The organism is Pseudoxanthomonas mexicana (genome assembly GCF_001556105.1).
Classification (GTDB): Bacteria; Pseudomonadota; Gammaproteobacteria; order Xanthomonadales; family Xanthomonadaceae; genus Pseudoxanthomonas_A; species Pseudoxanthomonas_A mexicana_A.
Genome location: NZ_LSIF01000026.1, coordinates 1 through 86,404 on the forward strand (window position 1 = coordinate 1; position 86,404 = coordinate 86,404).

The 86,404-nt window shown below is 67.2% G+C and carries 98 protein-coding genes; 69 read left to right on the top strand and 29 right to left on the bottom strand.

What is annotated here, in order from left to right:
• Positions 1 to 16: 16 nt before the first annotated feature.
• Genes AX730_RS03500 through AX730_RS03515 form a run of 4 tightly spaced genes read left to right on the top strand, consistent with a single transcriptional unit; the run spans position 17 to position 1,837 of the window.
• Positions 17 to 328 (top strand): DUF3861 domain-containing protein, encoded by a 312-nt coding sequence (locus tag AX730_RS03500; RefSeq protein ID WP_062352291.1) that lies wholly within the window; start codon positions 17 to 19, stop codon positions 326 to 328.
• 31 nt (positions 329 to 359) lie between these two features.
• Complete coding sequence (locus tag AX730_RS03505) at positions 360 to 653, top strand: helix-hairpin-helix domain-containing protein (RefSeq protein WP_062352031.1); 294 nt, start codon at positions 360 to 362, stop codon at positions 651 to 653.
• A gap of 53 nt (positions 654 to 706) precedes the next feature.
• Positions 707 to 1,276: a DUF1439 domain-containing protein gene (locus tag AX730_RS03510; RefSeq protein ID WP_062352034.1), complete on the top strand. Its 570-nt coding sequence runs from the start codon at positions 707 to 709 to the stop codon at positions 1,274 to 1,276.
• A 9-nt stretch (positions 1,277 to 1,285) separates the two neighbouring features.
• A complete protein-coding gene (locus AX730_RS03515; RefSeq protein ID WP_062352037.1) occupies positions 1,286 to 1,837 on the top strand; it encodes a YceB family lipoprotein in 552 nt (183 codons plus the stop codon).
• Between the two features lie 10 nt (positions 1,838 to 1,847).
• On the opposite strand, the gene AX730_RS03520 is transcribed toward AX730_RS03515, so the two are convergent.
• Together AX730_RS03520 and AX730_RS03525 are read right to left on the bottom strand one after the other, a co-directional pair.
• Positions 1,848 to 4,058 (bottom strand): DUF5916 domain-containing protein, encoded by a 2,211-nt coding sequence (locus AX730_RS03520; RefSeq protein ID WP_062352040.1) that lies wholly within the window; start codon positions 4,056 to 4,058, stop codon positions 1,848 to 1,850.
• Positions 4,059 to 4,184: 126 nt separating this feature from the next.
• Complete coding sequence (locus tag AX730_RS03525; RefSeq protein WP_062352043.1) at positions 4,185 to 4,658, bottom strand: SET domain-containing protein; 474 nt, start codon at positions 4,656 to 4,658, stop codon at positions 4,185 to 4,187.
• Between the two features lie 150 nt (positions 4,659 to 4,808).
• Here AX730_RS03525 and AX730_RS03530 point away from each other — a divergent pair, with 150 nt between their 5' ends.
• A complete protein-coding gene (locus tag AX730_RS03530; protein WP_198147015.1) occupies positions 4,809 to 5,342 on the top strand; it encodes a cytochrome C in 534 nt (177 codons plus the stop codon).
• A gap of 15 nt (positions 5,343 to 5,357) precedes the next feature.
• Here the strand turns inward: AX730_RS03530 and AX730_RS03535 are convergent, their stop codons facing one another.
• Positions 5,358 to 5,561 (bottom strand): hypothetical protein, encoded by a 204-nt coding sequence (locus AX730_RS03535; protein ID WP_062352046.1) that lies wholly within the window; start codon positions 5,559 to 5,561, stop codon positions 5,358 to 5,360.
• Between the two features lie 203 nt (positions 5,562 to 5,764).
• On the opposite strand from AX730_RS03535, the gene AX730_RS03540 reads away from it, so the two are divergent.
• The 17 genes from AX730_RS03540 (at position 5,765) to AX730_RS03620 (ending at position 23,670) form a co-directional block, all read left to right on the top strand.
• On the top strand, positions 5,765 to 6,223 hold the full coding sequence (locus tag AX730_RS03540; protein ID WP_062352048.1) for an SUF system Fe-S cluster assembly regulator: 459 nt from the start codon (positions 5,765 to 5,767) through the stop codon (positions 6,221 to 6,223).
• A gap of 15 nt (positions 6,224 to 6,238) precedes the next feature.
• Positions 6,239 to 7,678, top strand: coding sequence for a Fe-S cluster assembly protein SufB (gene sufB / locus AX730_RS03545; protein ID WP_062352051.1), 1,440 nt, complete (start codon positions 6,239 to 6,241; stop codon positions 7,676 to 7,678).
• Positions 7,679 to 7,751: 73 nt separating this feature from the next.
• Positions 7,752 to 8,516: a Fe-S cluster assembly ATPase SufC gene (gene sufC, locus AX730_RS03550; protein ID WP_062352054.1), complete on the top strand. Its 765-nt coding sequence runs from the start codon at positions 7,752 to 7,754 to the stop codon at positions 8,514 to 8,516.
• Positions 8,516 to 9,778, top strand: a complete 1,263-nt coding sequence (gene sufD / locus AX730_RS03555) for a Fe-S cluster assembly protein SufD (protein ID WP_062352057.1) — start codon at positions 8,516 to 8,518, stop codon at positions 9,776 to 9,778. The genes sufC and sufD overlap by 1 nt, the downstream gene beginning before the upstream one ends.
• Positions 9,775 to 11,028 (top strand): cysteine desulfurase, encoded by a 1,254-nt coding sequence (locus AX730_RS03560; protein ID WP_062352060.1) that lies wholly within the window; start codon positions 9,775 to 9,777, stop codon positions 11,026 to 11,028. The genes sufD and AX730_RS03560 overlap by 4 nt, the downstream gene beginning before the upstream one ends.
• Before the next feature lie 46 nt (positions 11,029 to 11,074).
• A complete protein-coding gene (locus tag AX730_RS03565) occupies positions 11,075 to 11,617 on the top strand; it encodes a GNAT family N-acetyltransferase (RefSeq protein ID WP_062352063.1) in 543 nt (180 codons plus the stop codon).
• A complete protein-coding gene (locus AX730_RS03570; RefSeq protein WP_062352066.1) occupies positions 11,614 to 11,946 on the top strand; it encodes a non-heme iron oxygenase ferredoxin subunit in 333 nt (110 codons plus the stop codon). The genes AX730_RS03565 and AX730_RS03570 overlap by 4 nt, the downstream gene beginning before the upstream one ends.
• Before the next feature lie 127 nt (positions 11,947 to 12,073).
• A complete protein-coding gene (locus AX730_RS03575) occupies positions 12,074 to 12,460 on the top strand; it encodes a hypothetical protein (protein WP_157074088.1) in 387 nt (128 codons plus the stop codon).
• A 158-nt stretch (positions 12,461 to 12,618) separates the two neighbouring features.
• Positions 12,619 to 15,006, top strand: a complete 2,388-nt coding sequence (locus AX730_RS03580; RefSeq protein ID WP_062352072.1) for a TonB-dependent receptor — start codon at positions 12,619 to 12,621, stop codon at positions 15,004 to 15,006.
• Positions 15,007 to 15,083: 77 nt separating this feature from the next.
• The gene (locus tag AX730_RS03585) at positions 15,084 to 15,770 is read left to right on the top strand and encodes a Fe2+-dependent dioxygenase (RefSeq protein ID WP_062352075.1); all 687 of its coding nucleotides are present in this window, start codon (positions 15,084 to 15,086) and stop codon (positions 15,768 to 15,770) included.
• A 101-nt stretch (positions 15,771 to 15,871) separates the two neighbouring features.
• Positions 15,872 to 16,333, top strand: coding sequence for a hypothetical protein (locus AX730_RS03590; RefSeq protein ID WP_157074089.1), 462 nt, complete (start codon positions 15,872 to 15,874; stop codon positions 16,331 to 16,333).
• A gap of 98 nt (positions 16,334 to 16,431) precedes the next feature.
• Positions 16,432 to 18,831: a TonB-dependent receptor domain-containing protein gene (locus AX730_RS03595; RefSeq protein WP_062352081.1), complete on the top strand. Its 2,400-nt coding sequence runs from the start codon at positions 16,432 to 16,434 to the stop codon at positions 18,829 to 18,831.
• Positions 18,832 to 18,941: 110 nt separating this feature from the next.
• Positions 18,942 to 19,577 (top strand): PepSY-associated TM helix domain-containing protein, encoded by a 636-nt coding sequence (locus AX730_RS03600; RefSeq protein ID WP_062352084.1) that lies wholly within the window; start codon positions 18,942 to 18,944, stop codon positions 19,575 to 19,577.
• Between the two features lie 31 nt (positions 19,578 to 19,608).
• Positions 19,609 to 20,139 carry a DUF2271 domain-containing protein gene (locus tag AX730_RS03605; protein WP_062352087.1) on the top strand — a complete coding sequence of 177 codons (531 nt, stop codon included), beginning with the start codon at positions 19,609 to 19,611 and terminating at the stop codon, positions 20,137 to 20,139.
• A 32-nt stretch (positions 20,140 to 20,171) separates the two neighbouring features.
• Positions 20,172 to 20,984, top strand: coding sequence for a DUF4198 domain-containing protein (locus tag AX730_RS03610; RefSeq protein WP_062352090.1), 813 nt, complete (start codon positions 20,172 to 20,174; stop codon positions 20,982 to 20,984).
• 50 nt (positions 20,985 to 21,034) lie between these two features.
• A complete protein-coding gene (locus AX730_RS03615) occupies positions 21,035 to 22,027 on the top strand; it encodes an FAD:protein FMN transferase (protein WP_083537700.1) in 993 nt (330 codons plus the stop codon).
• Positions 22,024 to 23,670: a sulfite reductase subunit alpha gene (locus AX730_RS03620; RefSeq protein WP_062352096.1), complete on the top strand. Its 1,647-nt coding sequence runs from the start codon at positions 22,024 to 22,026 to the stop codon at positions 23,668 to 23,670. Before AX730_RS03615 ends, AX730_RS03620 begins: the two co-directional genes overlap by 4 nt.
• Before the next feature lie 10 nt (positions 23,671 to 23,680).
• On the opposite strand, the gene AX730_RS03625 is transcribed toward AX730_RS03620, so the two are convergent.
• A complete protein-coding gene (locus AX730_RS03625) occupies positions 23,681 to 24,271 on the bottom strand; it encodes a HutD/Ves family protein (RefSeq protein ID WP_062352296.1) in 591 nt (196 codons plus the stop codon).
• 284 nt (positions 24,272 to 24,555) lie between these two features.
• Entirely contained in the window at positions 24,556 to 24,894 is a 339-nt protein-coding gene (locus tag AX730_RS03630; RefSeq protein ID WP_062352099.1) for a ComEA family DNA-binding protein, read from the bottom strand.
• A 241-nt stretch (positions 24,895 to 25,135) separates the two neighbouring features.
• On the opposite strand from AX730_RS03630, the gene AX730_RS03635 reads away from it, so the two are divergent.
• From AX730_RS03635 to AX730_RS03645, 3 genes are all read left to right on the top strand, one after another.
• Positions 25,136 to 26,626 (top strand): M20 family metallopeptidase, encoded by a 1,491-nt coding sequence (locus AX730_RS03635; protein ID WP_062352102.1) that lies wholly within the window; start codon positions 25,136 to 25,138, stop codon positions 26,624 to 26,626.
• Between the two features lie 135 nt (positions 26,627 to 26,761).
• Positions 26,762 to 27,028: a GlsB/YeaQ/YmgE family stress response membrane protein gene (locus tag AX730_RS03640; protein WP_062352105.1), complete on the top strand. Its 267-nt coding sequence runs from the start codon at positions 26,762 to 26,764 to the stop codon at positions 27,026 to 27,028.
• Between the two features lie 156 nt (positions 27,029 to 27,184).
• A complete protein-coding gene (locus AX730_RS03645; RefSeq protein WP_062352114.1) occupies positions 27,185 to 28,327 on the top strand; it encodes a serine hydrolase domain-containing protein in 1,143 nt (380 codons plus the stop codon).
• On the opposite strand, the gene AX730_RS03650 is transcribed toward AX730_RS03645, so the two are convergent.
• A complete protein-coding gene (locus AX730_RS03650) occupies positions 28,311 to 29,927 on the bottom strand; it encodes a winged helix-turn-helix domain-containing protein (protein ID WP_062352117.1) in 1,617 nt (538 codons plus the stop codon). The genes AX730_RS03645 and AX730_RS03650 overlap by 17 nt on opposite strands.
• Complete coding sequence (locus AX730_RS03655; protein WP_062352120.1) at positions 29,905 to 31,311, bottom strand: mannose-1-phosphate guanylyltransferase/mannose-6-phosphate isomerase; 1,407 nt, start codon at positions 31,309 to 31,311, stop codon at positions 29,905 to 29,907. The genes AX730_RS03650 and AX730_RS03655 overlap by 23 nt, the downstream gene beginning before the upstream one ends.
• Positions 31,312 to 31,384: 73 nt before the next feature.
• Here AX730_RS03655 and AX730_RS03660 point away from each other — a divergent pair, with 73 nt between their 5' ends.
• Entirely contained in the window at positions 31,385 to 32,401 is a 1,017-nt protein-coding gene (locus AX730_RS03660; RefSeq protein WP_062352123.1) for an aminoglycoside phosphotransferase family protein, read from the top strand.
• The gene (murU, locus tag AX730_RS03665) at positions 32,398 to 33,114 is read left to right on the top strand and encodes an N-acetylmuramate alpha-1-phosphate uridylyltransferase MurU (protein WP_062352125.1); all 717 of its coding nucleotides are present in this window, start codon (positions 32,398 to 32,400) and stop codon (positions 33,112 to 33,114) included. Before AX730_RS03660 ends, murU begins: the two co-directional genes overlap by 4 nt.
• A gap of 3 nt (positions 33,115 to 33,117) precedes the next feature.
• On the opposite strand, the gene hda is transcribed toward murU, so the two are convergent.
• From hda to AX730_RS03680, 3 genes are read right to left on the bottom strand one after another with little or no spacing between them, the layout of a single operon-like run.
• Positions 33,118 to 33,801: a DnaA regulatory inactivator Hda gene (gene hda, locus AX730_RS03670; protein WP_062352299.1), complete on the bottom strand. Its 684-nt coding sequence runs from the start codon at positions 33,799 to 33,801 to the stop codon at positions 33,118 to 33,120.
• Positions 33,802 to 33,824: 23 nt separating this feature from the next.
• Positions 33,825 to 34,988 (bottom strand): AI-2E family transporter, encoded by a 1,164-nt coding sequence (locus tag AX730_RS03675; protein ID WP_062352128.1) that lies wholly within the window; start codon positions 34,986 to 34,988, stop codon positions 33,825 to 33,827.
• A gap of 14 nt (positions 34,989 to 35,002) precedes the next feature.
• On the bottom strand, positions 35,003 to 36,088 hold the full coding sequence (locus AX730_RS03680) for a DUF2066 domain-containing protein (RefSeq protein ID WP_083537701.1): 1,086 nt from the start codon (positions 36,086 to 36,088) through the stop codon (positions 35,003 to 35,005).
• Positions 36,089 to 36,257: 169 nt separating this feature from the next.
• On the opposite strand from AX730_RS03680, the gene purM reads away from it, so the two are divergent.
• Genes purM through AX730_RS03710 form a run of 6 tightly spaced genes read left to right on the top strand, consistent with a single transcriptional unit; the run spans position 36,258 to position 40,679 of the window.
• On the top strand, positions 36,258 to 37,274 hold the full coding sequence (purM, locus tag AX730_RS03685; protein WP_062352130.1) for a phosphoribosylformylglycinamidine cyclo-ligase: 1,017 nt from the start codon (positions 36,258 to 36,260) through the stop codon (positions 37,272 to 37,274).
• 7 nt (positions 37,275 to 37,281) lie between these two features.
• Positions 37,282 to 37,902 carry a DUF2238 domain-containing protein gene (locus AX730_RS03690; protein WP_062352133.1) on the top strand — a complete coding sequence of 207 codons (621 nt, stop codon included), beginning with the start codon at positions 37,282 to 37,284 and terminating at the stop codon, positions 37,900 to 37,902.
• A complete protein-coding gene (gene purN, locus AX730_RS03695) occupies positions 37,899 to 38,552 on the top strand; it encodes a phosphoribosylglycinamide formyltransferase (RefSeq protein WP_062352136.1) in 654 nt (217 codons plus the stop codon). Before AX730_RS03690 ends, purN begins: the two co-directional genes overlap by 4 nt.
• Before the next feature lie 15 nt (positions 38,553 to 38,567).
• Positions 38,568 to 39,284 (top strand): DUF3108 domain-containing protein, encoded by a 717-nt coding sequence (locus AX730_RS03700; RefSeq protein ID WP_062352139.1) that lies wholly within the window; start codon positions 38,568 to 38,570, stop codon positions 39,282 to 39,284.
• 8 nt (positions 39,285 to 39,292) lie between these two features.
• The gene (locus tag AX730_RS03705; RefSeq protein ID WP_062352143.1) at positions 39,293 to 39,976 is read left to right on the top strand and encodes a DUF3108 domain-containing protein; all 684 of its coding nucleotides are present in this window, start codon (positions 39,293 to 39,295) and stop codon (positions 39,974 to 39,976) included.
• A gap of 22 nt (positions 39,977 to 39,998) precedes the next feature.
• On the top strand, positions 39,999 to 40,679 hold the full coding sequence (locus AX730_RS03710; RefSeq protein WP_062352146.1) for a DUF3108 domain-containing protein: 681 nt from the start codon (positions 39,999 to 40,001) through the stop codon (positions 40,677 to 40,679).
• 41 nt (positions 40,680 to 40,720) lie between these two features.
• Here the strand turns inward: AX730_RS03710 and AX730_RS03715 are convergent, their stop codons facing one another.
• From AX730_RS03715 to AX730_RS03725, 3 genes are all read right to left on the bottom strand, one after another.
• Positions 40,721 to 41,050: an EF-hand domain-containing protein gene (locus tag AX730_RS03715; RefSeq protein WP_232310173.1), complete on the bottom strand. Its 330-nt coding sequence runs from the start codon at positions 41,048 to 41,050 to the stop codon at positions 40,721 to 40,723.
• Positions 41,047 to 42,318 carry a UDP-N-acetylglucosamine 1-carboxyvinyltransferase gene (murA, locus tag AX730_RS03720; protein WP_062352149.1) on the bottom strand — a complete coding sequence of 424 codons (1,272 nt, stop codon included), beginning with the start codon at positions 42,316 to 42,318 and terminating at the stop codon, positions 41,047 to 41,049. The genes AX730_RS03715 and murA overlap by 4 nt, the downstream gene beginning before the upstream one ends.
• A gap of 64 nt (positions 42,319 to 42,382) precedes the next feature.
• Positions 42,383 to 42,622 carry a BolA family protein gene (locus tag AX730_RS03725; RefSeq protein ID WP_062352151.1) on the bottom strand — a complete coding sequence of 80 codons (240 nt, stop codon included), beginning with the start codon at positions 42,620 to 42,622 and terminating at the stop codon, positions 42,383 to 42,385.
• A 53-nt stretch (positions 42,623 to 42,675) separates the two neighbouring features.
• Between AX730_RS03725 and AX730_RS03730 the strand changes: the two genes are divergently transcribed.
• The 18 genes from AX730_RS03730 (at position 42,676) to AX730_RS03815 (ending at position 58,748) form a co-directional block, all read left to right on the top strand.
• Positions 42,676 to 43,680, top strand: a complete 1,005-nt coding sequence (locus AX730_RS03730; protein WP_062352154.1) for a KpsF/GutQ family sugar-phosphate isomerase — start codon at positions 42,676 to 42,678, stop codon at positions 43,678 to 43,680.
• Positions 43,681 to 43,731: 51 nt separating this feature from the next.
• Entirely contained in the window at positions 43,732 to 44,277 is a 546-nt protein-coding gene (locus AX730_RS03735) for a KdsC family phosphatase (RefSeq protein ID WP_062352157.1), read from the top strand.
• On the top strand, positions 44,274 to 44,837 hold the full coding sequence (lptC, locus tag AX730_RS03740; RefSeq protein WP_062352161.1) for an LPS export ABC transporter periplasmic protein LptC: 564 nt from the start codon (positions 44,274 to 44,276) through the stop codon (positions 44,835 to 44,837). Before AX730_RS03735 ends, lptC begins: the two co-directional genes overlap by 4 nt.
• Positions 44,815 to 45,324, top strand: coding sequence for a lipopolysaccharide transport periplasmic protein LptA (lptA, locus tag AX730_RS03745; RefSeq protein WP_062352164.1), 510 nt, complete (start codon positions 44,815 to 44,817; stop codon positions 45,322 to 45,324). Before lptC ends, lptA begins: the two co-directional genes overlap by 23 nt.
• The gene (gene lptB, locus AX730_RS03750) at positions 45,324 to 46,043 is read left to right on the top strand and encodes an LPS export ABC transporter ATP-binding protein (RefSeq protein WP_062352168.1); all 720 of its coding nucleotides are present in this window, start codon (positions 45,324 to 45,326) and stop codon (positions 46,041 to 46,043) included. Before lptA ends, lptB begins: the two co-directional genes overlap by 1 nt.
• 88 nt (positions 46,044 to 46,131) lie before the next feature.
• Entirely contained in the window at positions 46,132 to 47,526 is a 1,395-nt protein-coding gene (locus AX730_RS03755) for an RNA polymerase factor sigma-54 (RefSeq protein WP_407071470.1), read from the top strand.
• Between the two features lie 256 nt (positions 47,527 to 47,782).
• The gene (gene hpf, locus AX730_RS03760) at positions 47,783 to 48,103 is read left to right on the top strand and encodes a ribosome hibernation-promoting factor, HPF/YfiA family (RefSeq protein ID WP_062352174.1); all 321 of its coding nucleotides are present in this window, start codon (positions 47,783 to 47,785) and stop codon (positions 48,101 to 48,103) included.
• 230 nt (positions 48,104 to 48,333) lie between these two features.
• Positions 48,334 to 49,284, top strand: coding sequence for an HPr(Ser) kinase/phosphatase (gene hprK, locus AX730_RS03765; protein WP_062352309.1), 951 nt, complete (start codon positions 48,334 to 48,336; stop codon positions 49,282 to 49,284).
• Positions 49,281 to 50,201, top strand: a complete 921-nt coding sequence (gene rapZ / locus AX730_RS03770; RefSeq protein ID WP_062352177.1) for an RNase adapter RapZ — start codon at positions 49,281 to 49,283, stop codon at positions 50,199 to 50,201. The genes hprK and rapZ overlap by 4 nt, the downstream gene beginning before the upstream one ends.
• A 120-nt stretch (positions 50,202 to 50,321) precedes the next feature.
• Positions 50,322 to 50,714: a PTS sugar transporter subunit IIA gene (locus tag AX730_RS03775; protein ID WP_062352180.1), complete on the top strand. Its 393-nt coding sequence runs from the start codon at positions 50,322 to 50,324 to the stop codon at positions 50,712 to 50,714.
• Positions 50,707 to 50,976 (top strand): HPr family phosphocarrier protein, encoded by a 270-nt coding sequence (locus AX730_RS03780; RefSeq protein WP_062352182.1) that lies wholly within the window; start codon positions 50,707 to 50,709, stop codon positions 50,974 to 50,976. The genes AX730_RS03775 and AX730_RS03780 overlap by 8 nt, the downstream gene beginning before the upstream one ends.
• The gene (gene ptsP / locus AX730_RS03785) at positions 50,976 to 52,697 is read left to right on the top strand and encodes a phosphoenolpyruvate--protein phosphotransferase (protein ID WP_062352186.1); all 1,722 of its coding nucleotides are present in this window, start codon (positions 50,976 to 50,978) and stop codon (positions 52,695 to 52,697) included. The genes AX730_RS03780 and ptsP overlap by 1 nt, the downstream gene beginning before the upstream one ends.
• Positions 52,698 to 52,891: 194 nt before the next feature.
• The gene (mgtE, locus tag AX730_RS03790; protein ID WP_062352188.1) at positions 52,892 to 54,253 is read left to right on the top strand and encodes a magnesium transporter; all 1,362 of its coding nucleotides are present in this window, start codon (positions 52,892 to 52,894) and stop codon (positions 54,251 to 54,253) included.
• A gap of 9 nt (positions 54,254 to 54,262) precedes the next feature.
• Positions 54,263 to 54,874 carry a DUF1294 domain-containing protein gene (locus tag AX730_RS03795; protein ID WP_062352190.1) on the top strand — a complete coding sequence of 204 codons (612 nt, stop codon included), beginning with the start codon at positions 54,263 to 54,265 and terminating at the stop codon, positions 54,872 to 54,874.
• A 160-nt stretch (positions 54,875 to 55,034) separates the two neighbouring features.
• The gene (locus AX730_RS03800; protein ID WP_062352192.1) at positions 55,035 to 55,883 is read left to right on the top strand and encodes a DNA ligase; all 849 of its coding nucleotides are present in this window, start codon (positions 55,035 to 55,037) and stop codon (positions 55,881 to 55,883) included.
• A gap of 76 nt (positions 55,884 to 55,959) precedes the next feature.
• Positions 55,960 to 56,760 carry a carboxylesterase family protein gene (locus tag AX730_RS03805; RefSeq protein ID WP_062352195.1) on the top strand — a complete coding sequence of 267 codons (801 nt, stop codon included), beginning with the start codon at positions 55,960 to 55,962 and terminating at the stop codon, positions 56,758 to 56,760.
• Positions 56,761 to 56,763: 3 nt separating this feature from the next.
• The gene (locus tag AX730_RS03810; RefSeq protein WP_062352197.1) at positions 56,764 to 57,042 is read left to right on the top strand and encodes a hypothetical protein; all 279 of its coding nucleotides are present in this window, start codon (positions 56,764 to 56,766) and stop codon (positions 57,040 to 57,042) included.
• A 146-nt stretch (positions 57,043 to 57,188) separates the two neighbouring features.
• Entirely contained in the window at positions 57,189 to 58,748 is a 1,560-nt protein-coding gene (locus AX730_RS03815) for a GGDEF domain-containing protein (protein ID WP_062352199.1), read from the top strand.
• Positions 58,749 to 58,778: 30 nt separating this feature from the next.
• On the opposite strand, the gene AX730_RS03820 is transcribed toward AX730_RS03815, so the two are convergent.
• The 3 genes from AX730_RS03820 to AX730_RS03830 form a co-directional block, all read right to left on the bottom strand.
• A complete protein-coding gene (locus AX730_RS03820; RefSeq protein ID WP_062352201.1) occupies positions 58,779 to 59,723 on the bottom strand; it encodes an aspartate carbamoyltransferase catalytic subunit in 945 nt (314 codons plus the stop codon).
• A 19-nt stretch (positions 59,724 to 59,742) separates the two neighbouring features.
• The gene (gene ruvX, locus AX730_RS03825) at positions 59,743 to 60,192 is read right to left on the bottom strand and encodes a Holliday junction resolvase RuvX (RefSeq protein ID WP_062352204.1); all 450 of its coding nucleotides are present in this window, start codon (positions 60,190 to 60,192) and stop codon (positions 59,743 to 59,745) included.
• A 76-nt stretch (positions 60,193 to 60,268) separates the two neighbouring features.
• Entirely contained in the window at positions 60,269 to 60,835 is a 567-nt protein-coding gene (locus tag AX730_RS03830; RefSeq protein WP_062352312.1) for a YqgE/AlgH family protein, read from the bottom strand.
• A 101-nt stretch (positions 60,836 to 60,936) separates the two neighbouring features.
• Here AX730_RS03830 and AX730_RS03835 point away from each other — a divergent pair, with 101 nt between their 5' ends.
• Complete coding sequence (locus AX730_RS03835) at positions 60,937 to 61,482, top strand: DNA-3-methyladenine glycosylase I (protein WP_062352207.1); 546 nt, start codon at positions 60,937 to 60,939, stop codon at positions 61,480 to 61,482.
• A 94-nt stretch (positions 61,483 to 61,576) separates the two neighbouring features.
• The gene (locus AX730_RS03840; protein ID WP_062352210.1) at positions 61,577 to 63,091 is read left to right on the top strand and encodes an acetyl-CoA hydrolase/transferase family protein; all 1,515 of its coding nucleotides are present in this window, start codon (positions 61,577 to 61,579) and stop codon (positions 63,089 to 63,091) included.
• Between the two features lie 133 nt (positions 63,092 to 63,224).
• On the opposite strand, the gene AX730_RS03845 is transcribed toward AX730_RS03840, so the two are convergent.
• The 6 genes from AX730_RS03845 to AX730_RS03870 form a co-directional block, all read right to left on the bottom strand.
• Positions 63,225 to 63,737, bottom strand: coding sequence for a DUF6622 family protein (locus AX730_RS03845; protein ID WP_062352213.1), 513 nt, complete (start codon positions 63,735 to 63,737; stop codon positions 63,225 to 63,227).
• A 130-nt stretch (positions 63,738 to 63,867) separates the two neighbouring features.
• A complete protein-coding gene (locus AX730_RS03850; protein ID WP_083537703.1) occupies positions 63,868 to 64,617 on the bottom strand; it encodes a YitT family protein in 750 nt (249 codons plus the stop codon).
• 110 nt (positions 64,618 to 64,727) lie between these two features.
• Complete coding sequence (locus AX730_RS03855; protein ID WP_083537704.1) at positions 64,728 to 65,183, bottom strand: DUF805 domain-containing protein; 456 nt, start codon at positions 65,181 to 65,183, stop codon at positions 64,728 to 64,730.
• Between the two features lie 114 nt (positions 65,184 to 65,297).
• The gene (locus tag AX730_RS03860) at positions 65,298 to 65,684 is read right to left on the bottom strand and encodes a glutaredoxin family protein (protein ID WP_062352223.1); all 387 of its coding nucleotides are present in this window, start codon (positions 65,682 to 65,684) and stop codon (positions 65,298 to 65,300) included.
• Between the two features lie 113 nt (positions 65,685 to 65,797).
• Entirely contained in the window at positions 65,798 to 66,928 is a 1,131-nt protein-coding gene (locus AX730_RS03865; RefSeq protein ID WP_062352226.1) for a PilT/PilU family type 4a pilus ATPase, read from the bottom strand.
• Positions 66,929 to 66,991: 63 nt separating this feature from the next.
• Complete coding sequence (locus AX730_RS03870) at positions 66,992 to 68,029, bottom strand: type IV pilus twitching motility protein PilT (protein WP_062352229.1); 1,038 nt, start codon at positions 68,027 to 68,029, stop codon at positions 66,992 to 66,994.
• A gap of 98 nt (positions 68,030 to 68,127) precedes the next feature.
• Between AX730_RS03870 and AX730_RS03875 the strand changes: the two genes are divergently transcribed.
• From AX730_RS03875 to AX730_RS03890, 4 genes are read left to right on the top strand one after another with little or no spacing between them, the layout of a single operon-like run.
• On the top strand, positions 68,128 to 68,811 hold the full coding sequence (locus tag AX730_RS03875) for a YggS family pyridoxal phosphate-dependent enzyme (RefSeq protein ID WP_062352232.1): 684 nt from the start codon (positions 68,128 to 68,130) through the stop codon (positions 68,809 to 68,811).
• Positions 68,812 to 68,821: 10 nt separating this feature from the next.
• Entirely contained in the window at positions 68,822 to 69,394 is a 573-nt protein-coding gene (locus tag AX730_RS03880; RefSeq protein WP_062352235.1) for a hypothetical protein, read from the top strand.
• 10 nt (positions 69,395 to 69,404) lie between these two features.
• Complete coding sequence (proC, locus tag AX730_RS03885; RefSeq protein ID WP_062352238.1) at positions 69,405 to 70,247, top strand: pyrroline-5-carboxylate reductase; 843 nt, start codon at positions 69,405 to 69,407, stop codon at positions 70,245 to 70,247.
• A gap of 43 nt (positions 70,248 to 70,290) precedes the next feature.
• Complete coding sequence (locus AX730_RS03890; protein WP_062352241.1) at positions 70,291 to 70,743, top strand: DUF4426 domain-containing protein; 453 nt, start codon at positions 70,291 to 70,293, stop codon at positions 70,741 to 70,743.
• Positions 70,744 to 70,858: 115 nt separating this feature from the next.
• On the opposite strand, the gene AX730_RS03895 is transcribed toward AX730_RS03890, so the two are convergent.
• Both AX730_RS03895 and pdxH read right to left on the bottom strand, forming a co-directional pair.
• The gene (locus AX730_RS03895; protein ID WP_062352245.1) at positions 70,859 to 71,656 is read right to left on the bottom strand and encodes a cobalamin-binding protein; all 798 of its coding nucleotides are present in this window, start codon (positions 71,654 to 71,656) and stop codon (positions 70,859 to 70,861) included.
• A gap of 100 nt (positions 71,657 to 71,756) precedes the next feature.
• On the bottom strand, positions 71,757 to 72,359 hold the full coding sequence (pdxH, locus tag AX730_RS03900; RefSeq protein ID WP_062352248.1) for a pyridoxamine 5'-phosphate oxidase: 603 nt from the start codon (positions 72,357 to 72,359) through the stop codon (positions 71,757 to 71,759).
• Between the two features lie 32 nt (positions 72,360 to 72,391).
• Between pdxH and AX730_RS03905 the strand changes: the two genes are divergently transcribed.
• A complete protein-coding gene (locus tag AX730_RS03905; protein WP_232310174.1) occupies positions 72,392 to 73,225 on the top strand; it encodes a kinase in 834 nt (277 codons plus the stop codon).
• A gap of 102 nt (positions 73,226 to 73,327) precedes the next feature.
• Here AX730_RS03905 and AX730_RS03910 read toward each other — a convergent pair whose 3' ends face one another.
• Positions 73,328 to 73,531: a dodecin family protein gene (locus AX730_RS03910; RefSeq protein WP_062352254.1), complete on the bottom strand. Its 204-nt coding sequence runs from the start codon at positions 73,529 to 73,531 to the stop codon at positions 73,328 to 73,330.
• Between the two features lie 109 nt (positions 73,532 to 73,640).
• On the opposite strand from AX730_RS03910, the gene AX730_RS03915 reads away from it, so the two are divergent.
• From AX730_RS03915 to AX730_RS03940, 6 genes are read left to right on the top strand one after another with little or no spacing between them, the layout of a single operon-like run.
• Complete coding sequence (locus tag AX730_RS03915; RefSeq protein ID WP_062352257.1) at positions 73,641 to 74,183, top strand: shikimate kinase; 543 nt, start codon at positions 73,641 to 73,643, stop codon at positions 74,181 to 74,183.
• Positions 74,180 to 75,283, top strand: a complete 1,104-nt coding sequence (gene aroB, locus AX730_RS03920) for a 3-dehydroquinate synthase (protein ID WP_062352260.1) — start codon at positions 74,180 to 74,182, stop codon at positions 75,281 to 75,283. The genes AX730_RS03915 and aroB overlap by 4 nt, the downstream gene beginning before the upstream one ends.
• Before the next feature lie 25 nt (positions 75,284 to 75,308).
• Positions 75,309 to 75,563 (top strand): WGR domain-containing protein, encoded by a 255-nt coding sequence (locus tag AX730_RS03925; protein ID WP_062352263.1) that lies wholly within the window; start codon positions 75,309 to 75,311, stop codon positions 75,561 to 75,563.
• A 19-nt stretch (positions 75,564 to 75,582) separates the two neighbouring features.
• Complete coding sequence (gene hemE / locus AX730_RS03930; RefSeq protein ID WP_062352267.1) at positions 75,583 to 76,653, top strand: uroporphyrinogen decarboxylase; 1,071 nt, start codon at positions 75,583 to 75,585, stop codon at positions 76,651 to 76,653.
• Between the two features lie 30 nt (positions 76,654 to 76,683).
• Positions 76,684 to 77,319, top strand: coding sequence for a hypothetical protein (locus tag AX730_RS03935; RefSeq protein WP_062352270.1), 636 nt, complete (start codon positions 76,684 to 76,686; stop codon positions 77,317 to 77,319).
• A gap of 4 nt (positions 77,320 to 77,323) precedes the next feature.
• Positions 77,324 to 77,806, top strand: coding sequence for a hypothetical protein (locus AX730_RS03940; RefSeq protein ID WP_062352273.1), 483 nt, complete (start codon positions 77,324 to 77,326; stop codon positions 77,804 to 77,806).
• A gap of 5 nt (positions 77,807 to 77,811) precedes the next feature.
• On the opposite strand, the gene AX730_RS03945 is transcribed toward AX730_RS03940, so the two are convergent.
• Together AX730_RS03945 and AX730_RS03950 are read right to left on the bottom strand one after the other, a co-directional pair.
• Positions 77,812 to 78,780: a hypothetical protein gene (locus AX730_RS03945; protein WP_157074090.1), complete on the bottom strand. Its 969-nt coding sequence runs from the start codon at positions 78,778 to 78,780 to the stop codon at positions 77,812 to 77,814.
• On the bottom strand, positions 78,777 to 82,355 hold the full coding sequence (locus AX730_RS03950; protein ID WP_062352315.1) for a hybrid sensor histidine kinase/response regulator: 3,579 nt from the start codon (positions 82,353 to 82,355) through the stop codon (positions 78,777 to 78,779). The genes AX730_RS03945 and AX730_RS03950 overlap by 4 nt, the downstream gene beginning before the upstream one ends.
• 161 nt (positions 82,356 to 82,516) lie before the next feature.
• On the opposite strand from AX730_RS03950, the gene AX730_RS03955 reads away from it, so the two are divergent.
• The 4 genes from AX730_RS03955 to AX730_RS03970 are packed head-to-tail and all read left to right on the top strand — an operon-like array spanning position 82,517 to position 85,186.
• Entirely contained in the window at positions 82,517 to 83,128 is a 612-nt protein-coding gene (locus AX730_RS03955) for a YceI family protein (RefSeq protein ID WP_157074091.1), read from the top strand.
• On the top strand, positions 83,125 to 83,748 hold the full coding sequence (locus AX730_RS03960) for a cytochrome b (RefSeq protein ID WP_083537705.1): 624 nt from the start codon (positions 83,125 to 83,127) through the stop codon (positions 83,746 to 83,748). Before AX730_RS03955 ends, AX730_RS03960 begins: the two co-directional genes overlap by 4 nt.
• On the top strand, positions 83,735 to 84,295 hold the full coding sequence (locus AX730_RS03965; protein WP_062352281.1) for a YceI family protein: 561 nt from the start codon (positions 83,735 to 83,737) through the stop codon (positions 84,293 to 84,295). The genes AX730_RS03960 and AX730_RS03965 overlap by 14 nt, the downstream gene beginning before the upstream one ends.
• A 12-nt stretch (positions 84,296 to 84,307) precedes the next feature.
• Complete coding sequence (locus tag AX730_RS03970; protein WP_198147017.1) at positions 84,308 to 85,186, top strand: alpha/beta hydrolase; 879 nt, start codon at positions 84,308 to 84,310, stop codon at positions 85,184 to 85,186.
• 24 nt (positions 85,187 to 85,210) lie between these two features.
• Here AX730_RS03970 and AX730_RS03975 read toward each other — a convergent pair whose 3' ends face one another.
• Positions 85,211 to 85,816, bottom strand: a complete 606-nt coding sequence (locus AX730_RS03975) for a hypothetical protein (RefSeq protein WP_062352284.1) — start codon at positions 85,814 to 85,816, stop codon at positions 85,211 to 85,213.
• A 94-nt stretch (positions 85,817 to 85,910) separates the two neighbouring features.
• Entirely contained in the window at positions 85,911 to 86,138 is a 228-nt protein-coding gene (locus AX730_RS03980) for a glutaredoxin family protein (RefSeq protein ID WP_062352288.1), read from the bottom strand.
• Positions 86,139 to 86,215: 77 nt separating this feature from the next.
• Here AX730_RS03980 and AX730_RS03985 point away from each other — a divergent pair.
• A partial coding sequence (locus tag AX730_RS03985; protein ID WP_332307600.1) for a serine dehydratase beta chain occupies positions 86,216 to 86,404 on the top strand: 189 nt, incomplete at its 3' end.

Here is an 86,404-nt window from a genome sequence, read left to right on the forward strand (position 1 = left end):
CGCCTGCCCCACCGCCATGCCCAACGACGCCCACCGCTACCGCATCACCGTCACGCCGATCGAAGACGACGGCCTGCAGTGCAACGGCCGCTGCACCATCGAGTTCGAACACACCTGCCACGACGACTGGATGCGCATCCTCGAGAACATCCAGCGCCAGCGCGGCCTCAGCGGCGACGAGCGAGCCGCGCTGGTGGTCGGCACCAAGCTGCTCAGCGGTCTGATGCTGGACCACCGCAAGGACACCGACGACCTGTTCGCGCCGTTGCGCCCGCACATGGGCACCTTCATCGCCGCGCTGAAGGAGCGCGCCCGCGACGTCGGCTGACATCCGGCATGCGTCCTCGTAGCCTGACCGCATGAAGGCACGGCACGCCACCGACGCGCACTCGCTGGAAGAGATCCCCAACATCGGGCCATCGATCGCGGGCGACCTGCGCGGTATCGGCATCGCGCAACCGCGCGACCTGGTCGGCCAGGACCCCTACGCGCTCTACCGCCGCGTCAACGACAGCACCGGCCATCGCCACGATCCCTGCCTCTGCGACTGCTTCATCGCCGCCGTGCGCTTCATGGAAGGCAGCGGACCCGTGCCGTGGTGGCACTACACGTCCGAACGGAAGGCGCATTTCCTGCAGCGCCCCGCCGGTTAGGTTTCGGACAGGCGCTGCCGGCTAAGGTGCGGCGACCCGTCACGGAGCCCTCCATGCGTACCCGCCGCCGCTTCCTGGTCGCCACCCTCGCCGGCACCGCCACGCTCGCCCTCGCCGGCTGCGAAACGCTCAACACGGTCACCGGCCTGTTCGGCAACCAGATCAACTTCACCCAGCCGCAGTTGCAGCGCTACCTCAACCAGAGTTTCCCGCGCGAGTTCGACAAGCTCGGCGGCCTGGTGTCGGCCACGCTGACCAATCCGCGCCTGAGCATGCCGTCGAACGACAATCGCCTGCGCCTGGATTTCGATATCGGCGTCAGCGCACTCGGCGCGCGCGACGTGAGCCGCGGTCATTTCGCGCTGGCCAGCCGCCTGCGCTACGACCCCGCCACGCGTGGCCTTCACCTCGACAATCCGGAAATCCTGTCGGTCGACGTGCCCGGCTCGGGCTCGCTGATGGCCGGCGGCACGCGCCAGCTGGTCAACACGGTGCTGGCCGAATACGCGCGCAGCGAACCGGTCTACCGCATCGACAACGACATCCTGCAACGCCTGCCGGCCAGCAAGCGGATCGGCAGCACGCAGATCGAGAACGGCCGCGTGGTCATCCAGCTGCAATGAGGTAGTCCGATGAAATCCCTGCTCTCCCGTCTCACCCTGCTCGCCTTGGTCTCGCTGCCAACGCTGGCCTCCGCCGACGCCGGCAGCGTGCTGCGTTTCAATGCCGCCCAGTTGCAGACGGCGGCGCGCAGCAGCTTCCCGATGGAACACGCGCTACTGGAAGGCTTCGCCTCGCTCACGCTGAGCGATCCGCAGGTGCGCATCCCCGCGCCGGGCGAACGGCTGAACCTGCAGATGAACTACGACGTCGTGCTGGCCAGCGGCGACCGCCTGGAGAACGGCAACGTGCTGGTCAGCAGCGGCCTGCGCTACGACCCCGGCACGCGCGGCCTGCATCTGGTGGACCCGGTGCTGGAACACGTGGGCGCCGCCGGCCGCGGCCTGCCCGGCGGTTCGCGCGAAGCGCTGCAGGACCTGATCCGCGAATACGCCAGCACGCGTCCGCTCTATCAGCTGACCGACGACGACCTGGCGCAGGTGCCGGGCACACTGGCCGCCGATGCCGTACGTATCGATGACGGCCAGGTAGTGATCACGCTACAGCCCGCCACCGCTCGCTGAAACCGTCGCGTCAGATCTCGAAGCGGTAGCTCAGCTTGACCACCAGCTGTTCGTCGTCGCGCAGGCGGACGCTGTCCTGCAGCAGGTCCTGCACGCCGTCGGTCCCGGTGCGCTGCTCGTAGCCGCCGCGCGCGTAGACCACGTAGAGGTACGACAGTGGCGCCAGTTCGTAGCGGTAGCGGATCTGGAAGCCGAGGTTGCGCACGCTGAAGTCGTTCACCGGGTCGGGGGCCACCAGCGCCTGTCCCTGCGGATCGAAGCGCCACGCATCCTGCATGCGCGCATCGAGGGCGATCGCCTGCATCTTCACCCGCAGCTGGTGGCGGTCCGTCATCACCCAGTTCAGGCCGGCATCCAGGCTGACCTGGCGGCGCTGGAAACCACCTACCAGGTCTTCACGCTGCCAGACCAGCCAGTCGGGGGTGTATAGCGCGTAGAAGCCGCCGTAGAGGCTGAAGGCGTCGTTGATGAAGTACGTACCGGTGTAACCGGCGCCGGCACCCAGCCTGCGATTGCCGGCCAGCCCGCCGGTGAACGCTTCCGCTTCCGCCTCATGCGCCCAGTCGCCCTTGCGCGGCCGCTCGTACTGGAGATAGGTGTTGAAGTTGGCCGGCATCCGCACGATGCCGTTGCCGCGCAGCAGCATGTCGTTGATGCCCGCACTGTTGACATTGATCTGCGCATACTCGTAGCTGCCGTTGCGCAGCTGCCCTTCGCGGCTCACGCGGAACTGGTCGTTGAGCTTGTCGCCTCGGTTGTTGTGGCTGCTGCTGACCCGCCCGCGCCAGTCCTTAGAGGAATAGCGCGAATCCTCCGGCAGGGCGGTAAAGCGCTTGCGCACTTCCCAGTGCAGGTAGTTGGTGCTGTTGCGCGACAGGTAGCCGAAGTCGTTGAGCTGCAGGTCGTTGCCGAAGTGCATGGCGATCCACTGCTGGCGCCAGCCGTCGTCCATCTCGTAATCGGCCCACACGGTGGCGCCGACATCGTCGACCTCGTTGCCCGCCTGTGCGATGCGGCTGCCGAGCAGGCGCGTGCGGACATTCCAGCGTGCCGTCGGCCGCCAGTTGTGGTCCACGCCCAGCACGGTGGCATCACGGGCGCGCCACGGATCGTCGACGCGGGTCAGCATGGCGCCGAGGTTCTGCGTGTCGAAATCGCGCACCACGCGCAGCGCACGGTAGCTGCGGCCCGTTGCGCCATCCTCATCGGCGGAGAAGAGGCCGTAGTTCACCTTGCCCAGGCTGCCGTTCAACTTCACGGCGGCGGTGATGTCGCCGGTACTGCCCACACGGCGCGTATACAGCTGCTGGCTGTCGTCCGACGGCGTGGTCAGTTCGAAGATGCCCTGGTTCTCGGTGAAGAACGGGCGCTTGTCGCTGATGAAGGTCTCGGTGGCGCTGAAATTGACCACCAGGTCATCGGCCTCCACCTGGCCGAAATCCGGCTTCACCGTCGCGGTCAACTGGAAGCGCCCGTTCGGCTTCCAGAACACGTCGGCGCCGGCATTGAAGTCCCCGCGCCCACCGACGTTGTCGTACAGGCCCGACAGGTAGGGCGTGATGGCGAGCAGCGACTGGTCGTGCTTCGGCACGGTGATGGGCGCGAAGTCGGACAGGAAACGCGGGCGTTCGAAGCTGGCCGCCGGCCACGCCATGCGTTCGCCGGTCGCGCCGATCACGCGCGCCAGAAACACCTTCAGCGTGCGCTGCCCGTCCACGCCGTCGCGCATGGGGGCGGTATGCCAGGGAATCAGCAGTTCCACCGACCATCCCTGTTCGTCTTCGCTGACGGCATGGCGCCACTGGCCGTCCCAGTCATTGCTGAACTGGTTTTCGTTGGTGATGACCTCGTCGGCGATGCCGCCGGTGGAGCTGACCGTGAAGGCATAGCCGGTGCGGCCGTCGCCATCGAAGTCGATGAAGGCATTGACGCGGTCAACCTGTTCGCTGAAGTCGCGCTGCACCTTCTGTCGGGTGCGCGGCACGCCGGCCGGATGTGTGGCGCGGAACGCGATGGCCAGGCCATCCGGCGTGGCCAGGATCCACGCCTCGGTCGGCAGCGAGCCGGGATCACCGGTCAGTGGCTGGGTCTTGCGGAAGTCGGTGACGTGGTGCCCGTCCTGCCATTCGGCCGGATCGATGCGGCCGTCGATCTCGACGGCATGGACGACAGTACAAGGCAGGGCCAGCGCGAGCAGGCTGACGAAGCGGGAGAGGGGCATGGCAGGCGGGTGGTGGTCCGGTGCGCGCAAGGTAGCGACGGGAAATACGGACCACACCTGCCGTCGGTCATTTCAACCTTCCGGCCTGCTGCGGCATCCGTGCCTGGAGAACGGCGCGCCCGGTGCTCAGCGGCCTTTCTTGGGTTGCAGCATGGTACCGGTGCATTTCTCGCTGCCGCAACGGCAGGCCCAGATCTTCTTCAGGCGCGCGGTGTGCGCTTCGGCCAGGGTGATGCCGTAGTTGTAGGCGAGTTCCTCGCCAGGCTTGATCGCGCGGATCGCCTCGATGAAGACCTTGTCCTTCTTGCGGTTCTTGCCGTCGTGTTCCTCGATCACCGCTTCGCAGTTCGGGTCGCAGCTGTGGTTGATCCAGCGCGCCTTGTTGCCCTTGTGGTTGGCATCGATGACGTAGTCGTCGTTGAGCGTGAACAGGAAGGTGTGGCCCGAATCGGCATCACCGGTATCGTCGGCGTCCACCTCGTCGTGCGTGCGCCGCTTGCCCTTGTATTCCACCACCCGCTCGCCCTTCTCGATCGGGGCGGTGGCGAACACGCCATTGCCGTGGATATCGGATTGGCGGGCTTCGATCTTGCGGGGCATGCGACATCCAGGGGGGAAGTGGAAGCGCGATTCTCGCCCATGCCCGCGTGATTCCCAAATCCAAGGCCTGAATCACGGCCCGTCGGCCGGTGGCCGGTCCGCGCGGAGCGACGCGTTCGAAGACGCATTCGCCCTTGCAGAGCCTTCGCCATGCAGCCGATCCGTCCCCTGATGCTCGTCGCCTTCATGCTGGCGCTGGCCGCCTGCCAGGCAGAGACCCCTCGCACGGTGGCGCCACTGCCCGCGCCGACGGCATCCAGCACCGACCTGCTGGCCCGCGGCGAATACCTGGTGCGCATCAGCGGCTGCAACGACTGCCACACCCCGGGCTACGGGGAGTCGGGCGGCACCTTGGCCAAGGACGCATGGCTGACCGGTTCGTCGATGGGCTTCCATGGTCCGTGGGGGACCACCTATGCGACCAACCTGCGCCTGCGCATGCAGCAGCTGACCGAAGCGCAATGGCTGGAGTACAGCGCGAACCTGCGGACGCGGCCGCTGATGCCGGACTTCGCCGTGCGCGCCATGAGCGAAGACGACCGCCGCGCGATCTACCGTTTCGTGCATGCGCTGGGACCGGCCGGCCAGCCGGCACCCGAGGCGTTGCCGCCGGGCCAGGCGCCGCCGGCACCGTACTTCGGCATGGTGCTGCCCACCGTCCCCGAAGCACCGGTCGCGAAATGAGCGACCGCCTGTCACTCACCAGGGAAGCAGGCGATCGTCGAACATCCAGACCAGGCCCATCGCCAGGCCGAACATGGTCCAGAACAGCTGGCCCAGGCCGCGGAACAGCTTGACGGCCAAGTAGACGCCACCGATGGAGAACAGCACGCGCCACAGGAAGCGCTGGTCCAGACCGCGGTCGGCCGGGGCGGAGTCGGAAGAGGCGTGCGTCGTGTTCATGTCGATTGCCTTGGGAAGCTGACCGTCCGGGAGTGGACGGGGCCCATGTTCCCGATCCGTCCGGCCCGGCATCAGTCGCAGCCGTCAGTCATCGCGGGTGACATTCGTCAGCCGGAGGGCTGAATGGGGAAAACCACGGGGTTTGAGCCCGGCGGCATGAAAGCGTACAATTTCGGTACGTTTTCAGGACCTCCCCTCCCCCGATGCTCCGTGTCACCAAGCTCACCGACTACGCCACCGTGGTCCTGACCGTGCTCGCCGCGCGTCCGGGCGAGGTGCTCAGCGCGTCCGATTTGGCCGAGCATTCCGGCCTGGAGACGCCCACCGTCAGCAAGGTACTGAAGCCGCTGGCCCAGGCCGGGCTGGTGGAAGGCCTGCGTGGTGTGCATGGTGGCTACCGCCTGAGCCGCGATGCCGCCGAGATCAGCTTGGTGGAGATCGTCGAGGCGATGGAAGGTCCGCTGGCGATGACCGAATGCAGCCAGAGCGAAAGCCAGTGCGGCATCGCCCACCAGTGCGGCGCACGCGCCAACTGGCGGCTGATCAACGACGTGGTGTCCGACGCCCTGCGCGGCTTCACGCTGGCCCAGATGATCGCCCCTCCCCCCTCTTCCGACGACGTGCGCAGGCGACCCATCGCCGTGCAGGTCGCGACCCGCTGAACCGTAGGCAGCCCGATGGCCACCGAGAACGCTGAAATCCTGGAACAGCTGGGACGTCGCTACGACGCCGGCTTCATCACCGACATCGAATCCGATTCGCTGCCGCCCGGCCTCGACGAGGACGTGGTGCGCGCCCTGTCCGCCAAGAAGGACGAACCCGAGTGGATGACCGACTGGCGCCTGGCGGCCTACCGCCACTGGCTGACCATGCCGGTCCCGCACTGGGCCAAGCTGAAGATAGCACCGATCGACTTCCAGGCCATCAGCTACTACTCCGCGCCGAAGGCCAAGTACGCCTCGCTGGACGAGGTTCCGCAGGAACTGCTGGACACGTACGACAAGCTGGGCGTGCCGCTGCACGAACGAGCCAAGCTGGCCGGCGTGGCGGTGGATGCCGTGTTCGACTCCGTCTCCGTCGGCACCACCTTCCGCAAGGAACTGGCCGAGAAGGGCATCGTGTTCTGCTCGATGAGCGAGGCCATCAAGGAGCACCCGGAGCTGGTCAAGCAGTACCTGGGCAGCGTGGTGCCGGTCGGCGACAACTATTTCGCCGCGCTGAACTCCGCCGTGTTCTCCGACGGCAGCTTCGTGTTCATCCCCAAGGGCGTGCGCTGCCCGATGGAACTGAGCACCTACTTCCGCATCAACGCCGGCCACACCGGCCAGTTCGAGCGCACCTTGATCATCTGCGAGGACAAGGCGTCGGTGTCCTACCTTGAAGGCTGCACCGCGCCGATGCGCGACGAGAACCAGCTGCATGCCGCCGTGGTGGAACTGGTGGCGCTGGAAGATGCCGACATCAAGTACAGCACGGTGCAGAACTGGTATCCCGGCGACGAGGAAGGCCGTGGCGGCATCTACAACTTCGTCACCAAGCGCGCCGAGTGCCGTGGCGCCCGCAGCAAGGTGGTATGGACGCAAGTGGAGACCGGTTCGGCCATTACCTGGAAGTATCCGTCCTGCGTGCTGCTCGGCGACGACTCGGTGGGCGAGTTCCACTCGGTCGCGCTGACCCATCATCGCCAGCAGGCCGATACCGGCACCAAGATGATCCACATCGGCAAGCGCACCAAGTCGAAGATCGTCAGCAAGGGCATCAGCGCCGGCCGCGGCCAGAACACCTACCGCGGCCTGGTGAAGGTGGACCGCAACGCCGACGGCGCGCGCAACCACACCCAGTGCGACAGCCTGCTGATCGGCAAGAAGTGCGGCGCCCACACCTTCCCCTACATCGAGGTGAAGAACCCGACGGCGACGCTGGAGCACGAGGCCACCACGTCGAAGATCAGCGACGACCAGATGTTCTATTGCCGCGCGCGCGGCATCGGCCAGGAAGATGCCGTCTCGATGATCGTCGACGGCTTCTGCAAGCAGGTGTTCCGCGAGCTGCCGATGGAATTCGCGGTGGAAGCGAAGAAGCTGCTGGAAGTGTCGCTGGAAGGCAGCGTCGGCTGATCCGGGCCACGGCCCTACCGCACGACACGAAGACAACACGGTGGGCCAGGGCCCACCCTACGGGAAACGCATCATGTTGAAGATCGACAACCTCCACGCCAGCGTCGCCGGCAAGGACATCCTGAAAGGCCTCTCGCTGGAAGTGAAGCCCGGCGAAGTGCACGCCATCATGGGGCCCAACGGCGCCGGCAAGTCCACGCTGGGCAATATCCTGGCCGGCCGCGAAGGCTATGAAGTCACCGCAGGCAGCGTCGAGTTCGACGGCAATCCGCTGCTGGACCTGGAGCCGGAAGAGCGTGCCGCCGCCGGCGTGTTCCTCGCGTTCCAGTACCCGGTCGAGATCCCGGGCGTGAACAACACCTACTTCCTGCGTGCCGCGCTCAACGCGCAGCGCAAGGCGCGCGGCGAAGCGGAACTGGATTCGATGCAGTTCCTCAAGCTGGTGCGCGACAAGCTGGCCGTGCTGCACCTGAAGGACGAACTGCTGCACCGCGGCGTCAACGAGGGTTTCAGCGGCGGCGAGAAGAAGCGCAACGAAATCTTCCAGCTGGCCGTACTGGAACCGAAGCTGGCGATCCTGGATGAAACCGACAGCGGCCTGGACATCGACGCGCTGAAGAACGTCGCCGATGGCGTCAACGCGCTGCGTTCGCCGGATCGCGCCTTCCTGGTCATCACCCATTACCAGCGCCTGCTCGACTACATCAAGCCGGACGTGGTGCACGTACTGGCCGGCGGCCGCATCGTCGAGAGCGGCGGCCCGAAACTGGCGCTGGAACTGGAGCAGCACGGGTACGCATGGATCAAGGACCGTGTCGCGCCGGAGCAGGCCGCCTGATGAGTGCGCTGCTGGATTCCCTGTCGGCCGGTTTCACCGGCGATGCCGCCCGCCGTGCGGTGCTGGACGAAGCGCTGCGCGATGGCCTGCCAGGGCCGCGCGCCGAGGCCTGGAAGTACACCTCGCTGCGCCAGCTGGAGCGTCGCAGCTTCGCCGCCGTCGACGCGCTGCCGTCACTGGACCCGATGCTGCTGGCCGGCATTCCGGCGCCGCGCGCGGTGTTCGTCAACGGCCGCTACTCGGTCGCGCTGTCGCTGACCACCGACCTGCCGGACGGCGTCAGCCTGCAATTGTTGTCTGAAGCATTGGCCGAAGACGGCGATGCGGCACGCTTCCTGCAGCGCCGCTTCGAGCGCACGGACGAAGTGTTCGCGCGCCTCAATGCGGCACTGGCGACCGAAGGCGTGCTGCTGCGCGCCGAGCCGGACGTGCACAGCGACCAGCCGTTGCACCTGGTCTTCATCGGCACGGGCGACGGTGCCGACCGTGCGTGGCACCTGCGCAACCTGATCGAACTGCGCGCTGGCGCGGCGTTGACGGTGGTCGAGCACCATCTGGCCATCGACAGCCACGCCCACTTCATCAACGCCCTCAGCCACGTGCACCTGGCCAAGGACGCACGCCTGACGCACGCCCGGATCGAGTCCGACAGCGAGCGTGCGACCACGCTGCTGCGTACCGACGCCGTGCTGGCGCGCGACAGCGAGTACCGTCGCGTGGACCTGGAGCTGGGCGGCGCGCTGTCGCGACACGAGCTCAACGTCCGGCTGGAAGGCGACAACGCCCGCCTCGTGGCCAACGGCGTGCTGCTCGCGCATGGCCGTCGCCATGTCGACACGCGGCTGGGTATCGACCATATTGGCCGGGACACGGCCTGCGAACTGACCTGGCGCGGGCTGGGTGCGGATCGCGGACGTGCCGTCTTCCACGGCGGCATCCTGATCCGCGAAGGGGCGGACGGTACCGATGCCGCGCTGTCGAACAAGAACCTGCTGTTGTCCGCCAACGCGGAGATCGACACCCAGCCGGTGCTTGAGATCCATGCCGACGAAGTGAAAGCTGCGCATGGCGCCACTGTCGGCCAACTGGAGGCCAACGCGTTGTTCTACCTGCGCTCGCGCGGTCTGCCGCAGGCGGAGGCACAGCAACTGCTGACGGCCGCGTTCTGCCGAGAACCGCTGTCCGCCATCGAGGACGCCCGCCTGCGCGATCTGCTGGTCGCGCGTGTCGATGCGGCCCTCGCCACCGTGGGCATCGCATGAATCACGAGGTCAGCGCAGCGCCGAGGATGGATGTCGCCATCGACTGGAATCGCGTCCGCGCCGATTTTCCGTTGCTGACGCGACAAGTCAACGGCAAACCGCTGATCTACCTGGACAGCGCCAACACGGGACAGAAGCCGGCCTCCGTCATCCAGACGGTCGACGACTTCTACCGGCAGCACAACGCCAACGTCAGCCGCGCCGTGCATACGCTGGGCACGGAGGCCACCGAAGCCTACGAAGGTGCGCGCAGGACCTTGGCGCGCTTCCTCAACGTACGGCCGGACGAACTGGTGCTGTGCAGCGGCACGACGTTCGCGGTCAACCTGGTCGCGTACTCATGGGCGCTGCCGCAGCTCAAGGCCGGCGACACGATCCTCGTCTCGCGCATGGAGCACCATGCCAACATCGTGCCGTGGCAGCTGGTCGCACAACGCACGGGTGCCACGATCAAGGTCGCCGAGATCCGTGAGGACGGCACGCTCGACCTGGACGCACTGCATGCAGCGATGACCGGCGACGTGAAACTGCTCGCCCTCACCCATACCTCGAACGTACTGGGTACGGTGAACCCCGTTCGGGATATCTGCCGCGAAGCGCGCAAGCGCGGGATCGTCACGGTGGTGGATGGCTCGCAGGCCGTGCCGCACCGCGCCGTGGATGTCGCCGCGATCGGTTGCGATTTCTATGCGCTGACCGGCCACAAGATGTGCGGGCCCACCGGCACCGGCGCACTGTGGGCGCGCAAGGAACACCTGCAGGCCATGCCTCCCTTCATCGGCGGCGGCGAGATGATCAAGGAAGTCAGCTTCGGCGGCACTGTGTTCAACGACGCGCCGCACAAGTTCGAAGCCGGCACGCCCAACATCGCCGGCTTCATCGGCTTGGGCGCCGCCGTGGAGTACCTGGGCGCACTGGGCATGGCGAACGTCGAGGCGCGCGAAGCGGAACTGCTCGCGCACGCCACCGAAGAGCTGGACCGCATCGAAGGCCTGCGCATCTTCGGTCGTGCGACAGACAAGGCAGCGGTCATTTCCTTCCTGATCGAAGGTGCGCACGCGCACGACCTGGCGACCCTGCTGGATCTGGAGGGCGTCGCCGTCCGTTCCGGGCAACATTGCGCGCATCCCCTGCTGCAGTTCTACGGTGTGGCTGCGACGCTGCGTGCCTCGTTCGCGTTCTACAACACGCACGAGGAAGTCGAGCATTTCGTCGCTGCACTCAAGAAGGCACGGCGCTTGCTGGCCTGACGATACTGGGCCGCCGCGATGGTGGCCTGCAGCCTACAATGCGCGGATGGATAACCCGACCTTCCGCGCCGCCACGGCGGCCGACATCCCCGCCCTCGTTTCCCTGGTGACCTCCGCCTATCGTGGCGACGTCAGCAAGCAGGGCTGGACCACCGAAGCCGACATGCTGGATGGGCAGCGCATCGATGCCGAGGTGCTCCGCAAGGACATCGAGCGGCCGCACAGCCGCATCGTGCTGGCCGAACGCCGGGACGGCGAACTGCTTGCCTGTGCGCACGTGGCAGCAGAAGACGGCGCGGGCTACTTCGGCATGTTCTCGGTCCGTCCCGACCTGCAGGGCGGGGGTGTCGGCAAGGCGGTGCTGGCGGAGGCCGAGCGCGTGGCACGCGAAGACTGGGGGCTCCCGGCCATGCGCATGACCGTGATCGACATCCGCGACGAACTGATCGCGTTCTACGAGCGCCGCGGCTATGTGCGCACCGGCATCAAGAAGCCGTTCCCCTACGGCGATGAGCGCTACGGCATCCCCAAACGCGACGACCTGCGCTTCGAGGTGCTGGAGAAACCGCTGACGGGAGCGCACGGATGAGCGGGAACTGGACCTTCGTCTGCGCCACGGGCGAGCTGCTGCCAGGGGAGATGAAGACCGTCTTCGACGAGGTTACCGGTACCCCGATCGTGGTGGTCAACCATGATGGCGAAGTGTATGCGCTCGAAGACAAATGCAGCCACGAGGATTTCGAGCTGTCGTCCGGCACCTTCGATCCTGTGGAGGCCAGCATCGAATGCATCCTCCATGGCGCCCGCTTCGACGTCCGGGACGGGCGGGCCCTGTGCGCGCCGGCGTACTCGCCGGTAGCGAAGTTCCCCACCAAGCGGGAGCATGGCGGCGTCTGGACGCGGGACGATCGGGACTAGGCCCCCTGTAAGGCGGTTCCTGCCCCTCTCCCGGCTTGTAAATATTCTGTTGTAATCGCGAATAATTCTCATTATTCTGACGCCCCCCGCCTGCGACCGGCTGTCGCAGTCCTGCGCTCGGATCTGCTTGGCTCCTCCCTCCGCCCCCACTGCCCGGATCGTTACCCGCCTGCTGCTGGGCTGGGTGCTACTGATCGTGGCCGGGGTGGCGATGGCCTCCGGCAAGGCCGCACCTACCACCGGTCACGCGGCGAAGCCGTCCGTGCCCGTGGTGGTATTCGCGGCCACTGGCCATACCGATCGCGATGACGCGTCCTGCGTGAAGGCGCCGCCGGTCACGCAGACGCTCGAATCCGACGTCGCGAAGGGTGAAACGGAGCCCGATCTTTCCCTCGACGGCGCCCCCGCCCAACGGCCCGCCCTGGCACCGTGGCGGCCCGGCAACCTCCGAGACGCTTCCGTCGTCCTGCGTCGCAATACGCCCCTGGGGCGCGGCCCTCCGCGTCTGGCTTGAGGCCACACGCACGTCGACGACGTGCGCTTCCACTTTCGCGTCTCCCTGACCCGTTTGACCTCGCCGAGGCTGCCGTCCGAGCCCGGCCGCGCCCAGGGTCGCCTCCCTTCCCCCGCCAGCCATCGCCACCGGGTGCTTCCATCACCTTGAGGATGCTCATGAACCTTCGTCACTCCCCACTCACCACCGCACTGATGTTGGTGATCGCCACGCCCGCGCTGGCCGCCCCCGCCGGAGATGACCCGGCCGATACGTCGAGCCAAGCCAAACAACTCGACACGGTCGAAGTCCACGGCGAGCGCGTACGCAAGGCCAGTTCGCCGAAGTACACCGAAGAACTGGTCAACACACCGCAGACCATCACCGTGGTCACCAGCGAGGTGATGGCACAGCAAAACCTGCTTGGCCTGCGTGACGTGCTCAGCACCCTGCCCGGCATCACGTTCGGTGCGGCCGAGGGTGGTGCCGGTTACGGCGACAGCATCAACCTGCGCGGGTTCACCGCCAGCAGCGACATCACCACCGACGGTGTGCGCGACAGTGCGCAGTACGTTCGCAGCGACACGTTCAATCTGGAATCCATCGAGTTGGTGAATGGTGCCAACTCGGCCATGTCCGGCGCGGGCTCCGTCGGCGGCAACATCAACCTGGTGAGCAAGGTCGCTCGCGAGGGCGACTTCAACACCTTCACCGTCGGTGCCGGCAGCGACAAGTACGGCCGCATCACGGCAGACAGCAACTACGATTTCGAAAACGGCGTCGCGGTTCGCTTGAACGCGATGGGCCACACTCAGGATGTCCCGGGACGTGACGAAGAGTTCAAGCATCGCTGGGGCTTCGCTCCATCAATCGCGTTTGGCCTCGGCTCGGACACGCGTTTCACCCTGAGCTACCTGCATCAGAAAGACAACAACATGCCGCAGTATGGTGTGCCGTTCGCGCTTAGCCCGTTCAACGATGGGCCACTGCCCGGCGTCGATCGAGAAACGTACTTTGGCTATCGCAACACGTCCCGCCAAGAGAGCACCGTCGACATGCTCACCGGCGTGTTCGACATGGACTTCGGTGACCACGTGAAGCTTCGCAGCATCGGCCGCCTCCAACGGGTCGAGCAATACATCAATGCGACCGCGCTGCAAGGTAGCTGGTGTCTGCCGAACAACACGAACCCCTACACCGGTCAGGCCTGCGCCGGCCAGCCGGCAGGCACATGGAACCCAAATGGTGGCCCGCGTGGCCTGGTCCGCGATACGGAGAACTTCATCGCCCACAGCCAAACCGACCTGACTACCAGCTTCAAGACAGGAGCCGTCCAGCACAGCGTCGTTGTTGGCGTATCCCTCAGTAAAGAAGATTTCGAACTCGATTCAGGGACGACTTTCCGTAACCCAGATGGTTCGACCACGGGGATCACGTACTCGTTCCAGAATTTCGGTAACCCCTACAACATCTGGACAGGCCCACAGAACTATTTCCGTACGGGCCGGACCAAAGGCAGCCTGAGCAACCAGGCTATCTACCTGTTCGATACCTTGAAGTTCGGCGAACAATGGCTACTGAACCTGGGCGGGCGATATGAACAAAACGAAGGCGATTCGGTCAACTACACGGTTAGTACGGCCGGTGCGGTCACTGGCATCGCGGCGGGGTATCCCGCACGCAACGAGGACGACCTGTTCTCCTATCGGGCCGGCGTCGTCTACAAGCCTGTAGACAACGCGAGCGTGTACCTCTCGTATGCCAACAGCAAGACGCCGTCCAAGGCTTCGGTGAACGGTTCCTGCACACCTGCCATTCCCAACCCGAATCCCAACCTGCCACCGGCGGCCAACAACTGCAACGTCGACCCTGAGACCGCCGTCAACATCGAACTCGGTACCAAGTGGGACTTGCTGGACCAGCGCCTTGCACTGACCGCAGCCATCTTCCGCAACGAGCGGCAGAACTATCGCGTGGCGGATCCCGATCCACTGAACCTCTCCGGCGAGCAGGCTCTCGATGGCAAGGCACGTGTGGAAGGCGTTGTGTTGGGTGTCGCCGGCAACCTCACGCGCGAATGGGCGCTTTTCGCCAACTACACCTACTTGGACAGCGAGGTGGTGCGCGGCGTTTCCAAGTTCTGCTCCGCCAACCCGGGCGCAAGCTGCAGCAATACTGCGTCTTTCCCGGATCCGTCTAAGGGCAACCCGCTGACCAATACGCCCAAGCATTCATTGAGCCTGTGGAGCACCTATCAGCTACACGACTGGACCTTCGGCTACGGCGCCACGTACCAGGGGGATTTCTATACGCAGAATAGTAGTTTGCTCGGCAGCCTGGACCCTTACAAGACCGATGCATACTGGGTCCACCGCGCGATGGTGGGTTATCAGATCAACGACCGCGTTGGTCTTCAGCTCAACCTCAACAACGTGTTCGACGAGGAGTACTACACCGGTATCCGTAACAACGTCACGCTGACCAACGGAGTTGTGAGCGCCGGCAATGGCTGGGCCAATCCGGGCGAAGGACGCTCCGCCGTGCTGACCGCGACGTTCAAGTTCTGATACCTATGACGCCGTAGTCCTTATCCGCCCCGCCCATGCACAATGGGCGGGGCGATTTCATTGCAAGGTGGAGCGATATGCTTCTGGCAATCCCTGATGTCCTCACTCCCTCCCAGGTCGCACAAGCCCGGTCCGCGCTCGACGCCGCGAACTGGACAGACGGCCGCGTCACCGCCGGTTACCAGTCGGCCAAGGCCAAGGACAATGCGCAGTTGCCGGAAGACGCTCCTGCGGCGCGCGAGATCGGCGCGCTGATAGTGGATGCGCTATCCCGCAACAGCACGTTCTTCTCGGCTGCGTTGCCCAAACGCATATATCCGCCCCTGTTCAACCGCTACGGCGGCGGCCAGTCATTCGGCTACCACGTCGACAACGCCATCCGCTATGACCGCAGCCGCGGCGGCGTGGATCCGGTGCGCACCGACCTGTCGGCAACGCTCTTCCTCAGTGCCCCCGACGAGTACGACGGCGGCGAACTGATCATCGAGGACACATTCGGCACCCAAAGCGTGAAGTTGCCTGCGGGCCACATGGTCCTCTATCCCGGCACCAGCCTGCACAAGGTCACCCCGGTCACACGCGGCGCACGCGTCGCCTCGTTCTTCTGGCTCCAAAGCATGGTGCGCGACGACGGCCATCGGCGACTGATGTTCGAACTGGATGTTTCGATCCGCCGCCTCACGCAGGATGTGCCCGAGCATCCCGCCCTGGTCCAGCTGACCGGGGTGTACCACAACCTGCTGAGGCAGTGGACCGAGGTCTAGATTTTCGGCGAATGGGATTCATCCTTGTTTGCATTTGATAAGTATTCTCAATTACTATAGCTCCGTTCAGCTTGCTGCCACAGCACGCTACGGGGACCCGCTTGATCCACGCACCGCCAAGTTCCAGCCGCTATGAGCGCGCGCCGTCGCAGCGCGCGCGATTGGCGTGGCGTTTCCTGGCCAGATGGGCACTGGCGATGTTTGCGCTGGCGATGGTCACTACATTGGCCACAGCGTTCCGTCGCGAGATCAGCGAGCAGCAGGGCGCTACGGCTTTCGCGGAGTCCGCTTTCGTCCAGCACGAGTCGGGTGAAGAAGATCCGCCGCAGAAACCGAAGCATCAGGAATCGCCCGCCAAGAAGCCCCGCGTCAAAGCCTTGCTGGTGCACACGACACCGGCTGCAGATCCGAAACAGCCATTGGCCTTCTACCGGTGCTCGGACGATGTCGCCCCGACACCGCATCTCTTGCCTTTGCGGGCCGACGCCGAGCCACGTTCACGTCGTAAAGACCCCGTCCTTCGACTGCATCCGGGCCAGGCGCCTCCCCGCCTCGTCGCCTGACGCGCGTGCCGGCGCCATGCCGACAGTCCTCTAGCACCTCTTCTTGCAAGCGCTGACGCCAGCGCCTTGCCTTCTATTTACCTACCTCTGTGAATGCCATGACCCACACCCGTCTAACCGGGCGCGCCCACCTGCGCCACAACCGCCTCGCCATTGCCCTGTTCGCCATCACCTCGGTGCCCGCCTTCGCGCAGGTCGCCCCCAACGGTGCGGCTGACGCGAAAGATTTCGATACCGTCGTCGTGACCGCTGCCGGCTTCGAGCAAAAGATCACCGACGCCCCCGCCAGCATCAGCGTGATCACCCGCGAGGACCTTGGCAAGAGGCCCTACATGACACTGCTGGATGCCGTGCGCGATATCGAAGGCGTCGACGTGGGCGAAACCCGCGACAAGACTGGCCAGGGCACCATCTCCATGCGCGGCATGGGCTCGGATTACACCCTGATCCTGGTCAACGGCAAGCGCCAGAACAACCATGGCGACATCTACCCCAACAACTTCGGTGGAAACCAGTTCAACCATATCCCGCCGCTGGACGCGATCGAGCGCATCGAAGTCATCCGCGGTCCCGCGTCGACACTCTACGGCGCAGATGCCATGGGTGGCGTGATCAACATCATTACCAAGCGCTCGCTGGACAGCTGGCATGGCTCCGCCAGCGTCGCCCGCACCTTCGAAGCCAGCGAGTTCGGCGATGACGCCACGTTCGACTTCTTCGTCACCGGCCCGCTTGTCGCCGGCAAGCTGGACCTCAGCGCGCGCGGTAGCTGGTACGACCGAAAGGCCTCCAATCCCACCTACGAAACGCTGACGGATCCGAGCGGCCGCGAACACCCGCGCCCGCTGGGTTTCGGTGGTGGCGGGAAGACCGTGGACAACACCAACAAGGCGGGCGGCATCAGCCTGACGTGGACCCCGACCGACGCACAGACGGTGACGCTGGACTACGACACATCGCGCCAGCAATACGACAACGGTATCAAGACCAACGACTCCGGCGTTCAGGAGTACCCGGTCGGCACCGTCGACAACATTAACTCGATCTGGCGCGTGGCCAACGTCAATGGTGTCACCCGCGTGGCACCGCAGGTGGGTTACAGCCCCACGCAGGAGTTCACCCGCGACGCTTGGTCGCTGACGCACGAAGGCAAATGGGGCTTCGGCAACAGCTTCGTCTCTCTGTCGAACGTCGCCACCAACAATGATGGCCGCACCCTGCCCTTCACCGTCGCCGAGCGCAACCATCTACAACAGATGTGGGATGGGACGGGTCCGTACGCCGGCTTGACCACCGCACAGCGCCGCGACATAGCCGCACAGACCTTCCTGCCACGGCCCAAGCGCACACTGGAAAGCGCCCAGTACACGCTGGATGCGAAGCTCGATATCCCGTATCAGCTGGCAGGCGACCACACCGCCTTGATCGGCGCGCAGGTGATTCGTGGTGACCTTACCGATGGCGTCTTCGGCATGGAGAGCGGTACGCCCAGCGCGGTACAGAAGCAGGACATGTACTCGCTGTTCGCCGAAGACACCTGGTATGTCATCGCGCCGCTGGCGATCACCGCCGGTCTTCGCTACGACAACCACAAGGTGTTCGGCAGCCAGGTCAGCCCGCGCCTGTATGGCGTCTACACCATCAATGAGCGATGGACAGTCAAGGGTGGCGTGAGTACGGGCTTCAAGACACCGAAGACCACCCAGCTCTACGACGGCGTCACCGGCTTTGGAGGCCAGGGCGTTTCGCCGATGTTCGGCAATCCCGACCTTCAGCCTGAAACCAGCACCAGCAACGAGTTGGCGGTGTACTGGCAGCATCCAGGTGGCCACAGTTTCAATGCCACCTTGTTCCACAACACATTTGACGACAAGATCGCAAGCCAACCCTGTGGCCCTGGCACCACGCTCGTGTGCTCCAGCACGGGCGACTACGCCGACCTGGGCTACGCGACGAGCACCAAGACCGTCAACATCGATGAGGTCGTGATCAAGGGGGCCGAACTGGCCGGACGCTGGAAGATCTCCACGGCCTTCGGTTTCCGCGCCAACTACACCTATACCGACAGCGAGCAGAAGAGCGGCGCGGAGGTGGGTTTGCCGCTCGGCAACAGCGCACGCCACATGGCCAACGCCACGCTGGACTGGCAGGCCACGGAAAAATTCAACGTCTTCCTGTCGGTCGAAGCACGCTCGAAGCGCTATCGCGGACTGCATGCCATCACACGTGAGCAGCTGTACTACAAGGACTACGAGGTACTCCATCTCGGCGCGTCCTTCAAGGCGACCGAATGGCTGACCATCAATGCACGCATCAACAACCTGCTCGACCGCGACTTCACCACCTACGACGCGGAGTTCCGCGACCTCAATGGTGACGGCGATTACATCGATACCAATATTGGCGGCAGCGGACGCAACGAAGCGCTGTTCTTCGATCATTACAACAACAAGGACAAGGCTCGCAGCCTTTGGCTGAGTTTCAACGTCAACTTCTGAGACCGAGAGGCGTTCCCTTCCTGCTAAGGAGGGGAACGCCCCTTAATTGAGAGCCATTCTCATCTATGATGTAATGGTGATCACTCATCACCCTGTTCCGGGCATGCCTGTTGTCTTCTTCCGCTTCCCCTGCGATCCAGCAACAACGCCGCGGCTTCTGGCTGCGCACGCTGCATCAGTGGCACTGGATCAGTTCGGCGGTCTGCCTGATCGGCATGCTGTTGTTCGCGATCACCGGCATCACGCTGAACCACGCCTCGAAGATTGAAGCCACGCCCGACGTCACCAATCTGACCGCCACGCTTCCCGCACCTGTCCTGGCCGCATTGGGAGACCGCCAGGAAGGCAATGCTCCGCTGCCAGCCACCGTTGCCGGTTGGCTGGAGCAGGAACTGTTCCTGTCGATCGGCACGCGCCAGGCGGAATGGTCCGACATGGAGCTTTACCTTTCGATGCCCGGCCCCGGTGCCGATGCCTGGTTGAGTATCGATCGCGACACCGGCGCGGTCGAATACGAACGCACCAATCGCGGCTGGATCTCCTACTTCAACGATCTTCACAAGGGCCGCAACGCGGGCCCGGCGTGGGGGTGGTTCCTCGACATCTTCGCGGTGGCCTGCCTGGTGTTCTGCATCACTGGCCTGTTCCTGCTGTACCTGCACGGACGGCAACGGCGCATGACCTGGCCGATGGTCGGCCTGGGGCTGCTGGTGCCCCTGCTGATCGCCCTGCTCTTCATCCACTGATCCCTCCTCCCCCAAACCAACGAGTGACCGCATGTCGAAGATCGCCGTCCACACCACGCTGACCATCGCGCTCAGCGGCCTGCTGGCCACGCCGGCCTATGCCGCCACGCTGGACATCAACGTCGAAGTACCCAAGCTCAACGTGGCCGAGTACCACCGCCCCTACGTCGCGGTGTGGGTCGAGGGTGCAGACCAGAAGGTCGCTGCCAATCTTTCCGTCTGGTATCAGCAGACCAGCAATTCCGAAGGCCACGGCACCAAGTGGCTGCCTGACCTGCGCCAATGGTGGCGCAAGTCCGGGCGCTCGCTGAAGGTCCCGGTGGATGGCATCACCGGTCCGACCAAGCCGGCCGGCAAGCACGCACTGAGCTTCACCGACAAACAGCACTTGGCAAAACTGGCACCCGGCGACTACACGCTGGTCGTCGAAGCTTCGCGCGAAGTCGGTGGCCGCGAACTGTTGAAGATCCCCTTCACGTGGCCCGCCAAGGGCACGCCGCAGTCGGGCAAGGCGCAGGGCAGCACCGAACTGGGTGCCATCACGCTGACCGTCAAGCCCTGATCCCTTTCCTTGTTGATGCCCCGGAGAATCCCATGAAGCGTTCCCTTGCCGTCGCCATCGCCTTGGCGTCCCTCATTCCCGCCACCGCACTCGCGCACAAGGCGTGGCTGCAACCCTCGCAGACGGTCATCGCCGGCACCAATCCGTGGATCACGGTGGACGCGGCGGTATCCAACGACCTGTTCTACTTCAACCACGTGCCGCTGCGCACCGAAGGTCTGGTCATCACCGCGCCGGATGGCAGCACGGCCGACGCGCAGAACGTGGCCACGGGCAGGTATCGCACCGTGTTCGACGTGGAGCTCAAGCAGCAGGGCACGTATCGCATCGCCACCGTCAACAAGAACCTGATGGTTCGGTGGGACGGCGCCGACGGCAAGCCCGGCGGCCTGCGCGGCGCCAAGCCGGAAGACCTGGCAACCAAGGTGCCGAAAGACGCGAAGAACCTGCAGGTCTCGCAGTCGATCGGCCGCGTCGAAACGTTCGTGACCAACGGCTCGCCGAACGACACGGCCCTGAAAGCCACCGGCGAAGGCATCGAATTGCTGCCGGTCACGCATCCGAATGATCTGTTCGCGGGTGAAGCCGCCACGTTCAAGCTGCTGGTCGACGGCAAGCCCGCCGCCGGCCTGGAATGCGAGATCACCCGCGGTGGCACGCGCTATCGCAACGCGCAGGAAGAGATCAAGGTCACCACCGACGCCAACGGCCAGTTCAGCGTCACCTGGCCCGAAGCCGGCATGTACTGGCTGGAAACCGGCACGCAGGACGACAAGACCACCGTGCCGCAGGCCAAGCAGCGTCGACTGAGCTACGTCGCCACGCTGGAAGTGCTGCCGCAGTAAGAAGGCGTGTATCACGCCGCCGGACGCGGGTCCGGCGGCGTGCATCGACAATGAACACCTCTCTCTCCTCGCCCTCTGCACAGGCGACAGCCGTGCATGCGCTGCATGGACAGACCATGGGCACGACCTGGTCCGTCCAGTACACGAGCGCGACGCGTCTCGATCCGCACGCGCTGCATGACGCGGTGCAGGCGCGCCTTGACCAGGTGGTCGCGCAGATGAGCACATGGGACGCCGACGCGGACATCATGCGGTTCAACCGCTGCGCGGCGGGAGAATGGTTCGCACTGCAGGACGACATCCTGCAGGTAATCACCACTGCGCTCGATATCGCGTCCACCAGCGGAGGTGCATTCGATCCGACAGTGTCGCCACTCGTGGCCGCGTGGGGGTTCGGTGCGCATGCCGTCGATCGCGGCCGGCCGGCGGAGTCGGCGCTGGTCGAGGCGCGCGCATGCGTAGGCTGGCAACATCTTCGATTCGATCCGGCGCAACGTCGGATCCGCCAGCCGGGCGGCGTGATGCTGGATCTTTCGGCCATCGCCAAGGGGTACGGCGTGGATGTCGTCGCAGACCTGCTGCGTCGCCGCAGCATCAACGCCGCCCTGGTCGAAGTCGGTGGCGAGCTGTACGGCTATGGCCGCAAGGCGGATGACAATGCCTGGCGTGTGCTGGTGGAATCCTCGCCTGAAGAAGAGGCCGACAGCGACGGACTGGAGCCGCGCGTACTGACACTCGATGGCGTGGCCGTCGCCACGTCCGGCGACCGCTGGCACGCCTATGCACAGAATGGACGACGTTACTCGCACACGATCGATCCGCGCAGCGGCGAGCCCGTGACCGATGCCGCCGCCGCGGTCACCGTCATCGCCGACGATGCCATGCACGCCGATGCCTGGGCCACCGCGCTGACCGTGATGGGCGCGACGCACGGCCATGCCTTTGCCGTGCGCCACGGGCTCGCCGCGCGCTTCCTGCAACGCACTGCCACAGGCCTGCAGGAAGCGATGACGCCTGCATTCGAACGCCATCTCGCTGCATGAGCACGGCGCCCGCCACCGCATCGCGCGGCATCGCGCCGGTCATCGGCAACACCGTCGTCATGCTGCTGCTGGCCGCATGCGCCTGGCTGCTCGCCGGACTGCACGACGGCGACTGGTGGCAGGCCATGCCGTCAGCAACGCGCGGCTACGCCGCGGCCATGGCGATGTTGGCCTACGCAGGGCTGGTGGCCGCATTCCTGTATCGCGCGCATGCCCGCGACAAGGCGATGCAACCGAGCGACGTCATGACGCAGGATGCCTTGTGGGTGGTGCACGCCAGCCAGACCGGCTTTGCGATGGAACTCGCCGACATGACCGCGACCTCGCTGCGCCGCGGCGGCGTGACCGTGCAGCGTGCAGCCCTGGAGCATCTGGATTCGGCCCGATTGCAAACCATCGAACGTGCCGTCTTCGTGATCAGCACCACGGGCGAGGGCGACCCGCCCGACCCCGCGCTGGGCTTCGTTCGCCAGGTGATGTCGCAGACGCCGGCGCTGAAAGGCTTGCAGTACGCCGTACTGGCGCTCGGGGATCGCGAGTACACGCAGTTCTGCGCCTTCGGCCACCAGCTCGACGATTGGTTGCGACGCCAAGGTGCGCAGCCGTTGTTCGATCTTGTCGAAGTCGACAATGCCGATGACAGCGCGCTGCGTCACTGGCAACACCACATCGCGCAGCTCGGCAACGGCGAAGAAGCTCCCGATTGGTCCGCACCGCGTTACGACGCATGGCGACTGCGCGAACGTGTCGAACTGAATCCCGGCAGCTTGGGTGGACCCGCCTTCCATCTGTCGCTTGCGCCTGACACCGGCACGCTACCCGACTGGACGGCGGGCGACATTGCCGAGATCGGGCCCCGGCATGCCGCGGGCGACGTCGAGGATTTCCTGCATCGTCTCGCCCTGCCCGCCGATGTGCCAGTCCGTTGGCAGGGCGAAACGCAGGCATTGGCGACCGTCCTCGCATGCAGCCATTGGCCCGACATGGCATCAACGCGTGTTTTTCCGGATGCACAGGCGTTGGCGGATGCCTGCACGCCGCTTCCGCATCGCGAGTATTCGATCGCCTCCCTCCCCGCCGACGGTGCCCTGCACCTGCTGGTGCGGCTGATGCGGCGTGCGGATGGCACACCGGGACTGGGCAGCGGCTGGTTGTGCACCCACGCGCAGACCAGCGACGCTGTCCTCCTGCGTATACGACGCAATCCGAACTTTCATCCCCCCGCCGCCGCCGCGCCGCTGATCCTCATCGGCAATGGCACGGGTCTCGCTGGGCTGCGTGCACACCTCAAGGTGCGTGCCCAGGCGGGCGCCACGCGTAATTGGCTGCTGTTCGGCGAGCGCCAGCGTGCATGTGATTTCTTCCACGCCGATGAACTGCTCGCCTGGCGAGCACAGGGAGCGCTGGAACATCTCGACCTGGCGTTCTCCCGCGACGGCGGCGAACACCGGTACGTCCAGCACGCATTGCTGGCACAAGCAAACCGGTTGCGGAGCTGGATCGACGAAGGCGCCGCGGTGTACGTCTGCGGCAGCCTGGCCGGCATGGCACCCGAGGTGGACGCCGTACTGCGCATCGTTCTAGGTGACGATCGCGTCGAAGAACTGCGTGCGAACGGCCGCTATCGCCGGGACGTCTACTGACGCAGCGCCATCAGTCGGCCCGCTCTTCGATCCGGATGGCCAGCAATTCCCCGCCACCTTGAAGGGCATAGCGCGACCGCGCCTCACCCGCGACCAGGATGGCAGTATCCCCAGTCCAGAGCTGACCAAGGTCGCTGGCGGTATCGAACGTCGCCTGTCCGGCGATCAGATGGATGACCCAGTGCACGCCGGGCTCGGTGAAGAACAGCATCGGCCCCACCAGGGGACGATGCAGAAGCTCCGTCCGGACACGGCCACGGCGCCACATCAAATTGAAATCGTGCGTCATTCCGTCGACCAGCTCGCCGGTGACGACCTCTTCGCCAGCGAAGCGGAGTCGATCATGCGGTGGCATCAGCTCAACCGCGCGACCATCGCCGAAGACAAGACGCAGGCCGTTCCCGCGGAGCAATACCAGCTCGCGATCAATGCCGGGGAATGAGGAGAACGCAGCATCGCGTTCGATCTCCGCGATCGACAGCCGCCAGTCCCACGCATCGCTATCCGGTACACGCACGATTTCGCGCGTCCAGCCCAGTCCATTCTTCCAGCGTTCCCGCCGATATTCGTTCGCGGGGATGAGGCGGGACGATGAGGGCATGGTGTTCACCTGTCGGGACGCGGCGCGATTCTAGCCCGGCCGTCGACGACGGGAAGCGCCCGGACACAGAAACGACATCGCCCGGGCGCGCTTCCTGCGCATCCGGGCGATGTCCACCTCCGTGTCGGCATCCTGCCAGTTCCAGGCTCCTGCCTGCTACTGACCCTCGCGCCTCCTGCGCACAATGAATACGTCCTTGTCGGCCTCCTGCCTGTTTCCCCCTGGCATCCTGCCCCTGTGCCCGGCGTCCCACGTCCTGTGGATGCGCCCGGCACGGGATTCGATCAGCGTCGCGCCACCGGCTTGGCGGGCGTCGCCGCAGCGGCCGCCGGCTTGCGGGCCGGTGTCGTACCGGTGCGCAACTCGATGCGGTCCCGGTTCTGCTCGATGGTGCTCAGGCCGATGCCTTTCACCATGGCCAGCTCCTCGGCGCTCTTGAACGGTCCGTTGGTCTTGCGGTATTCGATGATGGCCGCGGCCTTGGCCGGACCCACACCAATGAGCACGCGATCCAGGGCGGCCGCGTCGGCGGTGTTGATGTTGACCTTTTCCGCCGCGATCGCCTGCATGGCGAACAGCAGCGACAGCGCGGCAGCAAAGACGATGTGGATGAACGACTTCATGACGACTCTCCTTGTGGCATTGGACTCTCCGTGCACGACGGATGCGTCGCGGCATCCATCGTGTTTCCGCCCGTGGCCGGTGACCTGCGGCGGTAGGGAGAGTGTCCAATCCCGACGGGCGTGAAGGTATCGCCCGTGCGCGTGGGAATCTGCCCGTAAACGCCGCGACTGCATGTAGGAAAAGTCCTACCCTCGGCCAAGGCGTAGAATGGCGACCAGCCTTTCAGTGCCCGGAGTTGCCATGGATACCGCCAAAGTCGACCGCTACGTTGCCGAGAAATGGGATGACGACATCGTCCCGCAACTGGTCGAGTACATCCGCATCCCCAACAAGTCGCCGATGTTCGACAAGGACTGGGTGGCGAACGGCTACATGGAGCAGGCGGTGCAACTGATGGAGCGCTGGGCCAGGGCACAGTCGGTACCCGGCATGCAGGTGGACGTGGTGCGCCTTGAGGGCCGCACCCCGCTGATCTTCATCGAGATTCCCGCCAGTGGGCCCGAAACCGGTGCCGATACCGTGCTGCTGTACGGCCACCTGGACAAGCAGCCGGAGATGACCGGCTGGGATGACGACCTGGGCCCCTGGGTGCCGGTCATCAAGGGCGACAAACTGTACGGCCGCGGTGGCGCCGACGACGGCTACGCGATCTTCGGCTCGCTGGCGGCGATCCAGGCGCTGCAGCAGCAGGGCGTGCCGCATGCGCGCAGCGTGGTGCTGATCGAGGCCTGCGAGGAATCCGGCAGCTACGACCTGCCCGCCTACGTGGACCATCTGGCCGACCGTATCGGCAAGCCATCTCTGGTCGTCTGCCTGGATTCGGGCTGCGGCAACTACGAACAGCTGTGGTGCACCACCTCGCTGCGCGGGCTGGCCGGCGGCAACTTCACCGTCAAGGTGCTGCAGGAAGGCGTGCACTCCGGCGACGCGTCCGGCGTGGTGCCGTCGAGCTTCCGCCTGTTGCGGCAGCTGCTGTCGCGGCTCGAGGACGAACAGACCGGCCGCATCCTTCCCGAGGGCCTGCAAGCAGAGATTCCCACCGCCCGTTTGGCACAGGCGCAGGAAGCGGCGCAGGTGCTGGATACCGCCGTGTTCGACAAGTTCCCGTTCCTGCCCGGCATGACGCCGATGGCCGAAGACCTGGCCGAACTGGTGCTCAACCGCACCTGGCGCCCCGCCCTGTCGGTGACCGGCGTGGACGGCATGCCGCCGCTGTCGTCGGCGGGCAATGTGCTGCGCCCGTACACCTCGGTGAAGCTGTCGCTGCGCCTGCCGCCGACACTGGAGGGCAAGCAGGCCGGCCAGTTGTTGAAGGACCTGCTCGAGAAGGACCCGCCGAACGGTGCGCAGGTCAGCCTGGAACTGGAAAAGGCCAGCACCGGCTGGAACGCGCCGGCGATGTCGCCGTGGCTGGAAAGCGCCATCGATGCCTCCAGCCGCGAGTTCTTCGGCAAACCGGCGATGTACATGGGCGAAGGCGGCACCATTCCGTTCATGGGCATGCTGGGCGAGAAGTTCCCGGGCGCGCAGTTCATGATCACCGGCGTGCTGGGCCCGCATTCCAATGCGCACGGCCCGAACGAATTCCTGCACATTCCGATGGGCAAGAAGGTCACCGCCTGCGTGGCGCGCGTGCTCGCCGAACACCGCGCCGCCAGCGTGCGTGGCGAGACCACCGGCATCGCTGCCGTCGCCGGCGGCGAGCAGCACGGCGACCACGGCTGCTGCTGATCCTGACGACGACAGGATGGGGAACGAAGCGCCGGGGGAACCCGGCGTTTTCCATTCCCGCGCTGGAGGATGGTCCGCCGGCCCTCCTCCCTGCTAGGCTCGCATCGCCCCCACCTTCCCAACCGGAGCGACTCGATGGAACAGATTTTTGGCGGCGGTATCCTCTGGACGTTGCTGATCGGCTTCATTGCCGGACTGCTCGCACGCGCACTCAAGCCCGGCAACGACAAGCTCGGCTTCTTCATGACCATCGTGCTGGGCATCCTCGGTGCGCTGCTGGCGCGCTTCGTTGGCGGCGCACTGGGCTGGTACGGTCCCGGCGAACCGGCTGGCTTCATTGCCTCCGTCGTCGGTGCCATCGTGTTGCTGGTCGTCTATGCGATGGTGAAGAAGAAAAACTGAGCCGCCCTGACGGCAGGACGCGAAAGCCCCGCCATGCGGGGCTTTTTTCTCGCCCATGCGCCATGCCGAAGACCGCTTTCATAAATCTTCACCCGCCTGTCAGACGCTTCATCAAGGCCCGCGATGGAATGGCGCTCCCCTCCAAGGAGTCATGCCATGCGCCGTTCCCTGCTGTTGATCTTCATCGCCATGTCGCACGTGGCGCACGCTGCGGAACCATCCGCCGGCGCCCCAGCCACGCCCGACGCCTATCGTCCGCCGCTGCCGATGCGGGATGGCTGGCAGGTCGCCGACGCCCGTCGCGGCGGCTGGCGGGTTGAGCGCCTGCAGGCGCTGGAAGCGGCCATCGCCAAGGGGGATTACCCCGGAGTCACCAGCATCGTCGTCGCCCATCAGGGCAGGCTGGTGTACGAGCGCTATTTCAACGGGGGCGGCCCGGACGTACTCAACGATACGCGTTCGGCAACCAAGAGCGTCACTGCCCTGCTGCTGGGAGCGGCGATCGATCAAGGGCATATCCAGGGTGCGCAGGCGCCCGTGTACGCCTACTTCGCCGACAGGCAACCATGGCAGAACCCCAGCCCGCGCAAGCAACGGATGACGCTTGAAGACCTGCTCACGATGAGCTCCGCCTGGGAATGCGATGACGAGAACAGCGTCTCCGCCGGCAACGAAGAGCGCATGTACGTGAGCGAGGACTGGACCCGTTTCGCCCTCGATCTGCCGATGCGCGGCTTTGCGCCGTGGATGACGCGCCCCGAGGACAGCCCGCATGGCCGGGCCTTTTCATACTGCACGGCGGGCAGCTTCCTGCTGGGCGCGGTGATCGAACGGGCGACAGGCAAGCCACTGGCGACCTTTGCTGCAGAGGCACTGGAACGCCCGCTGGGCATCCAGCAGGTGCAATGGAACAAGTCCTCGGAGGGTGTGGGCATGGGCGGCGGCGGCACGCGCTACCGCAGTCGCGATCTGGCCAAGCTCGGACAACTGGTGGTGGATGGCGGTCGCTGGCAGGGCCGGCAGGTCGTCTCCATGCCCTGGATCAACGCAGCACTGACAGTACATGCTCAGGCGCGCGAGGACGCGGACTATGGTTACCAGTTCTGGCGATTCCGCTTTCCGCGTGCGGAAGGGCAGCAGGCGGCCTGGGCGATGTCGGGCAACGGTGGCAACTACGTCTTTATCGTGCCCGAGCGGCAGTTGGTGGCGGTGATCACGCGGACTTCGTTCAATCAACGCAACGCGCACCCACAGTCGCAGAAGATGTTCGGCGACTACATGCTCAAGGCGATGCCGTAAGGCGATCCAGCAAAGCGGCGGGAACCTTGCCGTGTTCTTCAGCGACTTGGCGGCTGAGGGCATCCAGGCTGCGGGCGAATCCCGGCTCGGCCGCCATTGTCCCGAACAACGGCGACGCCCGGAGATAAGCCGCATCGCGGTAACCGGCATCCACCGCGCGTTGCAGCGATGCGAGCGCCGCTGCTCGATCGCCGGCGGCCTCCCGCAGCAGCACGACTTCGAGCCAATCGGAGGGGTAGCCCGCACCCGCCTCCAGATCGCGGGCGATGCGGTCGGCACGCGCATTGGCCCATGCCGGCGACGCTGACCCGGCCTGAAGCCGGGCCAGCGTCGCCGGCAGGCTTGCCTGCGGGCGCAATGCTTCGGCCTGCCGGTAGGCCGTCAGGGCGGCCGCGGGATCTCCACGCAGTTGCGCCAGCTCACCGGCCAACAGGAACAGATCGGCATGCTCGGTACCCCGCCGCATGGCCTGGTCTAGCGCGGCCTGCGCCTCGGTCGTGCGCCCATGCCGGAACAGGAAACGCGGCCACGCGATGTTGGAGAACACATTGTCCGGGTAAAGCGTGAAGCTCCGCCGATATCGCGCTTCCGCCGCCTGCGGATAGCCCAGCAGATCGAGGATGCTGGCTATCTGCAGCTGCAGATGGCGAACGCGCGAGGGATCGCCACGCAGCGAGGTGTTCGCGACCAGCGCTTGGGCAAGCAGCCCTTTGCGGTCATAGAGGTAGGCAGCGGACGCCCGGCTGCTGTCTGCGGTTGGATCCAGTGCGAGGGCACGTTCATAGCCGGCAAGCGCATCGCCGATGCGGCCGCGGCAATCATGCGAATACCCCAGCGCGGCATGGGCGGCTGCACGCGCAGGCTGCGCACGGATGCCCTGCTCGGCGAGCGCCTGTGCGCGTACAGCCCACACGGGAGGAAAATTGAACAGGCAGACGCGGGCGCTGTAGGCACGACTCAATCCGACCTGTGCCTCCACGTTGCCGGGCTGTTCCTTCAACGCCTGCTCGAAGAGCTCGACGGCGCGTTCGTTGTTGTCGCGCTGGCCGATGTTCGCGTAGTACGCGGCGCGCTGGAGCAACGAAGGCTGCTCCGGCGCGGGCGACGTGACCAGCGCATGCGCACGGGTAGCGCGCTGCTTCCATGCCCACAGGCCTGCGCATGCGGCGAGCACCACGACGCCTGTTACGACGAGGGTGAGCGTGCGCGATCGATACGCGCGGGGTGCCGGCACGTCGGCGGACGCGATACCGGGCAACGCGTAGGGACGAACGCACAGCTGGTAGCCCTGTCCACGGACCGACCGCAGGTAGCGCGGGCTGCGTCCGTCGTCTCCCAGAGCCTGTCGCAGCAGTTTCACCCGTTGGGTGACGGTCTCCTCGCTGACCACCGCCGGCGCCCACACGCGCTGGATGAGTTCGTCGAAACCGACGACGCGGTCGCCCTGCTCCACCAGGTGGCGCAGCAGCTGGAAGCTGAGGCCCGCCACGCTCAGGCGCTCGCCATCACGTTCGACGCGCTGGCGCTCCAGGTCGATCACCAGATCATCCAAGCGGTAGCGCACGGTGCTCAGGCCCTTACTTGCTACGCCCGTAGACATCCTCGAAACGCACGATGTCGTCCTCGCCCAGGTAGCTGCCGGACTGCACCTCGATCAGTTCCAGCGGCACCTTGCCGGGATTCTCGAGGCGATGCTTCACCCCCAGCGGAATATAGGTGCTTTCGTTCTCCGACAAGAGCAGGATCTCGTCGCCGCGCGTGACCTTCGCCGTACCGCTGACCACGATCCAGTGCTCCGCGCGGTGGTGGTGCATCTGCAAGCTGAGCGCAGCGCCGGGCTTGACCTTGATGCGCTTCACCTGGTGCCGGCCGCCGTTGTCGACCGAGTCGTAACTGCCCCAGGGTCGATGCACTTCGCGGTGCAGGACGGCCTGGCTGCGCTGCTCTTCCTTCAGCCGTGCGACCACCTGCTTGACGTCCTGCACGCGGTCCTTGCGGGCGACCAGTACGGCATCGTCCGTCTCGACCACCACGATATCGTCCACGCCTACCAGCGCGACCAGACGCTGCGCGTAGGCGTAACTGTTGCGGCTGTCCACGGCGATCACGTCACCATGGTGCGCGTTGCCATCGGCGTCGCGCTCGGCCACGTCCCACAGCGCGGACCAGCTGCCGACATCGTTCCAGCCGATGTCGATCGGCAGCACCATCGCACGGGCCGTCTTCTCCATCACGGCATAGTCGATGGAATCAGGCGGACAGGCCGCGAACGCATCCTTGTCCAGCCGCACGAAATCGCCGTCGTGCCGTGCCGACGCATGCGCCGCGCGCACGGCCTCGACGATATCCGGCCGGACGTTCGCAAGCTCTTCCAGATAACGGCTGGCACGGAACAGGAACATGCCGCTGTTCCAGTAGTAGCCGCCCGCGTCGAGATACGACTGGGCGGTGGTGGCGTCGGGCTTTTCGACGAAGCGCGAGACCTTGCGCAGGCCCTCCCCCGCTTCCGCCTGGATGTAGCCGAAGCCCGTCTCCGGTGCGTCCGGCACGATGCCGAACGTCACCAGCGCACCGGCTTCGGCGGCAGACGATGCCTCGCGCACCGCGCGCTGGAAACCGGCCACGTCGCGGACTACGTGATCGGAGGGCAGTACGAGCAGCAGGGGATCGGCACCGTCAACCATCGCCTGCAACGCCGCCGCCGCGATCGCGGGTGCCGTGTTGCGACCGACCGGCTCAAGCACGATGGCCGGCACGGGCGCGCCGATCTGGCGCAGCTGCTCGGCGACCAGGAAGCGATGCTCCTCGTTTGCGACCACGATGGGAGCGAGGTCGGCGATCGCCTCGACGCGACGCCAGGTCGCCTGGACCATCGTATCGTCGCCCGCCAACGGCAGGAATTGCTTGGGATAGGCTTCGCGCGACAGCGGCCACAGGCGCGTCCCGGAGCCGCCGGACAGCAACACGGGTTGGAGTTTGGCCATGCAAGCCTCGCAAGTCGGTCGGGCGCCAGTTTACCCTGTAGGCCTTTATTGCCTGTGTGTGGTCTCCACTGTTATGAACCCTACGATTCAGGACCCTTCGGGGCGCGGAGCCCAGCGCCTCGAATGGGCGCGCGGCGCGCTCGGCGATCCTTACGCGCAGCTCGAACGCGCCTCGATGGATGCCGGTTACCGCAGCTACTGGCGCAGCCTGGGCGATGGACCCGGACGGATCGTGATGGATTCGCCCCCCGGCCTGGAGGACGTGCGGCCGTGGTTGGCGATGCGTGAGCTGCTGATGGGCGGCGATGTGCGCGTTCCGGACGTACTGGGCATCGACGTCGAACTCGGCTTCCTGCTGCTGGAGGATCTCGGCGGCCCGACGCTGGCGCATGTGATCAGCGACGACAACGCCGACACCTGGTTCGATGCCGCGATCGAACAGTTGCTGCGCCTGCAGGCGATTGCACCACCCGAGGGCATGGGCGAGTTCGGCGAAGCGCTATTGCAACGCGATGCCGGGCTGTTCGACGAATGGTTCCTGCGTCGCCATCTGGGGCTGACGCTGGACTGCGGCGAAACGGAAGGACTGGAGCTGGCGCAGCGCCGCCTGATGGACAACGCCCTGACGCAGGCACGCGTGCTGACCCATCGCGATTTCATGCCGCGGAACCTGATGCCGGTGACGCCCGGCCCGGCCGTGCTGGACTTCCAGGACTGCGTGCGCGGACCGGTGGCCTACGATGCGATGAGCCTGTTCAAGGACGCGTTCCTGAGCTGGCCGATCGAGCGCGTCGATGGCTGGCTCGCGCGCTATCACGCGCGTGCGACGCGCGCCGGCGTACCCGTGCCGGAATTGAAGGCCTTCCTGCGCGATGCGGACTGGATGGGCATCCAGCGGCACCTGAAGATCCTGGGCATCTTTTCGCGCCTGCACTACCGCGACGGCAAGACCCGCTACCTGCCGGACGTGCCGCGCTTCATCCGTTATCTCGACGAGGTGCTGCCGCGCTATCCGGAACTGACCGGCCTGCACAGGCTGCTCGATGCACGCATCAAGCCCGTGCTGCTTGCGCGCGGTGAAATCGCATGAAGGCGCTGGTCTTCGCGGCGGGACTCGGCGAACGCATGCGGCCGTTGACCGACCATACGCCCAAGCCGTTGATCGAAGCCGGTGGCAAGCCGCTGATCGTCTGGCACCTGGAAAAGCTGGCGGCGCTCGGCGTGGATGAGGTGGTGATCAACACCAGCTGGCTGGCTGACCGCTTTCCGGCGGTGCTGGGCGACGGCGCGCGCTGGGGGCTACGCCTGCACTACCTGCACGAAGGCGACACGCCGCTGGAAACCGGCGGTGGCATGCTCAATGCGCTGCCGCTGCTGGGCGACGCACCTTTCCTGCTGGTCAACGGCGACATCTGGACCGACTTCGATTTCGCCCGTCTGCCGCGCGAGCCCGCGGGACTGGCGCACCTGGCATTGGTGGATCCGCCGACGTTCGCACCACGCGGGGATTTCGCGCTCGACGCGACCGGCACGCTGCATCGCGAAGGCGAACATCGGCTGACCTATGCCGGCCTCGGGATCTATCGACCTGCCCTGCTCGACGCGTGGCAACAGCATGCCGCAGGCCAGATCCGCGAAACCACCAGCGGCAAGCCGCGCTTTCCGCTACTGCCGCTGCTACATGCCGGCATGGTCAACGGGCGCATCACCGGTGAACGACTGCCGGGTCGCTGGACCGACGTGGGCACGCCTGAGCGGCTGGCGGATCTGGACAAGGAACTCGCGAACGACGCTTCGCGCTGACGCTCAGAGCACCTGCCGCAGGAACGGCACGGTGATCCTGCGCTGCGCGGCGAGCGATGCGCGGTCCAGCCGGTCGAGCAGGACGACCAGTGCGCCGAGGTCACGGTCGGTGCGCGTGAGCAGCCAGTCCAGCGCCGCGTCTTCCAGCACCAGCCCGCGACGCTGCGCACGGTCACGCAGGACATCGCGGCGCCCATCGTCGCCCAGCGGATCCAGCATCACCCGCAGGCACTGCTGCAGGCGCGAACGCAGGTCCGGCAGCACCAGGCCGATGTCGTCGGGAATGCCGCGCGCGGTGTACAGCACGTTCACGCCCGACGCACGGGCACGGTTGTGGAAATCGAACAACGCGACTTCGTCATCGCGACCGCCCGCGATGGCGTCGATGCCATCCAGCGCGATCACGTCATTGCCCTCCAGCGCGTCGAGCGCATCGCGCATGCGGCCGACCGCTGCGGCAACCGGCAGGTAGGCCGCGCGACGATGCTGTTGCTCGGTCTCGGCGCACAAGGCCAACGCCAGGTGGGTCTTGCCTGTCCTCGACGCACCCGCGAGGTATACCCAGTCCGCACCCGTCGCGGTTGCGAGCGTCGACAGCACCGACAGCGCGCCGTCGGGCGGCGCGATGAAGCTGTCGAAACGCTGGTCGGGCGGATAGCGCAGCGCCAACGGCAACTGCGGCACCAGGTCCGCCCCCTGCCCGTCGCGGCTCACGGCGTATCGATGTCGCGGATCGCCACCTGTTCCACGCTGCCCTTGTCGATGTACGAATCCAGGACGATGGAGGGCCGGTCGCCTGCATACAGGCGGCTCTGCGTGTAGCGCTCGTGCGCGAAGCGCAGCAACACATTGGCGATCGCGGCGATCGGCAACGCCAGCAGCATGCCGAGGAAGCCGAACAACTGGCCGCCGGCCATGATGGCGAAGATCACCGCCACCGGATGCAACCCGATGCGGTCGCCGACGATACGGGGGGTCAACACGTAGCCTTCCAGCATCTGCCCGACCACGAACACGCCCATCACCATCGCCACCAGCGACCAGTCGCCGCCCGACTGCATCAACGCGGCGATCACGCCGAGCACGATGCCGGTAGCGGTGCCGAGGTACGGCACGAAGCTGATCAGGCCGGCGATGATGCCGACCAGCAGGCCGACCTTGAGTCCCACCACCGACAGGCCGATCGCATAGATCGCGCCCAGCGCCAGCATCACCAGGAACTGACCACGCAGGAACGCACCCAGCACTTCGTTCGATTCCAGCGCCAGTCGGGTCACCGTCGCGATGTGGTCGCGCGGCACCAGTGCGGCGATGCGTTCGACCAGGACGTCCCAGTCGCGCAGGAAATAGAACGTCAGGATCGGCAGCAGCACCAGGTTGGCGACCCACGCCATCACCGCGAAGCCGGACCGCGAGAAATAGCCGAACAACGTGGCCGCGACACCACCGGCCTGCTGCCAATGGCTGCGCACCCATTCCGTCACGCGGTCGGGATCGAGCCAGGCAACCAGTTCCAGCCCGGTGCGGCGCTCGACCCACGGCAGCGCGGTCTGCACGAACCAGTCGTGGTACGCCGGCAACGATTCGATCACCGTGGCCACCTGCCGCTCGATCATCGGCACCAGCAGCACCAGCGCGAGCGTCAGCAACAGCACCATCAGCGTGAATACCAGCACGACGGCGGTGGTGCGGGAACGGCCTGAACGCTCCAGGCGATCCACCCACGGATCGCCCAGCCACCCCAGCAGCGCAGCGCAGACGAAAGGCGTCAGCACCGGCGCCAGCAGCCAGATCAGCCAGCCGACGATCAGGGCGATCAGCAGCCATTGCCAGCGGCGGGCCAGCGTACCGGCCGGCGTGGAGGAGAGATCCATGCAGCGTCCTTGTGTCAACGCATCTGGTAGGCCGGCGGCTCGCCTTCGCCACCGGTGAAAGGAGCCTCGTCGCCCATGGTGCGGCGGAAGCCGGCCAGGCCCGAGACCAGTTCGAGGTCGAGTTCCAGCACATCGCCGCTGGCACGCACCGGCGTGATATGGCGGACCACGGCCATCTTCTGCAGATGGCCGGTCAGGCGCAGGTAGTCGTCCGTGTTGCGGATACCGGTGAACAGCACGCGGTAGGTGCCGGCCGGACCCGCGCTGCCACGCTTGCCGTAACGCTTCACCAATGCATCGGCGGTGCCGTCGGCACCGGACGCCATCGCACGTCGCGCGTCCGCATCGGTCACCGACCATTTGCCAAGTACCTTGCCGGCATCGACGAACACCCAGTCGGCCGTCCAGCCACCCTTGGCATTGCGGTAAAGCTTGCCGACCAGTTGCATCGGCGGGCTGTAGCGCGCGGATGCACGCGCGACGGCAGCGGTGTCCTGACGCCAGATGGCTCCCACCAACGCCTGTTCCGCCGCCCCACCGGCCGGCAGGCCCAAGCCATAGCCACGCTCGATCGCGCGATTGAGCAGCGGACGCGCGGCATTGGAGTGCGGCAACCCGACCAGGCGCGGGCCGCTGCCATCGTTGATCGCCAGCCAGACCACCGGCTTCGGACGCGGCTGCGGCCACACCGGCAGGCCCAACGCACCCGCCAGGCCGTTGACCTGGTCTTCGTCGAAGCGCACCACCAGCGTGGTGCGGAAGGTCGGCGCACCGGTCGCCGAGGTGCCCTGGTCCTGGCGATAGTCGTAGCCGTCCACGTAGTCCTTGGCGTTGCGCAGCTCGGCACCGACGCCGGGGCGCGACATCGCCGCTCGGTCGCCCGACAGCTTGCCCAGCACCGTGCCCAGCGCGCGCGCGAAGCCGCCCTGACGCTCGGCTTCACCCTGTCCGCTGACCGGCACCTCCGCCTGGTACAGCCCGCGCGCGGAGACCGCATCGCCTTCCGTGCGCAGGCCGGACTGCGCCCGCACGGCGGGCGTCGTGGTCAGTGCCGCCACCAGCAGTGCGGTGGCGAGTGCGATACCTGGGATACGGCGCATCGAGCGTCCTTGAGCTCTGCAGACCCGGCGAATTGTTGCCCGAATGACCCTGTATCGCCAACGGCACCCGTTCAGGGCGGTCGCTCGGACCACCGATTCCTTTAAAATCACGCCTCTGCCCCGCCGACGACCGCCCGTGACCCAGCCGACGCCTTCCGCCCCCACCCCGATGACCTATCGCGACGCGGGTGTCGATATCGACGCCGGCAACGAACTGGTCGAACGCATCAAACCGCTGGTGAAGCGCAGCTTCCGGCCGGAAGTGATGGGCGGGCTGGGCGGCTTCGGCGCGTTGTTCGACCTGTCCGGCAAGTACCGCGAGCCCGTGCTGGTCTCCGGCACCGACGGTGTGGGCACCAAGCTGAAGCTCGCGCAGCAGCTCGGCCGGCACGACACCATCGGCATCGACCTGGTCGCCATGTGCGTCAACGACGTGCTGGTGCAGGGCGCCGAGCCACTGTTCTTCCTCGACTATTTCGCCACCGGCAAGCTCGACATCGACACCACGGTCGCCGTGGTCGGCGGCATCGCCCGCGGCTGCGAGCTGTCCGGCTGCGCGCTGATCGGCGGCGAGACCGCCGAGATGCCCGACATGTACGGCCCGGGCGAGTACGACCTGGCCGGCTTCTGCGTGGCGGCGGTGGAAAAGTCGCGCCTGCTGGACGGCAACAAGGTCCGTGCCGGCGACGTGCTGCTCGGCATCGCCTCCAGCGGCCCGCATTCCAACGGCTATTCGCTGGTCCGCCGCATCTACGACCGCGCCGGCCGACCGGCCGATATCGAGGTGGGCGGCGTGCCGCTCGCCGACGCATTGATGGCGCCGACCACGTTGTACGTGAAGCCGATCCTGGAACTGCTGCAGGCGCACGACCTGCATGGCATGGCGCACATCACCGGGGGCGGCCTGACCGAGAACATCATCCGCGTGATCCCCGACGGCCTGGGCCTGCAGATCGACGCGAGCGCGTGGACGCTGCCGCCGGTGTTCGACTGGCTGCAGCGCGAAGGCGCGGTCGAGAACGCCGAGATGTGGCGCACCTTCAACTGCGGCATCGGCTTCGTGCTGGTGGTCGCGCCGGACCAGCTCGCCGCCGTGCAGACGGACCTGGCCCGCCTGCACCTGACCCACTGGCAGATCGGCGAGGTCGTCACCGCCAGCGGCGGCGAACGCGTCCGCATCGGCTGAGCGCGGCATGCCGCGCAGCAAGGCGATCGCCTTCGGATTGACGTTGGCGGTGTTCGCCGCCACGTGGATCGCGCCGCGCTGGCCGGTCGAGCAGGCCATGCACAGCAGCCTGACCGTGCTCGGGCTGGCCTGGCTGTGGTGGCATGACCGGCGCTGGCCGCTGCGGCCGGCGCATTTCGCGCTGATCTGCGCCTTCATCGTGGCGCACTGCATCGGCGCGCGCTGGCTGTACTCCTACGTGCCGTACGACGCCTGGCTGCAGGCCACGACCGGCTGGTCGCCGGCGGAGGCGTTCGGCTGGCAGCGCAACCATTTCGACCGCTTCATCCACCTGATGTATGGCATCTGCTTCACGCCTGCCGCCTGGCATTGGCTGCGCCAGCGCTGGCCGCAGCTGTCCATCGGGCAGGCCTTCATCCTCGCGGTGATGCTGATCATGTGCACGAGTCTGGTGTACGAATGGCTGGAATGGGCCATCGCACTGACGATGTCGCCGGAGGCGGCCGAGTCCTACAACGGCCAGCAAGGTGACGTCTGGGATGCCCATGCCGACATGCTGCTGGCCACCCTCGGCGCGCTGCTGACGTGGCCGCTGGCCCATGCCGAGCGGCGCGGAGTCGCAGCATGACCGCACGCATCGCGGTGTTGGCCTCCGGTCGCGGCAGCAACCTGCAGGCCATCCTGCAGGCGATTGCCGATAACACGCTGGATGCCGAGGTCGTGGGCGTGTTCTCCGACAAGCCGACTGCGCCAGCCCTGCGGCAGGTACCGGCCGCACGACGCTGGAGCGCCCGACCCACCGCATTTCCCGATCGTGCCGCCTACGAAGCGGCACTGGCGGATGCCGTTGCCAGCACTCGCCCGGACTGGGTGGTCTGTGCTGGCTACATGCGCATCCTCGGCGACGCCTTCATCACCCGCTTCCGCGGTCGCCTGCTCAACATCCATCCCTCGCTGCTGCCCAAACACCGCGGACTGCATACCCATGCCCGCGCGATCGCGGCCGGCGACCCCGAACATGGCGCCAGTGTCCACTTCGTCATCCCCGAACTGGATGCCGGCGCGGTGATCGCCCGGGTGAAGGTGCCGGTCCTGCCTGGCGATACGCCGGAAACGCTGGCCGCACGGCTGCTTCCGCGCGAGCACGCCCTGCTGGTGGCGGTGCTGGGACTGGCCAGTGAGGGCCACTTGGCTGAACAGGAAGACGTCACTCGCTGTCACGGTCAGCCGTTATTAAATCCCCTGTCCCTAGATTCAGCCGACCGTTTGGTTTCCTGACGCCGCCCGCCCCCGATGACCGTCCTGTTCCGCTCCCTGCTGGTTGGCCTGGCCTTGGCCGGATCCGTTGCACCCGCGTGGGCGCTGGATCCGTTCGTGGCCCGCTATCAGGCCTACTACGAAGGCAAGCTGGCCGGCAGCGCGAGCATGAAAGTCGAGCCGAAGAGCGGCAGTCAATGGCAGATCGACCTGAACGTCAAAGGCACGCGCGGTCTGGCCAGACTGGCCGGATTGAACATCGAGCAAAGCACGGTCTTCGACGCCATCGACGGGCAGTTCCGCCCACTCAGCCAAGCCACAGTCCGCCATGCGCTGTTCATGGGCAAGAAGATGGTCGGCACCTACGACTGGGACAACCATAAGGCGCAGTGGCAGGGCGACATCAAGAAGAACCGTCGCGCGCCCCTCCCCCTGCAGCCCGGCGACCTGAGCGCCCTGTTGATGAACCTGGCGGTGATCCGCGACGCCGCGCCCGGCAAGCAGCTCGACTACCGTGTGGTGGACAATGGCCGCGTCCGCGAATACCAGTACGTCGTGTCACCCGAACCCGAAACCGTGACCGTCGAGGACCTGAGCTACAGCGCACTGCGCGTAAGCCGGGCCAACGGCGGCAACGACGAAACCATTTTCTGGGTCGCCGATGGCGTACCCACCCCCGTGCGCATCCTGCAGCGGGACAACGGTCAGGATGGCGTGGATCTCCGCCTGGTCGAATACCAAGGAGCCCCTTGAACATGACAATGACCGCATTCCGCGTGCCGCGCTTGCTGCTCGCCGCCGCACTCCTGGCGGGCGCAAGCGCGCCCGCGCTCGCCATCGAAGCATTCACTGCGCAGTACAGCGCCAGTGCCCTGGGCATGGTCGGCGACGGGCAGATGTCCGTGGTGGCGCAGCCGGGCAATCGCTGGCAGTACTCGCTCAGCGTGCGCAACCAGGCGGTCGAACTGAGCCAGAAGACCGTGTTCGACCTGCAGGATGGCCGCATGCGCCCGCTCAGCAGCACGGACACCTCGCGACTGCTGATCAAGAAGAAGAACGTCAACACGCTTTACGACTGGTCGAAGGCCCAGGCCACCTGGAGCGGCGACGTGAAGCCTGACCGCGCCGGCCCCGTGAAGCTGCTTGCGGGCGACATGGACGCGCTGCTGGTCAACCTGGCCATCGTGCGCGACGTGGCGGCCGGCAAGCCGCTGACCTACCGCATGGTGGAGAACGGTCGCGCCAAGCCGATGAACTACCAAGTTGCAGGCAAGGAGCGCATCACCATCGGCGGCAAGCCACAGGACGCCACCAAGGTCGTCCGCACCGACGGCGACAAGCAGACCATCGTCTGGGTCGTGGCCGACACACCGGTTCCTGCGCGTATTCTTCAGCGCGAGAACGGCCAGGACCTCATCGACCTGACGCTCACGTCCTGGCGCTGACCGCCACGCTGGAGAAACTGCCATGACAAGGATGTCCGCGCTGCTGGCGATCGCCTCCACGGTGCTCGCGATGACGGCCGCCCCGGCTTATGCGTTGAAGCCCTTTACCGCCCAATACGATGCCTCTTACAAGGGCATTTCCGCGGGCGGTTCAATGTCGCTCTCGCAGCAAGGCAACCGCTGGACCCACACGATGGGCATCCGCAACGCGATGGCCAACCTGAGCCAGGCCACCGTGTTCGAGGATGCCGCAGGCCGCTATCGGCCATTGGGAGGCAGTGACCGTTCAACCTACCTGATGAAGACGCGGTCCATCGTCACGCACTACAACTGGAAAGGCATGCAGGTACGCTGGACCGGCGACGTGAAGCCACAGCGGGCCGGTCCGGTGGCGATGCAGGTTGGGGACATGGATGCCCTGCTGGTGAACCTGGCGCTCGTCCGCGATGTCGGCTTCGGCCGCACGTCGATGAACTACCGCCTGCTGGAGAATGGCAAGGCCAAGCCGATGGCCTACCGCGTCGCCGGCCGCGAAAAGATCACCGTGGGCGGGCGTGCGCTGGACACGACCAAGGTGGTGCAAGACGCGGGCGGCAAGCAGACCACCGCGTGGATCGCGGCCGGCGTGCCTGCGCCGGTACGCATCGTGCAGCGCGAGGACGGCAGCGAGGTGTTCCGTCTGCAGCTGACCTCCTGGCGCTGAGTCAGCATCCAGAAAAAAAGCCCGGCGCATGCCGGGCTTTTTCATTCTGCATCGGACTGGAACACCGTCTTGCAGTCCATGCGGATGGTGCCGCTGCCGTCTCGCCAGCCGAACGCGTTGCACTGCCGGTTGCCGTCCTGTTTCTGCTCCACGACCACGGTGAAGATGGCCTGTGCGATCTCGCCCTGGGTCACCGTACCGTCGCCGTTCCAGTCCATGTCGCGGGTGGTGATGCCGTGCGTGGCCGCCGATCCGGTGTAGTGAAGCCATGCGACCAGTGCGAGCAAGGCCGCCACGATGCCGAGCAGGATCCTGCGGCGCAGCGGGAAGCGCGGGCGGATCCCGGACAGCCTGGGATCGTGCCTGCTCACGACACGCGCCTGATTTTCGCGCCCAGGCCGCCCAGCTTTTCCTCGATGTTCTCGTAGCCGCGATCGAGGTGGTAGATGCGGTCGATCGTGGTTTCGCCATCAGCCACCAGGCCGGCCAGGATCAGCGAGGCCGACGCACGCAGGTCGGTCGCCATCACTGGCGCCCCCCCCAGATGCTCTACGCCACGCACGATGGCCGTATGGCCTTCGACACGGATATCGGCGCCCAGGCGCAGGAGTTCGTTGACGTGCATGAACCGGTTTTCGAAGATCGTTTCATTGATCACGCCCACGCCGTCGGCCACGCAGTTCAGCGCCATGAACTGCGCCTGCATGTCGGTGGGGAACGCCGGGTACGGCGCCGTGGTGAGGCCCACGGCCTTCGGGCGTTTGCCCTGCATGTCCAGGGTGATGCTGTCGGTCGTCGTCTCGATCTTCGCGCCGGCTTCAGTGAGCTTGTCCAGCACCGCTTCCAGCGTATCGGGTCGGGCGTTGCGCGCGGTCACCTTGCCACCGGTCATCGCCGCCGCGACCAGGAACGTGCCCGTCTCGATGCGGTCCGGCACCACCGAATGGCGACCGCCACCCAGCCGCTCGACGCCATGGATGACGATGCGCGAGGTACCGGCGCCTTCGATCTTCGCGCCCAGCGCGTTGAGGCACTCGGCCAGATCGGTGACTTCCGGCTCCATCGCCGCGTTCTCCAGCACCGTGGTGCCTTCGGCCAGCGTGGCGGCCGCCATGACGTTCTCGGTACCGGTCACGGTGACCATGTCGAACACGAAGCGCGCGCCCTTCAAGCGCGCCGCGCGGGCCTTGATGTAGCCGTTCTCGACGGTGATCTCGGCACCCAGCGCCTGCAGGCCCTTGATGTGCTGGTCGACCGGGCGCGACCCGATCGCGCAGCCGCCCGGCAGCGACACCACGGCGGCGCCGTGGCGCGCGAGCAGCGGACCGAGCACCAGGATCGAGGCACGCATCGTCCTCACCAGCTCGTACGGCGCGACGAAGCGGGTGACGGTGGTGGGATCCACGGTGATGCCGCGCCCCTTCGCCAACGTGCCCTCATCGATGGTGATGCCGGCGCCCAGCTCGCCCAGCAGCTTCACCGTGGTCACCACGTCGTGCAGGTTCGGCACGTTGGTGATCTCCACCGGCGCATCCGCCAGCAGCGTCGCGCACAGGATGGGAAGCACGGCGTTCTTGGCGCCCGAGATGGTGACTTCGCCGTTGAGCGTGTTGCCACCGGTGACGATGATCTTCTGCATGGAAATCCGGAATGGAGAGTACGGATGGAGGGCGAAGCAGGCCGTGCGATGGCGATCAACCGCCTCAGCGTGCGGAACCGGCCTCGTCGGGGGTGATGGTCTTCAGTTGCAACGCATGGATGGCGCCGCCCATCAGATCGCCCAGCGTGGCGTAGACCATGCGGTGCCGGGCGAGCGGCAGCTTGCCACGGAACGCGTCGGCCACCACGGTCGCCTCGAAATGGACGCCATCGTCGCCCTGCACGTCGGCACGGGCACCCGGCAGGCCGGATTCGATCAGTTTACGGATGGTTTCGGCGTCCAACGGGCTTTCCTAATAAAATACCCGGCCATTCTACCCGCCGGCGCCCCGTTCGCATGCCCCAGTCTTCCCCCCTGACGCCCTCCGTGTCGCCCGCCAGCCTGGCGGCCAGCGGCCGTCGGGTCATCGAGATCGAGGCACGGGCGCTGGATGCACTGGCGGCCCGCATCGACGATGCCTTCGCTGCCGCGTGCCAGACCATATTGACGGGCAATGGCCGTGTCGTCTGCACCGGCATGGGCAAGTCCGGGCATGTGGCGCGCAAGATCGCGGCGACGCTGGCGTCCACCGGCACGCCGGCGTTCTACGTGCATCCTGGCGAAGCCGGCCACGGCGATCTCGGCATGATCACCGACGCCGATGTGGTGCTGGCGTTGTCCTACTCAGGCGAATCGGATGAGGTGCTGATGCTGTTGCCGGTGCTCAAGCGCCAGGGCAACACCGTCATCGGCATGACCGGCCGACCGCACTCCACGCTGGCCCGCGAAAGCGACATCCACCTCGACGTCAGCGTGCCCGCGGAAGCCTGTCCGCTGGACCTGGCGCCGACCAGCAGCACCACCGCCTCGCTGGCGATGGGCGATGCACTGGCCGTGGCGCTGCTGGATGCGCGCGGCTTCACCGCCGACGACTTCGCCCGTTCGCATCCCGCCGGCAGCCTCGGCCGCCGCCTGCTGCTGCACATCACCGACGTGATGCATGCGGGCGACGAGGTGCCGCGCGTGGACGTGGGCGCGACGCTGAGCGAAGCGCTGGTGGAGATGAGCCGCAAGCGCCTGGGCATGACCGCCGTGGTGGCGCCCGATGGTCGCCTGGCCGGCCTGTTCACCGACGGCGACCTGCGCCGCACACTGGACAATCCCGCGCTGGACGTCCGCACCGCCCGCATTGCCGAGGTGATGACGCACGCGCCCAAGACCATCGGTGCCGACCAGTTGGCGGTGGAAGCGGCGCGCCTGATGGAAACGCACAAGATCAGCGGCCTGATCGTGGTGGACGCCGAGCGGCGCCCGGTCGGCGCGCTCAACATTCACGACCTGTTGCGTGCCCGCGTGGTGTAACCCCCGGAACCGTTCCTCATCCCCTCCCCTTTCGCTCCCCCCTTTTTGCCCATGCCCCTGCGCCATCTCCATGACCTGACCGAAGACGTGCTGGCCCGTGCCGCGCGCATCCGTCTGGCGTGCTTCGACGTGGACGGCACGCTGACCGATGGACGGCTGTTCCTCGACGGCGAGGGCCGCGAACAGAAAGCGTTCCATGTGCAGGACGGGCAGGGCCTGGTGCTGCTGAAGCGCGCCGGCATCGAGGTCGCCTTCATCACCGCGCGCAGCGGCACGGTCGCCGTGGCGCGGGGGCGGGAACTGGGCGTGCAGGTCTTCACCGGCGTCAAGGACAAGCTGGCCAAGGTGCGCGAGCTGGCCGCGGGACTCGGCATCGGACTGGAGCAGGTCGCCTTCATGGGTGACGACCTGCCGGACGTGCCGCCCTTTCGCGCGGTGGGCCTGGCGATCGCGCCGGCCGACGCACACCCATGGACCGCACAGCACGCCCACTGGCGCACGCGCCGCGCCGGCGGCCAGGGCGCAGCGCGCGAAGCGTGCGACCTGCTGCTTGGCACGCAGGGTCACGCGCCCACGCTCGAAGGAGGAACAGCATGAGCTGGCGCACCACGCTCGGGCTGATCCTGCTGCTGGCCGCGGTTGTCAGCGGCTGGTCGGCATGGAAGAACCGCGACGTTCCCCCGCCCAACCGGATCGTCACCGACCGCTCGGACTACGTGATGCGCGACTTCGAGATGATCGCGCTGAACGGCGAGGGGCAGGAAGCCGTGGCGGTGCGCGCCCCCGAGATGGTGCGCAACCCGCAGGACCAGACCTATACCATCACCACGCCGCTGTTCCTGTTGCCGGAGGAGGAAGGGCGCTCGTGGGAGCTGCGTGCGAAGACCGGCTGGCTCAGCGCGAAGGGCGAGGAACTGCGCCTGAAGGGCGATGTGCATGGCACGTCGCCGGCCGGTAGCGCCCGCCAGGCAGATTTCCGCTCCGACACGCTCAACGTGTTCCCCGACCGCGATCTTGCCCAGTCCGACGACGAGGTGACGGTAACGCAGCCCGGCTCTAGACTGAGCGGGCGCGGTTTTGAGACCAATCTCAAGACCAACGAATACACATTCAAATCCCAGGTGAGATCCATCTATGAACCGCGTTCTGCTCGCTAGCGCCGCGCTGCTGCTCCTGCTGCCCGCCGCCGGCACCGTGGCCAAGTCCACCGACCGCAACCAGGCCATGACCATCGATTCCGGCAGCCAGACCGGCAACATGGAAGGCAGTGGCAAGACCCTGCTGGGCGGCGGCGTCGTGGTTACCCAGGGCTCGCTGGAAATCAAGTCGAGCGCCGCCGAGATCTACATGGCCGATGGCGAGGTCTCGCGGTCGGTCTTCACCGGCAAGCAGGTGAAGATGAAGCAGCAGATGGACGACGGCACGTGGATGGATGCGCAGGCCGACCGCGTCGAGTACGACATGAAGACCGAGACCATCACCTTCATCGGCAACTACACGGTGAAGTCCGACCGCGGCTCGAACAGCGGCCAGCGCATGGTCTACAACACCAAGAGCGGCAACATGCAGAGCGGCGGCGACGGTACCCGCGTGCGCACGGTGATCCAGCCCAAGACCGCAGCGCCCGCGCAGGGCAAGAACTGATGCTGACCGCGAAGGGACTGCGCAAGCGCTACAAGCAGCGCGAGGTCGTCGCCGACTTCGGCCTGACCCTGCAGCCTGGCGAAGTGGTCGGCCTGCTGGGCCCCAACGGTGCCGGCAAGACCACCTGCTTCTACATGATCGTCGGCCTGGTGGCCGCCGATGCCGGCAGCATCGAACTGGATGGCCAGGACATCACCGCCCAGCCGATGTACCAACGTGCCAAGCTCGGCGTGGGCTACCTGCCGCAGGAACCCTCGGTGTTCCGCAAGCTGAGCGTCGCCGACAACATCCGCCTGGTACTGGAGCTGCGCGACGACCTGGACAGCGCAGGCACCGAGCGCGAACTGGCCTCGCTGCTGGACGAACTGCAGGTGACCCACGTCGCCGACCAGTTGGGCGCCAGCCTGTCCGGCGGCGAGCGTCGGCGCGTGGAGATTGCGCGCGCGCTCGCCGCCCGCCCGCGCCTGATGCTGCTGGACGAACCCTTCGCCGGCGTCGATCCCATCTCCGTCGGCGAGATCCAGCGCATCGTGAAGCACCTCAAGGATCGCGGCATCGGCGTGCTGATCACCGATCACAACGTGCGCGAAACCTTGGGAATCTGCGACCGGGCGTATATCCTCAATGCCGGTAGCGTTCTGGCGCAAGGGGCCCCGGACGCGTTGCTGGCCAATCCGGACGTACGCCGGGTCTATCTGGGCGAGACCTTCCGCCTGTGATCCCCGTCGGCGGCCCAGGCCGCCACACGGGTTTCCAAGGTCGGGAATGAAGCCACGCCTGCAGACATCGCTGGGACAGCAGCTGGTCATGACGCCGCAGTTGCGTCAGGCCATCCGGCTGCTGCAGATGTCCACCGCCGAGCTCGAGATCGAGCTGACCGAGGCGGTGGAAACCAACCCCCTGCTCGACTGGAGCGAGCCCGAGGAAGAGCCGGCCCAGGTCCGTGGCAGCGATGACGACCAGCCACCCGCCGAACCGGTGCAGCAGGTCGAACACGAAGCCGCGGACGACCGCGACGACTGGTCGCCGGACGAGGGGCCGTGGACATCGTCGGGCAGCGGTGGCTCATTCGATGAAGATGAGGGCGGCAGCCCTGCCGAGCGTGTGGCCGAAGCGGACACCCTGCATGGCCACCTGCTGTGGCAACTCCACCTGTCCCACTTGTCGCAACGCGACCGTCGCATCGGCGCCACCCTGATCGACGCGCTCGAGGACGACGGCTACCTGCGCGAACCGCTCGCGGCCATCGCCCAGGCCCTGCGACCGGATGTCGAGGCGGAGGAAGACGACATCCTCGTCGTCCTCAGGCAAGTACAGCGCTTCGACCCGGTCGGTGTAGCCGCTCGCAGCCTCGGCGAATGCCTGCACCTGCAACTCGCGGTGCTGAGCGACGACACGCCCGGCAAGGCGCTGGCGCTGCGGATCGCCGATACCGCGTTGGAGCGCCTCCCGCGCAGTGGCGTGGCAGGACTCGCACAGGAAATGAAACGCCCGCTGGCCGACATGGAGGAAGCCGTGCAACTGCTGCGCACGCTCGATCCCAAGCCCGGCGCGCAGGTAGGCGATCTTTCCCACGATACCTATGTGGTGCCGGACTGCGTGGTCTGGCGCCAACGCGGGGTATGGCGCGCCGCGCTGTCCGGCAACACCCTGCCGCGCATCAGCATCCATCGCGGCTACGAACAGATGATCCGCCAGTGCGGCGACAGCGATGCTGGCTATCTCAAGGCGCAATTGCAGGAAGCGCGCTGGCTGCTCAAGAGTGTCGAAGCGCGCGGCGATACGTTGCTGAAGGTCATGCGCTGCCTGCTGCATCAGCAGGCCGGCTTCCTGGAATTCGGCGAACAGGCGCTGCGCCCGCTGACATTGCGCGACGTGGCGGATGAAGTCGGCCTGCACGAGTCCACGGTGTCGCGCGCCATCGCCCGCAAGTACGTGCGCACGCCGCGCGGCACGCTGCCGATGCGCGCTTTCTTCGCCTCCGGCATCGACACCGAGGGCGGCGGCGAGGCATCCAGCACGGCGATCCAGGCGATGATCCGACGGCTGGTCGAGGGCGAAAACCCGCGCAAGCCGCTGTCGGACGCGAAGCTGGCCGACCTGCTCAAGGCCTCCGGCATCCCCGTGGCGCGACGCACCGTGGCGAAGTACCGCGAGGCCCTCAACATCCTGTCTTCGCACGAACGCGTGCGCATCGGCTGAATCGTCCGCGCGTCGCAGCTGTTTCGTGACTCCGTTCCGCGCCCGCGAAACGCTTTTCTAACACCCCCCTCCATCACGCAAAGATTTGCGTCATAACGGTTGATAGTTGTCGCGGACGGGTCCATCTTGTCTTCGAAGGCATCGCCTTCCGTTGCCACCGACACAGGAGATCACCGGAACCCAAACCCCTGCCGCGTTGTCACATGACACGCTCTCCGCGCCACGCGCGCGGTTCTACCGACCAGAAGGAGGCACTATGCGTATCGAGACTTACGGCCATGAAATCGAAGTCACTCCCGCCTTGCGCGAATACGTGGAAACCAAACTGAAGCGGTTGGAGCGCCACTTCGAGCAACCCTGCGAAGTCCGTACGCAACTGGGAACCCGAAAACCCGATTATCTCGCCGAGGCCACGGTCAACGTGTCCGGGCGCACCCTGCATGCCGACGCCGGCGCGCAGACGATGTATGCGGCCATCGACATCCTGGCCGACAAGCTCGACCGCCTGCTGGTCAAGCACAAGGAAAAGCGCACCGATGTCCAGCGCCACAGCACGCGCGGCGAACTGATCGGCTGACGCATCGCCTCACGGGCCGCTTCGCAAGACGAAGCGGCCCCTTGCATTACACATGACGATGTATCGGCCTGTTGCATCCGCGCCGGACTCTCGCTCGTGGTCGCGCGCATCCTGCAGGGACATTACACTGGCCCTCGCGGCGTCCCCGGCGAACGCCGCCGACCCCGTGTCGTCGATTCGCGCATCCTCGTCCGGAGAAGCACTCCCTCCCCGCCGGTCGCCTTCGCATGATGAATACCAGCATCACCGCCCGTGAACTGTTCGACCAGCAGAAGGACAAGCTGGCCCTGCGCTGGCTGGCCGGACAGAAGGGTGAGAAGCGCGTGCTGGACTCCGGCGACACCGTGTCCCGGCGCCCGTCGCTGGCCGGTTATCTCAACGCGGTCTACCCCAACAAGGTGCAGATCCTCGGCACCGAAGAGCTGACCTGGCTGGATTCGCTCGACTCGCGGCAGCGCTGGGAAACCATCGAGAAGATCGTGCAGGCCAAGCCGCTGGCGCTGGTGATCAGCAAGAGCCAATCCTGTCCGGAAGACCTGCGCGAAGCCGCCAACGAAAACGACACGCCCCTGTGGGGATCGCCCAAGCGCGGCCACGAGCTGCTCAATCATCTTTCCTATCATCTGGCACGCACGCTGGCGCCGCGGGTCACGCTGCACGGCGTGTTCATGGAAATCTATTCCATCGGCGTGCTCATCACCGGCGAGGCCGGATCCGGCAAGAGCGAACTGGCGCTCGAACTGCTGAGCCGAGGCCATCGGCTGGTCGCTGACGACGCACCGGAGTTCACCCAGATCGCGCCGGACGTGCTGGACGGCACCTGCCCCGAACTGCTGCAGGACCTGCTGGAGGTGCGCGGGCTGGGCGTGTTGAACGTGCGCGAGATGTTCGGCGACACCGCCGTGAAGAAGAACAAGTACCTGCGCCTGATCGTCCACCTGACCCGGCCGATGACCGAACCCAATCCGCACGGCTACGAGCGGCTGACCGGCGACTCCGGCACGCGCCACGTGCTGGACCTGGACGTGCCGCTGATCACCCTGCCCGTCATGCCCGGCCGCAACCTGGCCGTGCTGACCGAAGCCGCCACGCGCCTGCATATCCTGCGCACCAAGGGCATCGACCCGGCGGCGATGTTCATCGCCCGGCACAGCAACCTGCTCGAGCGCAGCACGCCATGACCCAGGCCGGCCACGATCCCGCCGAGCTGCACGATGACGGCGCCGTCACGCCGGCGCCACCCACGGTCGTGATCGTCAGCGGACTGTCCGGCTCGGGCAAGTCGGTGGCGCTGAAGACCTTCGAGGACCTGGACTACTACTGCGTCGACAACCTGCCGGTGGACCTGCTGCCGTCGTTCGTGCGCAGCCTGATGCGCGAGGACGAACTGCCGCCGAAGATCGCCGTCGGCATCGACGTGCGCAGCCGCCACAGCGACCTCTCGAAGCTCGCCCAATGGCGTGCCGCGCTCGCGCAGCTGGGACTGGAAGGTCGCCTGGTCTTCTTCGATGCCGGCGACGAGGTCCTGCTGCGGCGCTATTCCGATACCCGCCGTCGCCACCCGCTGGGCCATGGCGGCCTGTCCCTGCAGGAAGCGATCCGCCAGGAACGCGCCATCGTCCAGCCGCTGCGTGGCGAAGCGGACGTCATCATCGATACCAGCCAGCTCAACGTGCATCAGCTGCGTCGCCGGATCATCGCCGAGTTCGCGCTCAACAAGGGCACACAACTGTCGCTGCTGTTCGAATCCTTCGCCTACAAGCGTGGCGTGCCGGCGGATGCGGACTTCGTGTTCGACGCACGCGTGCTGCCCAACCCGCACTGGAATCCGGAGCTGCGCCCCTATGCCGGCCGCGACCCGAAGGTGCGTGCGTTCCTGGATGCACAGCCGGAGGTGGCCGAGTACGTGGGCCAGGTCAGCGGTTTCCTCGACACCTGGTTGCCCCGCCTGCGCGGCGAGACCCGCAGCTACGTCACCATCGCCTTCGGCTGCACCGGCGGCAAGCACCGCTCAGTCTATCTGGCGGAAACCATGGCCAGGCACGCACGCGAACAGGGCTGGGAAGAAGTCGCCACCTTCCACCGCGAACTGGAGTGACCTTCGCCGCTCCTCCGGCGAGACGAAGGTGAGCTGACCAGCGACCGCCTCCGCGCCGCACCCGCTCCGTTCCATTCGCGCCGCTTCCAGCCTGTCATGCCCGTCTGTTAACGTTCCGGCATGGCCTGTGGCATTCTTCTTGTGACTCATCCTGGCGTGGGCGTGGCGATCCTGACGGTCGCTACCGCGCTACTGCGGCAACTGCCCTTGAAAGCGGAAGCCTTCGAGGTGCCGTTCGATGCCGACTTGGACGTCCTGCTGCCGCAGGCGTCGGCGGCGCTGCGGCGCGTGGACGGCGGCGACGGGGTGCTGGTGCTGACGGATCTCTACGGCGCCAGCCCCAGCAACCTGGCCGGGAAGCTGGCCCGCCTGGGCACGCCGGTGCGGCGCGTCTCGGCGCTCAGCCTGCCGATGCTGCTGAGGGTGATGAATTATCCGGAACAGGGACTGGACGACCTGCCTGCCACGGCCGCGGCAGGCGCACGCAATGGAGTCATTCACGACGATGCTTGAACGCGAACTCATCATTTCCAACCGCCTCGGGCTGCACGCACGCGCCACCGCCAAGCTGGTGCAGACGCTGTCCGGCTTCCGCTGCAACGCCACGCTGGCGGCCAAGGGCCGTGAAGTGAACGCCAAGAGCATCATGGGCGTCATGCTGCTCGCCGCCGGCCAGGGCACCCCCGTCACCGTCCGTATCGAGGGCGAGGACGAAACCACCGCGATGCAGGAAGTCGTGTCGCTGTTCGAGCGACGATTCGACGAGGAATCCTGATGCGGGCGCTGCTGCCGGGCCATGGGGCTTCGCGCGGCAGTGCGCTCGGACGCGCCCGGGTCCGGTTGCCGCATGTGCTCGATGTCGCCGAGCAGCACATCGGTGCGGACCAGATCGATGACGAACTGGCCCGCCTGCGCGACGCGGTCGATGCCACCCGCCACGAGATGCACAGCCTGCGCGTGCGCCTGCACGGCGCCCTGGCCAAGGAGGTCGGCGAGTTCCTCGACCTGCACGCGCTGCTGCTGGACGATCCCGAACTGCTGCATGGTCTCGACGAACTGATCCGCACCGGGCGGTATTCGGCCGACTATGCCCTGCGGCTGCAGCGCGATCGGCTCGCCGCCGTCTTCGACGGCATGGACGACGCCTACCTCAAGAGCCGCATGGACGACCTCGACCATGTGATCGGCCGCATCCACGCGCACCTGCACCAGCGCGCGGCCGATACGCCCGGCGTGGCCGGCGAGATCCTGGTCAGCGACAACGTGGCCCCGTCGGAACTGGCCGAACTCCAGCAGCACGGCGTGGTCGCGGTGGTCACCGCTGCCGGCAGCACGCTCTCGCACAGCGCGATCCTCGCACGCAGCCTGCACCTGCCGCTGGTGGTCGGCAACGCGCTGGCACTGCAGAAGATCAACGACGGCGACGTGCTGATGGTCGACGGCAGCACGGGCGAGGTGGTGGTCAATCCCGACCCGGACGACCTGCGCCGCTACCGCGAACGCCTGCGCGATGCCGCACGCGAAGCCCGTGAACTCGGCCGGCTGCGCTCCAAGCCCAGCCGCACCCGCGACGGCGTCGACATCGCGCTGTGGGCCAATGCCGAATCGCTCGAGGACGTGGCCAAGGCGCACACGCTCGGCGCCTCGGGCGTGGGCCTGTACCGCACCGAATTCCTGTTCCTGCAGCGGCGCGAGCTGCCCGGCGAAGACGAACAGTTCCAGGTCTACCGCGACCTGGTGCTCGGCATGGGGGGCCGCCCGGTGACCATCCGTACGCTCGACCTGGGCGCGGACAAGGCCGACCGCACGGGGTTGGTGGTCGGCGACGAGGACAACCCGGCGCTGGGCCTGCGCGGCGTACGCCTGTCGCTGGCGCACGCCGGCGTGTTCGATACGCAGTTGCGCGCCATCCTGCGCGCCTCCAGCTATGGCCCGGTCCGCATCCTCGTGCCGATGGTCAGCAGCCGTGATGAGATCCTCGAGGTCCGTCGCCGGCTCCGGCGCGTCGCGCTGCAACTGGACAAGCAGGGGCACGAAATCGCCGGGCAGGTCGAGCTGGGCGCGATGATCGAGGTGCCCGCCGCGGCGATCGCCCTGCACGCCTTCGTCGACGTGGTGGACTTCGTCTCCATCGGCACCAATGACCTAGTGCAGTACCTGCTGGCGGCCGATCGCAACAACGACACCCTGGGCGAACTCTATTCGCCGCTGCATCCCGGCGTGTTGCGCCTGCTTCGCCACGTGATCCGCACGGGTGCCGAGCACGACATACCCGTGGCGATGTGCGGCGAGATCGCCGGCGACGCCACGCTGGCGCCGATGTTGCTCGCGCTGGGCCTGCGCGAGTTCAGCCTGCACCCGGCCACGCTGCTGGAAGTGCGCCGGGCCATTCGCGAGGTCGACCTGGCCGCACTGCAGGCGCGTACCGAAAAACTCCTGCAGGCACGCGACCGCGCCGGCATCGAGCGCTGGTTGAAGGCGGCCACGGCAAGCTAGTCGCCTGCGGTGGGAGCGACGTCAGTCGCGGCCGACCACCAGGGAGGCCCCATCGCGACTGACCTCGCTCCCACGACCTCTAGTTCCCTTCCACAGGGTGTCCATAAATCGTAGCCCGGGCGATAATGGCGCTATGAACGCTTGATGCCCCGGTCGCATCCGCCTGACGGATCGGCCCCATTCCGGAGTACCGAATGGTCGAAACCATCCGCCACGACAAGACCGCACGCCAGTTGCGCCTGCTCTCCGACGCGCTCGACAGCGGTCGGCTGGGTCCCGTGCGGCGGTTGGTCAACACCTTGTCGCCTGCGGAAATCGGCAACCTGCTGGAATCGCTGCCGCCGGGCAAGCGCGAAGTCGTGTGGGGCCTGGTCGATCCCGAGGACGACGGCGAGGTGCTGGTGCACGTCGGCGACGAGGTCCGCGAGAGCCTGCTGGCGGACATGGACACCGACGAGATCGTCGCCGCCGTCGAAGACCTCGACATCGACGACCTTGCCGACCTGGTCGAAGACCTGCCCGACACCGTCATCGACGAAGTCCTCAAGTCGATGGACCGCGAGAACCGCGAGCGCCTGGAACAGGTGCTGTCGTACGCCGAGGACACCGCCGGCCGCCTGATGAACCCGGACGTGGTCACCGTGCGCGCCGACGTCAACGTCGACGTGGTGCTGCGCTACCTGCGCCTGCGTGGCGAACTGCCGGACCATACCGATCACCTGTACGTGGTCAGCCGTCGCCACCAGTACCTCGGGCGCGTGCCGCTGGCCGCGCTGGTCACACACGAGGACACCACCCCGATCAACCGGCTGATCGACGACGAGCAGCCGGCCATCGACGTGGGCGAGAGCGCGCAGGAAGTCGCGCGCCAGTTTTCCGACCACGACTGGGTGTCGGCGCCGGTCGTGGACGACAACAACATCCTGCTCGGCCGCATCACCATCGACGACGTGGTCGACATCATCCGCGAGCAGGCCGAGCACCAGGCGCTGGGCGCCGCTGGCCTGGATGAGGACGAGGACCTGTTCTCGCCGGTCAAGCGCGCCGTGCGTGGCCGCGTGGTGTGGCTGGGCATCAACCTGTTCACCGCGTTCATGGCGGCCAGCGTGATCGGTCAGTTCGAGATGACGCTGGAGAAGATCGTCGCGCTCGCCGTGCTGATGCCCATCGTGGCCGGCATCGGCGGCAACGCCGCCGTGCAGGTGCTGACGCTGATGGTGCGCGGCCTCGCGCTGGGCCAGGTCGGCTCCAGCAATGCGCGCATCCTGTTGTGGAAAGAGATCCGCGTCGCGCTGATCAACGGCCTGCTGATCGGCGGCATCGTCGGAATCATCGCGTTCGTGTGGTTCCGCAGTCCGCTGCTGTCGCTGGTCATCGCATTGGCCCTGATCATCAATTTCTGCGCCGCGGCCACCGCTGGCGTGCTGCTGCCGCTGCTGCTGAAACGCATGAACATCGATCCCGCCGTCGCCGGCACCGTCGTCGTCACTGCGGTCACCGACGTGATGGGCTTCTTCTGCTTCCTCGGTTTGGCGACGCTGATCCTGTTGCACTGAGACCAGCACGTGGAACGACTCGGCAAGCTCAGCGAATGGAACGACGACCGCGGCTTCGGCTTCATCGCGCCGCTCGATGGCGAACCCGCCCGCGTGTTCTTCCACATCCGCGACTACCGGCTGGACGGACGCCGGCCCGAGGTCGGCGAGCTGGTGAAGTTCACGGCGCAACGCCAGCCCGATGGCAAGTGGCGTGCGCAGGCCGTGCAACGGACCGTCCCTGCGGTGCGTCGCGCCAGTCCGGCGACGCCTGCACGCACTGCATCACGTCCGCCATCGGTCGTTCCGGGCGCGGTGGCCGTGTTCGCGTACGCGCTGCTGATCGCGTGGGCGATCCGCGCAGGCCGCCTTCCGTTCGAGACGATGTTCCTGCCGATGATCCTGTCGGCGATCACCTACGTGGTCTACGCGCTGGACAAGCATGCCGCGCAGACCGGCCGCTGGCGCACGCAGGAAACCACGCTACACCTGCTGGAACTGCTGGGCGGTTGGCCCGGCGCATGGATCGCGCAGCAGACACTGCGGCACAAGTCGCGCAAGCCCCGCTACCGCGTCGTGTTCTGGACGATGGTGGTGCTTCATGTCGCCGTCGTGGGGACATGGCTATGGACGCAGCATTGAACCGGGCGTCGTCGCGCGCTTCCGCATTGCCGGCCCGATAACGCGCTCCTGACGCACGGCCCCCGGGTCGGGCACTTCCTACGCACGGCCGCGGCATGTGCCGATCCCCGCGTTCGATCGAACGCGCGACGCTGACGTCCCTTCGGCCCGGTTCGCCGCCATGCGCCTGCTGCTGTCCGTCCTGCTCTGCCTGCTGACCTGGCCTGCCCTGTCGTCGCCACCCGATCCGATGCTGGCGACCACGTACCGCAACGGCGTGCCCGTCAGCGGGTTCCTGGTCAGCGAGAAGCTGGACGGTGTGCGTGCCCGCTGGGATGGCCGGGCACTATGGACACGTGGCGGTGCGCGTATCGCGGCGCCGCCGACGTTCACGCGCGGCTGGCCAGCCGACCCCATGGACGGCGAACTGTGGATCGCACGCGGCCGCTTCGACGAGGTCAGCGCACTCGTCCGCCGCATCGGCACCGATCCGCAGGCGTGGCAGCGTGTACGCTTCATGGCCTTCGACCTGCCGGCACATAAGGGACCGTTCGTTGATCGGGCCGCGCAGATGCGCACCGTGGTGTTGGCCGCTCGCAGCACGCACTTGGTGATGATTCCGCAGCAGCGATTCAACACCGCCGCCGAGCTGGAGGCAGAACTGGCCCGCGTGGTCGCCGCCGGCGGCGAGGGTCTGATGCTGCATCGACGCACGGCGCTTTACCGGTCCGGGCGCAGCGAGGACCTGCTCAAGTACAAACCCCACGAAGACGCGGAGGCGCAGGTAGTCGCGCACCTGCCCGGCAAGGGCAAGTACACAGGCATGCTGGGGGCATTGCAGGTGCGCACGCCGGAGGGCCTGCGCTTCCGACTGGGCACCGGCTTCACCGATGCCCAGCGCGTCACGCCACCGCCATTGGGCGTGTGGGTGACCTATCGCTACAACGGCTATACCTCGACCGGACTGCCGCGTTTCGCCCGCTTCATGCGGGTGCGCGACGACCGACCTCTGCCAGAGCCGAAACACTGACGCCGTGGATCGGCGCGACACTGCCCGTTGCGCAACCGGGTATGCTGCCGCGCGTTACCCTCGGACCGCGACCGCCATGCGTTCTCTCGCCACCGCCTGCCTGGGCCTGCTGCTCCTGATGACCGCCTGCACCACGACCGCTCCCATGAAGACCACCGGCGAATTCGTCGCGCGCGAGGTCACGCTGCAAGGCAAGACCCACCGCTACCAGGTGTTCGTGCCCGCCGCGCGCTTCCGCAGTGGCAAGCCGCCGGTGGTGCTGTTCCTCAACGGATCAGGCGAGCGCGGCCGCGATGGCGTGAAGCAGACGATGGCCGGCCTGGGCCCGTACCTGCGCCAGCACGCGGATACGTTCCCGGGCATCGTCGTGTTCCCGCAGGCGCCCGATGACACGGAATGGACCGAAGCCGCCGGCCCCATCGCCTTCGCGACGCTGGACGCGGCGATGGGCGAGTTCAACGGCGATCCGGACCGTGTGTCGCTGACCGGCATGTCGATGGGTGGCTACGGCACCTGGGAACTGGCATTGCAGCAGCCCACGCGCTTTGCCGCGCTGGTGCCGGTCTGCGGCGGCATCACCGTCGACTGGACCGATGCACGGCCCGGCCTGCGCGTGCACAGCGTCGGCCATGCCGCCGACCCGTTCGCCGCCGCCGCGCAGCGCCTGAAGGACATACCGGTGTGGATCTTCCACGGCGGCCAGGACAATGTGGTGCCACCGTCGCAGTCGCGCCGCATGGACGCCGCGCTGAAGGCAGCCGGCGCACGCGATGCGCGTTACACCGAATTTCCCGATGCCGACCACAACAGCTGGGACGCGACCTACGCCTACACACCGATGTGGGACTGGCTGTTCGCGCAGAAGCGCGGGCGCTGATCGATGGCCGAGCTCGTCCCCGACTACTTCACCGCCGGCTGGCGCGAACGCGACCTGGCCTGCCCCTGCGGCTGGCACGGCGACAGCCGCGCGATGGCGATGGAGCTGCATGACGCCGTCACCGATTACGCCTGCCCGACATGCGGCAACCTGCTGCTGATCGTGTCGCATCCCTCGCTGGACCAGGTGCGCGCCGCCGCCGTGGGCGGAAACGACGAGGCACTGGCCCAGTTGGCCATCATCGAGGAAGCCCTCGGGCGCTTTCCCGCTGGGTCCGGTTGATCCGCTGGCACGTCCCGCGTCACGCTTCCGGCGCCTGCGCCGGCGGCCGGGCCCGCCGCCCCTCAACCTGTGCCCAGGGCGGCCGATAACCCGGCATCCCCTGGTGGCTGACGGGCATCCGCCCATGGCCGTGCGAGCATCTTTCGATGGCAGACGTAGCCGACGACAACTCCGGAGTGACTGGCGGCTTCCGTCGCTTGTGGTCGCGTCGCCGCGAGGCGGCCGCGCCTGCGTCGCATGAGCTCGCCATGACGAAGGCGGCCAAGGCCGGACCGGCGATCAGCAGCGCGCAGCTGCAGGCACTGTTCGCGCACGCCGAGGAACCCGCCACGCTGCTGTCCGCGTTCGCCGACGGTGTCGCCGGCCTTCCGGGCGAACTCCACGGCATGGGCGAGCGCCTGCAATCCGCTCACACCGACAGCGACTGGCCGCGTTACGGCCGAGCGCTGCGGCAGCTGATAGACAAGTACATCCGCACGGTCCAGGACGAGCCGCTGGCCGGCGAAGCCGAACAGTTGCGCGACCTGCTGCACCAGTTGCTCGTCGGCGGCATGGAGCAACTGCTGCGCGACGACGGCGCGTTGTTGCCGCAGGCGCATGCGCTGGCGGACCGGGTGCGGCAATGGCAGGCCAGCCAACCGATCGTCGATCTCGGCACCGACCTGCGCGACCTCTGCCAACAAGTGGGCCAGCGCACGCATGAGGTGGACGACGCGCAGGAACTGATGCGCAGCCTGTTCGACCTGCTGCTGGAAAACGTCGGCGAACTGATCGAGGACGGCAGCTGGCTGCAGGACCAGATAGGCGCCGTGCGGCAACTGCTCGCCGGTCCCCTCGACCGCACGGCACTGGAACAGACCCGCGCCGGCCTGCGTGAAGTGATCTACAAGCAGGGCCTGCTGAAGCAGGGCCTGGCCGAATCGAAAGCGTCGATGAAGGACATGATGGTGACCTTCGTCGAACGGCTGGACGGGATGGCCAGCAGCACCGGCGAATACCACGACCGCATCAGTTTCCATGCACAGGCCGTGCGCGACAGCCGCAGCATCGCCGAGCTGGGCAGGCGGATGGAAGACATCCTGGACGACACCGCACAGGTGCAGGCGCAGGCACTGCGCGCGCGCGACAGCCTGCTGGAGGCGCGTCGCGAAGTGGAAGAAGCCGAACGGCGCGTGATGAACCTGGAGCAGGAACTGCAGTCCGTCTCCGAACTGGTCCGCGTAGACCAGCTGACCGAAGCGCTGAACCGGCGTGGCTTCGACGAGCTGTTCAAGCGCGAATCGGTGCGTGCCGTGCGCAGTGGCCAGACGCTGAGCCTCGCCTTGCTGGACCTCGACGATTTCCGCCACATCAACGCCGCACACGGCCATCTGGGCGGCGACGCGGCGCTGTGCCACGTCGTGACGCTGGCACGGGCGACCTTGCGCGCCAGCGACGCTGTCGCCCGGTTCGGCGGCGAGGAATTCGTGCTGCTGCTGCCGGAAACCAGCTTCCTGGAAGCGATGGGCACGCTGGAACGCCTGCGCGACCGGATGGCACACAAGCCCCTGGTCTACGAGGGTCGCGGCATCCTGGTGACCTTCAGTGCAGGCGTCGCCCGCTGGCAGCCGGGAGAATCGCAGGACGAACTGCTCGCGCGCGCCGACCGTGCCATGTACCAGGCCAAGCAGGCCGGCAAGAACCGCGTGGTGGCGGCGGCGGACTAAGGCGTCGTCCGACGGCAGCGCCTCGACGCCTCAGGCCAGCAGCATCTCCAGCACCGCCATGCGGATGGCGACGCCGTTGCTGACCTGGCGCAGCACCAGCGACTGCGGACCGTCGGCCACCTCGTCGGTGATCTCCACACCACGGTTGATCGGACCGGGGTGCAGCACCACCGCGTCCTTCGCCGCACGCGCCAGTCGCGTCGTGGTCAGCCCGTACTCGCGGTGGTAATCCTCCAGCGAGGCCACCAGGCCTTCCTCCATGCGCTCGCGCTGCAGGCGCAGCATCATCACCACGTCGACGCCCTCGAGCATGGCGTCGAAATCCTGTCCCACGCGGCAGCCGGCCAGCGTGCCGTCGTCCGGCAGCAGCGACTGCGGGCCGCACACACGGATCTCGCCCGCGCCCAGCGTCTTCAGCGCATGCAGGTCCGAGCGTGCCACGCGCGAGTGGTTCACGTCGCCCACCATCAGTACCTTCAGGCGCGAGAAGTCGGCGCCCTTGGCCTGGCGGATCGTCAGCACGTCCAGCAGACCCTGCGTGGGATGCGCGCTGCGGCCATCGCCGGCGTTGATCAGCGCCGTGCCTTCGCCGGCTTCCGCCGCCAGCGCCTCGACCGCGCCATCGTCGGCATGACGGACCACGAAGCCGCGCACGCCCATCGCTTCCAGGTTGCGCAGCGTGTCGCGCGCGGTCTCGCCCTTGCGCGTGGACGACGTGGATGCATCGACATTCAGCACGTCCGCACCCAAGCGTTGCGCGGCGATGTGGAACGAACTGCGGGTGCGCGTGGACGGTTCGAAGAACAGCGTGCAGATCGTGGTGCCGTCGAGTACCTGCCGGCGTGGCGTGCGGCCGAGCGCGGCATCGCGGATCTGGCCGGCACGGTCGATCAGCCGGCACAGTGTTTCGCGCGGCAGTCCATCAAGGGTGAGCAGGTGGCGCAGGCGTCCGTCGGAATCGAGTTGTAGGGTCATGGGGCGTGGTCGGGAGGAGTCAGGTCAGCTGGGTCGCGTCCTGGGGCGCGGCCAGCCAGCGTTCGATGATGACGGCGGCGGCGACGGCGTCGAGTGCGACGGCATCGCGCCGGCGCTTGCGGCCTTCGCTGCGGTCCAGCGCGAAACGTTCTGCGGCCTCGACGGAGCTGGTGCGTTCATCCACCAGCACCACCGGCAACTGGTAGCGCGTACGCAGCTCGCGGGCGAAGGCATGGGCGCGCTTGCGGATCGGCTGGTCGCCGCCGTCGAGCGTCATCGGGTCGCCGACCACCAGGCCATCGGGTTTCCATTCCGCATGCAGCTTGTCGATCGCCGGCCAGTCGGGCCCGTGCCCGTGCACGTCGATCACCGCCAGCGCCCGGGCGCCGGTGCCGAAGGCACTGCCCACGGCCACGCCGATGCGGCGCGAACCCACGTCGAATCCCAGTACGGTGCCATCCAGCTTCATGCCCAGTGCCTCCGTTCGATACGGTCCGCGCCATCCTGCAACGGCGTGCGTGGACACGACGTCGGCGCGCACAGGTTCATGCGTGGCCGCTGTAGTCCGTCAGGCGGGTCATGTCCACGCCGATCCGCTGCCCCGCCGCCTGCCAGCGCTGCTCCAGCGGCACGGCGAACAGCAGTTCGGCGTCGGCGGGCGCGGTCAGCCAGCTGTTCTCGCCCAGTTCGTATTCCAGTTGGCCCGCGCCCCAGCCCGCGCAGCCCAGTGCCACCACCACGTTCGCCGGGCCCTCGCCTTCCGCCATCGCTTCGAGGATGTCGCGCGAGGTGGTCAGGTACAGGCCGCTGGCGACTTCCAGCGTGGACTCCCAGGCGCGCGTACTGTCGTGCAGCACGAAACCACGCTCGGGGTGCACGGGACCGCCGGCCAGGACGATCTGCTCGTCCAGGCGCGGGTCGTGCGAGGCCAGGTTCATCTGCCGCAGCACCTCGCCCAGCGTGTACTCCGAGGGGCGGTTGACGACCACGCCCATGGCGCCGTCGTCGTCGTGCTGGCAGATCAGGGTGACGGCGCGGGCGAAATTCGGATCGGACAACGCCGGCGAGGCGATCAGCAGCTGGTTGGCCAGGGGCGTGGCGGCGTCTTGCATGGCGACCATTCTAGCCCGCCATCGCGCATGCCGCGCCTGCGCGGACACGCCCGGTCCGCAACACGCCCTAGAATCGGGCTTTCCTTCCCAGACACGCGCCCATGTCAGGCTATTGCGACATCGCCCCCGGCCATCCCCTGCACGGCCCCTACCACGACCGCGAATACGGCTTTCCGCAGCGCGAGGAGGCGGTGCTGTTCGAGCGCCTGCTGCTGGAGATCAACCAGGCCGGCCTCAGCTGGGAGACGATGCTGAAGAAGCGCGAAGGCTTCCGCGCCGCGTACAGCGGCTTCGACGTGGACAAGGTCGCACGCTACGGCGAAAAGGACCGCGCCCGCCTGCTCGCCGACCCCGGCATCATCCGCAACCGGCTGAAGGTCGAGGCCGCGATCCACAACGCGCAGGTGATCCGGCAACTACGCAAGAGCCATGGCAGCTTCGCCGCCTGGCTGGATGCGCACCACCCGCTGCCGAAGGCCGACTGGATCAAGCTGTTCAAGAAGACCTTCCGCTTCACCGGCGGCGAGATCACCAACGAATTCCTGATGAGCCTGGGCTACCTGCCCGGCGCGCACCGCGAGGAATGCCCGGCGTTCCGCCGTGCCGCCAAGCAGCGCCCGCCGTGGATGGCCGCCGCGGGGCATTGATCCGGCGCAACACGCGCGCGACCCGATGGCCGTATCCTGCGGCGCAACGCCTCCGGGCGATAATCGACGTTTCGCCCAGCCGATGCCTCCTCCGATGCCCGAAGACCGTATCCGCCACGCCGGCCTGCGCGGCCGCGTGATCAGCGCCGAACACGCCGCCAGCCTGATCCAGCCCGGCGAGACCGTCGCCATGAGCGGCTTCACCGGCTCCGGCTACCCCAAGGCGGTGCCGCTGGCGCTGGCGACGCGTATCGAACAGGCCCACGCGGCCGGCATGCCGTTCCAGATCAAGCTGATGACCGGCGCTTCCACCGCACCGGAACTGGATGGCGCACTCGCCAAGGCCGACGCCATCGCGCTGCGCATGCCGTTCCAGAGCGATCCCGACGCGCGCAAGCGCATCAACGAGGGCACGCTCGACTACATCGACATCCATCTGAGCCATGTCGCCCAGCACGTGTGGTTCGGTTTCTACGGCCCCATCGACACCGCGGTGATCGAGGTGTCGGCGATCCGCGAGGACGGCACGCTGGTGCCATCCACCTCGGTCGGCAACAACAAGACCTGGCTGGACCTGGCGAAGAAGGTCATCGTCGAGGTCAACGAGTGGCAGCCCTCCGATGTCGAGGGCATGCACGACATCTACTACGGCACCGCGCTGCCGCCGCACCGCAAGCCGATCCCGCTGGAGCACGTGCACGACCGCATCGGCGATACCGCGCTGCACTGCGACCCGGCCAAGATCGTCGCCGTGGTGCGCACGAACGGGCCGGACCGCAACAGCCCGTTCACGCCGATCGACAGCACCAGCGAACGCATCGCCGCGCACCTGATCGATTTCCTCAAGCACGAGGTGACGTTGGGCCGCCTGCCGCCGAACCTGCTGCCGCTGCAGTCCGGCGTCGGCAACATTCCCAACGCCGTGCTCGCCGGCCTGGCGAAGAGCGGCTTCCGCGGCCTGACCGCGTTCACCGAAGTCATCCAGGACGGCATGCTCGACCTGCTGCGCGAGGGCGTGCTGGACGTCGCCTCGTGCACCGGCTTCGCGCTGAGCCCGGAAGCGAACGAGACGTTCAAGCGCGACATCGCGTTCTACCGTGAGCGCATCATCATGCGCACGCAGGAAATGTCGAACCATCCGGAACTGGTGCGCCGGCTCGGCTGCATCGGCATGAACGGGATGATCGAGGCCGATCTCTACGGCAACGTCAATTCCACCCACGTGATGGGCAGCCGCATCCAGAACGGCATCGGCGGATCGGGCGACTTCGCGCGCAACGGCTTCATGTCGGTGTTCCTGAGCCCCAGTACCGCCAAGGGCGGCAGCATCTCGGCGCTGGTGCCGATGGTCAGCCATGTCGACCACACCGAGCACGACGTCTCCGTCATCGTCACCGAGCAGGGCCTGGCCGACCTGCGCGGCCTCACGCCCAAGCAGCGCGCCCGCCTGCTGATCGCCAACTGCGCGCATCCGGACTATCGCGATGCGCTGCAGGACTACTTCGATCGCGCCCTGCACCACAGCTACGGCAAGCACACCCCGCACCTGCTGCCGGAAGCGCTGTCGTGGCACCAGCGCTGGCTGGACACCGGCAGCATGAAGGGCTGAAGCAGCGCCTTCGTAGGATGGGTGGAGCCGAAGGCGGCTTTCAACGGCGTTGCCAGTCTACCCATCATCAAGATGCTGGCGAGGTTGCAAGCGATGGGTATCGCCTTCGGCTCCACCCATCCTACGTCGTTCTTCAGGCGCTACGCTCGACCAGGCGTTGCTGCTTCATCACTCCGAGCACGCGCAGCGCACGCGCCATGAACAGGCCACTGAACACACCGTACGTCCCGGAGACCACAACCACCGCCGTCGTCGCATCGAGCACACCAGGCTCGACCGCATGCGCGACCGCCACCGCGTACTTGAAGAAGAAGATGCCCATCATCAGCGCCAGCGGCAGCCAGCTGCCGGCCACCGTGAACCTCGTCGTCGCCGCGTCGTAGGACGCGCTGCGCGACGGTCCGCGGGCAAGGCCGATGGCCACCACCGCAGCCCAGGCACAGGCCCACGCGGCCAGCGCCGTGACGTGGGCATCGAAGGTCGACCACACCGAGTACAGCGACCAGGCCAGCATGGCGACCGGCAGCACGATCAGCCGGTTGCGCGAGACCTGCCGCGTCCTGCTCTGGACGTAACCGAGGTAGACGAGGCCGAAGAACAGGCCGAAGACCCAGATCGGGGTGTGCGAGAGGATCTGCGTGATCACGGAGAGGTTCCTGGTGTTCCGACACCGCGTCGGGCTGGACACATCATCCGTTTGGCGTCCCGACAACTTAGGTGCTGGAAGTCACTTCTTTGGCGTGCCGGAGGTCGTGCAGCACGCGCGGCGCCGTGCCTCAGACGCCCATATAGCGACCGGGACGGTGGTTGAAGTACAGCACCAGGTTGAGCACCAGCGCCCCCAGCGCCGACCACGCCACCTTCGACGGCTCGAGGACAGTCAACGCCGCCAGCATGAGGCAGGTATCGAACGCCATCTGCACCTTGCCCGCACTCCATCCCCTGCGTTGTTGCAGGTAGATCGCGAGGATGCCCAGCCCGCCGAGGCTCGCGCGGTGGCGGATGAAGGACAGGATGCCCATGCCGACCAGCGCGCCCCCGAACACGGCCGAGTAGACCGGGGTAATGAAGGCGAATTCCGCCAGTCGCGGCAGCATGTCCGCGACGAAACCGGTGATGCCGACGGCGAGGAAGGTCTTCAGGGTGAACTCCCACCCCATCCTGCGCATCGACAGCACATAGAACGGCAGGTTGACCAGCACGAACAGCACGCCGAACGGCCAGCCGGTGGCGTAATGCAGCAGCAACGACACGCCGGCCATGCCACCCAGCATCATCCCGCCCGCGGCGAAGATACTCATGCCCAACGCACTGACCGCCGCCGCGATCGTCAGGCCCTGGATGTCTTCGACCAGGCTGTGCCGCGCACGGCGCACAGGGTGCGGTCGATCAGCACGGTCGGCGTCGCGCGGCAACGCCGCGTCCGGTTCGGAACGGGAGGAGGTTTGCGGGGGCACGGCAGGATCCACACCCGGACATGGCCGGGGACACCGGGATTTTCCCACGAAGGCCGCGCCAGCTGGCATGGACGAAGTGTCCATGCATTTAGCCCGGCGCCTGGGTCGCTACTCACAACGTGGGCTGCGGCCGCAAGACGCAGCGGTGCAAACAGGGAAAGGGACGCGGCGCGACCCGCTCAGGCAGCCGTCGCCGCACCGTAGTGCGCCCAGGCCGGACCGATCACGACGATCCACGTGACGACCAGCAACACAAGCGTCGTGACCAGCAGGACAAGCGCGAGTACCCACTCCTTGCGGGAGGCAGGCCGTGGCGCTTCCCCATGGCGGTTGGACGAGCGCGTGCCCGGCAGTACCAGCAGGACCAGGCTGACGAGCGGCAAGCCGAGCAGCAGTGCGAACCAGCTGGACAGGCCCAGGTCGCGGACCCGGCGTACCGTTGCTACCGCATAGCATCCAAGCCCGCCCAGGAGGGAGGCGATCCACAGCGGCCACACGACGCTCATCACCTGGATGACCAGGTAGATGGCGCAGAGCCAGATCAGGTAGCGCAGCCGTCCGATCCTTCCATACGGCGGACGGGTGGCCGTCGCGTCATGGCGCACTGGCGCCGCCTCTTCGGAAATCCGTGTCATGGCTCCCCTTCCGGCTCTACCGGCGTCCTCGCCGTTGGCCGGGATGGTAGCGCAGCCCCGGACGGATGCGTGCTGGATCAGGCGTCCGGAGCGACCTGTGCATTCGTTGCCGGATCAATCCCGGGTCTGGAAGTGGTACGCCACGACATCGGGCGTCGGCCGCATGCTGACTTCCCCGTCCACTTCGACGACAGGGAGCGCATAACCGCGAGGGCCTGCCAGTCCCGTGCCGTCGAACCTCTCGTGGAATGCGCTGCTCGCATGGGGAAGATCAAGATCGACGTAGGTGACCGGAATGTTGCGGCTCTGCAGGGAGGCGAGCATCTGCCGGGTGTAGCCACAGCCGTCGCGACCGTAGACCAGGACCGAGTTGCGGGAGGATTCGACGATCGCGGCATCCATCATCGACGCCTCCAGGTGCGCCTTGATGCGCTTCCAGGCGTGGTGCCCGGCACCCAGTGCCGCCAGGATCGAAACCAGGATCAGGAACGTACGCGACATGCTTCCTCCATGAAGTACTGCTGCATCCGGCCCACGCCTTGGGCCCGCGGTTCACTGCCTACAGAAAAGGGGCGGTCGCCCGCCCCTTCCAGTCCTTGAATCCCACGGCCGGATCAGCGGACTTCCGCGATCTCCACGCCGTCCAGACCCTGCGCCAGCGTGCGGGCGTCGCCGCCCTGGGCCAGCTTGATGCGCAGGCGCACTTCGTTCTGCGAGTCGGCGAAGCGCAGGGCGTCCTCGTAGCTGATCTCGCCGGCCTGGTACAGCTCGAACAGGGCCTGGTCGAAGGTCTTCATGCCGAGGTTGGTGGACTCCTTCATGATTTCCTTCAGCTTGTGCACCTCGCCGTCGCGGATGTAGTCCTGCACCAGCGGCGTGCCCAGCAGGATTTCCATCGCCACGCGGCGCGCCTTGCCATCCGGCGTGGGGATCAGCTGCTGTGCGACCACGCCCTTGAGGTTCAGCGACAGGTCCATCAGCAGCTGCTGGCGCCGGTCTTCCGGGAAGAAGTTGATGATGCGGTCCATCGCCTGGTTGGCGTTGTTGGCGTGCAGCGTGCACAGCACAAGGTGGCCGGTTTCGGCGAAGGCGATGGCGTGATCCATGCCCTCGCGGGTACGCACCTCGCCGATCATGATGACGTCCGGCGCCTGGCGCAGCGTGTTCTTCAGCGCGGCTTCCCAGCTGTCGGTGTCGATGCCGACTTCGCGCTGGGTGATGATGCAGCCCTCGTGCTTGTGCACGAACTCGATCGGATCCTCGATCGTGATGATGTGCCCGGTCGAGTTCTGGTTGCGGTAGCCGATCATCGCCGCCAGCGAGGTGGACTTGCCGGTGCCGGTGGCGCCGACGAACAGGATGATGCCGCGCTTGGTCATGGCCAGCGTCTTGATGACCGGTGGCAGGTTCAGCTCTTCGATGGTGGGGATGCGCGTCTCGATGCGACGCAGCACCATGCCGACCTGGTTGCGCTGGTAGAAGCAGCTGACACGGAAGCGGCCCACGCCGGCCACGCCGATGGCGAAGTTGCACTCGTGGGTCTTTTCGAACTCCTCGCGCTGCGCCGGCGTCATCACGTTGAGTACCAGGTCGCGCGACTGCTGCGACGTCAGCGGCGTCTGCGTGATCGGCGAGATCTTGCCGTGCACCTTGATGGACGGCGGCATGCCGGACGTGATGAACAGGTCCGACGCCTTCTGGTGCGCCATCAGCTTGAGGAAGGAGGTGAAGTCGATGGTGCTCATGGCGATGCTCCGGGAGACGGGAGGAGACGCGGGGCGCTCGCGCGGAGCGGCACCCCGTCGCCCTTACTCGAACAGGCGCTTTTCCTTGGCGTATTCCTTGGCCTGCTGGCGCGTGATGAGGCTGCGCTTCACCAGGTCCTGCAGGTGCTGGTCCAGCGTCATCATTCCGTAGTTCTGGCCGGTCTGGATGGCCGAGTACATCTGCGCCACCTTGTCCTCGCGGATCAGATTGCGGATGGCCGGGGTGCCGACCATGATTTCCCACGCGGCGGTGCGACCGCCGCCGATCTTCTTCAGCAGCGCCTGCGAGATGACCGCGCGCAGCGATTCGGACAGCATCGAGCGGACCATCGGCTTTTCGCCGGCGGGGAACACGTCGATGATGCGGTCGATGGTCTTGGCCGCCGAGCTGGTGTGCAGGGTGGCGAACACCAGGTGGCCGGTTTCCGCGGCGGTCAGCGCCAGGCGGATGGTTTCCAGGTCGCGCAACTCGCCGACCAGGATGTAGTCGGGGTCTTCACGCAGCGCCGAACGCAGCGCTTCGTTGAAGCCGTGCGTATCGCGATGCACTTCGCGCTGGTTGATCAGGCACTTCTGCGAGGTATGCACGAATTCGATCGGGTCCTCGACGCTGAGGATGTGGCCGTATTCGTTCTTGTTGATGTGGTCGATCATCGCCGCCAGCGTGGTCGACTTGCCCGAACCGGTCGGGCCGGTGACCAGGATCAGGCCCTGCGGCTGCTGGATCAGCTCGCGGAACAGCGGCGGGCAGCCGAGGTCTTCCAGCGTCAGCACTTCCGAGGGAATGGTACGGAAGACGGCGCCGGCGCCGCGGTTCTGGTTGAACGCGTTGACGCGGAAGCGCGCCAGCGACGGGATCTCGAACGAGAAGTCGACCTCGAGGAACTCTTCGAAGTCGCGACGCTGCTTGTCCGACATGATGTCGTAGACCAGCGCGTGCACCTGCTTGTGATCCAGCGCCGGGATGTTGATGCGGCGCACGTCGCCGTCCACGCGGATCATCGGCGGCAGGCCGGCCGAGAGGTGGAGGTCGGATGCTTTGTTCTTTACCGAGAACGCCAAGAGTTCCGCGATATCCATGACGCTGCTTCCCCAAGTTGCTGCGAACGAAACTGGAACGTTACTTCCCCGAAGGGCAGTATAGCGCCCTTGCCGTTCCCGCCAATGGTTGGAAGAAGATGCTCGCCGACACCCTCAGCGAGACCCTGCAACGCCTTGAAAACGCAGCGAATGACGCACATCGGCCAGTGCCCGCGCTGCTGGCCGTGTCGAAGCTGCAACCTACCACCGCCGTGGCCGCATTGGCCCGCGCCGGCCAGCGCGCGTTCGGCGAAAACTACGTGCAGGAAGCCCAGGCCAAGATCGGCGAACTGGCCGGCATGGGGCTGGAATGGCATCTCATCGGTCACCTGCAATCGAACAAGGCCGACATCGCCGCGCGCCTGTTCGACTGGGTGCAAACGGTAGACCGTCACAAATTGATAGGCGCGCTGTCACGGTATCGCCCCACTGACCTGCCGCCGTTGAACGTGCTGATCCAGGTCAACATCGACGACGAGGCCAGCAAGCACGGCTGTGATCCGGACGAGATCCCCGCACTGGCCGAGGCCATCGTGGCCGCACCGACCCTGCGGCTGCGCGGGCTGATGGCGATCCCCGCACCGCATCCGGACCCGGCCGCGCGCGCCGTGGCGTTCAGGCGCATGAAGACCCTGCAGGACGCCCTGGCCGCGCGGTTCCCGGGCATCGATACCCTGTCGATGGGCATGAGCGGTGATTTCGCCGAGGCGATCGCGGATGGCGCGACGATGGTCCGGATCGGCACAGCGCTGTTCGGCGCGCGACCCGCACACTCGCCCTGAGGTGTTTCGTATGGACGACGTGCAAGGCCGCATCCACTTCCCCGGCAATCCCTGGCCGGAGGGCCACGCGCTGACGGAATTTGCATGGACTGCGCGCGTGGCCGATGGCGTGGTGTGGTGCGACCTGCACCTGCGCAGCGCGGCCTACTACGCCGAGCGCGATATCGAGCTTGACGGGAACGACGACGAGGACCACGACAGCAGCTGGGAGGCCCCCGGCGTCTGGGGCAACTACCACCGCTGCACGCTGTCCTCGACGTTCTGGGACGAGGACGGCGGCTTCGCCCTCTGTCCCGTCGCTGCATTCACGCCCGCGTGGCTGGATGGCCGGACATTCGAAGTCGACGCGATTGCCGGCGGCACGCTGGACGGCATCGAACTGGATGAACTTGCCTTCCATCTCTACCTGCTCGGCCACGACAGCGTGGCCAACCATCGCATCGCCTTCCAGCGCGTCGGCGACAGCGACCGCTTCGACATCACCTGGTCGGGCGACATCGCCCTGACCTACGCCGGCGACGATGCCCTCCAACACCGCTTCGAGGCCCGCGTGCCCGGCGTACCCTTTCCCACGCTTTCCTGACGAGCCCGCCATGACCGCTTCCCACGCCCCCCTGCTGACGCATCCCCTCGCCTTCATCGGCGGCGGCAACATGGCGCGCAGCCTGATCGGCGGCCTGATCAAGCGCGGCGCCGATCCGTCGCGCATCCGCGTGGCCGAACCCGCCGACGCGCTACGCGCCGCGCTGGCCGCGGACTTCGGCGTGCAGGTGTTCACCGACGCCAGCGATGCCGCGCATGGCGCCGACACCTGGCTGTTCGCGGTGAAGCCGCAGGTGATGCGCACGGTGTGCGAAACCCTGTCGCCGCTGGCACAGGCACAGCGGCCGCTGGCCATCTCGATCGCCGCCGGCATCACCACCACGCAGATGCAACGCTGGCTGGGTGGCGGCATGCCGGTCGTTCGCAGCATGCCGAACACCCCGGCGCTGCTCGGCGCCGGCGTCACCGGACTGCTCGCCAGCGAGGAGGTCGACGACGCCGGCCGCCAGCGCACCGAACTGCTGCTGTCCGCCGCCGGTCCGACCGTGTGGATCGACACCGAGGCCAAGATGGACGCCGTCACCGGTGTGTCCGGCAGCGGCCCTGCTTATGTCTTTCTGCTGGCCGAGGCAATGGAAAACGCCGCGAAGGTCGAGGGGCTTTCCGACGAGGCGGCACGCACGCTGGTCCTGCAGACCATCCTGGGCGCGGCACGGATGCTGACCGAAAGCGGCGAGCCGCCCGCCGAACTCCGCCGCCGCGTCACCTCGCCGAACGGCACCACGCAGGCCGCCATCGAGACGTTCCGGGCCGGCGGCTTCGAAGCCCTGGTGGCGAAGGCCGTGCATGCGGCGACGGTGCGTGGCGGCGAACTGTCGGCGGCGAACGAGTGATGCGGCGCGCCGATCCTTCCACCGTTCACGCCGAGGCCTGCCCATGAAACGGATCGTCTTGCTGCTGACCGCCGCCCTGCTGGCCGCCTGCTCGGGCGGTGAAGCACCACGCACTGCCGAGTTCGTGCAGGCGACGCCGGCCGAGGCGGACTTCGGCGACCTGCGCGTGCGCTACAACGCCTTGCCGACGCTGTCGCTGAGCGAAGCCGTCGCCAGGGAGTACGGCGTGCCTCGTGATGCGGGCACGGCGCTCGTGTTGGTGGCGCTGCGCAAGGTGGCAGGCGGTGAGGAGGTCGATGCGGACGGCGACGTCATCGTCAGCGCGCACGACCTGTCCGGCGCGCGACAGGCCATCACGCTGCGCAAGGTGGATGCCGGCGGCTACATGGACCACATCGGCACCGCGCGCATCTCGCCACGCGACTCCTACCGCTTCGAGGTGGTGGTGACGTCGGGTGGGCGCACGGAAACGGTGAAGTTCCAGCGGAATTTCTGAGACCTCGCAGCACTGGCCCGTTGTGGGAGCGACGTAAGTCGCGATAGGCCACCGCGGTGCTTCATCGCGACTTACGTCGCTCCCACGTCAGACCATCCGTACATGGAGAACCGCCTCAACGATGGCGCGATGCCCATCGCTGGATGATCGCCGCGATCGCCTGTACGCCATCGGTCAGCGCCGCCGGGCCGGGCTGCAGGATCAGCGGCGACTTGATTTCGTGCAGTTCGCCGTCGCGCACCGCCGGAATGGCGTCCCAGCCGGGACGCGCGGCGACGCGGTCGGGTCGGAACTTCTTGCCGCACCACGAGCCGAGGATGATGTCGGGCGCGCGGCGGACCACTTCGCTGCCGTCGGCGAGGATGCGGTGCTTGGCCAGCGATTCCTTCGCCATCTCCGGAAAGACATCGTCGCCCCCGGCGATGCCGATCAGCTCCGATACCCAGCGGATGCCGGTGATCTGCGGCTCGTCCCACTCCTCGAAGTAGACCGTCGGCCGGCGCGGCAGCCGCGCGGCCTGCGCACGTACCTCGTCCAGCCCGCGCTGCAGCGCGTCGGCATAGTCGTTCGCGCGGGCCGCAGCGCCGACCAGCGCACCCAGCCGCCGCACGTAGTCGACGATGCCGTCCACGCTGCGGTGGTTGCTGATCCACACCTCGACGCCCTGCCGCACCAGTTCGGCGGCGATATCGGCCTGGATATCAGAGAAGCCGATGGCCAGGTCCGGCTGCAGCTTCAGGATTTCGCCGATCTTGGCGCTGGTGAACGCACTGACCTTCGGCTTTTCCTTGCGCGCCTGTGGCGGACGCACGGTGAAGCCGCTGATGCCGACGATGCGGTCCTGCTCACCGAGCGCGTACAGCGTCTCGGTCGGCTCCTCGGTCAGGCAGACAATGCGTCGCGGACCGGTCATGGCGACGTACCCACTGTGGGAGCGACGTCAGTCGCGAGCTCTTGGCTCTGCAGGAAAAGCTCGCGACTGACGTCGCTCCCACAAGGACACGAGGTATCCCTCACGGAAACAGCATCCGTTTGCCCCACGCACCAGCGGCACCGCGCTCGTAGCGCCAGCGCTCGTGCAGTCGGAACTGCGCGCCGTACCAGAACTCGATCGCCTCCGGCGCCACCCGGTAGCCGCTCCAGCCGTCGGGACGCGGGACATCGCGGTCGGCGAAGCGCGCTTCCACCTCGGCCATGCGCGCCTCGAAGGCCTCGTGCGAATCCAGCGTCTCAGACTGGATCGACGCCCACGCGCCGAGCTGGCTCTGGCGTGGACGCGAGGCGAAATAGGCATCGGCCTCGGCATTGCTGACCGATGCCACCATGCCTTCCAGGCGTACCTGGATGCCGGCCTCGCGCAGACTGCGCCACAGGAACAGCAGCGCGGCGTGCGGGTTGTCGTGCAGGTCACGACCCTTCTGGCTGTGCGTATGCGTGTAGAAGACGAAGCCGCGTTCGTCGAATGCCTTCAGCAGCACGGTGCGCGCGGAGGGACGGCCGTCCGTCGTGGCGGTCGCGACGGTCATCGCGTTCGGTTCGACTTCGGTGCCCGCGGCCTTCGCTTCATCGAACAGCGCAGCGAACGTGGACAGGGCTTCGGCGTACAGGTCGGTCATGACATCGTCGGGGCAGCGCCCGCACCTCGGGCATGCGCTATTGTCGCGCGATGACACAGGCAACGCATCCCGATGGCTTTCCCGACACGTTCGTCGCCGAGGCACTGGCCGCCGCGCGCGCGCGGCCGGTCCGCACGCCGGTGTTCGCCATCAGCGGCCTGCAAGGCAGTGGCAAATCGACGCTGGCCGCGCAGATCGCCGCGCGTGCGGAGGCGGAAGGCATGCGCGTGGCGGTGCTGTCGCTCGACGACCTGTACCTGACCCGTGCCCAGCGCCAGCGCCTCGCGGTCGAGATCCATCCGCTGCTGGCGACGCGGGGTCCGCCCGGCACGCACGACGTGGCACTGGGTTGCCGCGTGCTGGATGCGTTGAAAGCCGGCGAGAACGTCGCACTGCCGCGCTTCGACAAGCTGGCCGACGACCGCGTGGAAGACGCGGCGTGGATACGCGTGCAGGGACGCGTCGACCTGGTGCTGTTCGAAGGCTGGTGCGTGGGCGCGACGGCCGAAGCGGCCCCGGCGCTGGCGGAGCCGATCAATACGCTGGAGCGCGACGAGGATGCGGACGGTCGCTGGCGGCATTACTGCAACGAGGCCCTGCGCCGCGATTATCCCGCGCTGTGGTCGCGCCTCGATGCGCTGTGGCTTCTGCAGCCGCCTGGCTTCGACATCGTGCGGACCTGGCGCTGGCAGCAGGAGCAGGCGCTGGCCGCGCGGGATCCCGCGCGCCGCGGCATGGACCGGGCGCAGCTGGACAGGTTCATCCAGCACTACGAGCGCACCAGCCGGCATCTGCTGGTGACGCTGCCGGCGACGGCGGATCGCGTGATTCCGCTGGATGAGGACCGCAGGCCTGTCGTTGCATAGAGGCAGGTTGTGGGAGCGACGTAAGTCGCGATGAAGGCGTCCGGACACATCATCGCGACTTACGTCGCTCCCACACGCGGCGATCGATTCCCGCGCTGCGCCTCACGCCACCACGAAGGTGATCCGCAGGTTGACGCGCCACTCCTGCACGTTGCCGCCGTCGTCGGTGACGACCTTGATCTCGTTGACCCAGGCGCCCTTGATGTTCTTCACGGTTTCCGAGGTCTTCTTCAGGCCCACCTTGACGGCATCCTCCATGCTGGTCTTCGACGACGCGTTGACTTCGATGATCTTGGCGACGGACATGGCGCACTCCTCGTTGATTGCCCGGCACGGTGCCGGAAGGCCACCGTAGTCCCGCCGGCGTTAAGTCCGTGCCACGCACGCGGGTGGGCGGTGTAGCATCTCCCCCATCATGAATCCGGCCCCCAACCTGATCCTGGTCGGCCCCACCGGGGCGGGCAAGACCTCCATCGGCAAGCGCGTGGCCGAGCGCTTCGGGCTGGTGTTCGTGGACGCGGACCAGGCCATCGTCGAGCGCACCGGCGCCAGCATCGCCACGCTGTTCGAGCACGTCGGCGAAGCCGGCTTCCGCGAGCGCGAAAAGGCCATCCTGGACGAACTGCTGGCCGGGCACGGCCAGCTGATCTCGACCGGCGGTGGTGCCGTGCTGGATGCCGACAATCGGATACAGATGAAACAACGCGGCTACGTGGTCTACCTGCAGGTCAGCGTGGAGGCCCAGCTGAAGCGCCTCGGCCGCTGCACCAACCGTCCGCTGCTGCAACGGCCGGACCGCGAACAGGTGCTGCACGACATGGCGGTGGCGCGCGAGCCGCTCTACCGCGAGGTCGCCGACCTGACCCTGGACACCGACGGCCTGACGCCCCCCGAGGCGACGGCCCGCCTGACCCAGTTGCTGGCGCATCGCTGGCAATCCATCGAAGAGAACGCATGAGCCACGCACGTACCGTCGATGTCGGCGGCGAAACCCCCTATTCCATCGCCATCGGCCCCGGCCTGCTGGCCGACGGCACCGCGCTGGCGCAGCACGTGCGCGGTCGCCACGTGCTGCTGGTCAGCGACTCCATCGTCGCGCCGCTGTACGCCGGCACCGTGCGCGAAGCCCTGCACGCCGCGCGGCCGGACCTGGCCATCGGCACCTTCATCCTGCCGGCCGGTGAGGAATCGAAGACGCTGGCCCACTTCGGCCATGCCATCGACGCGCTGGCGACGCTCGGCGCCACCCGCGACGCCTGCGTGATCGCGCTCGGCGGCGGCGTGGTCGGTGACCTCGCCGGCTTCGCGGCGGCGTGCTGGATGCGCGGCGTCGATTGCGTGCAGGTGCCGACGACACTGCTGTCGATGGTGGACTCGTCGGTCGGCGGCAAGACCGCCGTCGACATTCCGCAGGGCAAGAACCTGGTCGGCGCGTTCCATCCGCCGCGCGCGGTGTTCGCCGACACCGGTGCGCTGGAGACGCTGCCGCCGCGCGAACTGCGTGCCGGGCTGGCGGAGGTGATCAAGTACGGCGCGATCCGCGACGCCCGCTTCTTCCAGTGGCTGGAACAGGAGCGCACTGCGTTGCTGGCGATGGACGGCGACGCGCTGGCACTGGCCATTGCCGCCAGCTGCGAGCACAAGGCGGAGATCGTCGCCCGCGACCCGCTGGAGAAGGGCGAACGCGCACTGTTGAACTTCGGCCACACCTTCGGCCATGCCATGGAGACCGAACAGGGCTACGGCGGCGTGGGCAACGACAACCTCAACCATGGCGAAGCGGTCTCGGTCGGCATGGCGCTGGCCGCGCGGCTGTCGGCCGACCTCGGCATGGCGCCCGCCGCCGACGCCGACCGCCTGGAGCGCCTGCTGGTGGACTACGGCCTGCCGGTCCGCATTCCTGCCGGACTGCCGCCCGAAGCGCTGCTGGCCCGCATGCGCCTGGACAAGAAGAACCTGGCCGGCCGCCTGCGCCTGGTGCTGTGGCGCGGCCTGGGCCAGGCCGAGGTGGTGCCGGACGTGGACGAGGCCCGCGTGCTGGCGATCCTGTCCGCCTGACAGCCGGTCCGGCTAAAATGCCGCCATGCGCGTCTTCCTCCAGCAACGCCCCGATGCGGGCGAAGCCCCCCGCTACGTCCAGCTGACCCTGCAGCCCGATCTGTTCGGCGGCTGGGAGCTCTTGCGCGAAAGCGGACAGATCGGCGGCCGCGCGGCGCTGAAGCGCGAGCAGTACCTGCTGCAGGACGAAGCGAACGCCGCCTTCGAGAAGGCCCGCGACAGCCACCTCAAGCGCGGCTTCCAGCTGATGTTCGCCCGCGGCGCCGACGCGCCCAAGTAACTTCCCCCCGGATTCCCCGATGACCGACTTGAAGAACGATCGCTTCCTGCGCGCCCTGCGCCGCGAACCCGTGGATCGCACGCCCGTGTGGCTGATGCGCCAGGCCGGCCGCTACCTGCCGGAGTACCGCGCCACGCGCAAGGCGGCCGGCAGCTTCCTCGGCATGGCCAAGAACCCGGACGTCGCCTGCGAGGTGACCCTGCAGCCGCTGCGCCGTTTCGACCTGGACGCGGCGATCCTGTTCTCGGACATCCTGACCATTCCCGACGCAATGGGCCTGGGCCTGTACTTCGTCGAGGGCGAAGGCCCGAAGTTCGAGCGCACCGTGCGCAGCGCCGCCGACGCGGCGAAGCTGGGCGTGCCGGACATGGAAACCGAGCTGCGCTACGTGATGGACGCGGTGCGCGTGATCCGCCGCGAGCTGGACGGCAAGGTGCCGCTGATCGGTTTTTCCGGCAGCCCGTGGACGCTGGCCTGCTACATGGTCGAAGGCGGCGGCAGCAAGGACTTCGCCCGCATCAAGGCGATGGCGCTCAACGACCCGGACACACTGCATCGCCTGCTGTCGGTCAACACCGATGCGGTGATCGCTTATCTGGCTGCACAGCGCGCGGCCGGCGCGCAGGCGCTGCAGGTGTTCGACACCTGGGGCGGCGTGCTGAGCCCGGCGATGTACCGCGAATTCTCGCTGCCCTACCTGCAGCGCATCGCACGGGAACTCAATCGCGGCGAAGGCGCCGACAAGACTCCGCTGATCCTGTTCGGCAAGGGCACGGCCGCCTACCTGGAAGAGCTGGCCGCGAGCGGCGCCGACGGCGTGGGCGTGGACTGGCTGGTCGAACTGGGCGACGCCGCGCGCCGTACGCAGGGCAAGGTGGCGCTGCAGGGCAACCTGGACCCGGCCACGCTGTACGGCTCACCCGACGCGATCCGCCGCGAGGTGCGCCGCGCCCTGGACAGCTACCGCGACGGCAACGGCGGTTCGCGCGACGGCCACGTGTTCAACCTGGGCCACGGCATGTCGCCCGACATGAATCCCGACCACGTCGCCGTGCTGGTGGACGAAGTCCACGCCTACAGCGCACGCTGACGCACCCGTTCCACCCGCCGGAGTGACGCAATGGAATGCCGCCACCTGCTTGCCCCCGCCGCCGCCGGCCTGCTGCTGGTCGCCGCGGCGCGCGTCCGTGCCGAGGACGCGGGCGCGCCACGCGTCCTGCACGTGGCCGGCGGCGACTTTCCCGCGCTGGTGATGGTCGTGCCCGGCGAACACGCCGCTTACGGCCTGGACGCGATGCCCGGCTGCGACCGCATCCGCGCCCGCCGCATCGACGAACTGGCGCCGGGATGGCGTGCACGCGTTGCGCGCGTCGAGCTGGACTGCGAAGACACCCTGGCCGACGATGAGCGCGAGACGCTCACCGCCGTCAGCGCGCGCGCCGAACTGCATGCCGATCGCGTGCAGTTCGCCGGCCAGCCGGTGACCGAAGTGCGATTGATGGATTCGCAGCGATGGGGCGATCACCAGTACGTGCTGGCCGTTCCTTTCGCCACGGCGGGACCGGCAATCCGTCGCTTCGTCGAAGACCGCTGCCTCGCGAGAACGCTGGCGGACGAAACGCCTGCCGCCGCCTGCACCATGCTGCAGGCCGATGACGGCTACTACCTGCCCGCGGGCGATGCGGGCGGCATCTGGATCCATGCCGACAGCGAGGACGCCGGTCGCACGCTGTATGTCGAAGCCTGGGCGGACTGAACCGATGCGCCGTTGGCGGCTGCTGTGCCTGCTGGCCTCGGCGTCGTTCGCGCGGGCCAGCGAGCCCGCCACGTTTGCCGGCCACTATGGCCATGGTGCAACCCACGACGCCGACGAGGTCGTGTGGACCGTGGAAGCCCTCGGCGGACACTGGCGCATCGTGCGCACGGCCGATGGCGAGGCCCATGACGCGCATCGCCTGCAGGCCCGCGGACGCGAGGCGTTCTGGACCCGCATGGGATGGCCCGCCGACAGCAGCGCGGATGCCGACTGCATGAGCTGGGGCCAGAAACCGGCGTCGCTGGACGACCTGCTGGCCGACACGCCGCCTGCCGCTGCCGCCGCCGGCGAGGACTACGGCTTGGGCGTGCTGTGCCGCGTGCCCTTGGCGGCGCGGATCAAGACAGGCTGGCTCGGTGGCCAGGCAAGCGACTGGTTCTACTACGACCCGATCGCCGGCGTGATGGAACTGAAGCGGTTGCGCTGAACGCGTCAGCCCACGCCCGAGCGCGGGCTCCGCAAGCGTGGCGTGGTGCCGTCGCTGCGCTCCGGTGGCACCCGGTACTCGAAGCGGAGTTCGCGCATGCCCTCGGGCACGTCCGGGGTCATGTCCTCGGGCGGATGGCAGCCGTCGATCCAGCGACCGCTCGCGCGGTATGCCATGAACTGCGTGAGCTTCGCCTGCGTTGACGCGGCATCCACCGCTTCGACGCGATCGGCGAATCCGACCGCCTGTGCCGTGCCCTCCTTGCCGATGTCCAGCAGTGCTCCTGGCGCCTTGGGATCCGGCACGGCGACCTGCACGATCGGCGGTGGCATCCAGCACTCCCCCGTGCTGTACAGCCGGCTTTCGCGCACCAGTCGGACCGTGAAGTCCTTCAGTTCCGCATGCAGGCCCTCGGGCGTGTGCGTTGCCTCTTCGCCGCTGTAGCGACCCTTGAGGTAGTACAGGTCCTTCGCCAGCAGCGTCATCGCCGACGCATAGCGCTTGCCGTCGCGGGCGAGCATGAAGCCGGCCGAGTACACGGTGGACGGCCGGCGGTCCTTGTCGCTACCGATCTCGATCCGTGACGCCTCCAGTTCACCCGTCGGTAGCCCGGCGTTGCCGGGCAGCGCCCGGATGCCATCCACCGTCCCTTTTGCCATCTCGCGCACGCGCTCGTCCGGCACGATGCCGGCCGGGTAGAAGTAGACGTCGATCCAGCGGTCGCGCAGGTCGCCATGCTGGTAGCGCACCGAGGCGCCGGCCTCGGCCTGCTCGTACAGGTGTTCGTCGCGGGCGACCCACTTGCCGATGGTCAACGGATACAGGATGCGGCTCTCCTGCAGGAAGCCGCCCAGGAACGGACGCTCTGCCGGCCTGTTCGCCGCTGGCGACTGCGCTGAGACCAACGGTGTCGCCAGCGAACAGGCGATCGCCAAGGCGATGGCGCAGGCATGCCCGTTTCGTCGCAGGCTCATGCGTCCTCTCCCCGATTCCCGTTGTCCTGGGCGGACGCCGGGCCCAGCACCCTGGCGATGGCCTCGGCCAGCATGTCGCCGGTGACCGGCTTGCGGACGAAATCATCGAAACCGGCCTGGCGCGCAAGCGGTTCCGCTTCCGCATCGGTGCGCGCGGTCAGCGCGATCAGCGGCGTGGTCACGCCTTGCAGGCGCAACTGGCGTGCCAGCGCCATGCCGTCGAGACCGGGCAGGTCGAGATCGAGGAAGGCCACGTCGAACTCGGTCGACACCACCTCGGCCAGGGCGGCCAGTCCGTGCGGCGCATGCGTCACCCGATGGCCCCGCGCGCGCAGCAATCCGGTCACGACGTCGGCGACCGTCGCATCGTCCTCCACCAGCAGGATCTCCAGCGACCCGATCTGCACGGTCGGCTGCACGGATTCCGGCGCGGGCGCCGCGTGCACGGCATCGCCAGCGAGCGCGTGCAGCGCCGGCAGGTCGACGGAAAACCGCGTGCCCCGGCCCGGCGCACTGTCCACGTCGATGCGCCCACCCATCGCCAGCGCCAGCTCCTGGCAGATCGCCAGTCCCAGCCCGCTGCCGCCGTAGCGCGCCGTCGTCTGCGCGCCTTCGGCCTGCTCGAAACGGCGGAACAGCCGCGCCTGCTGTTCCGCATTGATGCCCGGACCGGTGTCGCCGACGACCAACCGCACGCCCTGCGGTACCAGCGGCATCGCATGCAACGAGACGTGGCCTGTTTCGGTGAACTTGATCGCGTTGCCCAGCAGGTTGAGCAGGATCTGCCGCAACCGCAGCGGGTCGCCGCGCACCATGTGCGGCACGCCGGCGGTGACGCCGTCCTGGAAGGCGAGCCCGCGCTTGCCCGCCACCGGCCCCATCAGCGCGACGACATCGGCGATGAGGGCTTGCAGATCGAATTCGACCTGCTGCAGCTCCAGCTTGCCCGCTTCGATCTTCGCCAGGTCCAGCGCGTCGTTGACCAGCCGCAGCAGGTGGGTGCCGGCGCGCTGGATCGCGTCGGCATAGCCCTTCTGCCGCTCGTCCAGCGGGGTGGCCTGCAGCAGTTCGGTCATGCCGAGCACGCCGGTCATCGGCGTGCGGATCTCGTGGCCGAGCGTGGCCAGGAAGCGGGTCTTCGCCAGCGATGCCTGTTCGGCGAGTTCGCGCTTGTGCTCGGCCAGTTGCCACGCGCTGCGGCGGCGCACGCGCCGGCGGTAGGCCGCTGCGATCGCCAGCAACACCAGCACGCCCACCACGGCGAACAGCACCAGTCCCCAGGTGCTCCGCCACCACGGCGGCAGCATGTGCACCTGCAGGACCAACTCGCGCGAGGCGTTGCCGGCGGCATCGAAGGCCTGCACCCGCAGGCGGTAGCGTCCGGGCGTCAGCGCGGAGAACACCCGTTCACCGGTGGCGCCCTGGTCGACCCAGCCACTGTCGAAACCTTCCAACAGCGAGCGATACCGGTTGCCGAGCGGATTCTCGTAGCTGAGCAGGCGGGTGCCGACCAGCAGTTCGTGGTCGTCGGGCTGCAGTTCCAGGCGCTCGTCGAGCCGCAGGGGCAGCACACCGTCGCCGCGGCTCACCTGCAGGCTGTCCAGCACCAGGTTCGGCGTGACCGGTTTGGGATCCGGCAGATGCGTATCGAGCAGCGCGACCGACCCATCGGCGGCGGTCGTCGCCAGCAGGCCGTCCACCGTCATCAGCAGGCCGCGATCGTTGAGCTCCTGGCTCAGCAGGCCTTCGCGCACACCGAAGTTGCGCAGCAGCGCGCGCGATCCGCTCAGGTTCGGATCGATGCGAAACAGTCCGCGCCGCGTGCCCAGCCACACCCGGCGCTGCGGGTCCACGGCCAGTCCGGTGGACTCGACCGCCGGCAGGCCATCGGCCGCACCGATCCGTCGTTCGCGCGACCAGCGGCCATCCGCACGCCGCCAGGCTTCCACCCCCGACATGCGGTGCAGCCAGAGGCGATCCGCGTGTTCGAAGGCGAAGGCGTAGACGCGTTCGCCACCCATCGCGCCCACCGCGACGAAACGCCCTGCCACCGCGTCCCACACCATCATGCCGGCCGCACCGCCCAACCAGACGCGCCCGTCGGGCGCGACCGCCAGGCTCTCGATGTCGGGCAGCCCGCTGCCGTCCTCCTGCTTGACGATCGTGCGCAGTACGCGACCGCTGACGGCATCGCGCTGCTGCACGCTGCCCATCTGGGTGACCAGCCAAAGGGTGTCGTCGCGCGCTTCGACCAGCCAGTCGATCGAGGTGTTGTCCGGCACTGCGTCATCGCCGTCATGCCCCCACTGCACCAGCGCGCCCGTCTTCGGATCGGTCCGGATCAGGCCATTGCGGTGACCGATCCACAGCTGTCCGCGGCGGTCCTCGCGTACCGATGTCAGCCGCAGTTCGCCGAGCAGCGCCGCATGGTGCGGCAACGGCGCCACGTGGCCACCCCGCGTGTCCAGCCGTTCGACTTTGCCGGTGCTGCTGGCGACCCACAGGCCATCGGCACCGGCCTGCGACAGGCCGCGATACAAACCGCCACCCAAGCCCTGCGCCGACGAGAACGCGGCGATGCGCCGCCAGTCCGAACGCAGGTAGGCGAGCCCGCGTGTCGGCACCGGCACCCACAGGCCGCCATCGGGCAAGGCGAGTACCGTCTGCAGCACGCGGCCGATGCCCACGCTCTGGGTGTCGTAGTTCACCGGCGCCGGCGCGTGATCGCCTTCCGTGCGCCACAGGCCGCCCTGGCTGGCCAGCCAGTACTCGCCCTGACCATCGCTGGTCATCGCGATCAACGCATTCGGCCGCGCGAACATCGGCGACCACGGCGGCGACATCCAGCCGCCCTCCGGCGACCATCGATGCACGCCATCGGACGCCCCCACCCAGACGGTGTTCGCGTCGGCCGTGACCGAATAAATGATCAGGCCATCGCCACCCGGCAGCGCCAGGCGACGCAGTTGTCCGCCCTCGTAGCGGGCCAGGCCGCCCATCGTGCCGATCCACAGCACGCCCTTCGCATCGAAGGCCAGCGACAGCACGTTGTCCGATGGCAGGCCGTCGGTGCCTTCCGTGGCCGCCGCAAAGCGGGTGATGCGCGCATCGGCGGCCAGCCGGTGCAGGCCACCGCCGAACGTGCCGAACCACACGTCGTCGCCACGACTGGCGATCGCGAACACGTCGTCGCTGCCCATCCCGGGATGATCGGCTTTGCGGTAGTGGCGAAAGCCGCGACGGTCGACGTCCATCATGCTGAGGCCGCCACTCTCGGTCCCTACCCAGATCCGGTCGGCGGCGTCGATATGCAGCGCCTGCACGACGTTGCCGGGCAACGATGTTGGATCGGCGGGATCATGCCGCCAGACCTTGAACCCGACACCGTCGTAGCGCGCCAGGCCATCCCAGGTCGCGACCCACAGATGGCCGGCACGGTCGCGCGCGAGCGCGGGAATCGTCGTGGAGGGCAAGCCGTCGCCAGCACCCAGCAGGCGGAAGCGCGGGATCTCGGGGACCGCCGCGGGCGCGGGTGCGCACAGCAGGCAGAACAGCAACAGCCACCACGCACGCATCACCATTCCTGCCCGCCCCTCGTTCCCTGGCTACCCCGTCGGGCATCGTCGCAACGGACCGTTGCACGTGCAAGCGGGGTATCTTCATGGGCCGGCCCCTAGAATCCGTCCCCATGCCCGGATCGACCGCCCGCCGCTTGTTGCTGCGCATCTGCTGCCTGATGGCCATGCTGCCGTTGGCTGCATCCGCACGGGACACGCGTGCGGAGTACCGGCTGGACCCCGTGCACACGCGGGTGATGTTCGCCATTTCGCATGCCGCCTTCTCGAACGCCATCGGCACGGTCTCCGGCAGCACCGGCACGCTGGTGTTCGATCCGGACGACTGGGCGCGTGCGCGCGTCGACGTCCGCGTGCCGGTCGCACGCATCGACCTGGGCGACGCCGACTGGAACAAGGCCACCCTGGCGAAGTCGCTGCTCGATGCCGAAGGGCATCCGGAGGCGCGCTTCGTCTCCACCCGCGTGGAGCCGGTCGACGCGATGCATGCGCGCGTGGTCGGCGACCTCAGCCTGCGCGGGGTAACGCGCGAGGTCGTCCTCGACGTCACCCTCAACGCCATCAAGCGCCATCCGATGCCGCCGTTCCGGCGCACCGTCGGCTTCTCCGCCAGCACGAAGATCAGCCGCGCCGATTTCGGCATCACCGCGTGGAAGTCGGTGATCGGCGACGAGGTCGAACTACGCATCGAAGCCGAAGCCACCTACGACGGCAAGGCCGACGACGACGTGGCCACCCCGCCTTCCCCATCCACTCAGGAGCCGACGCCATGAACCTGAAGAACACCGACGACCGCTGGGGCGCCGTCAGCCAACTCTTCCACTGGACCATCGTCGTGCTGATCCTGGTGATGGCCTACCTGGGCCTGACCATGGGCGACCTGCCCAACGGGCCGCGCAAGATCAATATCTATGCGCTGCATAAGTCGATCGGCCTGACCATCCTCGCGCTGGTCGTGCTGCGCGTGCTGTGGCGTGTCTACGCCGGCGCGCCCGCACCGGTCGCCGGTACGCCGACCTGGCAGCAGCGCATCGCCTCGGTGACGCACTTCTTCCTGTATGCGCTGCTGTTCGCCATCCCGCTGTCGGGCTGGGTACTGAACTCGTCCGCCGGCTATCCGCTGCAGTGGTTCAAGCTGTTCAACCTGCCGGCGATCACCGGCCGCAACGACGGCGTGCATGAAGCCGCCGAGGGCGCGCATGAGCTGCTGTTCTGGGTGCTGGTGGTGCTGGTGCTGGCGCATGCCGGCGCCGCGCTGTACCACCACCTGTTCCAGGGCGACGCCACGCTGCGTCGCATGTTGCCGGGACGTCGCGCTGCAGTGGCGATTCCCGCCGCCGCACCGCTTTCTTCTTCCCCCACCCCACAGGATTCCCCCGATGAACACCCGTGACCGCGTGCGCCTGGCGCTCGCTTCTTTGTTGCTGGCCACCGCGCCGGCCATGGCGGCCGACTACGTGCAGGCGCCCGGCTCCACGCTGGTCTTCGCCAGCAACTACCAGGGTGAAACCTTCACCGGCAAGTTCGGCGGCTTCGCCACCACGATGAGCTTCGATCCGAAGCAGCTCGCGACCAGCAAGCTCGATGTCGCCATCCAGCTCGCCGGCACGCAGACCGGCAACGGCGATCGCGACGGCACGCTGGTGTCGGCCGACTTCTTCAACGTGGCCAAGTTCGCTCAGGCGCGTTACACCGCGACGAAGTTCCGTTCACTGGGCGGCAACCAGTACGCCGCCGACGGCACGCTGTCGCTGCGTGGCGTCAGCAAGCCGGTCACGCTGACCTTCACGTGGACGCCGGGGGCGCAGCCCGTGCTGGCCGGCAAGGCCACGGTGAAGCGCCTGGACTTCGGCGTCGGTGGCGGCGACTGGGCCGACACGTCGACGATCCCGAACGACGTGGCGATCAGCACCAAGGTCGTGTTGAAGCCGGCGAAGTAACTGCGGATGCGCGTGCGACGCCTGCTGATTCGTCTCAGCGTCGCCGCCCTGCTGCTGTGCGCGGCCGGTGCAGCCGGCCTGTGGTGGTTGGGCGGCACCCTCGTAGCACCACGTCCCGCGGTGGTCGGACCGCCGCCCGCGGATCTCCACGCGCGCGAGGTAAGCATCGCCGTCCCGCAGGCCCCGCCTGTTGCGGGCTGGTGGATCGCAGGCGAACCAGGCCGCGCCAGCGTGCTGCTGTTGCATGGCATCCGCTCGGACCGTCGCGCGATGCGGGGGCGCGCCAGGCTGTTGTCGCAACATGGGTACGCGGTGTTGCTCGTCGACCTTCCAGCGCATGGCGAAAGCCGCGGCGATGCGATCACGCTCGGATGGCGTGAAGCCGCTGCTGTTACCGCCGCGCGAGACTGGATGCAGCAGCAACGTCCCGGCGAGAAACGCGCCGTCATCGGTGTATCGCTGGGCGGTGCCTCGGTGCTGCTGGGGCCGCAGCCGAGCGGCTTCGACGCCGTGGTGCTGGAGGCCGTGTATTCGGACGCGCGTCAGGCCATCCGCAACCGCATCGCGATGCGACTAGGCGACACCGCCGCACGGCTTTCCCCATTGCTGGCCATGCAGGCGGAGATCCGGCTCGGCATTCCGGTAGACCAGCTGTCGCCCATCACGCGCATTGCGGGTCTAGGCGCGCCCGTGTTGCTGGTCGCGGGCGGACGCGATACGCATACGCTGCCGGCCGAATCGCGCGCGATGTACGAACGCGCGAACGCGCCGAAGTCCTTCTGGTTGTTGCCCGACGCTGCTCACGTGGATTTCCAGGCGCATGATCCCGCCGGTTATGCCGATCGCGTGATCGGTTTCCTGGATCGACAGCTGGACGAGCCCGCACGCTGATCGCGATCAACACCAAGGCGTGGTTTACGACGACGTGACGCGCTCGGGCCGGCAGTAAGGCGCCCCCTCTGCTTGCGCAGGTGTCGCGAGGCGCCCCAGTCCATAGCTGAGGGCGCCCAGGACGTCCCCCTCACGACGATCGTCGTGGCAGGCCAGGCATGCCGGACGCGCACGGATGGCACCCATTGCACGCGTGCCGGTCGGCGTTTCGCGCACCACCATTCCGCTACCGGCCACCAAGGTGGACAATGCCTCGCGCTCCCATGCCTGCAGGCCACGGGTACGCGTCGGTGGTACGAAGGCAGCGGCATCGTCGTCGCGATGCTGGAATCCCATGAAGTGCGCGACGTGGACGACCGCGGGATCGTGACGGGCGACGCCGACCAGTTCCACGTCGAGCACGCACCGTCCGTCATCGCCGACCCCGGCGAACTGGTAGTGCCGCATGCGTTGCATCATCGGCGTCACGCGCCGCTTCCCGAAACCCTCGCTGTCCACGAAGGCCTCGACGAACTCGCCGTGCATGCGCTGAAGCGCCTCGTCACCCTCCCCGGTCCGGCCCGCCGTCGCCGGCGGCATGGCCGCCAGGATCGTTAGCGGCACCCACCGTAGCCATCGCATCGACGCCATCGGACATCCTCGCCATACAGGGCCAGGCAAGCCTAACGTGATCCGGCGGATCGCCTGCCGCGGGCGCTATCGTCCATTGCGCTGACGGACAGCTTCAGGTCCGCAGGAACGCACTCACTGCATCGGCATCGAACGGCCAGCCGAGTTCCGCACCGGTGTCGCTGCGATGCAACACAGGGACGCGGATGCCGTAGCGCGCTTCCAGCGCATCGTCGTCGTCGATGAAAACGCTTTCGAACTCGGGAATGCGTGCGTGCGCGAGGATGTCGAGTGCCAGGTCGCACAGGTGGCAGTCGTCGCGCTGGTAGAGGATCAGGGGCATCGTGGCTGAGGGGTGAAGGGCATGTGGCGTCTACGTGCTTAGAATAGCGGCCTTTTTTCGATGGCGGTTTTTGCAGCATGGCAGTCAGCACGTTCGACCTGTTCAAGATCGGCATCGGTCCCAGCTCTTCGCATACGGTGGGTCCGATGCGCGCGGCCGCGCGCTTCGTGGGCCGCTGGCTGGTCGATGCCGGCCGCCTGCAGGACGTGGCGCGCATCCGCGCCGAGGTGTTCGGCTCGCTGGCCCTGACCGGCCGCGGCCACGGC

Bases quoted from the DNA above. Each gene is read 5' to 3' on its own strand.
- AX730_RS03500 (WP_062352291.1), top strand. From the start codon at position 17: ATGCCCAACGACGCCCACCGCTACCGCATCACCGTCACGCCGATCGAA.
- AX730_RS03505 (WP_062352031.1), top strand. From the start codon at position 360: ATGAAGGCACGGCACGCCACCGACGCGCACTCGCTGGAAGAGATCCCC.
- AX730_RS03510 (WP_062352034.1), top strand. From the start codon at position 707: ATGCGTACCCGCCGCCGCTTCCTGGTCGCCACCCTCGCCGGCACCGCC.
- AX730_RS03515 (WP_062352037.1), top strand. From the start codon at position 1,286: ATGAAATCCCTGCTCTCCCGTCTCACCCTGCTCGCCTTGGTCTCGCTG.
- AX730_RS03520 (WP_062352040.1), bottom strand. From the start codon at position 4,058: ATGCCCCTCTCCCGCTTCGTCAGCCTGCTCGCGCTGGCCCTGCCTTGT.
- AX730_RS03525 (WP_062352043.1), bottom strand. From the start codon at position 4,658: ATGCCCCGCAAGATCGAAGCCCGCCAATCCGATATCCACGGCAATGGC.
- AX730_RS03530 (WP_198147015.1), top strand. From the start codon at position 4,809: ATGCAGCCGATCCGTCCCCTGATGCTCGTCGCCTTCATGCTGGCGCTG.
- AX730_RS03535 (WP_062352046.1), bottom strand. From the start codon at position 5,561: ATGAACACGACGCACGCCTCTTCCGACTCCGCCCCGGCCGACCGCGGT.
- AX730_RS03540 (WP_062352048.1), top strand. From the start codon at position 5,765: ATGCTCCGTGTCACCAAGCTCACCGACTACGCCACCGTGGTCCTGACC.
- sufB (WP_062352051.1), top strand. From the start codon at position 6,239: ATGGCCACCGAGAACGCTGAAATCCTGGAACAGCTGGGACGTCGCTAC.
- sufC (WP_062352054.1), top strand. From the start codon at position 7,752: ATGTTGAAGATCGACAACCTCCACGCCAGCGTCGCCGGCAAGGACATC.
- sufD (WP_062352057.1), top strand. From the start codon at position 8,516: ATGAGTGCGCTGCTGGATTCCCTGTCGGCCGGTTTCACCGGCGATGCC.
- AX730_RS03560 (WP_062352060.1), top strand. From the start codon at position 9,775: ATGAATCACGAGGTCAGCGCAGCGCCGAGGATGGATGTCGCCATCGAC.
- AX730_RS03565 (WP_062352063.1), top strand. From the start codon at position 11,075: ATGGATAACCCGACCTTCCGCGCCGCCACGGCGGCCGACATCCCCGCC.
- AX730_RS03570 (WP_062352066.1), top strand. From the start codon at position 11,614: ATGAGCGGGAACTGGACCTTCGTCTGCGCCACGGGCGAGCTGCTGCCA.
- AX730_RS03580 (WP_062352072.1), top strand. From the start codon at position 12,619: ATGAACCTTCGTCACTCCCCACTCACCACCGCACTGATGTTGGTGATC.
- AX730_RS03585 (WP_062352075.1), top strand. From the start codon at position 15,084: ATGCTTCTGGCAATCCCTGATGTCCTCACTCCCTCCCAGGTCGCACAA.
- AX730_RS03595 (WP_062352081.1), top strand. From the start codon at position 16,432: ATGACCCACACCCGTCTAACCGGGCGCGCCCACCTGCGCCACAACCGC.
- AX730_RS03605 (WP_062352087.1), top strand. From the start codon at position 19,609: ATGTCGAAGATCGCCGTCCACACCACGCTGACCATCGCGCTCAGCGGC.
- AX730_RS03610 (WP_062352090.1), top strand. From the start codon at position 20,172: ATGAAGCGTTCCCTTGCCGTCGCCATCGCCTTGGCGTCCCTCATTCCC.
- AX730_RS03615 (WP_083537700.1), top strand. From the start codon at position 21,035: ATGAACACCTCTCTCTCCTCGCCCTCTGCACAGGCGACAGCCGTGCAT.
- AX730_RS03620 (WP_062352096.1), top strand. From the start codon at position 22,024: ATGAGCACGGCGCCCGCCACCGCATCGCGCGGCATCGCGCCGGTCATC.
- AX730_RS03625 (WP_062352296.1), bottom strand. From the start codon at position 24,271: ATGCCCTCATCGTCCCGCCTCATCCCCGCGAACGAATATCGGCGGGAA.
- AX730_RS03630 (WP_062352099.1), bottom strand. From the start codon at position 24,894: ATGAAGTCGTTCATCCACATCGTCTTTGCTGCCGCGCTGTCGCTGCTG.
- AX730_RS03635 (WP_062352102.1), top strand. From the start codon at position 25,136: ATGGATACCGCCAAAGTCGACCGCTACGTTGCCGAGAAATGGGATGAC.
- AX730_RS03640 (WP_062352105.1), top strand. From the start codon at position 26,762: ATGGAACAGATTTTTGGCGGCGGTATCCTCTGGACGTTGCTGATCGGC.
- AX730_RS03645 (WP_062352114.1), top strand. From the start codon at position 27,185: ATGCGCCGTTCCCTGCTGTTGATCTTCATCGCCATGTCGCACGTGGCG.
- AX730_RS03650 (WP_062352117.1), bottom strand. From the start codon at position 29,927: ATGTCTACGGGCGTAGCAAGTAAGGGCCTGAGCACCGTGCGCTACCGC.
- AX730_RS03655 (WP_062352120.1), bottom strand. From the start codon at position 31,311: ATGGCCAAACTCCAACCCGTGTTGCTGTCCGGCGGCTCCGGGACGCGC.
- AX730_RS03660 (WP_062352123.1), top strand. From the start codon at position 31,385: ATGAACCCTACGATTCAGGACCCTTCGGGGCGCGGAGCCCAGCGCCTC.
- murU (WP_062352125.1), top strand. From the start codon at position 32,398: ATGAAGGCGCTGGTCTTCGCGGCGGGACTCGGCGAACGCATGCGGCCG.
- AX730_RS03675 (WP_062352128.1), bottom strand. From the start codon at position 34,988: ATGGATCTCTCCTCCACGCCGGCCGGTACGCTGGCCCGCCGCTGGCAA.
- AX730_RS03680 (WP_083537701.1), bottom strand. From the start codon at position 36,088: ATGCGCCGTATCCCAGGTATCGCACTCGCCACCGCACTGCTGGTGGCG.
- purM (WP_062352130.1), top strand. From the start codon at position 36,258: ATGACCTATCGCGACGCGGGTGTCGATATCGACGCCGGCAACGAACTG.
- AX730_RS03690 (WP_062352133.1), top strand. From the start codon at position 37,282: ATGCCGCGCAGCAAGGCGATCGCCTTCGGATTGACGTTGGCGGTGTTC.
- purN (WP_062352136.1), top strand. From the start codon at position 37,899: ATGACCGCACGCATCGCGGTGTTGGCCTCCGGTCGCGGCAGCAACCTG.
- AX730_RS03700 (WP_062352139.1), top strand. From the start codon at position 38,568: ATGACCGTCCTGTTCCGCTCCCTGCTGGTTGGCCTGGCCTTGGCCGGA.
- AX730_RS03705 (WP_062352143.1), top strand. From the start codon at position 39,293: ATGACCGCATTCCGCGTGCCGCGCTTGCTGCTCGCCGCCGCACTCCTG.
- AX730_RS03710 (WP_062352146.1), top strand. From the start codon at position 39,999: ATGACAAGGATGTCCGCGCTGCTGGCGATCGCCTCCACGGTGCTCGCG.
- murA (WP_062352149.1), bottom strand. From the start codon at position 42,318: ATGCAGAAGATCATCGTCACCGGTGGCAACACGCTCAACGGCGAAGTC.
- AX730_RS03730 (WP_062352154.1), top strand. From the start codon at position 42,676: ATGCCCCAGTCTTCCCCCCTGACGCCCTCCGTGTCGCCCGCCAGCCTG.
- AX730_RS03735 (WP_062352157.1), top strand. From the start codon at position 43,732: ATGCCCCTGCGCCATCTCCATGACCTGACCGAAGACGTGCTGGCCCGT.
- lptC (WP_062352161.1), top strand. From the start codon at position 44,274: ATGAGCTGGCGCACCACGCTCGGGCTGATCCTGCTGCTGGCCGCGGTT.
- lptA (WP_062352164.1), top strand. From the start codon at position 44,815: ATGAACCGCGTTCTGCTCGCTAGCGCCGCGCTGCTGCTCCTGCTGCCC.
- lptB (WP_062352168.1), top strand. From the start codon at position 45,324: ATGCTGACCGCGAAGGGACTGCGCAAGCGCTACAAGCAGCGCGAGGTC.
- AX730_RS03755 (WP_407071470.1), top strand. From the start codon at position 46,132: ATGACGCCGCAGTTGCGTCAGGCCATCCGGCTGCTGCAGATGTCCACC.
- hpf (WP_062352174.1), top strand. From the start codon at position 47,783: ATGCGTATCGAGACTTACGGCCATGAAATCGAAGTCACTCCCGCCTTG.
- hprK (WP_062352309.1), top strand. From the start codon at position 48,334: ATGAATACCAGCATCACCGCCCGTGAACTGTTCGACCAGCAGAAGGAC.
- rapZ (WP_062352177.1), top strand. From the start codon at position 49,281: ATGACCCAGGCCGGCCACGATCCCGCCGAGCTGCACGATGACGGCGCC.
- AX730_RS03775 (WP_062352180.1), top strand. From the start codon at position 50,322: ATGGCCTGTGGCATTCTTCTTGTGACTCATCCTGGCGTGGGCGTGGCG.
- AX730_RS03780 (WP_062352182.1), top strand. From the start codon at position 50,707: ATGCTTGAACGCGAACTCATCATTTCCAACCGCCTCGGGCTGCACGCA.
- ptsP (WP_062352186.1), top strand. From the start codon at position 50,976: ATGCGGGCGCTGCTGCCGGGCCATGGGGCTTCGCGCGGCAGTGCGCTC.
- mgtE (WP_062352188.1), top strand. From the start codon at position 52,892: ATGGTCGAAACCATCCGCCACGACAAGACCGCACGCCAGTTGCGCCTG.
- AX730_RS03800 (WP_062352192.1), top strand. From the start codon at position 55,035: ATGCGCCTGCTGCTGTCCGTCCTGCTCTGCCTGCTGACCTGGCCTGCC.
- AX730_RS03805 (WP_062352195.1), top strand. From the start codon at position 55,960: ATGCGTTCTCTCGCCACCGCCTGCCTGGGCCTGCTGCTCCTGATGACC.
- AX730_RS03810 (WP_062352197.1), top strand. From the start codon at position 56,764: ATGGCCGAGCTCGTCCCCGACTACTTCACCGCCGGCTGGCGCGAACGC.
- AX730_RS03815 (WP_062352199.1), top strand. From the start codon at position 57,189: ATGGCAGACGTAGCCGACGACAACTCCGGAGTGACTGGCGGCTTCCGT.
- AX730_RS03820 (WP_062352201.1), bottom strand. From the start codon at position 59,723: ATGACCCTACAACTCGATTCCGACGGACGCCTGCGCCACCTGCTCACC.
- ruvX (WP_062352204.1), bottom strand. From the start codon at position 60,192: ATGAAGCTGGATGGCACCGTACTGGGATTCGACGTGGGTTCGCGCCGC.
- AX730_RS03830 (WP_062352312.1), bottom strand. From the start codon at position 60,835: ATGCAAGACGCCGCCACGCCCCTGGCCAACCAGCTGCTGATCGCCTCG.
- AX730_RS03835 (WP_062352207.1), top strand. From the start codon at position 60,937: ATGTCAGGCTATTGCGACATCGCCCCCGGCCATCCCCTGCACGGCCCC.
- AX730_RS03840 (WP_062352210.1), top strand. From the start codon at position 61,577: ATGCCCGAAGACCGTATCCGCCACGCCGGCCTGCGCGGCCGCGTGATC.
- AX730_RS03850 (WP_083537703.1), bottom strand. From the start codon at position 64,617: ATGCCAGCTGGCGCGGCCTTCGTGGGAAAATCCCGGTGTCCCCGGCCA.
- AX730_RS03855 (WP_083537704.1), bottom strand. From the start codon at position 65,183: ATGACACGGATTTCCGAAGAGGCGGCGCCAGTGCGCCATGACGCGACG.
- AX730_RS03860 (WP_062352223.1), bottom strand. From the start codon at position 65,684: ATGTCGCGTACGTTCCTGATCCTGGTTTCGATCCTGGCGGCACTGGGT.
- AX730_RS03865 (WP_062352226.1), bottom strand. From the start codon at position 66,928: ATGAGCACCATCGACTTCACCTCCTTCCTCAAGCTGATGGCGCACCAG.
- AX730_RS03870 (WP_062352229.1), bottom strand. From the start codon at position 68,029: ATGGATATCGCGGAACTCTTGGCGTTCTCGGTAAAGAACAAAGCATCC.
- AX730_RS03875 (WP_062352232.1), top strand. From the start codon at position 68,128: ATGCTCGCCGACACCCTCAGCGAGACCCTGCAACGCCTTGAAAACGCA.
- AX730_RS03880 (WP_062352235.1), top strand. From the start codon at position 68,822: ATGGACGACGTGCAAGGCCGCATCCACTTCCCCGGCAATCCCTGGCCG.
- proC (WP_062352238.1), top strand. From the start codon at position 69,405: ATGACCGCTTCCCACGCCCCCCTGCTGACGCATCCCCTCGCCTTCATC.
- AX730_RS03890 (WP_062352241.1), top strand. From the start codon at position 70,291: ATGAAACGGATCGTCTTGCTGCTGACCGCCGCCCTGCTGGCCGCCTGC.
- AX730_RS03895 (WP_062352245.1), bottom strand. From the start codon at position 71,656: ATGACCGGTCCGCGACGCATTGTCTGCCTGACCGAGGAGCCGACCGAG.
- pdxH (WP_062352248.1), bottom strand. From the start codon at position 72,359: ATGACCGACCTGTACGCCGAAGCCCTGTCCACGTTCGCTGCGCTGTTC.
- AX730_RS03905 (WP_232310174.1), top strand. From the start codon at position 72,392: ATGCGCTATTGTCGCGCGATGACACAGGCAACGCATCCCGATGGCTTT.
- AX730_RS03910 (WP_062352254.1), bottom strand. From the start codon at position 73,531: ATGTCCGTCGCCAAGATCATCGAAGTCAACGCGTCGTCGAAGACCAGC.
- AX730_RS03915 (WP_062352257.1), top strand. From the start codon at position 73,641: ATGAATCCGGCCCCCAACCTGATCCTGGTCGGCCCCACCGGGGCGGGC.
- aroB (WP_062352260.1), top strand. From the start codon at position 74,180: ATGAGCCACGCACGTACCGTCGATGTCGGCGGCGAAACCCCCTATTCC.
- AX730_RS03925 (WP_062352263.1), top strand. From the start codon at position 75,309: ATGCGCGTCTTCCTCCAGCAACGCCCCGATGCGGGCGAAGCCCCCCGC.
- hemE (WP_062352267.1), top strand. From the start codon at position 75,583: ATGACCGACTTGAAGAACGATCGCTTCCTGCGCGCCCTGCGCCGCGAA.
- AX730_RS03935 (WP_062352270.1), top strand. From the start codon at position 76,684: ATGGAATGCCGCCACCTGCTTGCCCCCGCCGCCGCCGGCCTGCTGCTG.
- AX730_RS03940 (WP_062352273.1), top strand. From the start codon at position 77,324: ATGCGCCGTTGGCGGCTGCTGTGCCTGCTGGCCTCGGCGTCGTTCGCG.
- AX730_RS03945 (WP_157074090.1), bottom strand. From the start codon at position 78,780: ATGAGCCTGCGACGAAACGGGCATGCCTGCGCCATCGCCTTGGCGATC.
- AX730_RS03950 (WP_062352315.1), bottom strand. From the start codon at position 82,355: ATGCGTGCGTGGTGGCTGTTGCTGTTCTGCCTGCTGTGCGCACCCGCG.
- AX730_RS03955 (WP_157074091.1), top strand. From the start codon at position 82,517: ATGGCCATGCTGCCGTTGGCTGCATCCGCACGGGACACGCGTGCGGAG.
- AX730_RS03960 (WP_083537705.1), top strand. From the start codon at position 83,125: ATGAACCTGAAGAACACCGACGACCGCTGGGGCGCCGTCAGCCAACTC.
- AX730_RS03965 (WP_062352281.1), top strand. From the start codon at position 83,735: ATGAACACCCGTGACCGCGTGCGCCTGGCGCTCGCTTCTTTGTTGCTG.
- AX730_RS03975 (WP_062352284.1), bottom strand. From the start codon at position 85,816: ATGGCGTCGATGCGATGGCTACGGTGGGTGCCGCTAACGATCCTGGCG.
- AX730_RS03980 (WP_062352288.1), bottom strand. From the start codon at position 86,138: ATGCCCCTGATCCTCTACCAGCGCGACGACTGCCACCTGTGCGACCTG.